This is a genomic window from Streptomyces cadmiisoli, from assembly GCF_003261055.1.
Classification (GTDB): Bacteria; Actinomycetota; Actinomycetes; order Streptomycetales; family Streptomycetaceae; genus Streptomyces; species Streptomyces cadmiisoli.
Genome location: NZ_CP030073.1, coordinates 8,480,880 through 8,596,222 on the forward strand (window position 1 = coordinate 8,480,880; position 115,343 = coordinate 8,596,222).

Annotated in this window: 93 protein-coding genes and 9 pseudogenes; 60 read left to right on the plus strand and 42 right to left on the minus strand. The window is 68.3% G+C overall.

Going from position 1 to position 115,343, the window contains the following annotated elements; translation table 11 throughout:
* Window positions 1-90: 90 nt before the first annotated feature.
* Window positions 91-1,299, minus strand: a complete 1,209-nt coding sequence (locus DN051_RS37310) for a HupE/UreJ family protein (protein WP_112441198.1) — start codon at window positions 1,297-1,299, stop codon at window positions 91-93.
* 170 nt (window positions 1,300-1,469) lie between these two features.
* On the opposite strand from DN051_RS37310, the gene DN051_RS37315 reads away from it, so the two are divergent.
* Entirely contained in the window at window positions 1,470-2,150 is a 681-nt protein-coding gene (locus DN051_RS37315; protein ID WP_112441201.1) for a type 1 periplasmic-binding domain-containing protein, read from the plus strand.
* Window positions 2,151-2,384: 234 nt separating this feature from the next.
* On the opposite strand, the gene DN051_RS37320 is transcribed toward DN051_RS37315, so the two are convergent.
* Both DN051_RS37320 and DN051_RS37325 read right to left on the minus strand, forming a co-directional pair.
* Entirely contained in the window at window positions 2,385-4,028 is a 1,644-nt protein-coding gene (locus tag DN051_RS37320) for an MFS transporter (protein WP_112441202.1), read from the minus strand.
* Window positions 4,029-4,688: 660 nt separating this feature from the next.
* Window positions 4,689-5,327 carry a TetR/AcrR family transcriptional regulator gene (locus tag DN051_RS37325; protein WP_112441204.1) on the minus strand — a complete coding sequence of 213 codons (639 nt, stop codon included), beginning with the start codon at window positions 5,325-5,327 and terminating at the stop codon, window positions 4,689-4,691.
* Window positions 5,328-5,570: 243 nt separating this feature from the next.
* Here DN051_RS37325 and DN051_RS37330 point away from each other — a divergent pair, with 243 nt between their 5' ends.
* From DN051_RS37330 to DN051_RS37370, 10 genes and pseudogenes are all read left to right on the plus strand, one after another.
* A complete protein-coding gene (locus tag DN051_RS37330; protein ID WP_425471694.1) occupies window positions 5,571-6,725 on the plus strand; it encodes an NAD(P)/FAD-dependent oxidoreductase in 1,155 nt (384 codons plus the stop codon).
* Window positions 6,726-7,007: 282 nt separating this feature from the next.
* Window positions 7,008-7,904 (plus strand): RNA polymerase sigma-70 factor, encoded by an 897-nt coding sequence (locus tag DN051_RS37335; protein ID WP_112441206.1) that lies wholly within the window; start codon window positions 7,008-7,010, stop codon window positions 7,902-7,904.
* A gap of 435 nt (window positions 7,905-8,339) precedes the next feature.
* Window positions 8,340-9,008: a class I SAM-dependent methyltransferase gene (locus DN051_RS37340; protein ID WP_112441209.1), complete on the plus strand. Its 669-nt coding sequence runs from the start codon at window positions 8,340-8,342 to the stop codon at window positions 9,006-9,008.
* A gap of 18 nt (window positions 9,009-9,026) precedes the next feature.
* A pseudogene (locus tag DN051_RS46140) lies at window positions 9,027-9,297 on the plus strand (DUF5713 family protein); the annotation flags it as partial.
* Between the two features lie 437 nt (window positions 9,298-9,734).
* On the plus strand, window positions 9,735-10,304 hold the full coding sequence (locus tag DN051_RS37350) for a dihydrofolate reductase family protein (RefSeq protein WP_112441211.1): 570 nt from the start codon (window positions 9,735-9,737) through the stop codon (window positions 10,302-10,304).
* 653 nt (window positions 10,305-10,957) lie between these two features.
* Entirely contained in the window at window positions 10,958-11,734 is a 777-nt protein-coding gene (locus DN051_RS37355) for an SDR family oxidoreductase (RefSeq protein WP_112441213.1), read from the plus strand.
* 158 nt (window positions 11,735-11,892) lie between these two features.
* Window positions 11,893-12,426, plus strand: coding sequence for an isochorismatase family protein (locus DN051_RS37360; RefSeq protein WP_425471695.1), 534 nt, complete (start codon window positions 11,893-11,895; stop codon window positions 12,424-12,426).
* Complete coding sequence (locus DN051_RS47340; protein ID WP_281289045.1) at window positions 12,423-13,316, plus strand: chorismate-binding protein; 894 nt, start codon at window positions 12,423-12,425, stop codon at window positions 13,314-13,316. Before DN051_RS37360 ends, DN051_RS47340 begins: the two co-directional genes overlap by 4 nt.
* Window positions 13,201-14,481: an anthranilate synthase family protein gene (locus DN051_RS47345; RefSeq protein WP_281289069.1), complete on the plus strand. Its 1,281-nt coding sequence runs from the start codon at window positions 13,201-13,203 to the stop codon at window positions 14,479-14,481. The genes DN051_RS47340 and DN051_RS47345 overlap by 116 nt, the downstream gene beginning before the upstream one ends.
* A gap of 50 nt (window positions 14,482-14,531) precedes the next feature.
* Window positions 14,532-15,350: a class I SAM-dependent methyltransferase gene (locus tag DN051_RS37370; RefSeq protein ID WP_112441217.1), complete on the plus strand. Its 819-nt coding sequence runs from the start codon at window positions 14,532-14,534 to the stop codon at window positions 15,348-15,350.
* Window positions 15,351-15,548: 198 nt separating this feature from the next.
* Here DN051_RS37370 and DN051_RS37375 read toward each other — a convergent pair whose 3' ends face one another.
* From DN051_RS37375 to DN051_RS45285, 4 genes are all read right to left on the minus strand, one after another.
* The gene (locus DN051_RS37375) at window positions 15,549-16,598 is read right to left on the minus strand and encodes a YeiH family protein (protein WP_112442755.1); all 1,050 of its coding nucleotides are present in this window, start codon (window positions 16,596-16,598) and stop codon (window positions 15,549-15,551) included.
* An 8-nt stretch (window positions 16,599-16,606) separates the two neighbouring features.
* Window positions 16,607-17,173 (minus strand): cysteine dioxygenase family protein, encoded by a 567-nt coding sequence (locus DN051_RS37380; RefSeq protein WP_053763779.1) that lies wholly within the window; start codon window positions 17,171-17,173, stop codon window positions 16,607-16,609.
* Between the two features lie 108 nt (window positions 17,174-17,281).
* Window positions 17,282-18,187, minus strand: a complete 906-nt coding sequence (locus tag DN051_RS37385) for a LysR family transcriptional regulator (protein WP_112441219.1) — start codon at window positions 18,185-18,187, stop codon at window positions 17,282-17,284.
* Between the two features lie 173 nt (window positions 18,188-18,360).
* Window positions 18,361-18,675, minus strand: a complete 315-nt coding sequence (locus DN051_RS45285) for a hypothetical protein (RefSeq protein WP_162625055.1) — start codon at window positions 18,673-18,675, stop codon at window positions 18,361-18,363.
* A 2-nt stretch (window positions 18,676-18,677) separates the two neighbouring features.
* Between DN051_RS45285 and DN051_RS37390 the strand changes: the two are divergent.
* From DN051_RS37390 to DN051_RS37400, 3 genes and pseudogenes are all read left to right on the plus strand, one after another.
* Window positions 18,678-19,205, plus strand: a pseudogene (locus DN051_RS37390) (alpha/beta hydrolase); the annotation flags it as partial.
* Between the two features lie 160 nt (window positions 19,206-19,365).
* Window positions 19,366-19,803: a hypothetical protein gene (locus DN051_RS37395; protein ID WP_112442757.1), complete on the plus strand. Its 438-nt coding sequence runs from the start codon at window positions 19,366-19,368 to the stop codon at window positions 19,801-19,803.
* 273 nt (window positions 19,804-20,076) lie between these two features.
* Window positions 20,077-20,616: an AAA family ATPase gene (locus tag DN051_RS37400; RefSeq protein ID WP_199315017.1), complete on the plus strand. Its 540-nt coding sequence runs from the start codon at window positions 20,077-20,079 to the stop codon at window positions 20,614-20,616.
* A gap of 309 nt (window positions 20,617-20,925) precedes the next feature.
* Here the strand turns inward: DN051_RS37400 and DN051_RS37405 are convergent, their stop codons facing one another.
* Window positions 20,926-21,555 carry a TetR/AcrR family transcriptional regulator gene (locus DN051_RS37405; protein ID WP_112441223.1) on the minus strand — a complete coding sequence of 210 codons (630 nt, stop codon included), beginning with the start codon at window positions 21,553-21,555 and terminating at the stop codon, window positions 20,926-20,928.
* A gap of 221 nt (window positions 21,556-21,776) precedes the next feature.
* Here DN051_RS37405 and DN051_RS37410 point away from each other — a divergent pair, with 221 nt between their 5' ends.
* The 3 genes from DN051_RS37410 to DN051_RS47890 all read left to right on the plus strand — a co-directional run bounded on the left by DN051_RS37410 (window position 21,777) and on the right by DN051_RS47890 (window position 24,958).
* Window positions 21,777-23,252 carry an MFS transporter gene (locus DN051_RS37410; protein ID WP_112441225.1) on the plus strand — a complete coding sequence of 492 codons (1,476 nt, stop codon included), beginning with the start codon at window positions 21,777-21,779 and terminating at the stop codon, window positions 23,250-23,252.
* Between the two features lie 144 nt (window positions 23,253-23,396).
* Window positions 23,397-24,452, plus strand: coding sequence for an aldo/keto reductase (locus DN051_RS37415; protein WP_112441227.1), 1,056 nt, complete (start codon window positions 23,397-23,399; stop codon window positions 24,450-24,452).
* A 431-nt stretch (window positions 24,453-24,883) separates the two neighbouring features.
* Window positions 24,884-24,958, plus strand: coding sequence for a 50S ribosomal protein bL37 (locus tag DN051_RS47890; RefSeq protein ID WP_099504217.1), 75 nt, complete (start codon window positions 24,884-24,886; stop codon window positions 24,956-24,958).
* Window positions 24,959-25,239: 281 nt separating this feature from the next.
* Here the strand turns inward: DN051_RS47890 and DN051_RS46730 are convergent, their stop codons facing one another.
* Together DN051_RS46730 and DN051_RS46735 are read right to left on the minus strand one after the other, a co-directional pair.
* Complete coding sequence (locus tag DN051_RS46730) at window positions 25,240-25,497, minus strand: alpha/beta hydrolase family protein (protein ID WP_246040736.1); 258 nt, start codon at window positions 25,495-25,497, stop codon at window positions 25,240-25,242.
* The gene (locus tag DN051_RS46735) at window positions 25,446-25,793 is read right to left on the minus strand and encodes a hypothetical protein (protein ID WP_246040737.1); all 348 of its coding nucleotides are present in this window, start codon (window positions 25,791-25,793) and stop codon (window positions 25,446-25,448) included. Before DN051_RS46735 ends, DN051_RS46730 begins: the two co-directional genes overlap by 52 nt.
* Window positions 25,794-25,949: 156 nt before the next feature.
* Between DN051_RS46735 and DN051_RS46740 the strand changes: the two are divergent.
* Window positions 25,950-26,146: pseudogene (locus tag DN051_RS46740) on the plus strand (hypothetical protein); the annotation flags it as partial.
* A gap of 638 nt (window positions 26,147-26,784) precedes the next feature.
* Window positions 26,785-28,065: an MFS transporter gene (locus DN051_RS37435; RefSeq protein ID WP_112441229.1), complete on the plus strand. Its 1,281-nt coding sequence runs from the start codon at window positions 26,785-26,787 to the stop codon at window positions 28,063-28,065.
* Window positions 28,066-28,348: 283 nt separating this feature from the next.
* On the opposite strand, the gene DN051_RS37440 is transcribed toward DN051_RS37435, so the two are convergent.
* Complete coding sequence (locus DN051_RS37440; RefSeq protein ID WP_112441231.1) at window positions 28,349-28,906, minus strand: hypothetical protein; 558 nt, start codon at window positions 28,904-28,906, stop codon at window positions 28,349-28,351.
* A gap of 630 nt (window positions 28,907-29,536) precedes the next feature.
* Here DN051_RS37440 and DN051_RS37445 point away from each other — a divergent pair.
* From DN051_RS37445 to DN051_RS37455, 3 genes and pseudogenes are all read left to right on the plus strand, one after another.
* Window positions 29,537-30,196, plus strand: a complete 660-nt coding sequence (locus tag DN051_RS37445; RefSeq protein ID WP_246040738.1) for an HD domain-containing protein — start codon at window positions 29,537-29,539, stop codon at window positions 30,194-30,196.
* Window positions 30,138-30,621 (plus strand): annotated as a pseudogene (locus tag DN051_RS46745) (heavy metal translocating P-type ATPase); the annotation flags it as partial. The gene DN051_RS37445 and the pseudogene DN051_RS46745, both read left to right, overlap by 59 nt.
* A gap of 314 nt (window positions 30,622-30,935) precedes the next feature.
* A complete protein-coding gene (locus DN051_RS37455) occupies window positions 30,936-33,017 on the plus strand; it encodes an NPCBM/NEW2 domain-containing protein (protein ID WP_112441234.1) in 2,082 nt (693 codons plus the stop codon).
* Window positions 33,018-33,261: 244 nt separating this feature from the next.
* Here the strand turns inward: DN051_RS37455 and DN051_RS37460 are convergent, their stop codons facing one another.
* Window positions 33,262-34,062, minus strand: coding sequence for an SDR family NAD(P)-dependent oxidoreductase (locus DN051_RS37460; RefSeq protein ID WP_112441236.1), 801 nt, complete (start codon window positions 34,060-34,062; stop codon window positions 33,262-33,264).
* A 102-nt stretch (window positions 34,063-34,164) separates the two neighbouring features.
* On the opposite strand from DN051_RS37460, the gene DN051_RS37465 reads away from it, so the two are divergent.
* From DN051_RS37465 to DN051_RS37510, 9 genes are all read left to right on the plus strand, one after another.
* A complete protein-coding gene (locus DN051_RS37465) occupies window positions 34,165-35,007 on the plus strand; it encodes a helix-turn-helix domain-containing protein (RefSeq protein ID WP_112441238.1) in 843 nt (280 codons plus the stop codon).
* A gap of 406 nt (window positions 35,008-35,413) precedes the next feature.
* Entirely contained in the window at window positions 35,414-36,133 is a 720-nt protein-coding gene (locus DN051_RS37475; protein WP_112441242.1) for an SDR family NAD(P)-dependent oxidoreductase, read from the plus strand.
* A gap of 558 nt (window positions 36,134-36,691) precedes the next feature.
* Window positions 36,692-37,672: a helix-turn-helix transcriptional regulator gene (locus tag DN051_RS37480; protein WP_246040739.1), complete on the plus strand. Its 981-nt coding sequence runs from the start codon at window positions 36,692-36,694 to the stop codon at window positions 37,670-37,672.
* 387 nt (window positions 37,673-38,059) lie between these two features.
* Complete coding sequence (locus DN051_RS37485) at window positions 38,060-40,945, plus strand: SpoIIE family protein phosphatase (RefSeq protein ID WP_112442763.1); 2,886 nt, start codon at window positions 38,060-38,062, stop codon at window positions 40,943-40,945.
* 316 nt (window positions 40,946-41,261) lie between these two features.
* Window positions 41,262-41,915, plus strand: a complete 654-nt coding sequence (locus DN051_RS37490; protein WP_112441246.1) for a MerR family transcriptional regulator — start codon at window positions 41,262-41,264, stop codon at window positions 41,913-41,915.
* 539 nt (window positions 41,916-42,454) lie between these two features.
* Window positions 42,455-43,042, plus strand: a complete 588-nt coding sequence (locus DN051_RS37495; RefSeq protein WP_053762151.1) for a helix-turn-helix domain-containing protein — start codon at window positions 42,455-42,457, stop codon at window positions 43,040-43,042.
* Between the two features lie 27 nt (window positions 43,043-43,069).
* The gene (locus DN051_RS37500; protein ID WP_112441248.1) at window positions 43,070-45,076 is read left to right on the plus strand and encodes a hydantoinase/oxoprolinase family protein; all 2,007 of its coding nucleotides are present in this window, start codon (window positions 43,070-43,072) and stop codon (window positions 45,074-45,076) included.
* 1 nt (window position 45,077) lies between these two features.
* Window positions 45,078-46,685, plus strand: coding sequence for a hydantoinase B/oxoprolinase family protein (locus DN051_RS37505; RefSeq protein ID WP_112441250.1), 1,608 nt, complete (start codon window positions 45,078-45,080; stop codon window positions 46,683-46,685).
* A 3-nt stretch (window positions 46,686-46,688) separates the two neighbouring features.
* Window positions 46,689-48,002: an MFS transporter gene (locus tag DN051_RS37510; RefSeq protein WP_112441252.1), complete on the plus strand. Its 1,314-nt coding sequence runs from the start codon at window positions 46,689-46,691 to the stop codon at window positions 48,000-48,002.
* A gap of 245 nt (window positions 48,003-48,247) precedes the next feature.
* Here the strand turns inward: DN051_RS37510 and DN051_RS37515 are convergent, their stop codons facing one another.
* Window positions 48,248-49,480 carry an alkene reductase gene (locus DN051_RS37515; RefSeq protein WP_112441254.1) on the minus strand — a complete coding sequence of 411 codons (1,233 nt, stop codon included), beginning with the start codon at window positions 49,478-49,480 and terminating at the stop codon, window positions 48,248-48,250.
* Window positions 49,481-49,554: 74 nt separating this feature from the next.
* Window positions 49,555-50,058, minus strand: a complete 504-nt coding sequence (locus tag DN051_RS37520) for a DUF4188 domain-containing protein (protein ID WP_112441256.1) — start codon at window positions 50,056-50,058, stop codon at window positions 49,555-49,557.
* 113 nt (window positions 50,059-50,171) lie between these two features.
* Between DN051_RS37520 and DN051_RS37525 the strand changes: the two genes are divergently transcribed.
* Window positions 50,172-50,816 carry a MerR family transcriptional regulator gene (locus tag DN051_RS37525; protein ID WP_112441258.1) on the plus strand — a complete coding sequence of 215 codons (645 nt, stop codon included), beginning with the start codon at window positions 50,172-50,174 and terminating at the stop codon, window positions 50,814-50,816.
* Between the two features lie 326 nt (window positions 50,817-51,142).
* Here the strand turns inward: DN051_RS37525 and DN051_RS37530 are convergent, their stop codons facing one another.
* Window positions 51,143-52,129: an aldo/keto reductase gene (locus DN051_RS37530; protein WP_246040740.1), complete on the minus strand. Its 987-nt coding sequence runs from the start codon at window positions 52,127-52,129 to the stop codon at window positions 51,143-51,145.
* Window positions 52,130-53,169: 1,040 nt separating this feature from the next.
* On the opposite strand from DN051_RS37530, the gene fabV reads away from it, so the two are divergent.
* Window positions 53,170-54,384, plus strand: coding sequence for an enoyl-[acyl-carrier-protein] reductase FabV (fabV, locus tag DN051_RS37535; protein WP_112441263.1), 1,215 nt, complete (start codon window positions 53,170-53,172; stop codon window positions 54,382-54,384).
* Between the two features lie 281 nt (window positions 54,385-54,665).
* Here fabV and DN051_RS37540 read toward each other — a convergent pair whose 3' ends face one another.
* The 3 genes from DN051_RS37540 to DN051_RS37550 form a co-directional block, all read right to left on the minus strand.
* Window positions 54,666-55,394, minus strand: coding sequence for a DsbA family oxidoreductase (locus DN051_RS37540; RefSeq protein ID WP_112441265.1), 729 nt, complete (start codon window positions 55,392-55,394; stop codon window positions 54,666-54,668).
* A gap of 235 nt (window positions 55,395-55,629) precedes the next feature.
* Entirely contained in the window at window positions 55,630-56,490 is an 861-nt protein-coding gene (locus DN051_RS37545; protein WP_112441266.1) for a class I SAM-dependent methyltransferase, read from the minus strand.
* A gap of 110 nt (window positions 56,491-56,600) precedes the next feature.
* Window positions 56,601-58,202 carry a TROVE domain-containing protein gene (locus DN051_RS37550; protein ID WP_112441268.1) on the minus strand — a complete coding sequence of 534 codons (1,602 nt, stop codon included), beginning with the start codon at window positions 58,200-58,202 and terminating at the stop codon, window positions 56,601-56,603.
* 452 nt (window positions 58,203-58,654) lie between these two features.
* On the opposite strand from DN051_RS37550, the gene DN051_RS37555 reads away from it, so the two are divergent.
* Together DN051_RS37555 and DN051_RS37560 are read left to right on the plus strand one after the other, a co-directional pair.
* Window positions 58,655-58,957: an ArsR/SmtB family transcription factor gene (locus DN051_RS37555; protein ID WP_112442766.1), complete on the plus strand. Its 303-nt coding sequence runs from the start codon at window positions 58,655-58,657 to the stop codon at window positions 58,955-58,957.
* Window positions 58,954-59,346, plus strand: coding sequence for a VOC family protein (locus DN051_RS37560; RefSeq protein ID WP_112441270.1), 393 nt, complete (start codon window positions 58,954-58,956; stop codon window positions 59,344-59,346). Before DN051_RS37555 ends, DN051_RS37560 begins: the two co-directional genes overlap by 4 nt.
* Before the next feature lie 112 nt (window positions 59,347-59,458).
* Here DN051_RS37560 and DN051_RS46750 read toward each other — a convergent pair.
* Window positions 59,459-59,701 (minus strand): annotated as a pseudogene (locus tag DN051_RS46750) (GMC oxidoreductase); the annotation flags it as partial.
* Between the two features lie 296 nt (window positions 59,702-59,997).
* Between DN051_RS46750 and DN051_RS37570 the strand changes: the two are divergent.
* The 7 genes from DN051_RS37570 to DN051_RS37600 all read left to right on the plus strand — a co-directional run bounded on the left by DN051_RS37570 (window position 59,998) and on the right by DN051_RS37600 (window position 69,404).
* Window positions 59,998-60,885: a hypothetical protein gene (locus DN051_RS37570; RefSeq protein ID WP_246040741.1), complete on the plus strand. Its 888-nt coding sequence runs from the start codon at window positions 59,998-60,000 to the stop codon at window positions 60,883-60,885.
* Window positions 60,882-63,092: a bifunctional serine/threonine-protein kinase/ABC transporter substrate-binding protein gene (locus DN051_RS37575; protein WP_112441271.1), complete on the plus strand. Its 2,211-nt coding sequence runs from the start codon at window positions 60,882-60,884 to the stop codon at window positions 63,090-63,092. Before DN051_RS37570 ends, DN051_RS37575 begins: the two co-directional genes overlap by 4 nt.
* A gap of 159 nt (window positions 63,093-63,251) precedes the next feature.
* The gene (locus DN051_RS37580; RefSeq protein WP_162625056.1) at window positions 63,252-63,656 is read left to right on the plus strand and encodes a type 1 periplasmic-binding domain-containing protein; all 405 of its coding nucleotides are present in this window, start codon (window positions 63,252-63,254) and stop codon (window positions 63,654-63,656) included.
* Window positions 63,657-64,027: 371 nt separating this feature from the next.
* On the plus strand, window positions 64,028-65,305 hold the full coding sequence (locus tag DN051_RS37585) for an ABC transporter substrate-binding protein (RefSeq protein WP_112441275.1): 1,278 nt from the start codon (window positions 64,028-64,030) through the stop codon (window positions 65,303-65,305).
* A 20-nt stretch (window positions 65,306-65,325) separates the two neighbouring features.
* Window positions 65,326-66,276, plus strand: coding sequence for a carbohydrate ABC transporter permease (locus DN051_RS37590; RefSeq protein WP_112441277.1), 951 nt, complete (start codon window positions 65,326-65,328; stop codon window positions 66,274-66,276).
* The gene (locus DN051_RS37595; protein WP_079001593.1) at window positions 66,273-67,133 is read left to right on the plus strand and encodes a carbohydrate ABC transporter permease; all 861 of its coding nucleotides are present in this window, start codon (window positions 66,273-66,275) and stop codon (window positions 67,131-67,133) included. Before DN051_RS37590 ends, DN051_RS37595 begins: the two co-directional genes overlap by 4 nt.
* 3 nt (window positions 67,134-67,136) lie before the next feature.
* Complete coding sequence (locus DN051_RS37600) at window positions 67,137-69,404, plus strand: glycoside hydrolase family 65 protein (protein WP_162625057.1); 2,268 nt, start codon at window positions 67,137-67,139, stop codon at window positions 69,402-69,404.
* A 37-nt stretch (window positions 69,405-69,441) separates the two neighbouring features.
* On the opposite strand, the gene DN051_RS37605 is transcribed toward DN051_RS37600, so the two are convergent.
* Together DN051_RS37605 and DN051_RS37610 are read right to left on the minus strand one after the other, a co-directional pair.
* Window positions 69,442-69,984 (minus strand): DUF1707 SHOCT-like domain-containing protein, encoded by a 543-nt coding sequence (locus DN051_RS37605; protein ID WP_112441281.1) that lies wholly within the window; start codon window positions 69,982-69,984, stop codon window positions 69,442-69,444.
* A 131-nt stretch (window positions 69,985-70,115) separates the two neighbouring features.
* Window positions 70,116-71,060 carry a LacI family DNA-binding transcriptional regulator gene (locus tag DN051_RS37610; protein WP_246040742.1) on the minus strand — a complete coding sequence of 315 codons (945 nt, stop codon included), beginning with the start codon at window positions 71,058-71,060 and terminating at the stop codon, window positions 70,116-70,118.
* Between the two features lie 774 nt (window positions 71,061-71,834).
* Here DN051_RS37610 and DN051_RS37620 point away from each other — a divergent pair.
* Window positions 71,835-72,077 carry a hypothetical protein gene (locus DN051_RS37620; protein WP_246040743.1) on the plus strand — a complete coding sequence of 81 codons (243 nt, stop codon included), beginning with the start codon at window positions 71,835-71,837 and terminating at the stop codon, window positions 72,075-72,077.
* Window positions 72,078-72,366: 289 nt separating this feature from the next.
* On the opposite strand, the gene DN051_RS37625 is transcribed toward DN051_RS37620, so the two are convergent.
* The 5 genes from DN051_RS37625 to DN051_RS37640 all read right to left on the minus strand — a co-directional run bounded on the left by DN051_RS37625 (window position 72,367) and on the right by DN051_RS37640 (window position 77,445).
* The gene (locus DN051_RS37625) at window positions 72,367-73,614 is read right to left on the minus strand and encodes an IS110 family RNA-guided transposase (protein ID WP_053758776.1); all 1,248 of its coding nucleotides are present in this window, start codon (window positions 73,612-73,614) and stop codon (window positions 72,367-72,369) included.
* 325 nt (window positions 73,615-73,939) lie between these two features.
* The gene (locus tag DN051_RS37630) at window positions 73,940-75,187 is read right to left on the minus strand and encodes an IS110 family RNA-guided transposase (RefSeq protein WP_053758776.1); all 1,248 of its coding nucleotides are present in this window, start codon (window positions 75,185-75,187) and stop codon (window positions 73,940-73,942) included.
* Window positions 75,188-75,246: 59 nt separating this feature from the next.
* Entirely contained in the window at window positions 75,247-75,984 is a 738-nt protein-coding gene (locus tag DN051_RS45290) for a hypothetical protein (RefSeq protein ID WP_162625058.1), read from the minus strand.
* A gap of 204 nt (window positions 75,985-76,188) precedes the next feature.
* Window positions 76,189-76,581, minus strand: coding sequence for a peptidoglycan-binding domain-containing protein (locus DN051_RS37635; RefSeq protein WP_053762171.1), 393 nt, complete (start codon window positions 76,579-76,581; stop codon window positions 76,189-76,191).
* Between the two features lie 405 nt (window positions 76,582-76,986).
* Window positions 76,987-77,445, minus strand: a complete 459-nt coding sequence (locus DN051_RS37640) for a winged helix-turn-helix transcriptional regulator (RefSeq protein ID WP_342781505.1) — start codon at window positions 77,443-77,445, stop codon at window positions 76,987-76,989.
* Between the two features lie 85 nt (window positions 77,446-77,530).
* Here DN051_RS37640 and DN051_RS37645 point away from each other — a divergent pair, with 85 nt between their 5' ends.
* The 3 genes from DN051_RS37645 (at window position 77,531) to DN051_RS46755 (ending at window position 79,515) form a co-directional block, all read left to right on the plus strand.
* Window positions 77,531-78,256, plus strand: coding sequence for a DsbA family oxidoreductase (locus DN051_RS37645; RefSeq protein ID WP_112441288.1), 726 nt, complete (start codon window positions 77,531-77,533; stop codon window positions 78,254-78,256).
* 75 nt (window positions 78,257-78,331) lie between these two features.
* Window positions 78,332-78,988, plus strand: a complete 657-nt coding sequence (locus DN051_RS37650; protein ID WP_112441290.1) for an FMN-dependent NADH-azoreductase — start codon at window positions 78,332-78,334, stop codon at window positions 78,986-78,988.
* A gap of 341 nt (window positions 78,989-79,329) precedes the next feature.
* Window positions 79,330-79,515, plus strand: coding sequence for a hypothetical protein (locus DN051_RS46755; protein WP_079001595.1), 186 nt, complete (start codon window positions 79,330-79,332; stop codon window positions 79,513-79,515).
* 294 nt (window positions 79,516-79,809) lie between these two features.
* Here DN051_RS46755 and DN051_RS37660 read toward each other — a convergent pair whose 3' ends face one another.
* Window positions 79,810-80,220 (minus strand): PPOX class F420-dependent oxidoreductase, encoded by a 411-nt coding sequence (locus DN051_RS37660; protein ID WP_162625059.1) that lies wholly within the window; start codon window positions 80,218-80,220, stop codon window positions 79,810-79,812.
* A 314-nt stretch (window positions 80,221-80,534) separates the two neighbouring features.
* Window positions 80,535-80,795 (minus strand): annotated as a pseudogene (locus DN051_RS47895) (helix-turn-helix domain-containing protein); the annotation flags it as partial.
* A 436-nt stretch (window positions 80,796-81,231) separates the two neighbouring features.
* Here DN051_RS47895 and DN051_RS37670 point away from each other — a divergent pair.
* A complete protein-coding gene (locus DN051_RS37670) occupies window positions 81,232-81,960 on the plus strand; it encodes a GNAT family N-acetyltransferase (RefSeq protein WP_246040744.1) in 729 nt (242 codons plus the stop codon).
* Between the two features lie 308 nt (window positions 81,961-82,268).
* Here the strand turns inward: DN051_RS37670 and DN051_RS37675 are convergent, their stop codons facing one another.
* Window positions 82,269-83,033, minus strand: coding sequence for an ArsR/SmtB family transcription factor (locus tag DN051_RS37675; RefSeq protein ID WP_246040745.1), 765 nt, complete (start codon window positions 83,031-83,033; stop codon window positions 82,269-82,271).
* A gap of 462 nt (window positions 83,034-83,495) precedes the next feature.
* On the opposite strand from DN051_RS37675, the gene DN051_RS37680 reads away from it, so the two are divergent.
* On the plus strand, window positions 83,496-84,092 hold the full coding sequence (locus tag DN051_RS37680; protein ID WP_162625060.1) for a hypothetical protein: 597 nt from the start codon (window positions 83,496-83,498) through the stop codon (window positions 84,090-84,092).
* A 273-nt stretch (window positions 84,093-84,365) separates the two neighbouring features.
* On the opposite strand, the gene DN051_RS37685 is transcribed toward DN051_RS37680, so the two are convergent.
* Window positions 84,366-84,866, minus strand: coding sequence for a hypothetical protein (locus DN051_RS37685; protein WP_246040746.1), 501 nt, complete (start codon window positions 84,864-84,866; stop codon window positions 84,366-84,368).
* A 74-nt stretch (window positions 84,867-84,940) separates the two neighbouring features.
* Here DN051_RS37685 and DN051_RS37690 point away from each other — a divergent pair, with 74 nt between their 5' ends.
* On the plus strand, window positions 84,941-85,372 hold the full coding sequence (locus DN051_RS37690) for an SMI1/KNR4 family protein (protein ID WP_112441296.1): 432 nt from the start codon (window positions 84,941-84,943) through the stop codon (window positions 85,370-85,372).
* A gap of 506 nt (window positions 85,373-85,878) precedes the next feature.
* Entirely contained in the window at window positions 85,879-86,241 is a 363-nt protein-coding gene (locus DN051_RS37695; protein ID WP_112441298.1) for a MazG nucleotide pyrophosphohydrolase domain-containing protein, read from the plus strand.
* Window positions 86,242-86,581: 340 nt separating this feature from the next.
* On the opposite strand, the gene DN051_RS37700 is transcribed toward DN051_RS37695, so the two are convergent.
* Window positions 86,582-86,914 (minus strand): hypothetical protein, encoded by a 333-nt coding sequence (locus DN051_RS37700; protein WP_112441300.1) that lies wholly within the window; start codon window positions 86,912-86,914, stop codon window positions 86,582-86,584.
* Between the two features lie 117 nt (window positions 86,915-87,031).
* On the opposite strand from DN051_RS37700, the gene DN051_RS37705 reads away from it, so the two are divergent.
* Window positions 87,032-90,361 carry an AfsR/SARP family transcriptional regulator gene (locus tag DN051_RS37705; protein ID WP_246040747.1) on the plus strand — a complete coding sequence of 1,110 codons (3,330 nt, stop codon included), beginning with the start codon at window positions 87,032-87,034 and terminating at the stop codon, window positions 90,359-90,361.
* 103 nt (window positions 90,362-90,464) lie between these two features.
* On the opposite strand, the pseudogene DN051_RS47900 reads toward DN051_RS37705, so the two are convergent.
* Window positions 90,465-90,644: pseudogene (locus DN051_RS47900) on the minus strand (hypothetical protein); the annotation flags it as partial.
* Here DN051_RS47900 and DN051_RS47585 point away from each other — a divergent pair.
* Window positions 90,561-90,851, plus strand: a pseudogene (locus DN051_RS47585) (SDR family NAD(P)-dependent oxidoreductase); the annotation flags it as partial. The pseudogenes DN051_RS47900 and DN051_RS47585 overlap by 84 nt on opposite strands.
* 158 nt (window positions 90,852-91,009) lie before the next feature.
* Here the strand turns inward: DN051_RS47585 and DN051_RS37720 are convergent.
* From DN051_RS37720 to DN051_RS37750, 7 genes are all read right to left on the minus strand, one after another.
* The gene (locus tag DN051_RS37720) at window positions 91,010-91,465 is read right to left on the minus strand and encodes a hypothetical protein (protein WP_246040748.1); all 456 of its coding nucleotides are present in this window, start codon (window positions 91,463-91,465) and stop codon (window positions 91,010-91,012) included.
* Between the two features lie 220 nt (window positions 91,466-91,685).
* Window positions 91,686-93,551, minus strand: coding sequence for a hypothetical protein (locus tag DN051_RS37725; RefSeq protein WP_112441308.1), 1,866 nt, complete (start codon window positions 93,549-93,551; stop codon window positions 91,686-91,688).
* Window positions 93,552-93,844: 293 nt separating this feature from the next.
* Window positions 93,845-95,272: a cellulose binding domain-containing protein gene (locus tag DN051_RS37730; protein ID WP_112441310.1), complete on the minus strand. Its 1,428-nt coding sequence runs from the start codon at window positions 95,270-95,272 to the stop codon at window positions 93,845-93,847.
* 125 nt (window positions 95,273-95,397) lie between these two features.
* Window positions 95,398-96,954: a beta-N-acetylhexosaminidase gene (locus DN051_RS37735; protein WP_112441311.1), complete on the minus strand. Its 1,557-nt coding sequence runs from the start codon at window positions 96,952-96,954 to the stop codon at window positions 95,398-95,400.
* 80 nt (window positions 96,955-97,034) lie between these two features.
* Window positions 97,035-97,901: a carbohydrate ABC transporter permease gene (locus DN051_RS37740; protein ID WP_112441313.1), complete on the minus strand. Its 867-nt coding sequence runs from the start codon at window positions 97,899-97,901 to the stop codon at window positions 97,035-97,037.
* Entirely contained in the window at window positions 97,898-98,878 is a 981-nt protein-coding gene (locus tag DN051_RS37745; protein ID WP_162625061.1) for a carbohydrate ABC transporter permease, read from the minus strand. The genes DN051_RS37740 and DN051_RS37745 overlap by 4 nt, the downstream gene beginning before the upstream one ends.
* A gap of 133 nt (window positions 98,879-99,011) precedes the next feature.
* Window positions 99,012-100,280, minus strand: a complete 1,269-nt coding sequence (locus tag DN051_RS37750; RefSeq protein ID WP_112441315.1) for an extracellular solute-binding protein — start codon at window positions 100,278-100,280, stop codon at window positions 99,012-99,014.
* 263 nt (window positions 100,281-100,543) lie between these two features.
* On the opposite strand from DN051_RS37750, the gene DN051_RS37755 reads away from it, so the two are divergent.
* The 5 genes from DN051_RS37755 to DN051_RS37780 all read left to right on the plus strand — a co-directional run bounded on the left by DN051_RS37755 (window position 100,544) and on the right by DN051_RS37780 (window position 104,875).
* Window positions 100,544-101,380, plus strand: coding sequence for a GntR family transcriptional regulator (locus tag DN051_RS37755; protein ID WP_112441317.1), 837 nt, complete (start codon window positions 100,544-100,546; stop codon window positions 101,378-101,380).
* A 1,002-nt stretch (window positions 101,381-102,382) separates the two neighbouring features.
* Entirely contained in the window at window positions 102,383-102,706 is a 324-nt protein-coding gene (locus DN051_RS37770) for a 4a-hydroxytetrahydrobiopterin dehydratase (RefSeq protein ID WP_199314782.1), read from the plus strand.
* Window positions 102,707-102,766: 60 nt separating this feature from the next.
* Window positions 102,767-102,949, plus strand: a complete 183-nt coding sequence (locus tag DN051_RS37775; protein ID WP_112441321.1) for a hypothetical protein — start codon at window positions 102,767-102,769, stop codon at window positions 102,947-102,949.
* Window positions 102,950-103,607: 658 nt separating this feature from the next.
* Complete coding sequence (locus DN051_RS45295) at window positions 103,608-103,838, plus strand: hypothetical protein (RefSeq protein WP_162625062.1); 231 nt, start codon at window positions 103,608-103,610, stop codon at window positions 103,836-103,838.
* A gap of 248 nt (window positions 103,839-104,086) precedes the next feature.
* Complete coding sequence (locus DN051_RS37780; RefSeq protein WP_112441323.1) at window positions 104,087-104,875, plus strand: hypothetical protein; 789 nt, start codon at window positions 104,087-104,089, stop codon at window positions 104,873-104,875.
* 128 nt (window positions 104,876-105,003) lie between these two features.
* On the opposite strand, the gene DN051_RS37785 is transcribed toward DN051_RS37780, so the two are convergent.
* Both DN051_RS37785 and DN051_RS37790 read right to left on the minus strand, forming a co-directional pair.
* On the minus strand, window positions 105,004-105,696 hold the full coding sequence (locus tag DN051_RS37785) for a sigma factor (RefSeq protein WP_112441325.1): 693 nt from the start codon (window positions 105,694-105,696) through the stop codon (window positions 105,004-105,006).
* Between the two features lie 143 nt (window positions 105,697-105,839).
* Window positions 105,840-108,653 carry a helix-turn-helix transcriptional regulator gene (locus tag DN051_RS37790; RefSeq protein WP_112441327.1) on the minus strand — a complete coding sequence of 938 codons (2,814 nt, stop codon included), beginning with the start codon at window positions 108,651-108,653 and terminating at the stop codon, window positions 105,840-105,842.
* Between the two features lie 658 nt (window positions 108,654-109,311).
* Between DN051_RS37790 and DN051_RS37795 the strand changes: the two genes are divergently transcribed.
* On the plus strand, window positions 109,312-111,024 hold the full coding sequence (locus DN051_RS37795; RefSeq protein ID WP_112441329.1) for an FAD-binding protein: 1,713 nt from the start codon (window positions 109,312-109,314) through the stop codon (window positions 111,022-111,024).
* Between the two features lie 51 nt (window positions 111,025-111,075).
* Here the strand turns inward: DN051_RS37795 and DN051_RS37800 are convergent, their stop codons facing one another.
* Window positions 111,076-113,331 (minus strand): SpoIIE family protein phosphatase, encoded by a 2,256-nt coding sequence (locus DN051_RS37800; protein WP_112441331.1) that lies wholly within the window; start codon window positions 113,329-113,331, stop codon window positions 111,076-111,078.
* 164 nt (window positions 113,332-113,495) lie between these two features.
* On the opposite strand from DN051_RS37800, the pseudogene DN051_RS37805 reads away from it, so the two are divergent.
* Window positions 113,496-113,906, plus strand: a pseudogene (locus DN051_RS37805) (alpha/beta fold hydrolase); the annotation flags it as partial.
* A gap of 119 nt (window positions 113,907-114,025) precedes the next feature.
* Window positions 114,026-115,315 (plus strand): preprotein translocase subunit SecY, encoded by a 1,290-nt coding sequence (secY, locus tag DN051_RS37810; RefSeq protein WP_381279765.1) that lies wholly within the window; start codon window positions 114,026-114,028, stop codon window positions 115,313-115,315.
* Window positions 115,316-115,343: the final 28 nt, after the last annotated feature.

Genomic DNA, 115,343 nt, shown 5'->3' on the forward strand with positions numbered 1-115,343 from the left:
ACGCTCACGCGGCAAGGTGTTGGTCTGGTGAATGAGAAACCGCTGCTTGGTTGAAACCTGTACAAGGACGGTAAAGACTGTCTCAAGGTCTCAAAATCCGGACACGCGTTGCACGAACCACAGCAGTCCCATGACCGCAACGCCTGCGGATATCAGGCCCGTGGCCCACAGACCCGCCCTGAGTGAGCGGCGGCGCAGCAGGAACAGCACCGGGAACACGACGGCGATGACGACCAACTGCACCACCTCGATCCCGACGTTGAACACCAGCAGCGACCACAGCAACGTCCAGGACCATGCCGCGTCGATGCCCAGCGCGCCCGCGAAGCCCAGACCGTGCACGAGACCGAAGCAGAACACGACACCCAGGCGCGACCAACCGGCCCGGTCCAGGCCGAGGTGACCGTGCTCCCTCGTTTCCAGGTCCGTGGCACGGCCGCCGTGCCGCCACAGTCGCCACAGGTACCAGCCGGCGACCACGGCGATCGACAGGGCGATGACCGGCTCGACCACGCGCGAGGGCACGTCCACGACGCCGAGTGCGGCCAGCATGAACGTCACGGAGTGCGCGGCAGTGAAGCTCGTCGCCGCCAGCACGATCTCCCGCGGTCGGCGCGAACCGGCGATCAGAGCAAGCAGGAACAGGATGTGATCGACCCCGGTCAGCAGGTGCTCGGCGCCCAGCCGGAAGAACTCCCAGAAGCGCTCGTACCAGGTCTGTCCCAGGGAGAAGGACGGGTGTGCGGCGTCGAGCGCAGCGCTGCCCGAGCGACCTTCGGCCTCGTACGTGACGATGGTCTTGACGCCCTTGACGTAGCCCTCCGCATCCGAGAACAGTCCGCTGCGCAGCGCCTGATCGCCGCCGCCGGGGCAGGACCAGTCAAGTCGCAGCCGGGCGTACGGCACACCCTCGCGCCGGTCCATCGTGAAGCGGTCGGCCTGCGACGGTGTGCAGGGCTTGCCCCCAGCGGTGACGGAGAAGCGCTCGGTGACATAGGCGACGGCGGAACGAGCATGTGTGTTCAGGGCCGCAGCCTGGTCACGGGCGTCACCGGACTCGAAGGCGGCGGTTCCCGCGCGGAAGAGGGAGTCGTCGTGTTGGGAGTCGGCGGCGGATACGACGTACAGGTCGTACTCGAGTTCCAGAGAGGTCCGCAGGTGCCCCCCGCCGGACGTGGAGACTTGGGCGTATACGGTCGAGGAAAAGCCGTGCGCGGAGGCGGGTTGCTGCCAGACGCTCAGGGAGGCAATCACCACCGCGATGATTCCGACCAGGAAGCGGCGGACGTGCTGTGACATGTGGCTCCTTCAGGTTTGCCACTGCACCGTGCATGTCCCTGCTGAACCCGAACCGGCACATCGAAGAACCCTGGGCAAACAAGTGTGCCTACGCCGCCTCTCGGGTGGATCCGAGGCGGAGCAAGAGGTGAGATGAGAGCGCACCACTCACCACCCGGAGAACGATCACTTTGCGCTCCTCGCTTCGGTCGGTCGCGGCGCTGGCCGCGGCTGCCGCCCTTGCCGTACCCCTCGCCGCTTGCGGCTCCGGTGACGACTGGTCCCGCCCGCACCCCCGGCCTTTTGCCGTCGGCACCGCGGGACCGGGCTTCGTCGACCCTGCCGATCCGCCGGCGCCCGAATCGACCGCCACTCCGCGCCCCGGCTCGTGGTCCGACCTCCACCCGTCGAAGGGCTACCGGGTCGTCCTGGTCGCCTCGGGGGAGGACCGCCCGGCCAAGAACCTCGTGGCCGCGGTCCGGCAATGGGCGGAAGACGAGGACGTCGACCTCCGAGAAGTGATTGCCGAGCACCCGTCCGAGGCCGTGCCGAGCATCACCGAGGCACTGGACATGAGGCCCGACCTCATCGTCGGCGCGGGCAACGACCTGATCGACGCACTCGCGGCGGTGACCCCGAGTCACCTCTCACAGCAGTTCCTCGTGGTGGGCGCGGAGCTGGCCGAGCCCACCGAGAACGTCACCGCCGTCGACTGGTCCGGTGCGTCGTTCCGTGGCGAGGGCCTGGGCATGTCCTCGACGTACGACCCCGCCTCCTTCACCGCCGCCCGCTGCGCCGCGGCCGTCCGAGCCGGGGTGGCGGCTGTACTGACCGGCGTGACGGGAATCGTGCTCTGGCTGGACGAGCACTGAGCGCTGAGGGCTGACTGATTCCAGCGAGTACGGGCCGGAAGACGCCGACGATGTAGCGCCGTGGTTTGCCCGAGCCGTGCCCGCGGTTCCGCTCTCACCTTGTCGAGAACGAAGGGGAGCGGGCGCGCCCTGGCCCGTCCACAGGAGCAGGCACCGCCGGGCCGGGACGTGTTCAACGTCCCGGCCCGGCGGTGCCTGCTCCATTGTTCTTACGGTGCAGCAGTCCCATCGGTCTTACGGTGCAGACACTTCCTGCGGTGTGCGGGGGTTCAGAGCTGTCGGGGAGTCCTGCTGATCGCTCCTCGTCTTTGCCGCGCTGTGCTTTCCAGTGCTCTTGCGGCGGGGGAGGAGGGCGAGGACGACCATGGCGCCGCCGGCCATGATGATGCCGCCGACGAGGCTGGTCTGGGCGACGCTGTGGGCGAAGGATTCGTGTACGGCGTCGACGAGGGCTTGTGCCTGCTGGGGGCCGATCGCGGGGATCTTGGCGGCTTGCTCGGCGACTGCGAGGCCGGCGCCCACCGACTGTTCGGCGATGTCCAGGGCGTCGGCGGGGAGGCGGCCGCCGACGAGGTCGCCGAGCTTGTCGCGGTACTGGGTGCCCAGGAGTGAGCCGAGGACGGCGATGCCGAGTGCGCCGCCGAGTTCGATCGAGGTGTCGTTGACGCCGCCGCCGACGCCGAGTTCGGATTCGGGGAAGGAGCCCATGATGGTGTCGGTGGCGGGGGCGACGCTGAGGCCGATGGCGAGGCCGATGAGGATCAGGGAGGCGGCGAACATGGGGTAGGTGGTGTCCTTGTCGACCTGGATCAGGAGCAGGACGCTCGCGGAGGCGACGAGGATGCCGAAGGCGACTGTGGTCTTCATGCCCAGCTTGGGGGTGAGCCAGCCGGTGGCTGCGGAGCCGACGAAGACGGCGCCGGCCATGGGGAGGAGGCGTATGCCGGTCTCGAGTGCGTCGTAGTCGAGGACGAACTGCAGGAACTGGGTGGTGTAGTAGATCGAGCCGAAGGTGCCGAAGAAGAGGAGTGCCACGGCGATGGTGGAGCCGCTGAAGGCGCGTGTGCGGAACTTGCGGACGTTGAGCATGGGGTGGGGGTGCTTCAGTTCCCACAGGACGAAGGTGATCAGGCCGGTTGCTGCGATGACGGATCCGGCGATGACGGGGCCGGCGCTCCAGCCGCGGTGGGGGCCTTCGATGATGGCGTAGACGAGGGAGCCGAGTGAGGCGATGGAGAGCAGGCCGCCGATGTAGTCGATGCGGCCCATGCCCACGGCCTTGGACGGGGGCACCAGCATCAGGGCGCCGATGACGCCGGTGAGGGCGATGGGGACGTTGATGAGGAAGGTGGAGCCCCAGCCGTGGTCCTGGAGGAGCCAGCCGGCGAGGAGGGGGCCGACGGCGACGCCGAGTCCTGAGGTGGCGGTCCATGCGGTGATGGCGCGTGCTCGTTCGTGCTTGGGGAAGATGGCCACGAGCAGGGAGAGGGTGGCGGGCATGACGACGGCGGCGCCGATGCCCATCATGGCTCGTGCGGTGATGACGAGGTTGGTCTCGTCGACCTGGCTTCCCATGACGGAGCCGGCCATGAAGAGCAGCAGGCCGGTGATGAGGGCGCCGCGGCGGCTGTATTTGTCGCCGATGGAGCCGAGTACGAGCATCAGTGCGGCGAAGGGGACCGTGTAGGCGTCGATGACCCATTGCAGGTCGCTGCTGCTGAGTTGCAGGTCCTTGGTCATGTCCGGGATGGCGACGATCAGGGACGTGTTGGCCATGACGACGATCAGCAGGCTCAGGCACAGCACGATCAGCGCGAACCAGCGTCGTGAGTACGACCCGGTCATTTTCTCGACCGGTGTGGTGACGACGAGTGGCATCCAAGGCTCCTGAGGTGGAGGAACGGCTTCGGGCTTCGCGGGTACGGGTGTGGAGCGCGGCCCCGGGTGGGCGAGACAGTTACTTGCTCATCCGTGTGCAACGTTAGCCTCATTGCCCGCCCGTGTGCAAGTAGTACTTGCCCATCAGTGGGCATGTAATGGAGGCGTGGGTCGAACGAAGGTCGCTTGTGGGTGACGGGCCAGAGCCGCCCGGCTCTGCCGGCCGCGCCTGATGAGACCGGTGGCCTGAAGGGGACGACAGCGAGACGCGCACGCACAGCAAGGCCGCATCGCCCGGACTCCCGGCCGCCGTGGCTGCCCTTCGTCCCTCATATGGGCAGGTCGGCGGCAGGCTCGTGATCATTGAGGTGCTTGCGTGGGATACCTGCGCGTGCTGCCGCAAGGGGTGGTCCAACACGCAGTTCTTGCGCCGATGCGGGGGTGGTGTCGTTCCGGGCACGCGGCCTGTGGCCTATTGGTGAGCGCTACGGCATGCTGCCGTGCTGCGAAGCAGCCCTTGGTCGAACGCGCTCAGGTCCGCTGTAGAGGTGCCGGTCCCACTGGCGGCGCGGAAATCGCGGGGGCGGGGCGACCTCCGTGGGCCGCCGCACGTGGCGGCCTCAACCTCGTGAGGAACCGCCGGTCACGCCGCCTGTTCCGTCAGCCGGCCTCGTCCTTGGCGTCCACGGTGACCGCCTCGACCACCTGGCGGGCCCGTTCGGTCGGTACGCCGGCCGTGACCAGCGCGGCAACAGCGGCCCCGGTGCCGTCGTCCTCCCACATCCCCACATTGACGCACTCGAGCAGGGAGATCATCAGCGCTTCCAGTCCGGCACTGAGTACAGCCGACGGCAGGTGAGAGTGGAACACGCCGTCACGCTGTCCTCGGTCCAGGATGGCCGCGGCCTCATCGCGGGCCGGCGCCAGCACCTCCGACACCCGCTGAGCACCGAGGTCCTGATGGATGAGCGCCAACAGCAGCCGGTAGCGATCACCCACGGGCCATATCGACAGGACGAATCGCGCCAACTCGTGGGCGGGTGTCTCCGCCGGCTCGGACTGCCCGGACACGGCGCTCCACAGCGCCTGTGACGCCTCCTCCGTGAGTGCCTCGACCAGCGCCGCGCGCCCCGGAAAGTGCCCGAACAGGGTGCGGCGCACCACACCCGCGGCCCGCGCGATCTCCTCCAGCGTGACCTCGGGGTTGCGGCCGAGCTCCTGCCTGGCGGTCGCCAGGATGCGCGCCCGGTTGGAGCGCGCGTTACGCCGGACCGGCTCACGGCCCTTGGGCTCCACCACGACGACACCACCTTGCGGACTCAATGCGGCCAACGGCACGCAACTTACGGCGCCCCCATCCTGCCACGGCTGACCAGGCCACTCCTGCAACCTGTTCCATACCCCCCGAAGCCAGGGCCGCGCCGACGCCTTACTCGGAGAACTTCTGTTCTGCACGTCCATGTGGGCTACGTCTCATCCGTGGGCTGTCACACCGGAGGTGCGGCTGGTGTCTGAAGGCCGTATCCAAAACGCGAGGGAGACATGATGAACGCAAACGTCGAGGTGGTCGTGGTCGGCGGCGGGTACGGGGGCGTGACGGCGGCCAACAGCCTGGCGCAACGCGACGGCGTGTCCGTGACCGTGGTCAACCCGCGTCCCGAGTTCGTCGAGCGGATCCGCTTGCACCAGCTCTTGACCGGCTCCGATGACGCCACCGTGGGCTTCGGCGAGGTGCTGGGCCGGAATGTGCGTGTGCTGGTCGACACCGTGACCCGGATCGACGCTGCCGATCGCAAGGTCTCGCTCGCGGGCGGGAGCACCGTCTCGTACGACTACCTCGTCTACGCGGTGGGCAGCGGCGCCTCCGACCCCGACGTCCCCGGAGCGGCGGAGTTCGCTCACTGGGTGTCCGACCTCGAAGGGGCGGAACGACTGAAGTCGGCGCTGACCGCGACGCCCGCGTCGGATCCGGTGACCGTGGTCGGGGCCGGCCCGACCGGCCTGGAGACCGCCGCCGAGCTGGCTGAAGCCGGCCGCAAGGTCACCCTGGTCTGTGGGGATGTCCTCGGCCCCTCCCTGCACCCCCGAGGCCGCCGCCCGGTCGCCCGACGGCTCGCCAAGCTGGGCGTGACCATCCTCCAAGGTCCCGGTGCGCTGGTGACGGAAGTGACGCGCGACGCCGTACACCTCGACGACGGCCGTGAGCTGCCCAGCGCGGTGACGATCTGGACCGCGGGATTCCGCGTCCCGGACCTCGCCACCCGCAGCGGGCTGCGCACCGACACCGAAGGCCGCCTGATCACCGACGCGACCCTGACCAGTGTGGACGACGAACGGATCGTCGCCGCCGGCGACGCGGCCGTCATGACTGATGTGCCGTTCCGCATGAGCTGCCAGGCCGCCGTGCAGCTGGGCCCGGCGGCAGCCGCCACGATCCTGCGCCGGATCGCGGGGAAGAAGCCCGGACCCGTCCGGATGTTCTTCGCCGGCCAGTGCCTCAGCCTCGGGCGAAACGAGGGCGTCACCCAGTTCTCCTACCCGAACGACAAGGTGAACGCCCTCTACATCAACGGACGGACGGGGGCCGGCGTCAAGGAGATCGCCTGCCGGTTCACCCTCAACAAGCTGTTGTCCGGGGCACGCAAGGCCAGTTCCCGCGGTGGCAGCACCACGCACCTGGAAAACACCTCGGCCTGAAGGCCGCACGCCGCGCTCCGGCACCCGAGGCGCGGCACAGCCGCCAAGACCCCTGTTCGGCCGGACCGGCCGGCCCGGCGAAGAAGAACCGGGCCGGAGTCACGGGGGCAGGAGGCCGCGGCCCGTAAGCCGTGGCCGGGGCGCCGATGCCCACCAGCCCTCCCACCCCAGGTGGCCCGATCAGCGGGGAGGCTACCGAAGACCCCGTCATCGGACCGGGTACACGTTTCATAGCCCACTTGCGGCCTGCGGGGCCGACCACGAGAGAGTGAAGCGCACGACATGAACGACCACGCCACCGACCCGGCGACGGAGGCTTTCGTCGCCCACCGCGACCTGCTGTTCACCGTCGCCTACGAGATGCTCGGATCGGCCGCGGACGCCGAGGACGTCCTCCAGGAGACCTGGCTGCGGTGGGTCAAGGTCGACCTGGCGGAGGTACGGGACCAGCGCGCCTATCTCGTACGGATCACGACCCGGCAAGCACTCAACCGGCTGCGTACCCTCAAACGGCGCAAGGAGGCCTACGTCGGCCCCTGGCTGCCCGAGCCCCTGCTCACCGCGCCCGACGTGGCCGAGGACGTCGAACTCTCCGAGAACCTCTCGCTGGCGCTCATGTTCATCCTCGAGACTCTCTCGCCCACCGAACGCGCCGTCTTCGTACTGCGCGAGGTATTCGACATCGGCTACGACGACATCGCCGAAGCGATCGACAAGAGCCCTGCCGCCGCGCGCCAGATCGCCCACCGTGCCCGTCAACATGTCGATGCCCGCAGGCCGCGCACACCGGCTTCCCCGGAAGAAGCCCGGGCCGCCCTCACGTCGTTCCAGCGTGCGCTCGAGACCGGGGACCTGCAGGGACTGCTCGACGTGCTCGCCCCGGACGTTGTCTTCGTCAGCGACGGCGGAGGTCTCAAGCTCGCGGCCCTGCGGCCGGTCATCGGTGCCGAAAAGGTACTCCGCTACATGGCCGGCAGTGTCGACAAGGCGGGCGGCATCCTGGACAGCGAAACCACGACGGTCAACGGCAACCCCGGGCTCATCCTGCGCCTGAACGGCGAGATCGACGGCGTGCTCGCCTTCCGCGTGGAGAACAACCGGGTCACGGGCCTCTACTACGTCCGCAACCCCGAAAAGCTCACCCGCGTCGAGTCCGAAACGCCCCTCACCTCCCGCTGATTCAGTCGGTCGACTGCACGGTACGGCGTCGCAGCTTCGGCAGGCAGGATCCCGCCGCATGTCCACCGAGCCGACCGGTACGGGCCACGGCCAGGCCGTGGCCCGCAGCTCCATCGCGCTGCGTTCGCACAGCGTCAGTTGGTCAGCGGACTGCCGGCGGACTGTGCGCAGAGCACGCTGAGCCGCATACTCCGCGACCAGGCCACCGCAGGGTCGGGTTCTGTTCAGGTCCGAGGGCACCGGGCAGGCGGGGCGAGCTGCTCATCGTGACGCTGCTGTCCCGGCTGGGCCTGGGGCGGGGTACTGGCACCCACATGCGCAGTCGTAACCCAAGGCCCGACACGAGTACTCGACGGTCCAGCCGGGCCATGACCAACGGCTTGGCGTACCCGCTAAACCAATCCCAAAGCCAGCGCACAGTCCTACTGTTGGCCCATGCGCGCACACCACATTGACCGCCCAGCCGATCTCGACGTGGTCCGTGACTCCTATGACCGGGTGGCCGACAACTACGTCCACATGGTCGTGACGACGGGATTCGGCGACATCCGCACCCATCCATGGCTCAAGGCATCGATCGACGCGTTCGCTGACACCGTGAGCGGGCTCGGCCCTGTTCTCGACGTCGGCTGCGGACCCGGAACGGTAACCGCCTACCTCGCCGAACGCGGACTCGACGTCTCCGGAGTGGATCTCTCCCCCCGCATGATCGAGAACGCGCGCCGTCTCCATCCCCAATGCCGCTTCAGCGTCGCCTCTGCCACCGACCTCGACCTCCGTGAAGCGTCCCTCGGCGGAGTGCTTGGGTGGTGGTCACTGTTCAACCTCCCCCGAGACGTACTTCCTCAGGTTCTCGCCCTGTTCGCGCGAGCGCTGAAGCCAGGCGGCCACTTCATCACCGCAACACACGTCGGAGACGAAGACGCCGTGCGCACCGAGGCTTATGGGGGAGTACCCGTGCGGTGGACGACACACAAATGGCGGCCGGAACAACTCGTGGACCTGATCGAGCAGGCCGGCCTGCACCCGGTCGCCGAACTTCGGTTGCCTGCAGATGAGCAGACCGGGCCGGGTCTGGTCGTCATGGCCAAGCGCCCCGACTGAGGACCGGGCGCCGACAACTCGTACTTCCCCGACCACCTCGTCGACCGGGGCAGGGCGGCTGTGCGAGCGGATTGAGGCTGAGTATCCTTCGGAGCTGGAGGCTCTGTATACGCTCACCCAGGCCGCGACGGAGGAGTTCAACCTTCTGGAAGCGGAGTTCGACGCAGCCGGGAGCGAGATCGAGACGGCTGCGCGTGAGTGCATTGCTGAGGACTTCTGGTTTGTGGCGTCGGCATACGGTTTCACGGACGCTGATACAGAGGTGCTGATCGCCGGCCGGGACTGGTGAGCCAGAGCCGGAAGGCCACCTGCCGGTTGGAGCCGTTCATTGAAGGCTGCGATCAGTACGGTCGCGCCGTAGCGGACGGCGATCTTGTCGTATCGCGTTGCGACCGCGCGCTCCTGACCCAGGCCTTCAACGCAGAAGAGATCACTGATGAGCGACTTCACTGACGTCATACCGTTGTTCAGCTATCCGGAAGACGCAGCGCTGGAGGACATCGTCAGCCTCGACCCCCTCGGTGCTGGTCTCGGCCGCGATGGCTTGAGGTGGGTCAGCGGGGACCAACACCCCGACAGGCTCTTGCCGTGTTCCAAAAGATCGCCGTCCCTCGTGATGAGCCAGGCGCGTGGAATAGGGAGACTTGAGCGGATTCCGCGAGCCGCGATGAGTTCTGTGGCGTCCGGCGGTCATACGGTGGAACCCGTTCCCGAGGAGGACTTCAGATGCGCAGCGTGACCTATTCGATGAGCGTCTCACTTGACGGCTACATCGTCGGGCCGGACGGCGGCTTCGATTGGACGGCCCCCGGCGACGAGGTCTTTCGCTTCTGGATCGACGAAATCAGAGATGTCGGCGTCCATCTGTTGGGACGACGGCTGTACGAAACGATGCTGTACTGGGAGACCGCCGACCAGGATTCAACGCTCGACGAATCAGAACTCGAGTGGACCGCGCTCTGGAAACCCCTTCCGAAGGTGGTGTTCTCCACCACCTTGTCGGAGGTGCAGGGCCATGCCCGTCTGGCCTCCGGCGGGCTGGCGGAGGAGATCGAGCGGCTGCGAGCCGAGCCGGGGGAGGGCGACATCGCGATCGGCGGTGCGACTCTCGCCGCCGAGGCTGCCGCGTCGGGTCTGATCGACGAGTACCGGGCCATGGTCTATCCGGTGCTGGTCGGTGGTGGCATCCCGTTCTTTCCCCGCCACGAGCGCCGGGTGGATCTCGAACTCGTCGAGACCCGCACCTTCAACTCGAGAGTCGTCTACCTCCGCCACCGCGTGGCGCGCCAGTCCTAGCTGTGGGCTCCTGGACGTTCTCGTGGATCGGGTCGGTGTCGTGGTCGGGTGTTGCGCAGTGCGTGACCAGCGCCGGTAGACGGCGAGTTCGCGGGTGGTCCGGTTGTACCGGATGAGCAGGCGGCGGCTGCCGGTGCCGGTGCGGGTCCAGGCCGAGTCGTAGTGGCGCTGCCCTTCGTACATGGATCAGGCGCGGGGCTGGTGGTGACGCCTGCGCGGCGGGCGGCGGCCCAGAGTCTCCCAGTTCCATGGGGTATCGGGAAATTGTTCGAGCGGATACACGAACGAAGTCTCCTGCTGAAGGGCAGCGTTCCTGGCGTTCCTGGAAGTCGCCGGCATCCCTGACTCCGATGAGCTCCCTCAAGGTGTGGGTCGGCGGTCGCGCGCCCACCTCGGTTCGCAGGCACAGCAGTGCTCTGGCGCCCGTTCCCGGTGAAGTCGACGGTCGCGACCCGCCCACCGCCACCTCCGACGGCACCGGCATCGCGACGGCTTGACCAAGGGCGACGAGCTGAACGCCGGACGGACGGCTGGCACAACCACACCACACGACAACCTATAGTGATCACTCGTCAACCCTGCGTAACGCCGGGACGGTTTGGCCCGGCCGATACCTTCGCCTGGCCATGACTTGTGGGAGTGACTGGCCAGTGATGGACGTCGAGTTGGGCGAGTTCGCGGGGCAGTGCGCGGTCGTCACCGGCGCGCGAGGGGCGATCGGTTCTGCGATCGTGAAACAACTCGCCGTACGGGGCGCGCATGTGGTCGCCGTGGACCGTAGGGAACCGGTGAATCCGGCACCGCCCAGCAGTTGCGGACGCATCGTTGAGGTGCGCGGCGATGTGACACGTCCGACCGATGTGCGGCAGGTGCTGAACATTGCCCAGGACCAGGTGGGACCGGTGGGACTGCTGGTCAACGCGGCAGGGGTGCTCTACGGCGGGCCGGTGGCCAAGGCCCAGCTTGCGGAGTGGGAGCACACGTTTGCGGTGAACGCGACCGGCGTCTTCCTCATGTCGCAGGCCGCGGCGGCCGGCATGGCCGAGCGAGGCCGGGGCGCGATTGTCACCGTAGCTTCCAACGCATCGGACCTGGCCCGGACCGGCATGGCCGCGTACGCGGCTTCCAAAGCGGCTGCGACCGCCTTCACCCGTTGCCTCGGACTGGAGCTGGCCGGGTACGGCGTGCGCTGCAACACGGTCGCCCCCGGCTCCACGGACACTCCGATGCTGACCGGGCTGTGGGCGGATGCGGAAGATGCGCGCAGGCACTCGGTCGACGGGGTTCTCGCCGAGTTCCGGCCGGGCATCCCGACGGGTCGGGTGGCCGTGCCTGACGACATCGCGGACGCGGTGGTGTTCCTGCTCTCCGACCGGGCCAGGCACATCACGCTGCAGACCCTGACCGTGGACGGGGGCGCATCCCTGTGACCGGTTCCCTCTCGCAAGAACGTTCCGTCGCGTCGGCGGGAATCCCCGCGATCAGCTCCTACGATCCCAGGCAGGTGTGGGATTCCGTTCGTCCTTCGACGGGCCCTGCCCGAACCTGGCGGCCGGAGCCGCACCGGACGCTGCTGCTCGTCCATGACATGCAGCGATTCTTCCTCCGGTCCTTCCCCGCCGACACACAGCCGCTGGACACCCTCCTCGAGCGTGCGGGGCGTCTGCGCGCCGCGGCCGACGGCATTCCCGTCGCATACACCGTTCAGCCGGGGTCGATGACCCCACAGCAGCGAGGACTGCTCGCCGACTTCTGGGGCCCGGGTATGCGGGCGGCGGAGGCGGACCGCGCGGTGGTGGCCGAAGTGGCTCCGCGTGAGGGGGACACGATGCTCACCAAATGGCGTTACAGCGCCTTCCACCACACCGACCTGCTGCGCATGATGCGGGAGCAGGGGCGGGACCAACTGGTCCTGTGCGGGGTCTACGCGCACATCGGCGTCCTGGCCACCGCCATCGACGCCTTCTCCCATGACATCCAGACCTTCCTCGTCGCCGACGCCGTCGCCGACTTCTCCGCCGACTGGCACCGTCTCGCCCTCCAGTACGCGGCCGAGCGCTGTGCCGCCGTCGTACGCACCCAGGACGTCCTGGACGCATGGTCGGGGCAGGTCGGCCGGTGATCCACGACCAGATCACCGGCAGCGCACCGGCACTGTGGGCCCGTGCGCTGCGCGGCGACCTCACGGACTACGCGGTACTGCACCGCGCAGCGCACTCCCCCGGCGACACGGTGGAGGTCCTCACCGGGACAGTGCTCACATGCGCACACCTGGCTGAACTCCCCGTCGACCACAAGGGTCCGGCCCATGCAGACGGAGGCAGTCACGACCTGCTGGTCCTGGTGCCCTACCGTCAGATCGGTGAGCGAGGATTTGCGTGCCACGACGACGCCGAACCTCTGCGGGTACTGCTGATCGAGCAGGCCGCGCGGCTGCCGCTGCACATGGTCACCGGTGCCTGCCCACAGGACGCCGCCCCGCTGCGCGACCTGGCCTTCGACCTGGACGACGACGCCTACGCCCGGCTGGTCCGCACGGTCATCGAGCAGGACATCGGGCGCGGTGAAGGCGCCAACTTCGTCATGCGCCGGGAGATCCACGCCCGTGTCGCTGCCTGGGGCCCGTCCGGTGCCCTCGCGGTTCTGGGCAGGCTGCTGCGTGCCGAACGCGGAGCCCACTGGACCTTCGCCATCGGCCTGAACGGGCGCAGCTGGATCGGTGCCTCCCCTGAACCGCATGTTCTCCTCGCCGGCGGTGAGGCCGTGATGAACCCGATCAGCGGGACCCTGCGCTATCCGCCGCAAGGCCCGGCGCCCGACGACGTCCTGCGTTTCCTGGCCGACCACAAAGGAACGCGACGAGCTGTTCATGGTCCTGGACGAGGAACTGAAGACCATGGCCGCCTTGTGCCCGCAGGGCGGACGGGTCCATGGCCCCTGGCTCAAGGAGATGACCCACCTCGCGCACACCGAGTACTACCTGCGTGGTGCCTGCCCGCTGGACGCTCCTGAGATGCTGCGGCGCAGCATGTTCGCACCCACCGTCACCGGAAGTCCGCTGCGCAACGCCTGCCGTGTGATCGCGCGTCGGGAGCTATCGGGTCGGGGCTACTACAGCGGGGTCGCAGCGCTCATGGGCCGGGACCGGCACGGCCGTTCCACGCTGGACTCCACGATCCTCATCCGCACCGCGGACGTCAGCGAGGCAGGGCAGTTGCGGCTCGGGGTGGGCGCCACCATCGTGCGGGACTCCCAGCCCGAACTCGAGGCCTCCGAGACCCGGACCAAAGCGCGGGGCGTCCTTGAGGCGTTCCGCGGTCCCGCCCCGTCGAACCCGCCACACCGACCCGTCTCCCATGCCTTCGGCAGTCCGCAGCCCCCACCCGCTCCGGCGCTCGGCAAGCACCCACTGGTGGTGCGCGCGCTCGCCGACCGCAATCGCCTCCTCGCCCCGTTCTGGCTGACCGGCGCGCCCGCGAGTACCCCCCTCGTCACATCGCCGGTCGCCACCGGCACCGCGCACGGCACACCACAGGGGACGACGGACGGCACGGCGGACGGCCCGGGGGAGACCGTCACACCGCTGCACGGTCGCCGACTGCTGCTGATCGACGCGGAAGACGACTTCACCGGCATGCTCGCGCTCCAGCTCCGCTCTTTGGGAATGCACGTCACCCTGCGGCGCTACGACGATGTGGATCCCGCCTTGGCCGACCACGACATCGTCATGCTGGGGCCGGGCCCGGGCGATCCGCAGGACCCCGCGGACCGCAAGATCACACGTCTGCACGACCTGGCCCGCTCACTCCTCGAGACCCGTACCCCCCTGGCCGGCGTATGCCTGGGCCACCAAGTGATCGCCTCCCGTCTGGGGCTGCCCCTTCGCCGTCGTCCCCACCCCGGCCAAGGCAGACGCGCACGTATCGAACTGCTCGGCCGCAGCGTCGACGTGGGCTTCTACAACTCCTTCTCCGCGATCAGCCACACCGACCGGGTCGACTGCCCCACGACCCGGCTCACCGTACGGGTCGACCGCGATCCGCACACCGGAGAGGTGCACGCACTCTCCGCGCCGGGGCTGGCCACTGTGCAGTTCCACCCGGAGTCCGTCCTCACCGCGGACGGCCCCGCGATCCTGACGTCCTGGCTCACCCCGCTGATCACACTCGCCGCCTGACCGGCGAACACACCGAAACCCAACCCCACACCTCACCCCGGGAACCGCACATGCAGACGGCCCCTGCCCAAGAGATCTACGGCGAACGCCTGTTCAGCACCCGCCAGGACACCGAACGAGAACGGCTCGACCTCCTCGCACAGACCTGGGACCCTGCCACCACCGCCCACCTGCGCACGCTGCCGCTCGCCGAAGCCCGCAGCATTCTGGAGATCGGCCCCGGCGCCGGCAGCATCGCCGACCTGCTCGCCGAAAGCGCCCCCCACGCCGAGGTCACCGCCCTGGACCGCGACACCACCCTGCTGCGCCTGCGCAACCCGCGCGTCCGGCCGCTCCAGGCCGACATCACCGACGCCGGTCTCGAACTCGGCCCCTTCGACCTCATCCACGCCCGCTGCGTCCTCATGCACCTGCGCGACCACGAAGCCGTCCTCGCCCGGCTCGTCTCCTGGCTGCGGCCGGGAGGCCACCTCGTCCTCAGCGACACCGCCGAACTCGGCTTCCCCCACTCCTCCAACGCGGATTACCGCGCCACCATGCAGGCCCTGTCCCAGGTCATCACCACCCATCTGGGAAGCGACCAGAACCACGGGCTCGGACATCCGGCGCGCTTCCGTCAGCACGATCTGACCGACATCTGCCTGACGACAGCACTACCCACTGTCACCGGCGACGCCCCCATCAGCCTCTGGTGGCAGCTCACTCTGGAACAGGCCCGCCCCGAACTCATCCGCACCGGCCTGGTCGACGCCCCTGCCCTCGACCGGGCCCTGCACCACATGGCTCAGCCCACCACGCACGAACTCTCGATCGCACTCCTCACCTGCTCGGGCCGCAAGAGGCAGGGTCAGAATCAGCCGACGGGCTGATCGAGAGGCCGTAACCGCCCCTGACTTCGCGGGTCCGTGTGAGGCTGGACCGTCGACGGTCAGGCGGGCCGGTGCCGCCACGAAGACGAACGAAAAGCCGCTGTCGCGCAGGCGTCCGAAGACTGTCCGCGCTGAGCGACGGCGGCCGCACGGCCGGACGACAAGGCCGGGCCGGGTGGCTTCACTCGTGCTCGGCGCTCACCCGGCCGTCAGCAGAATCCCGGCGTACGACGTGCCGGCCACCACAGCCCAGGACACCAAACCCAGTCCGAGCATCCGGCGGCCGGAAGCTCCCGCCATCGTCCGCAGGTTCACCGCGGCGCCCAACGCGAAAAGTGCGGCAGCCAGGACGAGGTGCTGGGCGTGAGCGGCGACCGCGAGTGCCGTGGATCCGAGTAGTCCGGTGCTGCGCAGGGCGATCATCGCGAGGAATCCGGCTACGAAGAGAGGCAGCACGGGGGGACGCTCGGTACCCGCGGTGTGCCGTCGTTCGGAGCGCCGCAGTGCGACGGCGATCCCGGCGACCAGAGGAGCCAGCAAGGTGACCCGCAGGAGCTTGACCAGGATGGCCTCACGCAAGCCGAGCGGGCCGGCCGTCTGGGCGGTGGCGACAACCTGGCCCACATCGTGGACACTGGCCCCGACCCAGCGGCCGAACTGGCTGTTGTCCAGCCCGAGCGGTATCTGCAGCACAGGCAGCACCGCTATGGCGAGGGTTCCACACAAGGTGACCAAGGTGACAGCGGCGGCGGCGTCCTCGTCCCGGCTCCTGGTCGTCTGGCCCACCGCTCCGATCGCAGAGGCTCCGCAGATCGCGTACCCACTGGCGACGAGCAGAGGGACGTCTCCGGGCAGGTTCATCAGACGGCCCAGCCAGTAAGTGCCGGTCAGAGTGATGAGGACCACACAGAGCACCATGGCCACGGTGCCCCAGCCGAGTGCGGCCACGTCCGCGACGCTGAGCTGGAGCCCCAGCAGTACGACACCGCAGCGCATCAACCGCTTCGCGCACACGGCCAGTCCGCTCCTGGCCGGTCCCCTCACGAGTTCGCGGGTCTTGGGCAGATGAGCTGCGGCCACACCGAGGACGATGGCGATGGTCAGCGCAGGGACGGCGGGCAGCGCCGTATGCAACACGGTCGCGAGAAGCACACCGGCCGCCGCCGTGGCCAGGCCCGGCGCCATGCCCACCCGCGACGACGGGGCGGGGGACAGGACAGCCGTCGCCGTACCGCGGACCTTGTGCATGTTCGCGGTCACTCGCCGGCGGGGCGTTCGTAGACGCGTCGAACGCTGCTGCCCAGGCGCACCACATCGGCACCATAGACATGGATGGAGATCGCGGTGCCCGCTCCACAGTTGCGGACCTCGTGGATGTCGCCGGGCGGCGCGAAGCCGCAGACGGAGCCGAGCAGATTGGTCACGTCCTCCGTCGCGACCAGACGTGACGCCGCGCCTTCCGGGACGAGACGGTAGCGACGCTCACTTTCCTCGCCCTGGTGGACGCCTGCCACGCACCACGAGACGTGGTCGTGGACAGGGGTGCACTGGCCCGGCAGCCACACGAGTGCCACGACGGAGAAACTGCCGTCGGGTTCGGCGTGCAGCACATGCTGGGTGTAGTGGTCGGCAGAGCCCACGCGCTGGTCAGCCATGAGCAGGCTGGGGTGCGTGAGATATGCGCGCAGAACATCGGCCACCAGATCGGCGGTCCGCTCAGGGCTGACACCGCGCGCCACCACGGCACGAACATCCGCGATCAGGGCTGCCGTCAACGGCGTGACGCTGGTGCCTCGGGTGGGATCTGCGACGGTCGCTGTCATGGCCAGCAGCTTCTGTGAGCCGTGGCATAAACGTCCAAGGAGGATTCCTTGGCCATCCCCTACTGCTGCTTATGGATGGCGGTGCGATCGGAACCCGATTCCCCGCGATCAGCAGCCACTGCGCGCGGCCGCAGCCGAGCGCATGCCGTCCAGTACCAGCTCGACGGCCGGCAGATCCTGATGCTCCCGCAGCACATAGGCGCTGATCTGGCGGCGAACGTTCGGCTCGATCACGCGGCCGGCCACCTGGCGGTGGTTGAGGAAGGAGAGCACGAGCGAGGGTGCCACCGCGATGCCCACCCCGGCTGCAACCAGGCTCTGCAGTGCGAGGTTGTCGTCCGTGGTGAAGACGATGTCGGGGTCGAATCCCTCTTCGGCGCAGATGGTGAGGAAGTTCGCCCGGCAGCGGGAGCACCCCGCCACCCAACGCGCCTGCTGCAGTTCGGTGAGGCGGACGGCACGTCGACGGGTCAGCGGGTGACCGGCCGGCAGCAGAGCCACCAGCAAGTCCTCCAGCAGATTGATCTCGACCACGTCGGGCGGGAGCTCGGCCCGCGCACCGGGATAGCTGAAGGACAGTGCGATGTCGCACTCGCCCGCCACCAGCCTGTGCATCGACTCAGGCGGCTCCGCCTCCTGGAGCTCCACACGGAGAGTGGGATGCTCGGCCAGCAGCCCGGCCACCACTTCGGGTATCAGAGTCGCGGTGATGCTGGGGAAGGCGCAGACACGGACCCTCTCGGCGCGCAACCGCGCCAGCGCCTGGAGCTGCTGCTGCGCATCCTGCATGTCCCGGAGAATGCGTTCGCTGTGGCGGGCCAGAGCCTCCCCGGCCTCGGTCAGCCGCATGCGGCGACCGTTGCGCGTGAAGAGGTGGACACCGACTTCGCGTTCGAGTGCCCGGATCTGCTGGGTGACCGCCGGCTGGGTGTAGCCCAGGGAGTGAGCGGCGGCGGTGAACGAACCGGTGGTGACCACCTCGTGGAACGTCCGGAGGCGACGAGAGTCAAGCACGACGTCATCATAAGCAAAAGTTTGCGGACTGGGTCCTTGTCATATGTGTAGGTGATGATTCGGCTCTGCTGCGGCCGTGGGTGCCTGACCGGTGGTGCCGTCCGTGAGGCGATGGCGGCCTTATCTGGCGGGCGGGATGCGGGTGAGCCGCCGAGGACCTGAAGGACGTCCGGTCAGATCCGGAAGGGGTACACGGAGACGCTCGCTGATCCGACGCTGATCTGCACCCAAGAGCCATCCAGGCTGTCGGGGACGGGTGAGGCAAGATCGAACAGCACGGACCAGTGGCCCAACTGGAGACAGGCGGCGCCGTCGTCGGTGAGGTGCAGGAGACCGCTCATGATCACCTGGTGGGCCTCCTGCCGGAGCTCCGGCCCGACAGACGAGGCCGGCCCGGTGTTCTGGCCCCAGTGGATGTCCTCGTCGACAGTCCATTCAACGAGGTGCTGTCCATCGGCTTCTCGTGGATCACCGCCCCAGAGCACCATGGCCTCCGATCGTGCTGGGCCATTCCTACGGCGGATCGGTGATCACCGGGATCCGCGGAGCAAGACACTTGGTCTACCTGGCAGCTTTCGTGTTGGATGTCGGCGAGAGCGCGGCGGGTCTGGGTGGGACGTCAAGGCAGCTCCAGGAGGCGATCAGCTCTGAATCCGACGGCTCGACCAGCCTGCTCCCGGACCGGGCTGCTGCCACACTCTATGACGACTGTCCTGAACCGATGGCGGCCTGGGCGGTTGACCTACTGCGTGCCCAGGCCCCTGGTTGCGGACGGGGAGTTCCGGAGCGCCAGAGCTGGAAGCGCACTCCCTCTACCTATGTCATCTGCGCACGAGATCGGGCCATCGACCCGGGACTGCAGCGGAAGATGGCCTCACGCTGCATCGACGTACGCGAGTGGCAGACGGGCCATTCTCCGTTCGTTGGACAGCCCAGTCTGATCGTTGAGCTGTTGCGGGAACTGCTCACCACCAACACCTCTCGCGAGCCGGGTGAAGGGGTTGCGGTCACTCGCTGACGGCCGTGATGAGGATGGTTGCTCTGTGCTGGATGGCAAGTTCCTCATTGCGGGTAGCCACGTGGTGGGGGTGTTCGAGGCGATTCTGGAGCGTTCTGCCCTGACGCTCTGCGACTGATGGCATGTAGACCTCAGCCCGTGAAACGGACACCATGTGCCGGTGAGCATCGTCATCAAGTTCTTCGTGGCGCCCGACCACGCCGCTGCGGCCGCGGTCGTGGAAAGGGGCCCGGACAGGGTTTTCAACACGCTGACATACGGCAATTTCGATGTCGACGAGGCGCTGATCGAGTGGGAGAGCATCCTCACAGGTCGTAGCTTTGACGAACTCGTCGCTGCGGACGAGTCCGAAGTCGTCGCCGACCCGGACGGCGGCCCGGGACCCCTGCTCATTGCGGCATCTCGCTCCCTCCAGGACGCACTTGCCGGTGCCGACGAGCCTTGGATCGTCGAGGTCAGCAAACAGTGGATCCAGAAGCGGGCGGAGGACGGTGAGGAGTTCGACCAGGAGTTGGCAGCCGAGATACTGGGCGAGCTGGCCGACCTGGTACGGACCGTCGGCAAGCGAGAGGACCGTTTGTACTGCTGGATGGCGTAGAGGCAGCGACGGTCAACGTCGATCATCGTGAGTCAGCAACCGACGACGCCACTACAGCACATTCAGTACCGCAGCGACCTGATGGACGGCTCTCTCGCCGAGACAGGCTCACGCCTCAGATCCACCTGAGACACAGCGTGACGCCGTGAGTTCAACCTCAAGCGCTGGGCGTTACTCCAGCATCAGATGGTGATCCTGGTGGTCGCAGCTGCGGTGAGGGGGCCGGTGGGTTTTCGGTCGCGGGCGTTGGATGCGGGCTGGCACGCTGTTTTCATGGGTCAGGCGGAGGTGCTTCTCATCGGTGGGCGTGCTGGTGTGGGCAAGACGACGGTGGGGTGGGAGGTTTCGGCGCTGTTACGGGCTGCGCGGGTTTCTCACGCGGTCATTGATGGTGACTTCATGGGACAGGTCCATCCGGCACCGCCGGGGGATCCGGACCGGTCGGAGATCACCGCGAGCAATCTGGCAGCGGTGTGGGCGAACTTCGCCCGGCGGGGCTATCGCCGTCTGATCTACACGAACACGGTCAGCGTGCTACCCGAGGCGACTGGCATGTTTCATCAGGCGATGGGAGAGGGGGTCCGGATCGTACGGGTCCTCCTCACGGCCCGCGATGCCACGGCCCGGGAGCGTTTGGTGCGCCGCGAACTCGGCTCGGAGCTGGAACAGGAACTGGCAGGCAGTGCCCGTAAGGCGCGGCTCCTGGACCAGCGTGTCCCCGCGGAGACGGTGCGGGTGGTCACGGATGGGAGGGCTGTCGTGGACATCGCGCGCGAAGTCGTGGCCGCCACCGGCTGGTCCGGTCAGCATTGAGTGCTCGGGCCGTCACCGCGTCGGCGCGCCGGGACGGAAGGGAGAACGGCTACGGGCGTCGATGATCATCGGTGTGTGAAGACTGAAGGGCAAGCGATCGCACATGCCACAGCGTTGATCGTGTCCGCCGGCCGGAGCTGTTTGAAGCTCTCTGGGCGGCTTCCCGGGCGCCTTCGTATCCGTTCTTCCTTCGCCCGAGGGCAGTACTCCAGGCACCGTCAGTGGCATTGAGGTTCGCCAGGCGGTCGTCCCGCGATCCGCGGAGATCTCGCGGCGGTCTCTGGACGTGAAGGTCGCGCGAGTGCCTGTTCAGGCTGTCGTCGACGCGCCGGTGGGCGGCGTGGACGGACAGGGGATGGCTTCGTTGATGAGTTTCGCGGCGATGGTGCGTGCGTGCGCTCCGGCTCGGGCGCTGTTGAGGGCCATGGTGCGGCACGCGGCGCCGTCGTAGAGGAGGGCGAGCTGCTCGCCGAGCTCTTCCGGGTCGCAGGCGCCGGCCTGGCGGGCGAGGTCTGTGAGGCGTTGGGCGAATTCGATTTTGTAGGCGGCAGCCAGCTGGTGGACCGGGTGATCGGGGTCGGGGACCTCGACGGCGGCGTTGAGGAAGGGGCAGCCGCGCAGTGGCCCGTCGGTCGTGGGGGGCTCCCAGTCGAAGATCGCGAGTAGCTGCCCCCGGGGGTCTGGGCACGGCTCACTCTGGCATGCCTGTGGAGGCAGGCGGCCGTCCCGGAGCTGGGTCAGGTAGGCGTGGACCAGGTCGTCCTTGCTGGCGAAGTGTGTGTACAGGGTGCGCTTGGAGACATGAGCGGCAGTTGTCAGTTGCTCCATGCCGGTCGCGTTGACCCCCTGAGCGGTGAACAGCTCCGTCGCCGCTTGGAGGATCCGCTCCCGGGCGCCACGGCCGCGGCGTCGGCGTACGGGGGAGGTTTCATTGCTCATGACTTAAGGATACCGATCGTTTTACTTGGCTCGATTCTCCTGCTACGGTCGACCGCATAAGTAAACCGATCGGTTTGGTTAAGGGCTGCCGAGGATCGCCTCCTCCGGGCCCGGCAACGCCACCGATGCGGGGTCGTGCCTTCGCTGCAGGCCCTTCGCGCTTCCCTGCCGGCTCGCCGCCGCGTTCCGGCCGACGTCCTCCCTCTTTCTGGAGAAGATCCATGTCTCGATCCCCTGTGGATTCCGCAGTCGGCCATGTCGCCGGGGTGGGGCCCCGCATCCCCGAACCGCGTCATGCCGGGCGCCGGAGACCGCATCCGGGACTCGTGCTGGCGGTGCTGGCCACGTCGGTGTTCCTGTCCGCGCTGGACGCCTTCGTCGTCAACGTCGCTCTGACCCCCATCGGCCAGGGTGTGGGGGAGACCTCGCTGTCCAAGCTGAGCTGGATCCTCAACGGCTACGCGATCGTCTATGCCGCGCTGCTGGTGCCTGCGGGCCGCCTGGCCGACCGCTACGGCCTTAAGGCTGGTTTCCTCCTTGGCCTCGGCGTTTTCACCGTGACCAGCCTGGGTGCTGCGCTCAGCGGCGATCTGTGGGTGCTGGTCGCCTTCCGGTTCCTTCAGGCGGTGGGCGCGGCCGTCCTCACCCCTGCGAGCCTTGGCCTCGTGCTGAGCACGTCCCCACCCGCGAAGACCACCAGGTATGTGCAGATCTGGGCGGCCAGTGGCTCTCTCGCCGCGGCGGCGGGTCCCGTCGTCGGAGGCCTGCTCGTCCAGGTCGCCTGGCAGTGGATCTTCCTGCTGAATCTGCCGATCGGCATCGTCGCTTTGATCTCGGCCGTACGGCTGCTGCCCGTAGGACGCCAGAGCACCGACACCCGCCTGCCCGACCTGCTCGGCGGAGCACTTCTGGTGGGTGCGATCGGTGCCCTCGCGCTTGGCCTCGTGCAAGCCCCGGAGTGGGGCTGGAGCGCCGCACCGACCATCGGCAGCTTCGTGACCGCCGCGGCCGCACTCATCGTGTGCCTCCTGCGCTCGGCACGCCACGCGGTTCCCGTGGTCGACCTGAGCCTGCTGCGCGACCGCGTATTCGCCTGGGCCAACATCGCCACCCTGCTCTTCTATGCGGCTTTCGCCATCCAGCTGCTCGGCGTCACCCTGTGGCTGCAGCAGATCTGGCGGTGGTCGGCCATCGAGACCGGGCTCGGCGTCGCCCCCGGCCCGGCCATGGTGTTCGTCGCCGCGTCATTGGGCCGGCGTCTTGCCCTGCACGTGCCGGTCCGCGTGGTCGCCGCGACGGGCTCCGCGCTGGTCGCCCTCGGCACCGGCTGGGTCGCGCTGAACGCTTCCGGCTCACTGAACTACGCCACCGACATCCTGCCCGGCTGGCTGGTCGCCGGTGTCGGTGTGGGTCTCGCGCTTCCCACGATGATTTCCTCCGCCACCTCCGGGTTGCCCGAGGGCCGGGGAGCCACCGGCAGCGCGATCGTCTCCATGGCCGGCCAGTTGGGCACCGTGCTCGGCGTCAGTGTTCTGGTCGTCATCCTCGCGGACGCCGGATCCGGCGGCCCCGCCCGCACATATGCCCTCGCCTGGTGGATCTCGGCCGGGGTCATGGCCGCCAGCGGCCTCGCCGCCCTGGGCCTCAGGTCTGCCGCTGCCTCCCCGAGACCGGCACGGCCGACTGTTCCCCGGTAGCCGAGGCGCCACTCACACCCGTCAGCTCAATCCACCACCTGCCACGCCCACCCGCCAGGCGTATGGCCGACTCGTCGCCGATACCTTCCGAAAAGCAACTAAAAGCGACATAACCTACTACATCGCACACGCCAAGGAGATCAAATGCGTTACACGACGTTCGGACACCGGACCGGACTCCGCGTTTCCGAGTACGCCCTCGGCACCGGCAACTTCGGCACCAGCTGGGGCGCCGGCGCCGAGATCGACGAGGCCCGCCGCATGTTCGACACGTTTGCCGAGGCCGGCGGCAACTTCCTCGACACGGCTGACAACTACCAGTTCGGCGAGTCGGAACAGATCCTCTCCGACTTCATCGCCGCCGACCGCGACCACTTCGTCGTCGCGAGCAAGTTCAGCGTCGCCTCGACACCGCAAGTGGACATCTCCAAGACCGGCAACAGCCGCAAGAACATGGTCCACTCGGTGAACGCGAGCCTGAAGCGCCTCGGCACCGACTACATCGACCTGTACTGGGTCCACTTCCCCGACGACCTGACACCCATCGAGGAGATCCTGCGCGGCATCGACGACCTGGTCAGCTCCGGCAAGATCCTCCACGCCGCCCTGTCGAACTTCCCGGCCTGGCGCGTCTCCCGAGCCGTCACCCTGACCGAGCTGAAGAACTGGGCCCCCATCACTGGCATCCAGATCGAGTACAGCCTCGTGGAACGCACCGCCGACCGCGAGTTGCTGCCGATGGCCGAGAGCCTCGGCCTGGCGGCAGCCCTGTGGTCCCCGCTGGGCGGCGGCCTGCTGACCGGCAAGTACCGCGGCAGCGCCGACGGCCGCCTCAGCGACCTGAAGACCCTGGTCCACACCGAGTCCGACGCACAGAAGACCGCGGTCATCGACACCGTTCTGGACATTGCCAAGGAGGCCGGCGCCACCCCCGCCCAGGTCTCGGTGGCCTGGGTCCGCGAGCGCGGTGCCCGCGCCACCACGCCGTACATCCCGATCATCGGGCCCCGCAGCACTCGCCAGCTCGACGACTACATCGGCGCCCTGGACGTGCAACTCACCGACGAGCAGTACACCCGCCTGACCGAGGTCAGCGCCATCCCGCTCGGCGTCCCGCACGGCGTCAACGCCGGCATCCGCGACCGCATCCTCGGCGGCGACGCCTCCCTGGTCGACCAGCCGTCGGTGCCCCGCGCCTGAATCCCTCGCCCGCACTTTCTTCCTCTGGCGGCATGCGAGTTGTGTCCTGAGACGTCACTGACGCAGTCACCCCCATCCGGCCTGCCGGAGGGGGCAGACTGCCCTGCATTGTTCCGTCGGGCTATTGAGAACGGACACGTCCGCCACGATGCCGTACGCCGCTGAGGCGGAGCCGGCCGACGTCCCGGCCTTTCCCAGCACAATGGGGCGCGGCCCGGGCCGACGAGCGTGCAGCGACCTGGGGTGGTCAGCGTTGTGATGGGTCCGGCTGGGCGGACTCGACGCGCATTCGACAGCATGCGGTGATCGCTCCGGGGCGGAGGAGCGGCGATGTGGGCGCTGCGGGCGCGGCACCACCGCTCATGCGGATATCTCGGGCCGAATTTAGACTGGCCAAGGCATAGAACGTCCTAGTTTGGGAGATGTGCACCATGGCCAAGAGAGGGAACAAGCGACGCGGCCGCAAGAAGAAGAAGGCCAATCACGGCAAGCGTCCCAACGCATGAGCGTGTTCGTGACGGACTCGCCCGATTACGTTGGGTGACGGTCATGGGTAGCCCGGCCGTTCACACATGTCGTAGAGGGTGACGGGGTAGCGGTTCTTCGAGCCGGAGCGGCCGTGTCCCAAGCGGGGACGGCTGAACCCGCTGGCGGCATGGCTCTGCGTTCGATCAGCCATGTGCTGTGCTGCGGTACACGGGCGGGTGGGTGAGACGTGAGGTGTGGTCGTCCTGGCGACCACCCCTCGGTGCACGGCGTCCACGGATCCTGCACCGCGGCGTTCGTCCTACAGGTTTTCCTCGAAGAAGGACTCGAGCTTCTCCAGCGCCTGGGTGGTGTACTTCGGCTGGTCGTACAGATCGTAGTGGCTCGCGCCCGCGACGGCGAAGTCGTTCTTGTTGTCCGACCGGGCCCGGTTGAACAGCTCGAAGCCGTCGCGGTACGAACCGAAGGCACCGGGCGCGTTGCCGACGATGACCTGGAGCGGCTGCGTCAGCAGTACCTCAGCCAGGTGGAAGGCGTCGAAGCCGAGCGCCGCCTGCAAACCGGAGCAGAACAGTCGGTTGGGTGAGTTCGGGTTCTGCGCCCGGGGGTGCGGTAGTAGTCCACGGCGTCGACGATGTCGGCGTCCGAGAAGCCGGCATGCTCGCGCTCCGCGGAGGAGTTGGGGATGTAGGTGCTGATCAGCGACTCCGCGCGCCTTGCCTCGGCCGTGCGTTGCCTGCCGATCGCTTCGAGCGCCTCGATCGCCGCGTCGGGGGTGTGGTTGCCCTCGTGCACGATCCGTCCGTAGTGCGCGGCGACCACGGTGCCCAGCGCCTTGATGCGGTGGTCCGTCATCGTTGCCGTCGTATCCGCCGCCTCCGCAGACGCCCACGACGCCGATGCGGTCTTCGTCGACGTAGTCGAGCGTGACGAGATGGTCCACCGCGCAGCTGAAGTCCTCCACAGGCGTGGCCGGATCCTCCAGGTAGCGGGGCTCATCGCCGCTCCCTCTGGGACACCCTCGTCTGCGCCACCGACCCACAGATCAGCAACTCGTCACCTGGACCGCCGAACCCGGCACCCCTTCACACGACCGGCTTCGGATACTCGCCTCCTGGACCGCCGAGGCAGATCAGTCCGCAGCACCATCGACGAAGAACACCCGCGAATTCCTGGCGCGTGGTTCCATCACCCCGCCTTCCACGTGATCAAGTGATCGAGCCGGATGGTTTCGCAGCCAGTTGACCCATCGCCCCTTCAGCGGAAGGTCCCTTCTCGCCTGCTCTTGCCGAAGTCAGCCAGGCTCACGGTGGTTTCGGCCGTGTCGGAGCATGTGGCGGGTGCACCGCGGTGCCGGGGTCCGGCGGCATTTCGCGATGTCGATGGGGGTTGACGCCGGTTGGCGGCGTGCGGCGTGGCGGTCAGGTGCGTATATCCCGCCGGGGCTCGCTGAATAACCCGGAGCCGAAGTCGGTTTGTGCGGCACGACCGGCCGGGCGCACCGTGAGGAGCCGCTCCCTGATCCGGGGCTTTGCGAGGTCCCGCCGGGCCGCACGTTTGGTGAGAGGACGGAACGGTGGGCTGGCCGTCTGCCGGGGACGTTAATCGCTTTCGCGGTGGTCCGGGCGAGGGCTAGTGTCCGGGTTCAGCGAGTGACCCACGAGGAGTGAAGACATGGCCGCAGCCGGTCGTCCGAGCGCGCGTTGACGTCGTAGGCCGTGATCGGCCTGTCATCGCGTGCTGCTCTTGTTGTTGCGGCACGGCGAATTTTTCCCGCCTGCGTCGCCGGTTCACCTGTCGTGTGCCGGGTGACGGGTCTCGTTGTCGATCAATCCAAGGGATCCTCGTGCCGTCTGCTTCCTGCGCTGTACCAGATTCCGGCCGGCCTGGTCCGTCAAGTCTGTGGCGGGACGGCGACTTCCGCAGACTGTGGGTCGGGCAGACCGCCTCCCAACTCGGTGAGCATGCAAGTGTGGTGATTGTGCCGCTCTTCGCCGTTCTGGCGCTGAACGCCGGAGCCGGCGAGTTGGGCGTCCTGCGCGCGGTGGGTCAGGCGCCGATCCTGCTGCTGTCGCTCTTCGTGGGCGCGTGGGTCGACAGGTGGCGGGCCCGCACGGTGATGGTGGTGACGGACGTCAGCCGGACCCTGGTGCTGGGCGCCGCCGCCGTGGCGGGTCTCCTCGGTTGCCTGGGCCTGCCGACGCTGTTCGTGGTCGCCTTTGTCGTCGGGGCCCTGTCCGTGTATTTCGACGTGGCCTACCAGGCCTTCCTCGTACGCCTGGTGAGCCGCGATCAGTTGGTGCAGGGCAACAGCGCGCTCGAGGGCAGCCGGTCCGCGGCGCAGATCGGCGGTCCCGCCCTCGGTGGCGCGTTGGTGTCACTGTTGTCGGCGCCGATCGCAGCCGCCTCCAGCGCACTGCTTTTCGCGGTGTCGTTCCTGTCGATCCGACGGATCCGTCGGATCGAATCGCTCCCGACGAGGTCGGAGCATCCCCCTCGGCTCTGGCGGCGTATCCATGAGGGTCTCCGCTTCGTCGTCAGCGATACCTTGCTGCGGACCGTGTGCCTGGCTTCGGCAGCCTTCCAGTTCTCCTTCGCGGCCATGATGACCGTGTATCTGCTCTTCCTGCCGCGGGAACTGCACCTGTCGGGCACGGCCGTCGGGCTGGCGCTCGCGGCGACGGGGCCGGGCGCGCTCCTGGGCTCGATGCTGGCCGCCCGCCTGCCGCGGCGGTTCGGTCATGGCGCCGTGCTCGTGTCCGCGGCGGCGCTCGGCGACGGGGTGTTTCTGTGTGTGCCCGCGGTGCATGGCTCGCCGGCGGTGACTGTTCCCGCGCTGCTTGCGATCAACTTCGTGTTCGGTATGGGCGGCCAACTGGTGAATGTCACGGTCATGGCTGTGCGGCAGGCCGTCACTCCGGACGGGATGCAAGGCCGCGCGGCCGCGACGATCACATTTGTCGGCATGGGGCTCACCCCGCTCGGCTCGCTGGTCGGCGGACTTCTCGCGGAGGAGTGGGGGTTGCGTACGGGCATCCTGGTGACAGCCACGAGCATGCTGCTGTCCCCGGTGGTGATGGCGCTGTCCCCGCTTGCTCGCCTGGGACGGGCGCTTCCGTCCGCGTAGGATGCGCCGCCGCTCGACGCCGGCTCGTCCGTCAAGCCTGCGAGGCGGCCACCCGCCCCCCGCGCTGACATGCTGAGGGCTGCCCGCCGATAGAGGGAGGCTCGTTGACGGCGAGGCGGCTTCCGCGAGATCGGTGTCGGCCTGCGGCATGAACGTGACCGACTTCGGGTGCTCGCTCGGGTCGATTCCCTGGTCGGGTTGCCGCTTCGGCCGCGCATGCCACCGGCAGTTCGACTACTTCCCGGGCAGTGGAGCCGATCGTGAAGCCTGGTCCGCGAGGCGGTCAGGATGGTGTCTCGGTGCGGGTCACGGCTGCGCCGAAGCGAGTCAGAGCGGTGAAGTCGTTCTGCTGCAAGCCGATGCGTGGGTTGACGTGGCGGAGCAGGGCTTGCGCAGGGTGGATGGTGGCGATGTGGGTGTGGTCGGAGTCGGTCTGCTCGTCGTCCACCCAGGCGAAGGGTCGGCCGTCGGCGTAGGCCACCAAAGGGTCAGTTTTCCAGTGGACTCCGTCCGGCCGCTCGCACAGTACCTTGTCCCCGAAGTCGACGAACCGCAGTGGTGGGAGGCCGAGGACGGGACCGATCCACCGGTTGGCATCACTCATCCATGCGCTCGCCCAGCACAGCTCGAAGCCGAGGGTCAGCAGGGTCTTGCCGTGGCTGGGGTTGAGCCACACGGTCTCCGGTCGTCTGTACGTGCGTGGAGTTGCTGCTGCCGAGGAAATGTGCGCCTCGGGTGGGAGGTAGACGGTGGTGTAGTTCTCGGGACATGTGCCCGAGTGCGTTGCGTACGGGTTCAGTGGCCCGTCGATGTCCAGAAACAGCAGTGGTCTTCGACTCACCGTGCCCCCTGTGCAGTAGTCCGGGTGAGGGCAGCGTAGTCCGGCGGAGTGGATGACTCGGGTCAGTTCGTCTACGACAGCACCGACGCACAGTTCGGAAAGGCTGCTGCCACTCGCAGCGCGTCTTCCCCTCGCCTCCCAACGCGCAGGACAGTGCACTGCACAGGCGTCGAAGGTCGCTGCCGTACTTGATCAATGCAGGTGATACTGCGATGCATGGCCATGACCCGGCAACTCGCACGTGTGCTTCCTCAGTACCTCGACGTGTGTCGTGAAGCTGCTGCGGCTGCGCCAGACGGAGAGCGCATCTCGCAGACCGCTTCGCCCTGCTGCAGGGCTTCTATCGCATCGCAGGTCTGCGGAGCATGGCTGTGGTGGTCTGGGTTGACTGAACAACCTCTCGGTCACCGCCTGTAGGTGACAGAATCGTTCAGGTAGTCGTTGCCCGCCTCGGGGACCTTCGTGCCGCACGCCGCCGCCACTCGAGCAGGGCTGGAGCCCGATTCTCTGCGGTCCCGAGCGCCGCCTCCGGTAGGCAATCGGCGACCGGCTTCGTGAGTCGCCACGCGACAGCGTCGAGCGTAGGGTCGAAATGTGACTCTGGCTGCCGGGCACAGAGAGAAGCACGCCATGCCTGACGACACATCGACCGCTGCCGCAAAGCCTGCGGGTATCACCCTCGGTGATCTTGTCGTGCCGGACACGCCCACCTCGGCCGCCGCCTTGGAGGTGGCGTCCGCCTACCAGTCGCCCGCCCTGCTCAACCATTCCGTCCGGGCCTATGTGTGGGCCGCGGCCCGTGCCATGGACCAAGGCATCGAGGTCGATGCTGAACTGCTGTACGTCGCTGCCCTGTTGCATGACATGGGGCTGGTAGCGGAGTTCGACAGCCACACAGAGCCGTTCGAGGTGGCCGGCGGTCATCTGGCAGGGGTGTTCACCGCCGGCGCAGGGTGGCCGGCAGAACGCCGCCGACGACTCGCAGAGATCATCGTCCGCCACATGGATTCCGAAGTCGATGTGGCCACGAATCCCGAAGGGCACGTCCTGAGCCGGGCGGCGGCTCTGGAGATCCTCGGCAGGAACGCGGACGACTTCGCACCGGATTTCAGAGGCGGGGTTCTCGAACGCTATCCCCGACTCGGACTCGTTGCAGAGTTCCTGACGTACTTTCAGGAGCAGGCGCGGCGCAAGCCGGACAGCACTGCCGCATGGGCCGTGCGGTCGGGGCTCGAGGATTGGATGGCCGACAACCCCCTGGACCTCGCCGAAGCATCGACCGATCACTGAGCGCGGTGCGGCCGCCGACCAGCGGTTCTCGGGCAAGATCTCTGCGGTCTTCGGCGCTGTTGTGATCGTGCTCGCACGTGGCACCCTGGGCTTCTGGCTCGGCAGCGGCGCGTGGCTGATCGCGGCCGTCCGTGGCTGATCACGGCCGTCGCAGCCCAGATCGTCGTCTACCCGTGCGCCCTCGGCCTGGCCAGGCCGACCGCCCTGATGGTCGGCACCGGACGCAGTGCCCAGCTCGGCAGCCTGATCAAGGGGCCCGAGGTCCTGGAGACGACACTCGAGGTTGTCAGCATCGAGTTGGACTAGACCGGCACGGTCACAACCGGCGAGCACCCGATCGCCCAGGCCATTGCCCCTGGCGCAGTCGCCTGCGTCGGCAGCTCCCCACTTCGGGAGGCTTCGCGAACGTCGCCGGACTCGGCATCTCTGCCGCGAACCCCTTCCGCACGCGGGCGGGCCGCGCGCGTCTCCGCAGGTGGCACGGCTGATGAGACGTCACACAGCACCTGCTCGACGGTAGTTGGGGTTCAGGGTGAGGCCCCACCAGCAACTCCTAATTTAGGAATTATTATTGACGCGCGCCGGTAACCGCTGCAAGATCCTGGAAACAAACCGCAGGCGCGCGGGCATTGACTGGTCCGAAGTGCGACCTCCGCACCCTCCATGAGGGAGCGGCACCTCAGACTCACGACCAGGACGGGTCGGCACGCCTGATCGATCGGACAGCGAAGGTTCCGATGTGAAACGACATCTCACCGTCCTAATCGCCCTCCTGACCGGGCTACTGGTCGTACCGGCACCCGCCTACGCCGGCCCGGCGGCCGACACTGTCGCCGCCACGGCTCGAGCACCTCAGGAGGTGCTGAGCCCGACGCCGTACATGGGCTGGAACACCTACTACGCGCTGGGTGGCGATCCGACCGAGGCCGAGGTCAAGTCGATAGCCGACTTCCTGGTCAGCAGCGGCCTGCGCGAAGCCGGCTACGAGTACGTCTGGATCGACGGCAACTGGGCGGCGCCGACGCCACGCAGTTCGGCCGGCGACCTGGTGCCCAACCCGGACCAGTTTCCGAACGGGTTGAAGCCGCTGGTCGACTACATCCACTCCAAGGGTCTGAAGGCCGGCATCTACACCGACGCCGGCCCGTACATCCCGGGCAAGTGCGGACTCGGCAGCCACGGCTACTACCAGCGCGACGCGGACCAGTTCGCCGCCTGGGAGTTCGACGCGGTCAAGGTGGACTACCTCTGCGGGATCGCCGCGGACCTCGACCCGAAGACCGTCTTCACGGAGTTCGCGCAGGCGTTGCGGAACAACGCCAGCGGGCGCCCCATGATCTTCAACCTCTGCAACCCGGTGACCTCTCCTGACTGGGGCAACTACCCGGAGGAGCAGCAGTCGACGTACTCCTGGAGCTATGCGCCGGGGATCGCGCAGTCCTGGCGGACGTACACGGATGTGGGTTTCGTCGGCGAGATCAAGTTCAAGGACGTCCTGCGGAACTACGACGCGAACGCGCGGCACCCTGAGGTCGCCGGACCGGGGCACTTCAACGACCCGGACTACCTCGGACCTGAGCTGGGGATGAACGACGAGGAGTTCCGTACCCAGATGACGCTCTGGTCGGTGGCGGCGGCGCCGCTGGTGATCGGCAGCGACGTCCGGAAGCTGAGCAAGACCTCGCTCGACATTCTCGCGGACCGCGATGTCCTCGCCATCAACCAGGACACCGCCGGCGTCCAGGCCGTCCGCGTCGGCCCGGCCGGTACGACGGAGACCTGGGTGAAGCGGCTGGCCAACGGCGACCGTGCCGTGGTGCTGCTGAACCGGGGTGACAGCCCTGCGACCGTGACCACGAAGGCACGGACGGTCGGTCTGTCCGGGGATCGGTTCACGCTGAAGAACGCCTGGACCAACCAGGTCACCGAGAGTGCCGGCACCATCAGTGCCGCCGTCCCGGCGCACGGTGCGGCCCTCTTCAGGGTCAGCCGGGCCACGGGCAAGCCCGGTGTCCCGCACGTCGTCGCCGGCCTGCCGCAGGTGACGCAGGTCGGTGGCGACACGGTGCCGACGGGGGTCGCCCCGGTGGTCGCCGGCGGTGACCAGGCCCGAGTCGAGGTCACCGTCCGTAACGACGGTGCCCAGTCGGTCTTCGCGCCCCGGGTTGAGCTGGCGGTGCCCGCCGGCTGGACGGCCCGTCCGCTCGGCAATGAGCCGAAGCTGCTGCGCCCCAACCACTCCGTGAACCTCGCCTTCACGGTGACCCTGCCGGCCAACGCCGCGCCGGGCAGCACCCCGCTGACCGCCACCACGTCGTACGAGGTGAAGGGCAAGGGACGACTGCGGCAGGAGACGGCCACGGCAGTGGTTGTCGCACCGGTGGCGCCGGACGGCGACGTCGTACTTTCCCACCATGACTGGATCAGTGCCACCAGCGGGTGGATGAGCCCGACGGTCGACATGAGCGTCGGTGGCTGGTCGCCGATCAGCATGCTCAGCCAGGTCTACCCGACCGGTATCGGAGTCGCCTCCCCCTCGACGGTCCGCTACTACGTCGGCGACAAGTGCAGCCGGCTGAGCGCGACCATCGGCATCGACGATGCGGTGCGCAACGTCGGCCCGGAGGGCGGCACGTCCACCTTCCAGGTGATCGGTGACGGCCGAGTGCTGTTCGACAGCGGTGTAGTGACCCGCGACGACACCCGTCAGGTCGACGTCGACCTGACCGGCGTCCGGGTGCTCGACCTGGTGGTCGGTGACGCCGGCGACGGCGGCTACAACGACCGCGCCAACTGGGCCGGTCTGAACGCCACCTGCTGATGCGGCTCGGCCGCACCCGGGTGACACCTCACCTGGGTGCGGCCGATTCGCAATGACGTCGAGAAGCTGTTGCTGACGCGGAGCGGGCCCCCGTCCGGCCGTCCCCTCCGGTGGCTGAGGGCGATGTTGCCCCGTACAGCGCCGTGAACTGCGGCGACGGTCACGGCACGCGTGACATCCCGCCGAGGCCGTCGGTAGCCGGCGGTGGAATGTCATCGATCCCGGGCTCAAGCACCCCCGCGGGTCAGGACAAGCGGGTGGCGGAGATCCCGCCGTCCACGTACAGCGTGATGCCATGGACCATGGCCGCGTCGTCGCTGACGAGGTACAGGACTCCCTTGGCGATGTCCTCCGGCCGGATGACGACGCCCGCCGGGGTGGCGGCGGTCAGCGCGTCGAGCTGTGCGCGGGCCGTTTCGTTGCCCGGCGTGAGGGTCGCCCCGGGCGCGACGGCGTTCACCCGCACCCCGCGCGGCCCGTACTCGGCGGCCCAGCTACGCGTGAGCTGCTCGTCCGCGGCTTTCGTCGCGGTGTACATCGCCGCATGAGGGCTGCCGACCCGGGCCATCCAGGAGCCGATGGTGACGATCACGCCGCTGCCCCGCTCGGCCATGGCCGGCGCCATGGCGGCGACCAGGACGTGGGGAGCGCGGATGTTGACCGCGAGCATGGCGTCCAGGTCCGCGTTCGGAAGCTCCTCGGTCAGCGTCGCGGGATAGATGCCCGCGTTGTTGACCAGGATGTCGACGTGTCCGCCGAGCGTGTCGGTGGCCTGTGCGGCGAAGGTCCGCAGCTGCTCGTAGCTGCCTGCCAGGTCCGCCGTGACGAACTCGGCCCGTCCGCCGGCCTGCCGGATCTCCTCGACGACCTGCTTTCCGCGGGCTGCCTGGCGGCCGCTGACGACGACGTGGGCGCCCTCGTCGGCCAGTGTGCGGGCTATCGCTGCGCCGATCCCGCTGGTCGAACCGGTGATCAAAGCGGTGCGGCCGGCCAGCCTGGAGCCGGAGGTGGAGAGTGTGCTGTCGATGGCGTGAAGGGAAGTCATAGGTCCCTTTCTAAGGCGGCCCGCAGGTATCGGGCCAGGTCAGGACGTACCTGGGCATGGCAGGACCACCCACAGCGCCGGCCGGCCGCCTACCCTGGAGCCATGTCACGCGACCGAGCCGCACTCGGGGCGTTCCTGCGCTCCCGCCGGGACCGCCTCACCCCCGCCCAGGCGGGTATCGAAGCTTTCCCCGGGGCTCGGCGGGTGCCGGGACTGCGGCGGGAGGAGCTGGCCGTTCTGGCCGGCCTGAGTCCGGACTACTACAGCCGGCTCGAGCAGGGACGCCAGGCCAACATCTCGGACGAGGTGCTCGACGCGCTGGCCCGGGCGCTGCGCCTGGACGAGGTCGAGCAGGCGCATCTCCGTGACCTCGCCGCGCCCACCGTGCGGCACCGCGCAGCGACCCCGCACGCGGTCCAGCGCGCCGATCCAGGGCTGCTGCGGCTGATGCGCACACTCGACCATGTCCCGGTGCTGCTGATCGGTCACCGAGGCGAGGTCCTGGCCCGTAACGCCCTGCTGACGGAGGTGCTGGGCCGTCCTCTGGAGCCCGGGACGTCGTTCGTCCGATTCATGTTTCAGGATTCCGTCGCCCGTGAGCGGATCCTGAACTGGGCTGACTTCGCCTCGGCCACCGTCGCCACGATGCGCCGGGAGACCGCCCGCCGCCCGTACGACACCCGCCTCACGGCGCTCGTCGACGAGCTTCGCGCGACCGATGGCGACGTCGCCCGGTGGTGGGACGACCACACCGTCCGCGACTACGCGTCGGTGAACAAGCGCATCCAGCACCCAGCGGCCGGCCCGATGGCGTTCGACATCGAGATCGTCTGCGCGCCGCACGAGCCGGACCAGCGGCTCATCGTCTACACGACCGAGCCCAGCTCCTCCACCGCCCGCGTCCTGCCCATCCTGGCCAGCTGGAACACCGCGCCCCATCTCTGACAGTGGTGATGTTCGCGGTGACCTTGCCGCCAGGTCTGACCCGATTTCTGAATGACGTCTCGCCTGTTCTTCACGGGAGCTGTCGACCTGCCGGCAGCGTCACGGCGCACACTGCCGGACGGGCCGGCGGCCGGCGACCGTCGGTGGCGGCTGATCGGCTGAACCGGGTGGCCCAATCCGTCGTCGATTCTCGGCAGCAGTGACGTGGCGGGTTCCGTGGCCGGAGGGATCTGTGCGTCGCTGCCGCGCCGGATCCGCGACAGCGCCGAGCGAGGTGTGGTCCGACGCGGTGCCGACGCCGGCAAAGACCGGCGCGGCAGGCTACACGGCGCGAACTGTCGGGGTAATTTACGATCATACGCGGAGAGAAGTGACGCTTACTCACCTTTGATCGGAAGGGCAGAACATGAGGCTTCAGGGCAAGGTCGTGCTTGTCACCGGGGCTGCGAGCGGTATCGGCTATGCCGTCACCAATCTCTTTGCCGAGGAAGGCGCGAAGGTATTCGCCACGGACATCCAGTCGCCCGCGAAGCCGTATGCGGACGGCGTGGAGGCGATGACGCTCGACGTCACGAGCGAGGCGGCATGGCGGTCGACTGTCGATGAGGTGGTGGCCAAGGCCGGCCGGCTCGACGTGCTGGTCAACAATGCCGGCGTCATCGCCTATGAGCCGCTCGACGAGCTGAGTATGGACGCGTGGAACCGGATGATCGCGGTGGACCAGACCGGTGTGTTCCTCGGGATGCGTGAGGCGGTGCGCGTGATGCGGCCGCAGCAGTCGGGCTCGATCGTGAACATCTCGTCGATCTGGGGCAGCGCCGCAGTCGCCGGCGCGCACAGCTACCACGCTGCCAAGGGTGCCGTACGCAACATGTCGAAGAATGCGGCGATGACCTACGTCGGCGACGGCATCCGCGTGAACTCGGTCCACCCGGGCTTCATCCACACCCCGCTGACCGACGCGCAGGCGCCCGACCTGAACGACGCCGTGATCGCCGCGACCCCCATGAAGCGCGGCGGCCGGCCGATCGAGATCGCCTACGGCGTTCTCTTCCTGGCGTCGGACGAGGCAAGCTACATCACCGGCACCGAGCTCGCGATCGACGGCGGGTACCTCGCGCAGTAGCAGGCCCGCCCGGCTCTCCGACCCGCACCTGCTGCGACGACACCGGTTCGGGGCACATATCTACCCCGCCGACACCCCACTCCGACCCGGGCCCACTTCAAGTCCTCGCGGCGGCGGTCAGCAGACGACGCGCTCGCAGCATTGATGGCTGCCCCGACCCTCACACCAGTCGGGACGATCTTTCCGCCGCTGTACCCACGTGCACCGGAAGGCCCCGCGAGCGCGCCGGAAGCGGTCTCGGCATCGCGGAGGGTGTCGGACACGGCGGCCTCAAGTAGGACGCCAGTGACATCAGATTGAATCGTGGCGCCAACATCACTTGGAGCTTCGGTAGAGGCTTCAACTACGGCTAGAGTGCCGGGCAATGAGCGTGCCGACGATGTCACGTGTGCCGAGCCCGACGTGGTGCAGGTCCGCGTTCTGATTCATGGCATTCGTCGCACTCACGGGAAGCCGGCGCGTGAGAGCTGTCCTGAAATCCATTTTTAGTCGCACTCCATTCTCGATTGACGGGAAGGGGTGCCGATATTGTGCCGTCCGGAAGGAGTGGCTGACACCGTGAATTCTTCCTCTGAAAGTGCCATAGATTATCGGCTGGAAATGAATCTCACGGCCCGGCAGACGCTTGACGCAGAGCGGCATTTCAAGGAGTGGGACAGGGGACCGTTCTCGCATCTGAAGAAGCTTTCGATACCTGATTCTGCCCTTCATCGAGAGTTTCGATTCGACGCGAGTGGGCATCTTATGTTCGATCTGCTGTCGGCGCGCGTCTATTGTGACTCCATGACGGGCGTATCAGGCAGTGATCTGGACCAGGATCCCATTGTCGCGGATCTTGTCGTTTCCGGGTGGATTGAGTTCGTGAACGGCAAGGAGCGGAATCTGATAAAGCCTGGGCAGATCTGCATTCGGAACACCCGAGCTTCGTGGGAGTTCGCCTGCGCTCCGGCGACAGTGGCTCAAGTGATAACCATTCCGAGGCACCTGGTCATGCCGCTTGTCGCGTCGCGGCGGGTATTTGATCGTGCATTCGTCGCGGACGCCTCCGATCCCGAAGTCAAATTCTTTCTGAATTTTTTGAGCGTGATCGAAGAAAGTGCTGGTGAGCTTCGGAATTCAGTCAGTGCCCAGAACATGGCAAGGGATGCTTGTGCGAGCCTGATGTCGAGTATTGTTTCGCAGCGTCCCGGCGGGGGTCTCGCGGACAACTCCAGCGCTACGGTGGCGGCTGCCAAGAAGGTGATCATTGACAACCTCGCCAGTTGCGATCTCTCCCCGCAGATGGTCGCTCGTGCAGTCGGGGTATCTCTGAGGACCTTGCACAGAGCGTTTTCTTTGACCGGCGACTCGGTCATGTCGTTCACTCGTCGGATGCGTCTTCAGGAGGCGCATGAAGAATTGGGCAGAGCTGACCGGAGTGTCAGCATTTCGGAGATTTCGGCACGCTGGCACTTTGCGGACGCCAGTCATTTCATCAGGCATTTCAAAGCGGCCTATGGGGAAACTCCTGCCGCGTATCTGAGGAGGCAGAAAAAGTAGAGGGCTGTGACCTCCTGACGTGCAATAGGGCTCTTTCATCCCGCGTTCGGTCAGACCAAGGGGGAGCGGGTGGCACGGACGATGCGACTGGGCGGCTCTGTGCGAAAGCGTGCCCCCGCCCACGTGCCAACCAGCAGCGCGGTCGGCGTGGTCGTACCGGCACTGCGGACATCGCCGAGTCTTCCTCCACCGGCCGCTGGTGGCTCGACCACATCACAGCCGACTTCACCGCGCGGGGCGCAGAACCGGGCCAGCCGCCCGGCGCGGCCGATGTTGCCGGATGCGACGCCAGCCATTCGGACCACATCCGCTGGTCGATGAGATCACCCCACCTGCGTGGGGTGACCATCTTCTGCTGCGCTTCCCCCCGGGTTGTACATTTACAAGGTGAATGAGCGACTTTCGCTGCTCACCGCCGTGGAAGAGGGCATCACGAACGCTGAGGTGCTCCAGCTCGCGCTCGAGCACGCAGTCGCGGAGCTCAGGGGACTGGGTGGCGCCGTGCATGTGTGCGGGCCCATGTCCGCCATGCGCCTGGTGGGTTCAGCCGGCCTGCCCCCGGCCCTGGTTCGGTCCTGGGACATCATCGATCGCTACAGCCTTGTCGTCCCGGCACGAGTCATCGCCCACGGCGGGGAGCTCTGGGCTCAGCACGGCACGCGGAGTGCTGATGAGCTCATGGGCGGGAAGCAATTGCTTGGCACCGGCCTGGCGGCTGTGGCGATCCCCTCCGATGAGGATTCATTCGGGTCGCTCACCATCCTGACGGGCGCCGCCGGCGAGCCCACTCGTGAACAGTGGGACTTCCTGAAAGCTGTCAGTACATGGGTGCGGGAGCGAATGAGTCAAGCACCTGCTCCCACCGGCCTTTCACTCGGAGAACCGGGACATAAGCGTAAGCGGCCGGCGCTCGGCCCAGTCGAGGTCGGCGCCTGGGAATGGGACCTGCGAACCGGATCACTGGCCTGGGACGAGGCTGCGATGGCCGTCTACGGTACTGATCCCGCAGATTTCGTACCTCGGGTCGAGAGCTGGATGAGGGTGGTCCACACCGATGACCTGGCGTGGACCCTTGCCGCCGTCGAGGAGGCGATTCGTACCCGCGGTGCGTTCGAGGCCGAGTATCGCGTGCGTCGTCCCGACGGTGGGTACGTGTGGACGCAGTCTCGCGGAATGGTGATGCTCGACGGCACCGGTGAGCCTCACCGCATGATCGGGACAACCTGGGAGAAGAGTCAGTCGCGTTCCGCCCGTGACGCGCTGAGCCGTGCTCTGCGGCATATGAGTGACGGCTTTCTCGCGGTCGACAAGAGCTGGTGCATCACCTTCGCCAACCTGAGGGCGGAGACCATGCTCAGGACGACCGAGGAAGAACTCATCGGCCGAACATTGTGGAGCCTGGCGACCCTGCGACAACTGCCGGAAGTGGAGTCCCGCTGCCGTGCAGCCTCTCAGTCCGGGCCCACCGGCCTGGACATGTGTGTGCCGAACGCGCAAGCCTGCTACCACCTGCGAGTCGTTCCCATCCCCGACGGCTTCGCCCTGTACTTCACGGACGTCACCGACGAGCGAAAGGTCGAAGCGCAGCGGATCGCCTCCGAGCGGACCGCGGTTGAGCGGTCGTCAAGGATCGCCGAACTCACCGCGGGGCTCGCAGCCGCCACTACTTCAGCGGATGTCATCGACGCGGTGGCCCGGCGTGTACTTCCGCCGTTCGGCGCCAGCGGGCTGCTGGTGCAGGTGAGGGAGGGCGGGCGAGCTCACACCTTGGGTGCCGTCGGCTATCCCTCCGACATCGTCGACAGCATCGAGAGCCGAGCTGCCGGTGATGACCCCGGCTGGGAGGCATGGGTGATGAACGAACCCAGGTTCATCTCGTCGCCGGAGGAGTACCTCGCGCGGTTCCCGGGCCTGGCGGACCGGATCATCGTGACGGGCAAGCAAGCCTGGGCTTTCATGCCTCTGACCGCATCCGGTCAGACATTCGGCGTCTGCACCATCTCCTTCGACGAGCCCAGGCACCTGACCGATGAGGAGCGCACCCTGCTCGTCACGATCACGGCCCTGGTGGCGCACGCTTTGGAGCGTGCGCGCTTGTACGACGCCGAGCACACCCGATCCCGGGAACTGCAGCGTGCCCTGCTGCCCCAGACCCTGCCGGACGTGCCCTCGTGCAGGCTGGCGGCCCGCTACCTGCCGACGGCAGAGGGCGTCGACGTGGGTGGTGACTGGTACGACGTGATCCCGCTCGCTGCTGGACGCGTCGCGTTGGTCATCGGCGATGTGATGGGTCACGGTCTGTCCGAAGCGGTCACCATGGGGCGCCTGCGCACGGCCATCCACACTCTTGCGGGCCTGGGTCTGGCGCCCGACGAGATCATGAATCATTTGAACGACATCGTCAGCGGACTCGGCGATGACCTCTACGTCACCTGTCTGTTCGCGCTCTACGACTCCAGCACCAGCATCTGTACCATCGCCCGCGCCGGTCACCCTCCGCCGGCCGTTGTCCATCCGGACGGCAGCGTCCACTTCCCCGAAGCGGTCCTGAACCCACCGCTGGGGGCCGCGCAGCCGCCGATCGAGACATTCGATCTGGAGATCCAGGAGGGCAGCGTTCTGGTGCTGTTCACCGACGGACTCGTCGAGTCGTCGGAGCGCGGCATCGACCAAGGGTTGAGCGAACTGACGGAACTGCTGCAGGGCAGTGACACGGACGACCTGGACCGGCTCTGTGACAGGCTCATCGCCGAACTGGCTCCCGCGACGCGTCCTACAGCCGACGACATCGCCCTTCTCATCGCCCGCCCGTGCCCTATGCCGGTCGAACGGAAATCCTTGTGGACACTGCCTCAGGATCCACAAGCCGCGGGAATCGCACGCACGTACATCAGAGAGCAACTGTCCAGCTGGGGATTGGACGCCCTGATCCCCACCACGGAACTGTTGGCGAGCGAATTGGTCGGAAACGCCATCCGCTATGCGAAGGGCCCCACGCTCCTGCGACTGCTGTACGACACCGAGCTCACCTGCGAAGTCTCCGACGGCAGCCTGACCACGCCACGCATCCGCCATGCCGCAGAGACGGACGAGGGCGGCCGAGGACTGCAACTCGTCGCCTCGCTTTCCCAGCACTGGGGAGTCCGTTACCGGCACAACGGCAAGTCGATCTGGACCGCTCAGCAGGTGACGAGTTGCGCTGATGCCGACGCGTCAGCCGTCTATCAGGCACTCGGCGACTTCGACCTCGATGCCGTACCACCCATCGGATAGATCGGTCGGGGTGTCTTTCCGGTTTCGGAGGCCATATCGATGGCCATGCGAATGTGTCCGAGCAACGGTGCCGTTCATCAGAAATGCGCCGCACCCGCCGTCGCCCACCCACTCGTCACCGGCGCAGCAACGGGGAGCGCACCGTGCCCTTGGCCCATTCCGTGCCTGCTTTATGGCGTGCAGCCACTTGTGCGATCATGGCTTACCTCTGTTGTCCACGGCGAAGGCTCCGCGGTCAGGCCTCTTCGGTCAGCCCGTGGGCAGTGGTACTGAGCGCGACGGGACAGTGGCGCCACCCATTGGAGGGAACCGGGCCATGAGGCTGGCGGAACTGAGTGAACGCAGCGGCGTGACGACGGCCACCATCAAGTACTACCTGAGGGAAGGCCTGCTCCCGCCCGGCCGCCGGATCACGGCCACGCAGGCGGAGTACGGGGAGGATCATCTGCGCCGGCTGCGGTTCGTCCGGGCGCTGATCCAGATCGGCAAAGTCCCGGTGGCCGCCGCGCGGGAGGTACTCGCAGCGGTGGAGGACGAGTCACTCACGCACCACCAGCGTCTCGGCGCCGCCACCTTCGCCCTGCCGCACGGCCCGGCACCCGACGAGAACGACCCGGCCGTCGCCACCGCCCGCCGTGAGGTGGACAGTCTGATGGCCGAAGTCGGCTGGCGCCGTGACATCGAGGATTACGGCCCTGCTCCGGCTTACTGGACGCTCGTCACGGCGGTGGCCGCCCTGACCCGCCTCGGATACCCCAGCAGTGCGCGGCATCTGGAGCCGTACGCGCGGCTCGCCGCCCAACAGGCCGTCCACGACATGGATCTGCTCGAGGCCTACGACACCCCGCTGGAGCAAGCAGGAGCCGCAGTGGCACTCACGGTGCTCCTCGAGCCCGTACTGCTGAGCCTGCGCCGGCTTGCCGAGGTGGAGGAGTCCCGGCGCCGCGAGGCCGTGAATCATTCGGCGTGACGTCGGATCACTGAGCAGGGGCCGGTGGCGGCCGGCCGAATACAAGGCCGCGACATGGGCTGCCGGCTTGGTGAAGGCGGTCGTAACGGCACCCGCGGGAAGACCGGCGTGACGGGTGTCGGTCCGGGGTTCGCGACCCTCGAGGCGGACGAGGCCGTGGTGGAGTGGCCCGCACCGCGCTCCTGTCCGGCCTGTGCCGTGACGGATGCTCATACATTGCTGCGTTGACAGCCGCGGCTCTCACTCGGCGTCTCGGTCGGCAGGACCCACGGCAGCGAACGACTGACATCAGGGTCGAGGGTCACCGGACGACGCACGCCTTTCCGGGCAGGCCGCTGCCCAGCACTCGGGCTTCGCCGCCGCCCGGTGCCGCCACGAGCGGTTCCTTCTCCTCAACGCGTAGCACTCGGGCTGCACATGCGGCTACCACGTTGTGCTGATGTGTCCCCCCGACACACCTCAGAGATCTGAGATTAACCATCAGACGTCTTGTGCACAGTCTCAAGCCTCTGTACGTTCACCGCAACGAACGGAGGCACATGGTCAAGTCGTCATCGACACCGGCCGCCGCGAATGAGCCCGAGAGCGACAGCGTGGGATCACGACTGCGGCAACGGCGACTCGCGCTCCGCCTGACACTGCGTCAAGTCGCGGAGTCGGCGGGCCTGTCGGAGGGCTTTCTGTCGCAGCTCGAGAGAGGTGTCCACTCGGGGAGCATCGCCACCCTGCAGAAGGTCGCCGCCGCACTCGGGCTGGATGTGGGAGACCTCTTCACCCCGTCCGAGAACAAGCCCGCGGTACGCCGGTTCACCGACCAGCAGGGCTTCGCGTTCGGTGTCTCCGGGCGCAAGCTCCGGCTGACGCCGAAGCAGTTCAACCACCTCGAGGTCTTTCTCGGGGTCTTCGAGGCAGGCGGCTCGACGGGCGTCGAGGCCTACAGCCACGGCGAGTCCGAGGAACTGCTCCTGGTCGTGTCGGGCGAGGTGGAAGTGACGGTCGGCGAGACCGTGCACCGCCTGGCAACACTCGACTCGATCACCTACTTGAGCAGCGAACCGCACCGCGTTCGCGAGGCCGCGAACGACACCGCGACCGTCCTGTGGGCCATAGCACCACCCAGCTACTGAATCTCATGTGACCAGCAAGGAGAACGTATGCGCATCGGCGTCGAATGCGGCGGAACGTTCACTGATCTTGTGGTGCTGGACGACGATGGAGTCCTCCGGGCGACCGACAAGGTCTTCTCCACACCGTCCCACCCCGACCAGGCCGTGACGACCGGATTGCGTGCCCTGTCCGCCGAACTGCGCGACGAGGCCGTGCTGCTGCACGGCTCGACCGTGGCGACGAACGCGCTGATCGAACGCAACGGCGCACGGGTCGGCCTGATCGTCACCCGCGGCTTTCGCGACGTGCTGGAACTCCAGCGTCAGGACCGCACCAGCATGTACGACCTCACCTACCGCAAACCCGCGCCCCTGGTGCCCCGTGAATGGGTCGCCGAGGTGACCGAACGGCTCGACCGCACGGGCGCCGTCCTCGAACCCTTGGACGACGACAGTGTGCGTGCCGCGCTCGCCCGACTCGTGACTCAGGGCGTGGACGCCGTAGCGGTCAGCCTGCTGCACTCGTACGCCGATCCGGCGCACGAGCAGCGGATCGCCGTCCTGGCCGAGGCGGAGTTCCCGGGACTGGTGGTCTCGCTCTCGAGTTCCTGCGCACGGGAGTTCCGCGAATACGAACGCACCACCACCACGACGATCGACGCCTTCCTGCGGCCGCGCATCCACCAGTACCTGTCGGACCTGGAGGCGTCGGCCCATGAACTCGGCATCGGGGAACTGCACGTGATGCAGTCCAACGGTGGCATGGTGCCGGCGCGTGCGGCCGCCTCGGCCCCACTGAGCATGCTGCGTTCCGGACCGGCCGCGGGAGTGGCCGGCGCCATCGCGGTCGCCGAGAACGCCGGTGTCGCCAGCATCGTCACCATGGACATGGGCGGCACCAGCACCGACGTCGCGGTCGTGCACGACGGCCGGCCCGAACTGACCACCGAGGTGTCCGCCGACGGCCTGCCGGTGCGGGTGCCGATGGTCGACATCACGGCGGTGGGTGCCGGCGGCGGCAGTCTCGTCGACGTGGACAGCGGTGGCCTGCTCACCGTCGGCCCTCGCTCGGCGGGCGCCGACCCCGGCCCGGTGTGCTACGGCAAGGGCGGTACCCGACCCACCGTCACCGACGCCAACGCCGTCCGGGGACTGCTGCGTCCTGAGACGTTCCTCGGCGGACGCCACACCCTGCACACCGAGGCGGCCCGGGAAGCCCTGCGCCCGCTGGCCGAGCGGCTCGACCGCTCCGTCGAGCAGACCGCCGAGGACGTCTACCAGCTGACCAGCATCGCCATGGCCGGCGCCATCAGGGTCACGACCACGGAACGTGGCTACGACGTCAAGTCCTACACCCTTGTGGCGTACGGCGGCGCCGGCCCCCTGCACGCGGCGACCGTCGCCGAGGAGCTCGGGATGAGCCGTGTGATCATCCCGCCGCACGCCGGTCTGGCCTCGGCTTACGGCCTGCTCACCGCGGGCTTCCGCAGGGAGTTCTCCCAGACTTTCCTGAGCGACGTCTCGGCGCTGCCGGAGGAGGGCCTGCGGCCGGTCATGGCCCAGTTGCGGGCCGTGGCCCGCGATCAGCTCCAGGCCCAGGGAGTTCCCCTGGAGGACGCGGACTTCTCCTTCTCGGCCGACATGCGGTACGAGGGCCAGGGCTTCGAGATGCACGTCGACCTGCCGCACGGCACCGGGACCAGCACCGGGCAGCTGCTGGAGGGTTTCCACGAGGTGCACGCCCGTAGGTACGGGCACGCGGAGAGCTCCCGCGCCGTGCAGGTGGTCACGGTACGGCTGGCTGTGACCCGCCCGCGCCCGCCACTGGTGCTGCCGCGGGTGGACATCGATACGGAGCTTCCGGTCCACACCTCGCCCATCACCGAGAAGGGCACCGTCGTCGAAGCCGTGTTCCGCTCACGCCGAGGTCTCGCCGTCGGTGCCAAGCAGCGGGGACCCGCGGTCATCGAGGACGGGACGTCCACGACGTTCGTGCCGACCGGCTGGTTCGCACACGTCGACGAGCACACGAACCTCCTCCTGGAACGGAGCTGACATGGATCTCGCCCCCAGCCAGCTGAGTGTCATCAAGACCGGGCTGGACGCCATCGGCCGCGAGATGGCGGTCAATCTCCGCCGCTCCGCCATATCCTCCATCGTGCGCGAGGCACGCGACTTCTCCGTGGCCCTCACCGACGCCCGGGGTGAGGTCGTGGCCCAGGCCGAGTGCATCCCCATCATGACCGCGGGCATCGCCCTGGCGCTGCGCGGCATCGCCCAGCACGTCGACCTGTCGGAGCTGACCGAGGACGACGCGCTGCTGATGAACGACCCGTACCACGGCGGCCAGCACCTGCAGGACATCTACCTGCTGACGCCCATCTTCGTCGACGGTGAGCTGATCGCCTTCGGCGCCTCCACCGCCCATCACGTCGACATCGGCGGCTCGCACGCAGGGCTCTCCGCGCATGCCACCGAGCTGTACCAGGAGGGTCTGCGGCTGCCGCTGTCACGGTTCTCGGTGTCACGGGACTTCAACGACCCGCGAGGTTTCGTCCGCCAGATCATCGCGGCGAACGTGCGGGTACCCGACGCGGTCATCGGTGACCTCCAGGCCCAGTTCGCCGCGAGCGACACCGCCGCGCGGCGTCTGACGGAGCTGGTCCGCCGCCAAGGACGCGACGAGGTGCTCCAGGCGATGTCGGATGTGAAGGACTACGCGGAGAAGCGGGTCCGGGCCGCCATCGAACTGATCCCCGACGGCGTGTACCGCGCGGTGGAGACCTTCGACGCCACGCCCTGGGACGCCGGCACGGCTGAGGTCGTCGCCCAGGTGACCGTCTCCGGCTCGGAGATCGCCGTCGACTTCGACGGCAGTTCGGCACAGATCCTCGGCAACGTCAACTGCCCCTTCGCCTCGACGGTGTCAGCCGTCCAGTCGGCGGTGCGCTGCATGCTCGAATCGCCCGACATCGGTTTCAACGAGGGCTGCAACAGGCCGATCTCCGTGTCCGCCCCGTACGGCTCCGTGCTGAACCCTCGGCCGCCGGCCGCCGTGCGCGCGCGGCTGACCCCGGCGTCGCGGGTGTTCAACGCGGTGGTCCGTGCGCTCGGTCAGGCGGTGCCGCACCGCGCCGTGGCAACGGGATTCGACACGACTACCGCCATCGCCGTCAGCAAGCGCGGGTTCGACAAGTACCAGGTGTCGTTGGAGATCCTGGGCGGCGGCTGGGGCGCGTGCGCCGAGCACGACGGACCGGACGCCCTCGACAACCCGATCTCCAACTGCGCCAACGCCCCGGTGGAAGCTCTGGAGACGGACTACGACCACTTCCGGATCGAGGAGTACGCGCTCGCCGAGGACTCCGGGGGCGCCGGCACCACTTCCGGCGGAAGAGGCATCGTCCGCACCTACGTCGCCACGGTCGACGACGTCTCGGTAGCGGGGTACGCCGACCGGCACACGGCCGGGCCCGCGGGCATCAAGGGCGGCGCCGACGGTGGCACCGGCAGCTTCACGATCCGGCGGGCGGACGGCACCGTCGAGGAACTGGACTGCATCTACCAGGAGGTTCTGAACCGCGGGGACAGGATCACGATCCGCACCGGCGGCGGTGGCGGCTACGGAACGGCGCAGAGACACAACCGGCCCGGCGAGAGGTGACTCATGAGCACCACAGGAACATCTGCCACGCCCGCTTCTCCTGCGGCGGCGTCGTTCATCGGAACCGCGATCGAGTGGTACGACTACTTCATCTACGGCATCGCCACAGCGCTGGTCTTCAACGATGTCTTCTTCCCCTCGAGTGATCCGCTGGTCGGCAGCCTGCTGGCCTTCATGACACTGGCGGTCGGCTTCTTCGTCCGCCCCGTGGGCGCCGTCCTCTTCGGGCACTTCGGCGACCGGTTCGGCCGCAAGAGCACCCTGGTCGTGACGCTTCTGCTGATGGGAGGCGCGACCTTCCTCATCGGCCTGCTCCCCACCTACGCCACCATCGGTGTCGCCGCACCGATCTTGCTGATCGTTCTGCGCCTGATACAGGGGCTCGCGGTGGGCGGGGAATGGGCGGGTGCCGTACTGATCGCCACCGAGAACGCTCCCGAGCGGAAGAAGACGCTCTACGGCTCCTTCGCTCAGTTCGGCAGTCCTGGAGGCCTGCTCGTCGCGACCCTCGTCTTCACGGCGCTCAGCAGAACCGTGGACACCGAACAGCTTCACAGCTGGGCGTGGCGGATTCCGTTCCTGGCTTCCGCGCTTCTCGTTCCGCTGGGCCTCTTCATCCGGGTGCGGCTGGCCGAGACGGCGGAGTACACGAAGACGGCCGAACGCCAGGACCAGGCCCGTGTTCCCTTCCTGCGCGTGCTGCGCGAGGAGTTCCGCCAGGTCGTGATCGGCACGTTCGCCTTCTCCGGCGTCTTCCTCACCTACTACCTGTTCACCTCGTTCGTCCTGACCTACGCCACCGAGACGCTCGACATGCCGGCCTCGATCGCGCTCCCCTCGAACATCATCGCGGCAGTCGTCGAAGGAGTCTTCATCTACGTGGGTGTGCTGGCGGCGCGGCGCATCACCGCACGCCGGGTGGCCGTGTGGTCGGCATACGCCCTGCTCGTGTGGTCGGGTCCCGCCTTCGCCCTGATGCACACCCGGCAGCCCGCACTGCTCTACGTCGCCGTCGGCGGCGCGATGGTGTTCGTCGGCACCGCCTACGGTGTGCTCGCCGGTGAGGTGGCGGAACTGTTCTCCAAGGAGGTCCGCTACACCGGCAGCAGCCTCTGCTACCACCTGGCCGCCGCGGTCGGCGGTGGCTTCGGGCCCGTGATCGCGACCTACCTGCTGTCGATCAACGGCTCCTCCTGGCCCGTGGCGGTGTTCACCGCCGTGGTGTCGCTGCTCACGGCGCTGGCGTGTGTGGCCCTGCCCAGGCGTGAATCGGTGCAGCCGGCACCCGACGACAGGACCGCCAAGCTGGCTGTGTGACACCTTCCGCGACCATTCTGCCTCCGTCCCGAGCAGGGGCCGGCGCGGCAGATGAACGGAACCGACGCAGGTGGCCTTCCGCCCGGCTCCCCGGCCGAGGCGGAAGGCCACTGGTGTGACTGCGTCGAATCGGTTCTGAACCGCGGACCGTTCGCTGTGGCCGGCAGCGGTGACGAGGCCGAGGAGTTCGGCCGGGGACGGCGGGTGCCGCTTCCGCTGCCTGTGGTCCGAGGAGCGGAGAGACGTCAGTCCGTGGCGGCCCGGTGCTGGTCCTGGGCCCAGGCGAGGTGCCACTCGTCCAGCGATGTGTCGGAGTTCAACTCCACACCGGGGACCGGTTCGAGCTGCCCCGCGCGCAGTGCGGCCAGGAGGCGCTCGGCCTCCAGGGAGGGGTAGTCGAGGTAGCCGCGGTCGTCACCGCCGAAGAAGGTGGGCCGCTGCGCCTCGCGCACCTCGGCGTTGCGGGCCAGCCGCTCGGGCAGATCCGGGTTGGCGATGAAGTCGCGTCCGAAGCCCACGGCATCGACAGTGTCGTTAGCGATGGAATGCAAGGCCGTCTCGCGCTCGTACCCGCCGGTTGCGATCAGGCTTCCCTGGTAGCGCTTACGGACCCAGGTGCTGTCGATGTTGTCGGCCGGCCGCTGCCCCACCGTGGAGTCGTCGTTGCCGATGATGCCGGGCTCCACCAGGTGAAGGTAGGCGAGGTCGCGAGTGCCGAGCGCATCCAGGACGTAGCCGAACAGGGCTTCCGGATCGGAGTCGGTCATGTCCTGGAAGACGCTGCTCGGTGAGATGCGAACGCCGATGCGTTCGGCGCCCACCGTCTCGATCAGTGCGTCGACCACTTCCAGCAGCAGGCGTGCGCGGTTCTCGATGCTGCCGCCGTAGCGGTCGGTGCGCTGGTTGGCGCTGTCCTGGAGGAACTGGTCGATCAGGTAGCCGTTGGCCGCGTGTACTTCCACGCCGTCGAATCCGGCGGCCAGGGCGTTGCGGCCGGCCTCGGCGAACTGGGCGACGATCGCCTGGATCTCGTCGATCTCCAGCGGCCGGGGAGTGACGAAGGGCACGCGGCCGTCGTCGGTGAAGATGAGGCCGTCGATGGCGATGGGAGAGGGGCCTACGGGAGTCCTGCCGTCGGGCTGGAAGACGGGGTGCGAGGCACGGCCGGTGTGCCACAGCTGCGTGACGATGGTGCTGCCGGCCTCGTGCACCGCGTCGGTGATGCGCCTCCAGCCCTGGACCTGCGCATCGCTCCACAGCCCCGGGATCCCGGGGCCTCCGACGCCCTCGGCAGAGACGACAGTGCCTTCGGTAATGATCAGTCCGGCCGAAGCGCGCTGGGTGTAGTAGAGCTGTGCAGAGGGGCCGGGGCTGCCGTCGGGCAGGGCGCGGCTGCGGGTCATGGGCGGCATGACGAAGCGGTTGGACAGCGCAAGGGCGCCGAGCTGGACAGGGGTGAACAGGGGAGTGTCGTACATGTGGATCTCTCCGGGATAAAGGTGATTACGCAGGGTCATGCAGTGGTGGCAACATGAAATCGCGGGGCGACGGCTCAGGACGAGGCGGCCGGCTTGCCGGCCTTGAGTCGCTGGGCTGCCGTGTCTCCGCGGCGGCCGACCGGAATGACGCCGGTCGCAGCGGCGAGGCCGTATGCGGGCATGTCGACGTAGACGGACTCATAGGAGCCGGCCGGGACGATGAACGTCTCGTGCCAGATGCCCACGTGGCCCTTGCCTGCCCGTGCGCGACGGTTGAAGGCCGCCCAGGCGGGCCGGTGTTCCTTGTCCTGCTCATAGGCGTAGGCCATCAGGTGCTCCTTCGACGCCCAGTACTGGACGACGTAGAAGTCCCGGGGGCCGCCGTAGAGCACCTTGTGGCCGAGGAGTCCGCTGCTCTTGTCCTGGGACAGTTCGCGCAGCATGCGCGGCATTGCGGCGAAGGCGGGGAACCAGTTGCGTACCGCCCTGAAGCGGTTGATGCGGATACCGATGTGAAAGACGACGAGATCGCCGTCCGCGGCAGCGGTGTTGCGGCCGCGGATCACCTGTGGGGACATGACTCTCCTTTGGTCTTCCGTGTCGAGTGCCGGCCGTCAACGCCTGGTGGACACGTGTTGGGTAGTGCCACTATCCTTAAGGGATAGTAACGCTATCCATAGAGGGGTGCAAGATGCGACTGGCCGAGCTGAGCAAGCGCAGCGGTGTGGCGACGCACACGATCAAGTACTACCTGCGCGAGGGCCTGCTGCCGCCCGGCCGCCCCGTGACGACCACCCAGGCCGAATACGGTGAGGAACACCTCTGGCGGCTGCAGTTCATCCGAGCGCTGATCCAGATCGGCAAGGTCCCCGTGGCCAATGCGCGGGAGGTGCTTGCGGCAGTGGAGGACGATTCGCTCGACCAGCACGGGCGGCTCGGCGCCGCCACCTTTGCCCTGCCGCACGGCCCCGAGCCCGACGAGAGCGACCCGGCGACCGCCGTCGCCCGCCGTGAAGTGGATGCACTGATCGCTGTTCTCGGCTGGAAACACGGCGGAGAGGAGGACAACCCTCCTCCCGCGTACACAATGCTGGTCACGGCGGTGGCCACGCTGATCCACCTCGGATACCCCGGCAGCGTGCGACACCTGGCGCCCTATGCCCGGCTCGCGGCCCAGCAGGCTGCCCTCGACCTGGATCTGGTCGAGACGTACAGCACCCCGCTGGAGCAGGCAGCCGCAGCCGTGACACTCACAGTGCTCTACGAACCCGTGTTGCTGAGCCTGCGTCGTCTCGCCGACATCGAGGGGTCCCGGACTCGCTTCGGCGCAGGATGAGAGCGGGGTGGTGACCGGCAGGTTCGGGCTCAGGCCGGCTCCCGCGGGAGATCCGTCGTGACTTCAACCCGATCGACGACCGTGTCCGGGTACGCGCCCTGGTCTGCAAGCGACACGACGAGTGCCGCCGCGTCCCCGCTTACGGGTAGTGGCGGCACTTGAGTGCACCGCGGACGACGATAAGAAGTCCAGGCTCCAACGATTGCGGTAACCCGGCCGGTCGTCGCTGTGACCTGTCTGAGGTCAGGACCACTTGGTCCGTCCAGGCGTGGGCGCCCTTACGAGTGGAGCGGCTCGTGCCCGCGGCCGGCCTCGCTGGTGCGGACCTACCGGACCGGACGGTGCCACGCCAGATCCGGTTCGCTGAACCGGGATGAAACCAGCAGTGACTGATGCCAGTGGGGGTAGATCAAGTCCGGTGCGCTGACCTTGTCCAGGCGGTCGATGTCTTCCTGCGTCAAAGCGACATTGACTGCGCCCAGGTTGTCGGCAAGCTGCTCGTCTCTTCTTGCGCCGACGATGACCGTGGTCACACCCGGCTTGGCCAGGAGGTAGGCGAGAGACACCTGGGCGGGTGAACTGCCGTGCACGGAGGCGATGTCGACGATCACGTCGATCGTGTCATAGAGCTTGTCCTCGTCACGGACGGGAGGCTCGGACCACTCGGTGAGATGCCGACCGTCGCCAGGTTGCTGATCCCGCCGGTACTTGCCCGTCAGCAGGCCACCAGCCAGGGGACTCCAGACCATGATGCCCAGCCCTTGGTCGAGGGAGACAGGCACAAGTTCGTACTCGGCGTCGCGTGACTCCAGCGAATAGTAGATCTGATTGCTGACAAACCGCTCGTATCCGTGGAGATCGGCGACGGCGAGAGCCTTCATCAGCTGCCAGCCCGAGTAGTTGGAGACACCGAGGTAGCGGACCTTGCCCGAACGCACGAGGGTGTCGAGCGTCTGCATGGTTTCTTCCAGGGGGGTCAGTCCGTCCCACTGGTGCACGTGGTAGACGTCCAAGTAGTCCGTACCCAGCCGGCGCAGGCTCCCTTCGACCTGACGCAGGATGTGATGTCTGGACAGGCCCTCCTCATTTGGTCCGTCCCCCATGGGCAGACGTACTTTTGACGAGATGAGCAATTGATCGCGTCGTCCAGCGATCGCCTGCCCGAGGATCTCCTCGGCAGCGCCACCGGAGTACATGTTGGCGGTGTCGATCAGGTTCACTCCCGCGTCGACACTCATGTCGATCTGACGCTTGGCTCCAGCCACGTCAGTGGCGCCTACGTTGCCGAAGACGTCCTTGCCGCCGAAGGTCATGGTCCCCAGCGCAAGTTCGGATACCCGCAGACCGGAACGTCCTAGTTTCCTGTAACGCATTGCCAGTGTCCTCCTGTGTGTTCCACGGGTTGCGCGACCGCTGTGGGGTCTTGCGGCTGACAGGCGGGACAGCGTCACTTCTCGGGTCCGCATGTGCGCGAGATGACGCTGAAGACGACAGGCCCGCGAGTCTCGGTGTGAGCCGGGCCGTCGGATCAGTCGGTGGGGCTCGGCGAGGCGCGTGCCGCTGCTATGGGAAGCCGACTTCTGCAGCCAGGGCGGCTTGCACGGTTCGAGTTGTCCTTCCGCGTTGGGCGGGTCACACGAACACGCCCTCGCGGTGGACACTCCTGCGTTGAGGCAGGGAGCACGGGCCCCGTACTGACACCGAACCCGAGTCGACGATCAGCTGACGCAGCAACGCTGCCACCAATACGCCGAACCGAGGGCGTGGCTTCTCAGGGTCCGGGGTCCTGTCGGTCCCGCAGTCGCCGCCCGGCACCAGTGGGCGGCTCACACTCCCGCGCGTGAATTCGGGCAGATCGACTGTGCGGAGCCGGCCCACCAGCTCCACCCCACACCCGAGACCAGCTGGGCCCTCGGCCATACATAGATGCTACGCACGACCCTGCCGACAGGCGACCGAGGGAACGGGAGCCGCCCGGTTCGGTGACCGCCGTCAGCCCGGACCTTGGCCACACGGGAAGCGGCCGCGGACACGCCGTCGAATCGCAGCCTGCCGCCGACGGCGATGTGCACGTGGAAGCGGCGACGAGGACGATCGGCACGAAACCGGGCTCGTTCGTGATCAGGTGTCGCTTGCGTTTTGTGATCTTCTGGATGCAGTGCCGGACGGTCATGCTGAACCCGGTCGCTGCCGTGTCCTGCTCGGCCGGAAGTCGTGGAACACTCCAAGATCGACTCATGATCCTTGTCTCCGATGGGGCCACTGTCCGTGTCCGTCCTGTCGCAGACTTGCAGGACGCGGTGGCCCGGCTGGGTGCCGCGTCTTCCGCCCGGTCGACCCAAGGACTGCAATCGTGAGCGAGCGCGTTCTCATCCCCCGCAACCGGGGATTCCTCTTCCTCGACTCCCACCCGGCGGGCTGTGAGCGGCTGGTGGCCGACATGTGGGACGCATGCCCCGACGCTGCCAACATGCCGCAGAGGGGCGGGCCGGTGGCTCTGATCATCGGCTCCTCGGCGGGATATGGCCTGGCGGCCACTGTCGCCGGACTCAAGCGTGCCGGCATCCGCGGGATCATGGTCTCCTTCGAGAAGGCCCCCACCGAACGCCGTACCGCTACGGCCGGGTGGTACCGCACCGTCGCTACCGCCGACATCGCACGTACCGCCGGGCGGGATCTGGTCTTCCTCAACGGTGACGCCTTCTCCGACGGGATGAAGAGGCAGGTCGCCAACCTCATCGAGCAGCGTTTCGGCGGCAGGTTGGACTACCTGATCTACTCGGTGGCCGCGCCCCGGCGTACCGATCCGGACACCGGCGCAACGTACGCCTCCGTCCTCAAGCCGATCGGCCGGGCGAACCGCACCAAGACCCTTGTTTTCGACGATCAGGGCATTCCCGAGGTGCGCGAAGTCGAGACCGGGCCGGCCGAGGGCGATGATGTCGAGCAGACGGTGGCCGTGATGGGCGGTGCCGACTGGGAACGCTGGATCAACCACCTGGCCGGTCGGGGACTGCTCGGCGAGGGCTTCGCCACCGCCGCGCTGTCGTACATCGGATCGCCACTGACGGCGGCGATCTACCGGCAGGGCACCATCGGCGCGGCCAAGGCCCACCTGGAGGCCACTGCCCGCACACTGAACGAGCGGCTCGAAAAGACGGTGGGCGGGCGGGCCGTGACGTCCGTCAACGGCGCCGCCGTCACCCAGTCCTCCACCGCCATTCCCGGCATCGCCCTGTACACCGGCCTGCTGCGTGGCGTCCTGGGAGAGGACCTGGTTCCGCCGGTGCATCAGCTCGCCGCCCTGTGGGACCAGCTCACCGGGGCCGTCCCGCTCGCCCTGGACGATGAAGGCCGGATCCGCTTGGACACTTGGGAACTCACTGACGATGTCCAGGCGGCCGTGGCCAAACGCTGGGAGGCCGCCACGACCGACACGATCACCGGTCTGGCCGACCTCGACTGGTTCCACGCCGAAGTCCAACGCCTGTACGGATTCTCTGTGCCGGGCGTCGACTACACGGCCGCAGTGGCCACCGACGTTCCCTGGCCCGCTTCCACACCCTGACCGCAGCACCAAACTGCCGTGCGGAACGCTCCGACTGAGCACGTTGATGTGGTGCTGGACGAACGAGGAGGGTCGGGCCACTTCCTCGTAGCGGACGTTGAATGCGCGTTCCGGACTCTCGAGTGCGCGCTCATCTGCCGGCGACACGCAGGAAGTTGTGCCGGTAGGTGTTCTCGGCACGGACCCAAGGTCCGCATTCCTTGCCCACCGGTCGGCCTGACGTTGCACAGTGCGCCCGGAAACGGGCCCGGGAGCGCCTCCCGGGCCCGGGCCCGTGTCCGTCAATCGCGGGACGGGACCGCGCAGGCGCCATCGGGCCCGCAAGCCGCCGTGTCCGCGTCGCCCTCGCTCATACCGACCGGGACGATCGTGCGTTCCTGTTCCTGCCACGCCTGCTCGAGCGCCTGGGTGAAGACCTCGGGGCGCTGGCCGCCGGAGACGCCGTAGCGGCGGTCGATGACGAAGAACGGCACGGAGCGGGCGCCGAGCTGAGCGGCCTCCAGCTCGTCCGCCCGCACCTCGTCGGCGTAGGCGCTCTCGTCGGCGAGTACCGCGCGCGTCTCCGACTCGTCCAGTCCTGCCTCGACAGCGATCTGCACCAGCACTTCGTGGTCGTAGACGGACCGCTCCTCGGCGAAGTTGGCCCGGTAGGCGAGGTTCAGGAGCTCGGAGTGTCGGCCGCGCGCACGGGCGAGGTGCAGCAGGCGGTGGATGTCGAAGGTGTTGCCGAGGTCGCGGTCGATCAGGTAGCCGAGCCCTTCGGCGCGCGCGGTGGAGGCCGCGTGCTCCTCCATGGTTCGGGCATCGTCGAGCGTGCGGCCGTACTTCTTCGCAACCGCTTCGAGCACGGGGGCGGTGCTGCCCTTGGCGAGGTTGGGGTCGAGCTCGAAGGATCGGTGGACCACCTCGACCTCGTTGCCGTGGGCGAACGCCGCCAGGCCCTTCTCGAAGCGGGCCTTGCCGATGTAGCACCAGGGGCAGGCGATGTCGCTCCAGATTTCGACGCGCATGTTTTCGCTCTCTGTTTTCGCTGCTCCGGTCGGAGAGTGAGTCCGTCCGGTTGTTCTGCTGGGCGGAGCCACTCTCCGCACCCGCCCACAACGCGCAGGTGAACCGTCTCATTCCGCGGACGCCCGCCGCGTTCGGCACTGTCGGCTCGCATGTGTCACGTGACGCCGCCGCCCCGCGCCCCGACGGACGCGAGGCGATCAGCGACCTGCTCGGCCGCCGGGGCGCGGTCGGCTGTCAGCTGTGTCGCGGGTGCACCGGGAGCTGCCCCGGCTGAGGAGCGGGGGCAGCTCGGGACACTCGCAGCTCCGTGAGGTACCGCTTGGTGATCCGGCCCCCGTACCGCCCGTCGATGAGCCCGGCGATGCAGTCCAGAAGTCCCTTCCGGGCCCGTGGTGCCAGGGCCCGGTGACCGGAGTAGGTCCGCAGCACCTCCAGGTACTGCTCCGTCGAGTACGTCAGATCCCACTCGTAGCGCCGGAGGACGACGGGGCCGAATCGGCCGCTTCGTGCGACCTCGTCCACGTGGTCCGAGGAGTCGATGTCCCGCGCGGCAGGAGGCCGCAACCCCACGGGAGTGGCCGGGTCGAAGCGCTCGTAGCAGTTCTGCACCTCGATGAAGAACTCTTCGCTGCCACCCGCCACATGCTGCGTGGTGACCACGGCGAGGGCTCCGCCGGGCCGCAGCGCGTCGGCCGTCCTCGTCATCCGCACCGCCGGGTCGATCCAGTGGAACGCCGTCGCAGCGACCACTGCGTCGAACGGCTCCCTGGGCAGGGGCCAGGTCTCGAAGTCCGCCGTCACGATCTCCACATTCCTGAATCGGGCCAGGTTGCGCCGGGCGACGGCGGACATGTCCGCGCCCAGTTCGACGGCGGTGATCCGGCAACCGCGCTCGGCGAGCGGCAAGGTCGCCTTGCCGGTGCCGGCTCCCACTTCGAGAACACGACAGCCGTCGCCGATCCCGGCCACGTCGGTGAGGTCGTCGAACAGCTCGGTCGGATACCCCGGCCTGGCCCGGTCGTACAGCTCCGCGTCCTCGTCGAAGGTCTGCCGAAGATGGGGGCGGCGTGCTTCGTCGGGCCTGTCGTCACGCATGTGAGCACACTACGGTGACAACGGCTTCGCCCACAGATCGACGTGACAGGTCCGCGCTCCGCGAGCAGTACACCTCGTGCGCGGCGACACCCTCGGCCGTCTCTGGAGGATCAGGACGGATCAGTGGTCCACGGCCAGGCGGCCTCGCGGCCGGATTCGATGAGGCCGATCATCCGGAACGCGGCGTCCGTGAGGCCGCCGAAGGTGTGCCGGTGCGGGCCCGTGGGGTGGTGAGCGGGCCGGTATCCCGCCAGGTTCCAGGTGTAGACCGGGATGTCGGCCGGGACCGGTTCGGCCGGTCTGCCGGGGTTGTACGGGGCGGTCTGCTCGTCGGTGACGAGCAGGACCCGGTCGTGTTCCCGGTAGTGGGCCCGTACAGCCTTCGTGGTGTCGGTGCCGCCGAGGCTGTGGAACCGTTTCAGCACCTCGAGCACCGGCTCGCCCGGCTCGAAGGGCACCTTTGCGCTGCGCCAGCCGAATTCCACCAGATCAGCCTGCTCGGCACGCATGGCCAGCGCGGTACCGAACACGGCCGCCGCGTCCGCCCGGGTCAGCTTGGACCGCTCGGAGACGGTGTCCCAGAACATGGAGTCGGACCGGTCCACCAGGATCAGGGATCGGCCGGGCAGGGGCGGTACGTTCGCCAGGGAGTGTTCCAGTGCCCGCTCCAGCGCGGCTGCCCAGCGCTGCGACGGCGCGTGCTGGTGGGCGGCGAGGTAGCGGAACGGGAACTGCCGGGACCGGGCGACCTCGGAGGCGTCCGAGAGCCGTGCGGCGACCCGGGCCGCGACATCGTCCGAGACCCCTGCCTCGTCGAAGTTCCGCAGGTTCCGCAGCAGCGCCATCGGGGCCATCGTCGGGATCACCGCTTCCCAGACGGCGGCGTCCATCGGTCCGTGGAGCCAGCCCGCCAGGGCCTCCCACGTCATGCCCGCCGCGGCGAGCCGCTCGCAGCCGCCCGGCCCGGTCACCACCGCCCGCCGCTCGTCCCCAGGCAACTCGATCAGTGCCCGGTGGGCGGTCAGCAGGTGGTCCGACGTCGGCGGAACCGCCTGCTCCGGGTGATGGCGGCGGTCCAGGGCGTACCGGAAGAGCGCGCCCTGCCAGGGCTTGTCCGGGTCGGGGGAGGCGTGCACCAGATTGAGCACGTCGCCGAAGCGGAAGGCCTTGGATGCGGTGTCGTACTTGAGCAAGGACCGGGACGTGTACAGCCGGCGTACGCCGTCCGCGATGCCCCGCTTCACGGGCTGCGGTACGGACCGCCCATACGCCGAGATCCAGTGGGCGAGCAGTTCGCCGGGCTCGTCGGCGCGCTGGAGCACGGAGTCGATCACGGATCGGTTGGACGGGCCTCCCGACGCCCCGGCCTTGAGCCGGGCCTGCACGTACACGGCGGCGCCCACCAGGGACGCCGTGCGCATGTTGCCCTCGCCGCGAAGCCAGCGCAGCAGACCGGCCGTCCACACAGGGTCCTGAACGGCGAGTTCACCGATGAGACGGGCGTACCGGTCGTCGCGCTCCTCACCGCTCTCGTAGAAGGTCCGCTGGGAGACGAAGTTGCCGACTGCGAGGAGGAAGAGTTCCTCGCGGGGCTCCCGGACGAAGGCCGGGCCGCCCTCGTAGGTGCGGAGGTCCCGTTCGGCGGGCGTGTGACTCGGCCGAGGCTGGGGCAGGGAGCGGGCGGCCGCAGAGATGTGCGGGGCCACGAGCATCTCGGACCAGATCTTGGAGACGCGTGGGGTGTGACGAGGCAGCGAATCCCCCCGGATTCAAAGGCTTGAACGGCCCCGCCAGAGGTCCGACGGGGCGAAGACGCCCGCGCCTGCCGAGATCAAAGGGGCAGCGGCGTCACTTGGTTGTCAGAAGGAAGTAGCCGCAGCCGAGCGCATCGGAGGCGCGGTCGCGATGCCAAGGTACAAGTACCACCGGGCCGCGGACCAGCGATTAATGGGGGCTCGTTCCAGGACGTCGTGCGTGTGATCGTCATGCAGGCCTCCGACTGCCGCGTGTCATGGCCATCCAAGATCATCGGGGAGCCTGGGGCGCGCCGCGCACACCGCTCGCACCGTCAAGGCCCGGGGGCGCCAGCTCCACAGCGGTCCACTCCGGCCGCGGGCCGAAGGTCGACTTGATAGGCAAGTGTAGAGTTGCCTATGCTGTGGTCGTGGCCGACGACCTCTTCAAAGCCTTGGCCGATCCGACCCGCCGCACCATCCTCGACGAACTCACCGAGAAGTCCGGACAGACGCTGTTCGAGATCTGCTCGCGGCTGAGCATGAAGCATCAGCTCGCGATCTCTCGCCAGGGGGTCTCCCAGCACCTCGCCGTGCTGGAGGCCGCCGGGCTCGTCGAGACCAGGCGGGAAGGCCGCTACAAGTTCCACGACCTCAATACGGCCCCGCTGCGGCAGATCGCCGAGCGATGGCTCGTGACCGATACGACCGGACCCGAAAAGAGCACCCCGTGAAGATCCATCTGACCAGTGTCTTCGTCGACGACCAGGCCAAGGCGCTGCACTTCTACACGGAGATCCTCGGCTTCGTGAAGAAGCACGACGTTCCCGTGGGCGACGAGGACCGGTGGCTGACCGTCGTCTCGCCCGAGGATCCCGCCGGTACCGAACTCCTCCTGGAGCCCGCCAAGCACCCGGCCGCCAGGACCTACCGTGACGCACTCGTCCAGGACGGCATCCCGCTCGTCCAGTTCGCCGTCGATGACGTCAACGGCGAGTACGAGCGCCTCAACGGTCTCGGCGTCCGCTTCATCCAGGAACCCCTCGCGATGGGCCCCGTCACCACCGCCGTCTTCGACGACACCTGCGGCAATCTGATCCAGATCGCGACTCAGCCGCAGTAGGCGGACGCCCGGCCCGGCCCCGGTACCTCACGCCCAGGGCTCGGCATCGTGCCAAGAAGCGCCTCAGCGGATGCTCGCCGTCGAGGGAGTGCCGAACCGTCAGGCCGCGAACTCACATTTGACTTGGCTCGGCGAGGCTGCTCGCTCCGTGGCGAACATGGGTGTCCCGTTCATCGGCGAGGAGCCCGGCGGCGACCTCGCCGATCATCACCGAGGGTGCGTTTGTGTTCGCAGATGTGATGGACGGCATGATCGAGGCGTCTGCGACGCGCAAACCGTCGATACCGTGCACGCGGAGTCGGGAGTCGACGACAGCTTCCGGTCCCGATCCCATGGCGCATGTGCCGACCGCGTGCGTCTTCGCCAAGACCGGCGTCCGCAGCCGCCGTGAACTCGCGAGCCTGCTGCGTCCGTAGCCGTTGCGATCAGCGCCGTGAAGGCGCAAGAGCGTCTCGACCGCCAATACGGCGAAGTGTCCGTCCGCGACGGTCTGCGCGTATGTACGTCATGGCCGGCGATCGGCCGCCGAGCAAGGCGGGCGCCTTCAGCTCGCTCAAGTCGCCGTGAAATCACGGCAGTTGCCACCCTGTCGGTGCCCCCGTGCGTCACACTGCCTTCGAGGGGAACATCCGTACGCAGAGGGGCCGGCGCATGGGCATGTCCGGATGGCGACCAGCCGTGGCCGTGGTGACCGGGACGCTGCTGCTGGCGGGGTGCACCGGCGAGGTCCGCAATGCCTCCGATCCGAAGGAGACGTCCGAACAGCCCACGGCTGACGTGAGCGCCGGCGGGGCGCCGTCGTCGTCCGCGTCGCCCGCGGACGAGCCGTACACCGTGGCCGACGACATGGCGCCCAGGACACGGGCCGAGGCGCTGGCGTTCGTTCGCCGGCTCGCCGTACGGCCGGACCACTTCGGCGCCGGGTTCCGCAAAAGTGAGCCCTACGAGAGCGATCCGGCCGAGTGGGCCGTGCTGGGTGAGGACTGCCTGTGGCGTCGCGAGCCCCTGCCGTACGACGTCCTCGCCAGTCTGACCAGACGGTTCGCGCTCCCGGAGACGGAAGGCAAAGGGCCGGTGCAGGTCTCGCTGACCGTCACGGTCCACGAAGACGACCTCGCCGCGCGCCGGGACATGGCCGAATCCCTGGAGGGCGCGCTGCGCTGTCCGGAGCAGCGGCTGAACGCCACGGGGCGGGTGCGCGGCCTGTTCTCCAGAGCCGACCACTTCACCGAGCAGCACAACGCCATCAGCGACGACAACCTCACGGAGTCCGGCACCTACGTGGTGGACGGCGAGCAGGACGCTCACCCCTTCGCCTGGTTCAAGCACCGGCTCGGCCCGGTGACGGTCGCCGCGACCTGCCGCGTCGGTGCCGGCCGTACGGAGGAGGAGGCGACCACCGTCTCCTCGGACATCGGCAAGGGCGTGGGCTTCGTCGCCGCCGACATCGACCGGCAGGCGGCCGACGACGCGGCCGGGAAGTCCGAGGACCGGACGCCGGGAACTGACACCGCCAGTGGGACGGAGAGCGCGCGATGAGTGAACCGCTGCTGCCGTCCGACCCGTCGCGCATCGCGGCGTTCCGCCTGCTGCGCAGGCTGGGCGCGGGCGGCATGGGCGTGGTCTACCTGGGGCGCACCGACGCCGGAAAGCTTGCCGCGGTCAAGGTGATTCACGCCGACGGCGCGGCCGACGACGACTTCAGGACCCGCTTCGCACGCGAGGTGGATCTGGCCCGGCGGGTCGAGAGCCCCTGGGTCGCACCGGTCCTAGACGCGGACGCCGAGGCACGCGAACCGTGGCTCGCCACCGAGTTCGTCCCCGGTCCCGCGCTGGCCGAGGCGGTCACCGCGCACGGACCGCTGCCGCCGCGCGCCGCCCGCGTGCTCGGAGGCCGGCTGGCCGAGGCGCTGGCGGGCGTGCACGCGGCCGGCCTGGTCCACCGTGAGGTCAAACCGGGCAACGTCCTGCTGGCCCTGGACGGACCCCGCCTGATCGACTTCGGCATCGCACGGGCCCTGGACGACACGGCGCTGACCGCGTCGGGCGTCGTCGTCGGCACCCCAGGATTCCTCGCCCCGGAACAGGCGCGGGGCGAGGACGCCACGGCCGCGAGCGACGTCTTCGCGCTGGGCTGCGTCCTGGCGTACGCGATGACCGGCCGCCCGCCCTTCGGCACGGGTGAACCGCACGCGCTGCTGTACCGCACCGTCCACGACGAACCCGAACTCGACCGGGTGGACGCCGGATCGCGGTCCCTGGTGGCCCGCTGCCTCGCCAAGGAGCCGGAGGCGCGTCCCACGGTCGAGGAGGTGAGCGGCGGCCTCACCGAGGACCTCCTCGTCTCGGCGGGCTGGCTCCCCGACCCGGTGGCACGGATGGTGGCCGTGCGCTTCAGCGAGAGCCTCGCCCTGCCCGGTATCGAACCGACGGTCGTGGACGGAGGCTCCGAGGCCGACGGCGGGGACGCGGGCGCGGACGAGGCGGCCCCTTCTCCCCGCCCGGCACGGCGTCGGCTGCTGCTCGCCGGCGGGGCGCTGCTGGTCGCGGGCGGTACGGCCACCGCCGTCGCCCTCGCCGGCCGCGACGACGACCCGGACATCTCAGGCGGCGGACGCCCCACGTACGTCCTCGGCGTCCACTCCACCTTCGACATCGCCCCCGCCCCGCAGGCCCAGGCCTGCGAACGTGCGGCACACCTCGCCGTGGCCCAGCACAATGCCACCCCGGGCCGTGCCTACGACCTCGCCGTACGCGTTCTACGGGACCCGGGCTCGGTCGCCGGCGCTCAGGACGTGGCCCGCAGCTTCACGGCCGACCGCAACGTCGTCGCCGTCCTCGGACCGGTCACCGAGATCGCGATGCGCACCGCGGCGAACATCTACGGCGAGGCCGGACTCACCCACGTGTCCAGTACCACGGGCCAGCAGGACTACTTCCTCGTGTCGCCCAAGTCGTCCTTCCAGAGCGGCACATCACACACCGCGCTCGGCAGTGCGGTCGTGCTCCACGCCCTGCTGAGCAAACACGCAGGACGTCTCGGAGTGGTGCTCAACCGCTCGGGCGGCACGGCGGTCCAGGACCAGGGTTCCCTGATCGTCAGCCAGTGGCGTCAGATGCTCGGCGGCGAGGTCGTGCCCCGTGTCATCGCCGAGGACAGCGCCGACGGCCCTGCAACGGTCCGCTCGCTGCTCGCCTCCGGCATCACGGCCTTCGCCTTTCTTGGACACCTGGGCACCACCGTGGGCGCGGCCGAGCAACTGGCCGAAGCCGGTTTCGCCGGGCCCCGCTGGATGCAGCACCAGTTGTACGGCTCGGACTTCCCCCGCCGCGCGGGCGCCGCAGGCGACGGGTGGTACGTCGTCACCTCGGCCGTGGACGCCGCCGCGCTGACGACGAGGAGAGCCGAGGACTTCACCGCGGCATGGCGCCGCCGCTACCGCGCGGCGCCCGAGCCGTACGCCGTCGAGGCGTACGACTCGGTGCGGATGTTGCTCACCGAGTTCGCCCGCACGGTTCCGGCCGGGGCGCCCCGCCGCCCGGTACGCGCCACGCTCAGCGAGCGGATGGCGAAGGCCAAGTACCGGGGCATCGCCCGGGGCTACGCTTTCGGCAGATTCCACGAGTACACCAGCAGCGGCCGAGGCTGGTCGGACGGCACCTTCGTCCACGAGGTCCGCGACGCGCGGTTCCGGCAACTGGGGTCGCTGTCCGACCTGGAGCGCGCCTCGCAGGCCACCGGGTAGCAACGACGTCGCCCGGGCACGGCGGCGAAGGAAGGCGATCGGTATGGAGCGGCTTCGCCCCTCCGCCCCCTCGGAGATCGGCGGCCACCGGCTCGCGGCACGGCTCGGCGCGGGCGGCATGGGAGTCCTGTACCCGGCGCGTTCCGAACACGCCGCCCGGTGCGCGGTGAAGGTGATCCGCGCCGAGCACGCTTCCTCGCCGAGGCGGAGGGCTGGATGGTCGGTACCGCGTGCACCGACGCCGCCGCCGATCCCCGCACCGAGGCGTTCGCCGTCGCTCACCGCGCCCGCTACGGCACCGCACCGGCGCCCTGGGCGGTCGAGGCCTACGACGCCGTCAGGTTCGCCGCGTACGGCCTGACCTCCGTCGGCGCCGACGGGCGCGCCGCCCTCCGCTCGGAACTCCTGCGCCGCCCCTGGCAGGGCATCACGCGCAAGGTCGCCTTCAACGCGGGAGGCCAGTTCTTCGGACCCGCCGAGGACATCGGCGCGTTCCTGTACCGCGTGACGGACGGCAAGGCCCGCTCCGTCGCCCGCGCCGACGACATCGGCAAGGCGGCCTGACATCGGCCCCGCGCGGTCGGGTCCGACGGCCGCGACCGGATCTCGGGGAAATCACCGCAAGCCACTCACATCGCCCGGCCCGGCGAGGACACCCATCATGCCTCGCACACGCGAGGTGGCCCCTAGATCGATATGAACGATCAAATTTGCCAGGTTCCAGGGGTTGACGACATGCGACCCAGGGCCCATGTTGAACGATCAAATCGGCCTGTGTGCGGAACAGTTGCGAGTGGTCCACCGCCTGGCCGGACCGAGGCATGTGCAGGATTGCAAGGAGGAGCACGGTGAGTTCGTCGCAGATGAGCCACACACAGGCGGGCGTTCCGGCCGATACCAAGGCTGGAAAGGTGAGGTGGCGGGCCCCTTGGGTCATGGTGGCGTCCGTCGCCTTGCTCACTTCCGCCCTCGCCGGGTGCGGAGACGACTCCTCCGAGCCGTCAGCCGGTGGCCCTGCGCAGTTCTCCGGGCGCGGCCCGATCACCCTGGCCACCGGCAAGGACACGACCGGCACCATCCAGGGCCAGCTCGGCCGGTGGAACCGTGAGCATCCCGACGAGAAGGTCACCCTGGTCGAGCTGCCCGAGAGTGCGGACCAGCAGCGCCAGCAGTTCATCCAGAACGCACAGACCGAGTCGGACGCCTACACGGTGCTCAACCTGGACCCCATCTGGGTCGCCGAGTTCGCGGCCAGCCAGTGGATCGACGCACTGCCCGCCAAGGAGTTCCCGCTCGACAAGATGCTCCCGGCTGTCGTCAAGACCGGCGAGTACTTCGGCAAGCAGTACGCCATTCCGTTCAACACGAACGCGGGCCTCCTCTTCTACCGCAAGGACCTGCTGGACAAGGCGGGAGTGCAGCCGCCCACCACGTGGGACGAGATGAAGGACGCCTGCGCCAAGGTCGCCAAGCTGCCCGAGGGCAAGAGCGTCGACTGCTACGCGGGCCAGTTCGCCAAGTACGAAGGCCTGACCGTCAACTTCGCCGAGGCCGTGGCGTCGGCGGGCGGCACCATCGTCGACGCGGAGGGCAACGCGACCGTCAACACCGACGCAGCCGGCAAGGGCCTGCAGTTCCTGGCCGACGGTTTCAAGGACGGCACCTTCCCCGAGGAGTCCGCGACCTACCAGGAGGAGGACGGCCGCCGCGCCTTCCAGGCCGGAAACCTGCTCTTCCACCGGCAGTGGCCGTATCAGTGGGCACTGGCCAACGCCGAGGACGGCTCCAGCAAGGTCGCCGGCAAATTCGGGGTGGCGCCCCTGCCGGGGCTGGACGGCCCCGGCAAGTCCTCCCTCGGCGGACTCGACCTGGCGGTGAGCAAGTTCGCCAAGAACAAGGCCACAGCACTCGACTTCATCAAGTTCTTCTCCAACGAAGCCAACGCCCGCACGAACCTGAAGGTCAACTCGTCCGCCCCGCCGTATGCCGGACTGTACGACGACCCGGCCCTGCGCCGTCAGTTCCCCTACCTGGCGACCCTCAAGGAGTCCCTGAACACCGCCGTGCCGCGGCCCGTGGTCGTACGGTACGGCGACGCCACGGCCGCCATCCAGGAGAGCGCAGCTGCCGCGCAGAGCGGATCGAAGTCCGTCGGTGCCGCACTTGCCGACATGCAGCGCAATCTGTCGGCGGCGATAGCCGAGAAGAAGTAGCGGGCGAAAGAGGTCTGCCGGTGTCTCTCCTCACCCGGGCGAGGCCCGGCCACACCGCGTCCCGGCCCCCGCGCGCCTCGCGCAGGGCCGGGACCGGAAGGCTGGCCGGTGTCCTGCTCTCACCCACTCTGATCGTGCTCGGCCTGGTCGTCGGCTATCCGGTGCTCGCGGCTTTCCGGCTGTCGTTCATCGTCTCGAGCGAGTCCATCGACCCGCAGACCGGCTTCAAGGTGACAGCCACCTCCTACGGTCTGGACAACTTCGAAGCCGTGTTCACCGGGGACCGCTTCTTGCGCCCCTGGTGGAACACCACCTCCTTCGCGCTCGCTTCGGTCGCCATCGAGGTGTTGATCGGCGTCGCCATGGCGCTGGTGATGCACCAGGCATTCAGGGGGAGGGCGTTGGTTCGTGCCGCGATCCTGGTCCCGTGGGCCATCCCCACGGCCATCTCGGGCCTGCTCTGGAAGTGGATCTTCAACAGCCAGGGCGTCGCCAACGAGCTGCTGGGCGCCAACGTGTTGTGGAGCAGCGAGGGCTTCCAGGCCTGGCTGTCCGTGGTGATCGCCGACACCTGGAAGACGGCGCCGTTCGTCGGGCTTCTCGTCCTCGCAGGGCTCCAGCTCATTCCAGGAGAGCTGTACGAGGCGGCCAAGGTGGACGGGGCCCCGCCCTGGTACGGCTTCTGGCATATCACGCTGCCGCTGGTCCGTCCGGCGCTGGTGGTGGCGGTGTTGTTCCGGCTCTTGGACGTCCTGCGCATGTTCGACCTGCCGTATCTCCTCGTCGGCCCGCGAAAGCACTCCGTCGAGACACTGTCGATGATCGCCTTCGAAGAGATGAGCAACCTTCGGTTCGGCACAGCGGCCGCCTACGCCACGGTGCTGTTCCTCTATATCGCGGTGGTCGCCTTCTCGTTCGTCAAGCTGTTCGGCGCCGACCTGATCGGCCGCGGCACGAGGAGTCCGCAATGAGTACGCGCACGAACGAGGCCACGATCGCGGGCCGTTTCCGCACCGGGTTCCCGGCTCGCCGGATCGGCATCCTCGCCATCGTCGTCTACTGCCTGGCGCCCTTCTACTGGATGGTGGTCTCGAGCCTGCGCAGACCCTCGGACCAGTTCTCCAACTCCCTGCTGCCGACGACGATCTCGTTCGAGAACTACGCTGCGGCCTTCGACGCGCGGAACGGATTCGCCCGCGCACTGCTCAACAGCCTCGTTGTCGCCGGGGCCACCACCGCGCTCACGCTACTGGTCGCGATCTTCGCAGGATATGCGCTCGCGCGGCTCGACTTCCGTGGCAAGACCCTGATCCTCACGATGATCATCGCCGCGTCCATGTTCCCGCCGATCACGCTGGTCGTGCCGATGCTCCGGCTGTTCACCGACGCGGGCTGGATCAACACGTACCAGGCGATGATCGTGCCCAGTATGAGCTTCGCACTGCCGTTGGCCGTGTGGAACCTCACCGCGTTCTTCCGGCAGATGCCGGCCGAACTGGAGAAGGCGGCGCAGGTCGACGGCTGCACAGCCGCGCAGGCCTTCCGCAAGGTCGTGATCCCCCTCGCCGCACCCGGCATCTTCACCACGGCGATCCTTGTCTTCATCTGCGCCTGGAACGAATTCCTCATCGCGGCCAGCGTCGTGAACGACCGGCAGATGATGACGGCGAACGTCATCGTCTCCCTCTTCACCGGCCAGTACAAATACGACCAGCCGTTCGGTACACAGATGGCGGCCGGTGTCGTCGTCACGCTGCCCCTGGTCGCAGCGGTGCTGTTCTTCCAGCGCCGAATCGTCGACGGACTGACTGCGGGAGGATTGAAATAGGTGATGAACCCTGGCGAGGCAACCGGCCCCGACCCGTGGGTGCTGTCCACCGACGACTCCGCCCCGGTTGCCGGCGGTGGGGACCACCCGTTGGCGGCGCTCACCGGCTACCACCCCACGTTCACCGGTAACGGCTATCTCGCCGCCCGGGTCCCCGCTGCCGGAAACGGATTCGCCGAGATCCCGGTGCGTACCCAGTTCCACGTGGTCGGTCTCTACACCGGGCAGGCGGGGGAGTGGTCGCGCAAGGCCGGCCTTCCGGCGTGGTCCACTCTCGACGTCGGCGACGACAGCGGAACATTCAACGGTGCCTTCGCCCCGGGAGCCGGGATCCGCGGCGGCGAGCAATTCGTCGGAGGCCAGGAGTCGGTGGACGGGGACTGGGCCTCGCTCGGCAGCGCGGCCCCGGCCACCACAGCTCACGGCATCACCCGCTACCGGCAATCGCTCGACCTGCGCACCGGTGTGATCACCACCACCGCACGCTGGACCTCGCCGGCCGGGCGAGTCATGGATGTGCGCTACGAGTTGCTCACCGACCGATCCAGGCCGCACGTCGCTGCCGTGACCGTGACCGTGCGGCCGCACTGGGACGGGCGGCTCGAAGTGACAGACGCACTCGACGGCCGGGCCTCCATCCGCGTGCACAACACCCGGACCGGGACGGCGAAGGGCCGGATCTGGCTGACGACGGCAGCGGAGGGCAGCGGTGTCCCGGCAGCCCTGGTGTCCCTGCTGCGGAGCTCGACTGCCCACCCGTACGCGGAGTCCGAAGGCGACGGGTCGGTCGAAAACCGCGTGGTGACGAACGTGGTAGCGGGCGGCGCGTACACCTTCACCAAGTACGTGGGCATCGCCACCGGGCACGACTCGGAACAACCTCTCGCCCTCGCGCATGCCGCCGCCGAGGAAGCGGCAGCCGCCGGATACACGCGGCTCACGGAGGACAACTCCCGGTCATGGCGGCGTGAATGGGAAGGCGACGTCGTCGTGCACGGCGACGTACGGCTGCAACGGCATGTGCGGGCAGCGAAGTTCTACCTGCTCACGAGCGTGCGCGATGGCTCCCCGTGGTCGCCGTCCCCGGCCGGGCTCTCGAGCGACGGTTACAACGGCCATGTCTTCTGGGACACCGAGACCTGGATCTGGCCCAGCCTGCTGGCCCAGCACCCGCACATCGCCGGCAGTGTGCTCGACTACCGGGTCCAGCGGCTGGACGCGGCCCGCGACTACGCCGCCGAAAGCGGCCAGGAGGGTGCGCGGTTCCCCTGGGAGAGCGGCCTGCACGGCGGCGAGGACACGCCGGCATGGGCCCCCTTCGGCCGCTACGAGCAGCACATCACCTCAGATGTCGCCCTCGCCTTCTGGCAGTACTGGCTCGCCACCGGCGACGAGCAGTGGCTGTCGGACAAAGGCTGGCCGGTGTTGCGCGCTGTGGCGGACTTCTGGGCGACCCGCGCGACGGCCGGAGCGGACGGCTCCCACCACATCAACGGCGTGATCCCGCCGGACGAGTACGCCGACGAACCGAACGACGACTCCGCCTACACCAATGTGGCCGCCCGGGCCTCGCTGCGCTTCGCCACCGAAGCGGCCGCGTTGCTCGGAGAACCGTCCGACCCGCGGTGGGAGGTGGTCGCCGCCGGACTCGTCGTTCCCTTCGACGAGCGGCGCGGCATCCACCCGGAGTTCACCGGATACGCCGGGCAGCTGATCAAGCAGGCCGACGTCGTGATGCTGGCCTACCCCTGGGAAAACCCGCAGTCCGACGAGGTCAGTCGGGCCGACCTGACCTACTACGGTGCACGCACCGACGACAATGGACCGTCGATGACGGACTCGGTCCACGCTGTCGTGCACGCTCATCTCGGCGACACGAAGGCGGCGTTCCGGCACACCAAGCGCAGCGTCGAGCCCTTCCTTCGGGCCCCGTTCGACCAGTTCGCCGAGGGCCGCACCGGAGGTGCGTTCACCTTTCTGACGGGTCACGGAGGATTCCTTCAGGTGTTCCTCTACGGCTACTCGGGGCTGCGGTGGCGCCCGGACCGGGTCGAGTTGGCGCCGATCCTGCCCCGGGAATTGGACGGCATCACGCTGAAGGGGCTGCGGTGGCGAGGGCGGACCTTCGATGTCGACATTCGCCAGGACACGACAACGATCCGGCTGCGAGCGGGCGACCCGATACCGGTCGCTTCCTGCGGGCACCAGTACCTTGTGCCGAGTGGCGGTGAGATCTCCGTACCCACCCGTCCTCCCACCCCGCCCCAGTAGCCGTCCGGTGGACATGTGGCCTGGTGCCGGACGGGCCTCAGCGCCGTGCGTGGCGGATCTTCAACCGTCCGAACCCCATGGTCCCCGAGATCCGGATCGTCGGCCCGCCGGACGCCGTACGCCGTGGGGGCTTGTAGCGGGTGTCTTTCCACCCGGTGTGCAGATCCTCGAAATCGACGATCGCGTCGCGAGGCACCGTGATCTTCGCCCTGCCGGTGCCGAGTTGGAGATCGACGTCGACTACCTGATGCTCGATGACCGCTCGGGACAGGTCGAGGTGCACCCTTCCGTATGCGGACGCGACCTTGAGGACGCGAGGTACCCGCCATGCGCCCTGACGCTTGATCCGTCCGCCGGCGGCGGCAATCGTCGACGTGGTGCCGGCATTCTTCTCCGGGAGCGAAGCCAGAGCCGGCACGAGATCGCTGTGAGTCTTGGCAGTGAGGACCTGGTGGAGACGTTCGTCCATCTCCTCGTGTGACACATGCCCTTCGGCGTACGCCTCCTGCACGCGCTGCACGGCCGTGTCGCGGTCGTCTTCGCTGATCAGCGAAGAAGAGTCTTCCGGCAGAGAGGTCACCGTCTCACTCTAGTGCCGTGCCGACGATGCGAACACGCCAAGGTCCACAGAGGGCGGCACAATCGGGGAGACCGATGGCTCGTCTTCATGGCCTTGATCGCCCAGCCAGGCGGAACCTGCGCGGTCGAGCACTAGCTGCTGGTCCGGACCACCAGCTCCGGCTCCAGGACGCGATGAAAGGGCTCCACATCGGCTCGGCCGGTGGTCACGCCAAGGAGTGCGGCCATGATCAAGCGGCCCACCTCCTCGATCGGCTGCCGCACGCTGGACAGTCCCAGCGCGGTCGCCGCCGCCGTGTCGTCGAAACCCGTCACGGCGACATCGTGGCCCGCCCGCAGCCCACTGTCCCGCAGGGCGTGCAATGCGCCGACCGCCAGCGTGTCCGTCGCCGCCACGACCGCGGACGGCGGCTCAGGACGGCTCAGCAGCTCCGCCATGAGGCGCGTCCCCGCCGACATCGAGTCCGGCCCCCGCACGTCCAGCCGGTGGCTTCGCGCCAGCAGGCCGTGCCGGTCCATGGCAGCGAGCCAGCCACGCGCGCGGGCGTCGCCGACGCTCGACCCCTCGGGCCAGCCGAGAAACCCGATCCGCTGGTGGCCCGCCGCCACCAAGTGGTCCACAGCGGCTTCCGTACCGGCACTGTTGTCGATGTCGACCCAGCTGTAGCGATCCGTTCCCACAGCGGTGCGCCCAAAAGCGATAAAGGGAACCTTGGCGGCAAGAAGCCGATCCGGGCGGCTGTCCTGCGGCGCGATGTCGTACAGCACTACACCGCTGACAGCACCGGTGCGACACAGTGCCACGCAACGGTCGCCTTCATCGTCCGTGTCCGCCGCGGTGAACAGCATCACGTGGTGATTCCCGGCCTGGCCGGCCTCGACGAGAGCGTGGAGGAAACGGTCGTGGATGGCGGCCACGGACTCGGTGGACACCGGGTGGATCCGATATCCGACCATCCCCGGGGAACTTGCCCGTAGCGAACGGGCCACCCTGTTCGGGTGGTAGCCCAGTTCGGCAACGACCTGCTCCACCCGCTCCCGGGTTGCAGGACGTACGCGATGGGGCGCGTTCAGCACGTTGGACACCGTCTGGCGGGAGACCCCAGCAGCCTCCGCGACGTCCGAGATCGTGGCAGATCCTCCCAGCGCGGAGCGCCGGCGCCCAGAATCGAGTGCCACGCTCACTCCCTGAAAGGTCTCAGCCGGACGGTGAACCGCAGTAGGCGCACAAGGCCGGCCGCGTCGGCGGATCCCCGTATCCGAAGTCGGTTGATTTTATCGTTCAGACGGCCTTTGTCGATCCCCTGCGTCGATGCCCAGAGTGCGGCGGAGACGCTACATCAGAGGCGGCAACACTGCGGGTACAGCTGAACAAAGGCGCCGGCGCGGCTCGTACCGGGACCGCGGTTGCGAAGAGTGACCAAGACGTGGAATGGAGACGGCGGCCTGGTCACGCCACCTCCGGGACCGGCGCACAACTCCCCATGAAAGGCTGGACGGCATGGGGGCAGCGGGGGACGGTCAGACTTCCCGGGAGTTCTCGTCAGGGGTCCACGTCGGCGACGTCTGCAGCGGGACGATCGCAGAGGTCACGCGGTCGCAGGGCCTGGCGGTGATTCTGGACGGGTTCTCCGCGTGCCCGCTGGGAACGTGTGGCCGGCGGACGATGTCCGATGGGCAGTACGACTCGTGGGGCTGCAGGTGACGTGGGAGAAGGACGGGGCGGGACGGTCGCGATGGTGTCAGGATCGGAAGCGGCATGGCCACGCTGCTCACCAGGGAGACAGATCGGAAGCGCAACGTGACGTCTTCATGATCTCATCGAGCCCTGGGCGCCGTCTCGTCGCAGGCATGGAGGCCGGCGTCGAGCGCGTGACTGACGGTATCCCCACCGAGCCGTTGTTGGCCAAGGGCCAGACGTACCGGCTCGACGTTGTCTGTGCCGGCAAAGGCAGTGCCCAACTGCGGTTCACGTCACCAAACGTCGGCGACAAGGCCACTGTGCCGTGCGACGGGTCGGTGGTTCAGCAGCGCATCAGGGCGGATGCACCCAGCGTATTGACGTCAACGGCGATGCGGGGGCATCGGGAATGATCGCCTGGCAGATCGACAAGGCCTGACCCGGCGCGCGGTGAACGGCACCAGAATTCGCCACGTGCCGGGGCCGTTCGACCCTCCTTCAAGGCCCGGCGCTTGAGGATGGGGGCTTGGGTGGCGCGTCCGGTCGATGCAGAGGTTCGGGCTCCCGGCGGACCAAGACGGCGGCGCTCAGATCCGTTCGGCGGTCTGGCGGGGGTCATCGGCCGTGATCCGGTCGATGAACTGCTGGGCTTGCTCTTCTGCTCTCTTGAAAATGACCTGAGCTTGCGTGTATCGGTGCAGCTCAACCGGCCTCTTCGCGTGGGGTGACGGTGACATCGAGGCCGAGGGCGGCGAGTTGGGCGATGAGGCGGCGGGTGTGGCGTTCCTTGCCGAGCCGGTTGGTGAAGTGATCAGGACCGAGGTCTTGGTAGGGGACCATGTCGCGCAGGATGTGCCAGGCGGCGACCAGGATGGAGTGGCCGACCGCGACGGTGGCGCGCTTGCTGCCGCGGTGGGGAACGAGTCTTCGGTACTGGGCCCCGAGGTAGGTGCCCTTGCTTCGGGCGGCGGTGGCGCCGGCCAGGAACAGGGCGGTCTTGAGCCAGGTGTCGCCGTGACGGGTGCGCCCGGACAGTCGCTTGCCGGCCGACTCCTTGTTACCCGGGCACATCCCGGCCCAGGACGCGAGGTGCCCGGCGGTGGCGAAGCGGCCCATGTCCACGCCGACCTCGGCGATCAGGATCTGGGCCAGAGTCAGGCTGATCCCGGGGATCGTGATCAGCAGCTCGGTCTGCGCACGCAGGGGCAGCAGCTGCCGGTTGATTTCCTCACTCAGGCGGGCGATCCGTGCGTCGGCCTCGTCGATCGCGCGGAGCATCGAGGCGACCATGAACGCGTGGTGCTCGCTGAAGGCTCCGGTCAGTGCCCGGGTCAGCAGGGGCACTTTGCCCTGCAGGCTGCCCAACGCCAGCTCCGCCAGGACCTGGGGATCACGCTCGCCCGCGACCAGGGCGTCGAGCATGGCGCGCGCGGAGCGGCCGGTGATGTCGCTGACCACCGAGCTGAGCTTGATCCCGGCGTCTTCCAGGAACATCGCGAGCCGGTTGACGTCGCGGACCCGGTCGCGGGTGGTCTCGGTGCGGTACCGGGTCAGGTCCCGTAGCTGCCGGATGTCACGCGGCGGTACGAAGCTGGGCCGGACCAGGCCGTACTCGACCAGGCGGCAGATCCACTCGCAGTCCTTCACGTCGGTCTTGCGGCCCGGCACGGTCTTGATGTGCTGGGCGTTCAGCAGCCACGGCTCGACCCCCTCGGTGGCCTCCAGCAGGTAGAACAGGGGCTTCCAATAGGACGCGGTCGCCTCCATGCCCACCCGGGTGATCTGGTTGTCCACCAGCCAGTCCCGCAGTTCCAGCAGGCCGTCGCTCATCGTGGAAAACGTCCGCACCTCACGACGGGCCCGCTTCCCCGAACCCGGCAGCCGGATGCACACCTTGGCGTCCGTCTTGCTCAAGTCGATGCCCGCGCATCGCTCTTCCACCACGTCCACGAACCCTGCCCCTCCCAGTCGAACCGCGACGGGTACCCGCCCTTCCGAGGCCACAGGATTCAAAGACGCTCTCTTGCGTGCTCATGGCAACAACATTGGATTCCTGCACACGGCCCCCGCGTCCGACTGGCTATCGGGCTCACTCGCACCAAGCAGCAACGACGTCCTCCGGACGGGCACCCCGCCCCATTTTCCCGGCCCCGGGGTGCGGCCGACAGGCCGCGGGATGACTGGTTAGTGCGGCAGTGGCTGAAGTGCACCTCTATGCCCTCGGGTGCCGCACGCTCTCTTGAAAATGACCTGAGCTTGCGTGTATCGGTGCAGCTCAACCGGCCTCTTCGCGTGGGGTGACGGTGACATCGAGGCCGAGGGCGGCGAGTTGGGCGATGAGGCGGCGGGTGTGGCGTTCCTTGCCGAGCCGGTTGGTGAAGTGATCAGGACCGAGGTCTTGGTAGGGGACCATGTCGCGCAGGATGTGCCAGGCGGCGACCAGGATGGAGTGGCCGACCGCGACGGTGGCGCGCTTGCTGCCGCGGTGGGGAACGAGTCTTCGGTACTGGGCCCCGAGGTAGGTGCCCTTGCTTCGGGCGGCGGTGGCGCCGGCCAGGAACAGGGCGGTCTTGAGCCAGGTGTCGCCGTGACGGGTGCGCCCGGACAGTCGCTTGCCGGCCGACTCCTTGTTACCCGGGCACATCCCGGCCCAGGACGCGAGGTGCCCGGCGGTGGCGAAGCGGCCCATGTCCACGCCGACCTCGGCGATCAGGATCTGGGCCAGAGTCAGGCTGATCCCGGGGATCGTGATCAGCAGCTCGGTCTGCGCACGCAGGGGCAGCAGCTGCCGGTTGATTTCCTCACTCAGGCGGGCGATCCGTGCGTCGGCCTCGTCGATCGCGCGGAGCATCGAGGCGACCATGAACGCGTGGTGCTCGCTGAAGGCTCCGGTCAGTGCCCGGGTCAGCAGGGGCACTTTGCCCTGCAGGCTGCCCAACGCCAGCTCCGCCAGGACCTGGGGATCACGCTCGCCCGCGACCAGGGCGTCGAGCATGGCGCGCGCGGAGCGGCCGGTGATGTCGCTGACCACCGAGCTGAGCTTGATCCCGGCGTCTTCCAGGAACATCGCGAGCCGGTTGACGTCGCGGACCCGGTCGCGGGTGGTCTCGGTGCGGTACCGGGTCAGGTCCCGTAGCTGCCGGATGTCACGCGGCGGTACGAAGCTGGGCCGGACCAGGCCGTACTCGACCAGGCGGCAGATCCACTCGCAGTCCTTCACGTCGGTCTTGCGGCCCGGCACGGTCTTGATGTGCTGGGCGTTCAGCAGCCACGGCTCGACCCCCTCGGTGGCCTCCAGCAGGTAGAACAGGGGCTTCCAATAGGACGCGGTCGCCTCCATGCCCACCCGGGTGATCTGGTTGTCCACCAGCCAGTCCCGCAGTTCCAGCAGGCCGTCGCTCATCGTGGAAAACGTCCGCACCTCACGACGGGCCCGCTTCCCCGAACCCGGCAGCCGGATGCACACCTTGGCGTCCGTCTTGCTCAAGTCGATGCCCGCGCATCGCTCTTCCACCACGTCCACGAACCCTGCCCCTCCCAGTCGAACCGCGACGGGTACCCGCCCTTCCGAGGCCACAGGATTCAAAGACGCTCTCTTGCGTGCTCATGGCAACAACATTGGATTCCTGCACACGGCCCCCGCGTCCGACTGGCTATCGGGCTCACTCGCACCAAGCAGCAACGACGTCCTCCGGACGGGCACCCCGCCCCATTTTCCCGGCCCCGGGGTGCGGCCGACAGGCCGCGGGATGACTGGTTAGTGCGGCAGTGGCTGAAGTGCACCTCTATGCCCTCGGGTGCCGCACGCTGGATTTCCAGCTTGTCCACCCCGCAGTCCCACCGCTCGAACGCACCGGTGTCGGCGAGTTTGCGGGTGACCAGGCGGGCCACAGTGTCCACGGGCTCCTCCCACGTGGTGTCCATGGCGGCACGCGCGAGTTCTGTGTCGTACTGGGCGGCGTCGAAATGCACGGTGGCAGGTACGGGAACCCGGACGTCGTTCGTGTTCCGCCAGGCAGACCACACCACGCGGTCTCTCTGGCGCTTGATGGTGACGAAGACGCCTCCGCAGCACGCAGGAACGCAGTCATTGTTGGACAGCTCGACCTCACGAGGCTCCTCCAGCGCCGCCAGCGGCCACTCGTCGGCCGGGCCGGACCACGACCAGACCGGGCAGTTGGCCACTCCGCCGGGGTGGATCTCCGCGAGTATGTCCCGGCCGTCGATGAGCGGGCGTACCTCGGGCGACTGTTCCATCCTGTCCGGGGGCGGGATCACATGCCTGAGAGCGAGCGTGCTGATGTGGGTGGGGGCGTTCACGCCTTCGATGATCGCCGATGACGGTGTGCACGAGAAGCGGATATTCGGGAGCGGCCCATTTCCTCCGACCTCCGCGACACCTACAACTCCATGCCCGCAATCAGCCATCTCCGCACCTGCGATCGCGCACGGACCACGCAGGTGCGGCTCGACGTGTTGGCGGTCCGGCATGGGGCGCCCAACTGCAGAACTCCCCCTGGGGGCTTATCCGTTACGCAGCCTTGTCCACGTGTTCGGGCCGATGATGCCGTCGGCGGTCAGGCCTCGACTGGTCTGGAATGCCTTGGTGGCCTTGGTGGTGAGGGGTCCGAAGGCGCCGTCGATTCCCGGGCCGATGTAGAACCCCCAGAGCTGGAGTAAGCACTGGGCCTCGCGCACCGTGTTCCCGGCAGCGCCCTCACGGATCGTGGGCGGCGTGAGCCGGTTGTCGAAGCCGCAGAAGGCCGGGTCGATTGCCGCGGAGGGACCCGCGCCGGCGACAGGTGCGGTGGCGGCGGGCGGCGTCCTCGCAGGCGCTGAGGCTGCTGCGGCGACAGTGGCCGCGCCTGCCAGTACGAGGGCGGCCACGGAAACTGTGAAACCGCGCTTGATCTGCATGATGATCCTTCAGGGTTGATGGGTGCCGGTACGAGCAGACGACGTGTCCGCAGCGGACGCTCATCCACTGCCTGGCAGCCCCACGGTCTACACCTCGCCTGGTGACCGCCCGAACGCCTGCGCACCAAGAGTGACTGATCCAGCACATAGAGCTACAGGGCTTGGAAGGTGGCGCGCGGGGCAGGTTGTCGCCGACTGGCGGCGACCCCGCCGTAGGCGTGAACCCGGCTCACCCGGGCGTGCACTCGAAGGATGGCGCGTACGCCGTTCCGCAGATGCCGTGGCTGCCGTCGTGGTGCAGTCGACAAAGGAACGCGCGCATCGGCAGCGAGAAGCGCATCAGCTGAGGCTGGTGCCCGTTCGCGTCAGCAGTCTGAGACCCGTCGAACCTGTGCGGTCAACGCGCTAGGCGGTTCCTGCGTCGTACCTCTGCTGATGTCGGCGGATCTCCGTGTGCCGCTCGGCCGACCAGGCGGCCAGCTCCAGCACGGTGGACAGCAGGGAGGTGCCGAGGCTGGTAAGGGAGTACTCGACGCGCGGCGGCACCTCGGCGTACGCCGTGCGGTCGACCAGGCCGCTGCGTTGGAGCTGCTTGAGGGTGAGGGTGAGCATGCGCTGGGAGATGCCGGGGATGGCGTGTGCGAGCTCGGAGTAGCGCACGGGTCCGTCGGAGAGTGTGCCGATGATCAGCACGCTCCACTTGTCGCCGACCAGGTCGAGGATCTCGCGGATGAAGTCCGCGTCCCCGTCGCCCCAGTGCGCACACGGGCCGGGGGCCCGCCGCACGCTCGCCCTCACATTCGTGCGTCCCCGCCGCAACTCGCTCCCGGCGCCCACGGCCGCCACCCCTCTCTCCTGACTCACGCACATGAATGTGCCTTTTGTATCGCTTCTCACACTAATGCAAAGTGAGGCTACGAACAGAATGTGAGATTCGAAGGGCTCCATCATGCAGATCGAATTCTGGTCCGACATCGTCTGCCCGTTCTGCGGATTGACCGACAACCGGCTGCGGCTGGCGCTGGCGCGTTTCGAGCACGCCGACGAGGTGCGGATCGTCCACCGCTCGTTCCAGCTCCACCCCGACCTGCCCCGCGAAGGCATCAGCCAGCGCCGGTTGCTGGACATGCACGGAATCCCCGCGGCGAGGGGCGAGCAGATCTTCGCACCGATCGAGCGCGCAGCCCGGGCCGAGGGGATGGCGCCCTTCCACGCGCTGGAGCGCACGCTGGGGCCGACGGACTACGCACACGAACTTCTCGCCCTCGCCACAGACCAGGGGCGGGGCTGCGAGGTGTGGACGGCCATGTTTCGCGCCCACTTCGGGCAAGCGCGCGAGCTGTGGACCAGGGAACAAGTCCTGGACTTCGCAGCCGAGGTCGGGCTCGACCGTGAGGAGGCGGCCGAAGCGCTGCGCGAGCGGCGTTACCGCGACCGGGTGGCTGCCGACCAACGTGAGGCCGAGCGCCTGGGGGCACGCGGGATGCCGTTCATCACCCTCGACGGTGCGTACGCCGTCCACGGCGCCGTCGGTATCGACGAGCTCCTGGCCGCGATGACCAGGGCCTGGGAGGCGGCGCATCCCACGCTCAAGCCGCTCCGGATTCTCGGCGGAGAGGACGCGGCGGTCTGCGGCCCGGACGGCTGCGCGGTCCACCAGCATCCCGCGCCCTGACGACACGGCTGCCCGGAGCCCGAACCCGGCAAGTGGTCACCACCCCACACTTATCAAAGCGAAAGAGCCACCACCATGACCTACCTGCTGCGCATCGACACCTCGGCCTCCGGCGAGGCTTCCGTCTCCCGCCAGGTCGCCGATACCTTCACCGCTGCCTGGCCCGGCGACATCGTCCGCCGCGACCTCGCGATGGACCCCGTCGGTCACCTGGACGCCGCCGGCATCCAGGCCCGTACGACCCCCGCCGATCAGCACACCCCCGACCAGCACGCCGCCGCCGGACTCCAGGACGAACTCGTGGAGGAATTCCTCGGCGCCGACGCGTACCTCTTCGCCGTTCCGCTCTACAACTACGCGATGCCGTCGGTGTTCAAGGCGTGGCTGGACCACGTCATGATTGTCGGCAGGACGATCGGGTTGGCCGGCCCGGCGCCCAGCACCGGCCGCCCCGCCGTCGTCGTCTCCGCCCGGGGCGGCGGCTACGGCCCCGGCGCGCCCCAGCACGGCAAGGACTTCCTGATCCCGGCGCTGGAGACCATCCTCGGCGATCCGGGGCTGATGGCCCTGGACGTCCGCCCCATCACGCCCGAGCTGACCTATGCGCCTACGGTGCCTTCGCTCCGGCACCTGCTCCCGCAGCACCGCCTCTCGCTTGAGGAGGCGCACGCGCAGGCGCGCCGTCAGGCGGTGGAGATCGCCGGGCGCGCCGCAACCTCGTTGACCACCTGAACCGTTGCTCGGCACACTCAGCTCGGATCTCGGGCTGTATCTGATCGCCATGCTGCCGGTACATCGCTCTACCGATCAGCCTGCGGCCCGAACGCCGGACGTGAGGGTCCTCGCCCGCCCGGCCGAGGACCGCAACGGTTCGGGCCGGTCGGTCGCTTCGGTCGCTGGCTGTCCTCCCTGCCCGGCGGGCCCGGACTCTGATGCCCGACGCTCTGTCGCGGCCTGAGACAACCGCACCCGAGCAGGGCGTTGTCGGTGCCGCGTCGTAGGGTTCCGTTGTAACCGCTACTACGCCTGCAGACCCACTGCCCGGGCCACCCCGACAGAAAGCAAGACTTACCGTGTTCCAGGAAACTCCCATCTTCAGCCGCCTCGTTGCCGAGCGCGGTGACATCCCCGCCCAGGTGCGTGGTGAGGCCGAACGCATGCACCGGCAGCTGGCTCAAGTGCTACCCCAGGCAGCCTCACCCCACCTGAGCGCACCGCACAACGTGCCGGGCCCGACGCCTCCTCGCCCCGCCTTGTAAAGCAGGGCGGCAGGAAACCGGCCGCGGCGTCGCGTTCACCGCCCGGGTGCGCACATTGGCTCTGCTGATCGTTTGGGCATGAAGTTGCCGGGCAGAGGGGGCAGTTGAGAGCGTCGGCCAGTTCGAGCGGGGTTGGGTGGGGGAGCGACGACGGCGCTCAGGGACGGGCGGCATCAGCGGAGCCACGTGCTCCCGCAGGTCGTCCGGAACTGGATCGGCCCCCACCTGCTCAGCCCGCCGATTCAAGGTCGCCAGATGCGAGATCGTGGGATCAACTCGCATTGAACCGAACAGTCAGTCGGCAAAGGTCCCGATCAGCCGCTGCGGGGTGATCCTGACGACGACCCGCACCACCTCCGGCGGCAGTTCCAGGTATTCCTCGCCCGCGCCGGCTCCCTCGTACTGCTCGGCCAGTGCGACAGCCAGCTTCCGGCCCACATCCTCGGCCACCGCTGCGGTACCGCGAACCTCCAGGTATCGCAGCGGGTCGGTCCGGTCGTAGACCGTGAGGCTGACCCGCGCGTCGCGCTGCACGTTGGTGACCTTGCGGCGGCCGGCTGCCGAAGAGAGCAGCAGGTGATCGCCGTCCCGGGCGACCCAGACCACCGAGGTCTGCGGGCTGCCGTCAGGGTTCACGGTGGCCAGCACCGCCGGATTCACGTCGTCAAGAAGCCTGCGGGCGGGATCGTTCAACTTGATCGTCACGCCGCGACCCTAACCAGGTTGCCAGGCGGCGTCGACCGACATTTGTCCCCTGTGGGTGCGCATGCAGGGCCCCCGCGGTCCCCGCTGCCCAGGCCGCAGTCCGCAAGGCCCAGGCTCATCGCACTCTGAAACGATCAGTGAGCCCCTGCCACCACGTACAGCGCACGCGTATGTCGCCGTGCCGGTCATGGACGACGGCCTTCACCACGTCGGCGCGAGCGCGGCCTCGCTGACAGCGCGCGCACGAGAACGCTTCTACAGGCGGAGATGGCCAACTCTTCCGCGACGCCGGCAGGACGGCTGATCCAGCCGTCTCAGGCCCTCGGCCCTAGCTCCGGGACATGTCGGGGGCGGCCGAAGGAGCGCCGGTAGGCCCCCGGCGTGGTGTGCACCAAGGCCTGGAAGCGCCTGCGAAGGTTGGCGCTCGAGGACAGACTGACGCGGACCGCGATCGTCTCGACAGGGAGGTCCGTCTCCTCCAAGAGGCTCCTGGCTGCCTCGACGCGCTGCTGGAGCAGCCATCGGCCGGGGCTGACACCGAGCTGGTTGGCGAACCTGCGTGCGAGGTCCTCGCTGACCAGCATGTCGTACCCCGTCAGGGTCGGTTCCGCTCCTGGATGCTCGGCGCACACCGCGAACTCCTAGTGACTCGGCAACTCTGCGCGGCGCAGGCCGAAAACCTCGGCGGCGCAGGCAAGCTCGAAGGTGGACTGCGGCGGGACTGTCAGCGCGACGACTCGATGAGCACCCATGGCAGGAAAGGATCTGGGGGTGTCAATCCAGGCACTGGGCGGGGGTGAACGGCCGCCGTGACGATGGACATCCCGCTCGTCATCGCTGGATAGATGAGCAGAACCGCTGAGGGCCTTTGTGTGAATCAACGGGTGCACCAGAGATTGGTGCCTGCGCTCCCCTCCCGGCGGGTCAGCGCAGCCACCGGTTGCGACGGGTTAGCCGGCCACCAGCCTTCGCCCGCGATGCCTGCCGGGCCCGTCGCGCATCGTCAGCGGAATGAGGTCTTCGGCCGCGCATGCCGCGCCGGCGCAGGTGCTCGCGGATCGCGCTCTGCCGGATCAGGCATGTTCGTCCCAGGCCACGGGATCGCGCGGCGCGTGGTCGGCGGCCGACTACGGGCTTGTGTCGACGCTTGGTGGGCTCGGCGAGGGTGGTCCATGGGCAGCCCGCGTTATTGACGTGTGTCTGCGGGTGGAGGGCTGGCAGACTGACGTGGTTGGTCTTGTCTGTCTGGAGCTCTCTGAAATGCCGCAACCTCTGCCAGCCCCGGTCCTCCGTCCTGCTCTCGAGGAGGACCTTGCGGTCCTTGAGGAGCTGGCTAGGCGCACCATCGATGCACGCTACCGTTCATTCCTGGGAGACGAGGGCGTCGACTGGTTCATCAACAGCGGGGCCTCCGATGATCACATCGAGTCGCACTTCCGCAAGGGACACCTCCACTGCATGGAGGTGAGCGGGGACCTCGTGGGGCTGCTGATCACTGACGAGTCCACCATCGACTTGCTGATGATCGACGTCGACCGTCAGCGTCAGGGTCTCGGGAGGTTGCTCCTGTCGCAGGCTGAGCAACTGCTCTTCGCCGAGTACCAGGAGATCCGCCTGGAAACCTTCGCCACCAACGCCACGGCCGTCGCGTTCTATGAGGCGTGCGGTTGGTCGCAGTCGGGGCAACTGGAATCCGATGGACCTGACAGGATCGAATTTCGGCGGCGTCGGGGCATGTGATCGGGCATTCGACCAGCTCAGAGTGCGAACGAGAAGGTTCGTGGCGACCTGGGCGGGATCGTGCTGCGCGAGTGGACGGGGGTGTTGTAGGTCGCTGACGCTCTCGGGGTGGTGATGGCGAAAACGGGAGCCGCGCGGGAAACATCGGCGCCTTTTGGGAGGCGGTAGCAGCTGGTGCTGCCCCGGGAGCGCAGAGTTCCCCGGGGTGGGTCTGCCGCGACCCTTTCGTGGCGACGACCTGCCACCAGGGCCGCTCTGGAGCGGCCCTGGTGGCGCACCCACAGGTCCGATTGCACAGGCAGGCGCGCCTATGACTGGGCCGCACCCCGACTTATCGTGGACCTGGCTTTCGGCTGCGGTGCAAGGTTGATGCTGAGCAGATCAATGCCCAGAGGTGTGAGGGTGTGGAGCACCGTGTTGCGGCACCGGACGGAGATGATCAGGCCCGTCTCGCGCAATATGGCGGTGTGTTGGCTGGCGGTGGGGGCGGTGACGCCTATACGCCGGGCGAGTTCGCCCGTGGTGCAGCCGTCCTGGATCACCCGGAGCGCGGTCGCCCTGCTGTGCCCGAGCAGTTGGGACAGCCGGTCTCCTTCCGCAGGGGCACGATCGGCCGGACGGAGCCACCAGCCGGCCTCGTGGGAAACGGGGTAGACCAGGACCGGGCGCAGCTCGGGGTCGACAAGCGTGACGGGCGTGCGCCAGCAGAACACCGAGGGCACCAGGAGAAGCCCGCGCCCGTTCAGATAGAGGTCGCGGTCGACCGGATAGTCCGCCTCCAGCACGGGTGGGCGCCAGCGCAGTGTGGGGCCCAGGCTGCGTAGCAGACCTTCGGTGCCATGATCGATGAGGGCGCGGGCCCGTTGGGCGCGATCCGCGTCGACCAGCGCCTGGAGGCGCGGCCACACAGGGGCGAGGGCGGCGCTGTGGTAGTCGTGCAGCGCCTCACCGATCGCGGCGAGTGCTGTCCGATCGGCATCGGCCAAGGTGCTGGCCCAGGTACGGGCCCAGCTGGGAGGGGCGGGGAGCAGAGCCAAGTCCTTCCGTAACCGCTCGGCGGGCGTGGACAGCACAGCATCGACGGTGGATCTCAGACATGGAACGGCCTGGACTGGCGTGAGAAAGTCGGGAAAGGCACCCGTCTGCGGAACCAGATACCGCAGCAGACGCAGGTGAGGCGCGCGCAGGGACCGTAAACGTGCCCTGGCCGCGGCACGCCAGGGGCCGAATACGGCCGGTGCCTGCACGGCCGCCAGCTGTATGAAGCTCAGTACGATCTCCCAGCCGGGATCAGGCCCCGAAACCGTCCGTATGCGGGACAGATCCTCCGCCGTGAAGTGCAGCCTGAGCCCCATGGCCCTCCCCGTCGCAGCCGTATTGCTGATTATCGGCATCCTGTACAGATACTGACCAGCATGTTTCGGCCGTTATGACATGTCCTTGTCCATTAAATCTGGACGCTGCCACTCTCACAGGGACATCACAGGGGTCCCAACGGCTTCGCGGGACCACGACCGACAGAAGGAGAAGACTCCATGCGTTGTCGTCTGTTCATGGTGACCGTCGCGGCGGCCAGCGCCCTATTGGGCTTCGGCACCACGGCCGTGGCAGCCGCACCGGCGGACGCCACGACGTCGTCGTCCGGATCCGCCGCGCCGTTCGCCGAGCAGGCCAGGGCCGCACACCTGACAGCCGCGCAGACCTCCGCACTCAAGTCTGAGGTCAAGCGCTACCTCATGAAGACCGGCGGCAAGCAGGTCGCACTCAACAAGATCGAAGTGGACGGCGCCACGCTCCTCGTGGCCATCCCCGGAGAGGACCGCCCGAGAGACTTCGCTGCCGGCAAGGGCACGCGCGCCGCGGCCGACCCCTGCCTGACCGGAGCGGTCTACAGCGGCTACTTCTGCGTGTACAGCCAGGAGGTCTACCAGGGCAGCTACTACTACTGGTACTCCTGCGCCAAGCGCTCCATGCCGTGGGCCGGATACGGCTCGTGGATCAATGACCAGACCCCGGGGACGCGAGCCACGTTCTACAACAGCAGCGGTGGAGTCGCCTACACCACCCCGGCCCCGTACAGCTCGGACGACAGCTACTACTGGACGCCCATCTGGCACGTCAGGAACTGCTGAACCTGACGGTCGAGGAATCCCGTTCCGGTACGGCAGCCCGGTTGCTCCCTGGCCGGGGTGTCGAGCAGCGCGTGCTTGAGGCTCCATGTGTAGCTCTCCAGCCGCATGTTTGAGTGCGATGAACTGCGCACATGCGTGAATCACGCCGTTTCCTGCCGGGTTCGAGGACTTGTATCTCAAGCTTGATCTTGCAGGAAACGGCGTGTGACTCTTGAGTGTCTGGAAGCGGGACCCGACGTCGAACACACGGCGGGCGGAGGGGTTGACCAGTCGTCAAGAGTTGCGGGTACGGCTCTCCGACGGGACTGAGGTGATCTCGGCAGCAGCAATGCGGGCATCTTCGCGTACCGCCGGGTCAGGGTGGTCGAGGAAGGGCTCGATCAGGTGTCGCGCCCGAGGGGCGTGTGTCGCGCCGAGAATGTAGAGGGTGTGTTCGAGGAGTTCACGCTCCATCGTCGGCATGGCGACGGTGAGTGGTTCGACGAGGTCCAAGGGCAGATTGTAGTGATCGAACGCCTCACTGATCGAGTTCAGCGCTGACTCGCGAACCTCGGTGACCAAGTCGTTGACGGCCAGGCTGACGAGGCGCCCGACGACCAGGCGGGCGGAATCAGCGTCGAGCGCGGTGCCGCGCAGGAGGTCCCCGAGTTCCGCCGCTGCGACGTCCCGCTCGCGCGCATCGCGGTTGGTCAGTGCTTCCAAGGCGGAGAGCATGTGCTTCATGCCGCCGCCTGGGACCGCTCCAGACAGGCGGCCGAAGGGGTTCGTGTTCATCAGGCGCATCCATTGTTCGGCCGGGCAGTCGACGCCTGCACTCGGGACTGTCAGCCCTTCCGTAAGCTGCGTTTATGTGGAAAGAAGCCGCTGCCAGAGCCTTGCCCGACGTCGCGTTTCGGGCGCCCGTTGCCGCCACGGTACTTGCTGAGGCGGAGCAGCGCCTGGGCCGCAGCTGTCCGGCGCAGCTGACTGAGCTGTTGTTGGAGACCGACGGGATAGTCGGTGAGGACGAGACCGATGTCGTGTGGTCGCTGGATCGGATTGTGGAGCAGAATCTTCTGTTCTGGGCTCCCGATACGTTTCCAGGCCTGTACATGCCTTTTGATCCGCTGCTGTTCTTCGGCGACAACGGAGGGGGAGACCAGTTCGCCTTCGTACTGACGCCCGAGCGTCCAGACATCTTTGTCTGGGACCACGAGACTGACAGTCGGCTGTGGGCTGCACGAGAGCTGGAGGACTACTTGCACCGCTCCCTCGCGGGTGATGGTGACTGGTGGTCTTAACTGAGGGCTCCCGGCAACAAGTTTGACCAGGCGGTGTCAGCAGTAGCAGGCAACGTCTGGCAGGTCGTACCCATCCATGCCGATCCGCGTCAGTCCACCGCTGTCGGTGTCAGCCGTTGATGTCAGGGATCAGTCGCGACGGCGCCTTTTGCATATGGACATCCTCGGCGCCACCAGGGCTCCCGAGGGTGCTGCCGCTAGCGGCGGTTCAACGGATCCACTGTCGTCCAGCGCGGGCTTCGGCGGTGTTGAGTCGGTAGGCGCCAGGTTTCGATGATTGCACACCGTTGAGCAATGGGCGTTCTCGCAACTCACCTACCAGCCCAACGACCACCCTGGCCGCCGCGAAGCGGTCTGCACGAGGAATCCATGGTGGCGTCCTGCAGTGCAGTTAGGCGGAGACAACGGAATCCCAGTCGGCCGGCAGCGGCCGTTGCGGATCAAGTGCCCGCGGGAGAGGGTCGGTTCTCGACAAATGCATGCGTCGAACCGGGAAGGGTGGCTTCGTGAGCCTTGGCGAGCTGAAGAAGCGGGCGATGAGGATCCATGACCTCTACGACGAGCTGAACCGTCGTGAGCGCGGCCGGGGCTGGATGCGCGACGAGTACATGCTCGGCTTCATGGGCGACGTCGGCGATCTGGCCAAGCTCGTGATGGCTGAGGAGGGTGCTCGAGAAGTCCCGGGCGGTCGTGCAGCGCTGGAGCATGAACTCGCAGACTGTCTGTGGTCCGTGCTGATCCTCGCGCATCACTACGACGTGGATCTCGAGGAAGCCTTCCACCGCACCATGACGGAACTCGATGACGCCATCAGTGCCCGGCTTGCCGAGCATGGTGACGCGAAGCCTGCGGGTGAGGACGTCGACTGACGAAAAGGTGTGGCTTCTGGGTCCCCGACCTTCGATGAATGCGGCCTTGCGGCATAGGCGACCGCCACCCGGACCATGCCCGACTCGAAGGTGTCGGCGGACGTCTCGAAGAGCTCGTCGCCGCGACTCGCCCGGATCACCCCGGATCCCTGATCGTCGGACAACTCGACGATGAAGATCCCACCGTCCTCGAAGGGAACACTCAGGTACACGCGACGACCTCTCTGCTGTTTCGAGAAGTCATGTACGAGTCAGTAGAGTTGAGCGGAACTCGTAGGCCTGCGACGGCCGCTGCGATCTTCGGCTGCGGCCATTCGAAGGGGTCGTTCCGAAACCTGCGTCATGAGCCGGCCTCGTCCACCGGGATGTGCTCCGCCCGGCGGTCCGCGCGGAGCACCGCACGGGCAGCCCTGAGGATCTCGTCGTCCATCTCCATCCCGGAGGCCAGTACCTGGAGCAGCCGGGTCCGCCAGACGTCGGGGTCCGTCTCGTATGCGGTCAGCACCCGTACGCCGTAGCTGCCCCGCACGCCGTGGCCCCCACGGGTCAGCCCTCGGCGGACCGCCTGGCTGAGCGCGGTATGGAGGTCGTGGACGACGCCCTGTGAGGTGTCGGGGAATCTTGCTGCCGCCCCTGTGGCCAGCGCGGTGGCCACCAACTCCACTTCGGTCACTCGGATCTTCCTTCGTAGTTGTGCGGGTTGTGCAATGTCGTGTCCATCACCCTGGTCGGGGGTGCTGCAATGCTGATGAATTTTTGTTGACCTGGATGACTAGGGGAGCGGTGGCACGTGGTGGACGGCGGATCTGCTGAGTTGCTTCGGTTCGAGGTGCTCGGGCCGTTGCGGGCCTGGCGGGGCGGGACGCCGTTGGAGCTGGGGCCGGTCAAGCGGCAGGCCGTACTGGCCGCCCTGCTGCTGCGCCGAGGGGCCTTGGCGAGTCATGAGTGGCTGCTCGATGCGGTCTGGGGGTCGGAGCCGCCGGCGGGTGGCCGCAAGGTCCTGCCGACGCACGTCAACTCGCTGCGCAGGACGCTCGATCCGGAGGGAACCCAGCCCGCGGAGTCGCTGATCCGCAGCGGCAAGGGCTGGTACCGCTTCGTCGTCGATGAGGTCCGGCTCGACACGGCGGATCTGGAGGAGCGGGGCGACACGGCGCTGCGCACTGTCGCGTCCGGCGATCTGGCCACCGCGTCGGAGGAACTCACCTTCGCCATGGGGCTGTTCCGGGGCGAGCCCTTGGCGGGCCTGCCGGGCCCGTTCGCGCACGACGAGCGGCAGCGGTGGGAGGAGCGCCGGCGCACGCTCCGGCTGGAACGACTCAAGTGCCTGGTTCTGCTGGGCCGGTACGGCGAAGCCCTGGACGATCTCGGCGGCGTGCCGGCGTCTTCGGTGGCCGACCGCTACGACGAGTCGCTGACCGCCTTGCGCGTGCGGGCCCTGTACGGCTGCGGACGACAGGCGGAAGCCCTGGGCGCCTACGAGGACATACGCGTACGGTTGCGGGACGAACTCGGGGCCGATCCCGGCGAGAACTTGCGCCGGGTGCACGAGGCGGTGCTGCACCAGGACGATGCCTTCCTCCTGCGTCCGCCCACTCCTTCCTCCCCGGCGCCCGCCACACTTCGCCCGAGCGCGGTGCCCGCAGAACTCCCGCACGACACACGGGGTTTCGCCGGACGCACCGGCGAACTGGCTCGACTGCACGCGCTGCTTCCGCGGGAGCAGGAGCGGGCGGAGGCGAACACCGTGGTCATCTCCGCCATCGGCGGCGCTGCCGGTATCGGCAAGACCGCGCTGGCCGTGCGCTGGGCGCACCAGGTCCGCGACCGGTTTCCGGACGGCCAGCTCTACATCAACCTCCACGGCTTCGACCACCACAGACAGCCTGTCGAACCCGGTGAAGCACTGCAGTTGCTGCTGCGCAGTCTGGGGCTCGCGGCCTCGGAGATCCCCGCGAGCCACGAGGCCCAGGGCCGTATGTACCGGACTCGGCTGGCCGGCCGACGCATGCTCGTCCTGCTGGACAACGCGGCCTCGTCCGAGCAGGTACGTCCCCTGCTGCCCGGCAGCCCGGGCTGCTGCGTCGTCGTCACCAGCCGCAACCGGCTCGGCGATCTCGTCGCCCACGATGGGGCGCACGCCCTGCCACTGGACCTCCTCCAGCCGGATGAGGCCCGCGCGCTGCTGAGCCGGGCACTCGGCGCGGACCGGGTCGCCTCCGATGAACTCGCGGTCGGTGAACTGATCCGGCTGTGCGGCAGCCTTCCGCTGGCGCTGCGCGTGGCCGCCGCCAGGCTGGCGGGCGATCCGGCCCTGCGGATGGCCGATCTGGTCGCGGAGATGACCGAGGGCAACAGGCTGGAGGCACTGGAGCCGGAAGGCGAGGCCGATTCGCCTTTGCGGACGGCCTTTTCGGTGTCCTACCGGGTTCTGGTGCCCGGTGCGCGTCGGCTGTTCCGGCTGCTCGGCCTGTTTCCGGGCGCGGAGTTCACCGCCGAGATCGCGTCAGGGCTCCTGGACGCACCGCTGTCGCAGGCCCGGCGTCTGCTCGGCGCGCTGGCCGCAGCGCATCTCGTCGAACCTGTGACGGTTGGGCGGTACCGGTTCCATGACCTGCTGCGCGAGTACGCGCGGGAGCGGGGACTGGTGGAGGAGACGGAGGCGGCCCGCGGCGCCGCGCTGGAGCGGCTCCTGATCTGGTACCTGAACGCCACCCGTGCCACCGCGGGAACCTGGCTCTTCCCGGAACTTCCCCCGAGCCTCCACCCCGGCGAGCACCCGGGCATGCCGCCGGCCGTCACATCCAGAGAGTGGCTGGACGCGGAAAGAGCGAATCTGCTCGCCGTCATCAACCATGCCGCCCACCATGGCCCTCGACCCGTCGCCTGGCATCTGACCTCGGCGCTGTTCGGCAACTTCTGGGTCCATCTGCCGAGGAAGACCTGGCAGGCCACCGCGGAGACGGCGCTGGACGCTGCCGAGGCCGAAAGGGACCTGTTCGGCCAGGCGGCGATGCACACCGGTCTCATGGTGGTTCGGTGGGAACGGGGTCGTGCGGGGCAGGCGATGGAGCACGCCACACGGGTACTGGACATCGGCCGCGAGCTCGGCTGGACGACGGGGGAGGCGGCGGGGCTCGGCCTGAGGGGCTTCGCCAAGTGGAGCATGGCGCGCCTTGAGAGCGCATACGACGATTTCACGGCCGGCCTGCGCATCTTCCGTGAGAACGGGAATCGCTACTTCGATGGATTCGGGGTGGTGGGCCTCGGTATGACCTGCTGGGACCTGGGCCGGCTTTCCGAGGCTGCTTCGCGCCTCGAAGTGGCCCTCAGCCACAGTGCGGAGCTCCGGGGGTGGAACGACAGCATGACGCTGCAGATTCTGGGCCGGGTGTACTGGGAACTCGGCCGCTTCACCGATGGGCTCCAGGTACTCGGCCCCGCGGTGACGTTCGACAAGAGGGCCGGTTACCGCGACGGCCGCGCCATGATGCTCGACACCATCGCGAAGATCAATGTCGAACTCGGCCGCTACGACGAGGGGCTGGAGCAGGCCGAGCGGGCCCTGGCCATGGTCAAGGACGTGGGACGGATCTGGATTCAGGCGTCCATCCCCCACACCGTCGCCGCCGCCCACCGAAAGCTGGGACGTCCGGACCGGGCTCTCCGAGCTGACGAGCAGGCCCTTGCTCTGGCTCGCAAAGGGGTCTTGAAACGCGCCGAGGCCGACAGTCTCCTGAGCCTCTCCCTCACGCACCATCAACTGGGCCGGTACGACGAGGCCAGGGCTCATGCCGAACAGGCACTGAGCCTGGCCCGCGACCACTCCTTCCGCGTGGTGGAGGGGCAGGCGCTGACAGCCCTGTTCGCCGTGACAGCCCGATCCGAATCAGCGGATTCCGAGGAAGGAAACGCCACCGCCGTCAAGCTCGGCCAGGAAGCCTTGTCCGTACACCGCGAAACCGGGCACCGCCTCGGCGAGGCCCGCACCCTGATCGCACTGGCCTGCGCCGTCCAGAGGACCGACAGGGCCGCCGCTGAACTGATGAGGCAGCAAGCGCGAGACGTCTTCTCGGCCATGGGCGTGCCCTCGAAGGAGTACGAGGGTTGCGTGGACTGACGTCTCGGTACATCGGCACCACTTCCGCATGGACCGACTCCGCCGCTCCTGCGGCGTCGGTGTACTCGACGCCGGTCGCCCGGGTTCCCTCGAACAGGACGCGGCGGACAAGCGCCTGGGTGCGAACTGTGAGATTGGCGCGGGCCATGGCCGGGTGCAGGTAGCCGCGGGCAGCGCTGTAGCGCTCACCGGGCACGCGGCTGTTTACACCAATCTCCAGCGCCACACGGGCGGTCGGGGGAGTGGCAGGATGCCTGCCCATCTCGTGAAGCCAGTCGAACATGGCGCCGCGACCTCTGTGCTTGTAGCCACCCCACGCCTCCTTGACGGCGTCGGCGGCCGGTACTTCGCCGACTGCAACGAGTACGAAATCGTCGACCGCCGCTCCGGCACTCTCCAAGGCGTGGCACGGTACGCCGTGGATCCGGACAACGCCCGCCGGTTGTGGTCTCTTTCGCAGGAGCTTCTCGACGGCACGATCCGCGCCTGAACTGCTGGTTGCCGGGAGCGTACCGTCAACGCCGCCGTCGGTGGTTGGCCATGGCAGGTCGCTCGCATCGACGGAGTGTCACGGCAAGCGGCTATGGCCAGTCCGGCATCTCAAGTTCCAGGGCATACGGCGGTCGGCTCGGTCGCCCGGCTCGCATTTCAGAATGCGAGCGGCCGGTATCGCAGGGCTTCGTCGACAATCTGCTCCGCACAGGCACCCTCGAGGCCTTCTGGGGGATGAAGGATCAGGCTACTGACCTCGGGATGCAGCACATTCGCTTCGAGGAGGCGCAAGTAGTAGTCGCTCTCCGGGGATGCGGCGAGAACTCGGCTGACGATCTCGACGAGCTCGTCCCGCGTGATGTCCGCAACCTGGGGGCGAGCTGGCCGGGCTGCCTCTGCGGCGAAGTCCTCGACACTTCTGCTTCCGCTGTAGTGGGCGAAATCGAAGGCTTCGTAATCGTGGCCGGTCGCTTCGTTGAAGGCCTGGATCGCTTCGTCCGCGTCCTCGGAACTGGCGGTCACCAGGTCGGCGATCCGATGGATCTCGCAGCTCAGCTCGTCCAGCCGCTGTCGGCTGACAGGCGAGGGAAGCAACTCCGGTCTCAGGTCCACAGACCGAATTATGGCTGCCTTCTCGCCGAGGCCGAAGGTTATGGATTCATCGCAGACACGTTGGGCCTGTCAGCGCGCCGGCAGCTGATGAGGAGAAACGGCGGTAGTCCAGTCCGCAGCGGCTGTTCGGCCACCACGCGCTCGTCCGGAGCGGGCTCCGCGACATGCTGGATTGCGCAACTGAACCTATTGCATGGTCGCGGGCCGAAGCGGCAGTCGGCTACCCGATGGCGAGCAAGGTTCGGGCCAGGGTGCGCAGTTCCTCGTCCTGATGCCCTTGTCCGGAGAGGGGCGAGTTCGGGATCAGGCGTCGTGGGGAGAAGAAGAAGGAGCGAAGGGTGGGGCGGAGTTCCTCGGGCACCTGGCCCGTTGCGGCGAGGGCCTTGAGGGCGCGGAGGCCTACCGGAGTCGGGCTGACCAGTTCGGCGAGGACGGGGACGGCGCGGTCCGGGGATCCCGTGATCCAGTAGAGGGCCTCGGCGGCCGCCATCCGAGTCCACTCGTCCCGTGCCTCGAGCAGAGGCTCGATGCGGGGCAGCAGAGGAGTGGCGGCGTTGCCGAGCGGCTCGAGAAAGCTCAGGTACCAGTGGGTCCGGCCCGTTCCGGAGAGCAGTTCCTCGAACGTGTGAAGGGCGAGGTCCGAATCCCCCGTCAGTTGGTGATGGGCCACGGATGCCGTGGCACGCAGTGAGGGGTCCGCGCTGTCCGCGGCCGCGTGCAAGAGGTCGGTGATCTCCTGCGTGGCTACGCCGTTGGCGCCGAGTTGGCGGGCGGCGACGATTGCAGCGCGGCGGGTCTCGAGGCATACGACGAGTTCCGGTTGAGCCTGGCGGGCGGCGGCCCCGAACGGCAAAAGGGCCTGGACGAGGCTGATGCACTCGTTCCCGGTGGCGCCCGCTGCCAGCTCACGGCGGATCACGGGGATCAGTTGGTCCGCCGCTTTGGGGAAGTTCCGCGCGGCCGCCGCGAGGAGCCGGGCGTTGGGTCTGCGCAGGACCAGATTCAGGGCGCGGATGTCGCGGGAACTCACCAGGGCGGCAAGTGCCGCCTCAGCGGTCTCTTCGTCGGCGTCTGAGTACTGGTACAGGGTGTCGCGGAGTTCAGCGTCCGGCGCGGGCAGGCGCTCGATCCAGTGCCCCATGGTGCGCAGGCGGGCGCCGAGGTTGCGGACGCCTCTCTGATGAGGCAGGGCCGCCAGGAGCAGGTCGACCACCGCGGGCTCTCGGTCGCGCCAGGTCTCGGCGATCTCGCCGGCCAGCCAGGAACCGCGCGAGCCGAGGTCTCCGGCCGTGATCCATCGGGCGGCCACGGTGAGGCCGGCGTCAGGATCCTCGGTGAGCAGGCGTGTGAGGCGCTGGTCCTGCGTCATGGTGTCGGACCAAGGGAAGTCGTCGTCGCCGGGGTCGGGTTCGGCACCGTCCTCGGCGATCACATTCACCAGATCCGCCGGGTACGGCGGCTCAGATCGTTGGACCGCAAGCATGGCGGCGGCAAGCCTGACCTCGGGCAGGGGGCTGTCGAATGCGGCCGTCTCCCCGCCGAACCGGGCCAGCACCACCATCGCGTCCGCCCGCAATGCGGGGACTGGATCGGTGGCATACACGCACTCTATCTGCGCCACGATCGGGGCCCGTTGCTCTGCCGGAAGCAGGTCGGCCACGGCGGCGACCAGGCGCAGCGTCGCCCTGCGCACACCTCGCTCGGCGTCCCTGAGACAGGGCATCAGCTCGGGGAGCACGCGGCAGACCTCGACGCAGATGTCGGCGACGAAACCGCTGGGCCAGTGTGGCATGTCGACGTCGGCCGGGTCGTGATCGGCCAGGACGGCGAGCAGCATCAGCAACTCGGCACGCTTGACCGGGACGTGCAGCACGGCATGGGCGAGGAAGGGAACGGCGGGAGCCGACGCGGAGTAGCTGTTGCCTTGGTGGTGGATGTTGCCGTACAGCTCGTAGATCGACTCGTCGACGACCTCGTCGTCGTCCTGGTACAGCGCCTTGATCAGCTCAGGCACGTCGTCGGCGGAGCCGTAGGCGTGGGTCAGGGCATGCCACGGGACGTCGTCCAGTTCGGCCGGAGATTTCATGGTCGGCGCTCCTCAACTGATCAGGTGCTCCGACCATATCGATCAGCACCGACAACGCCGCGCCGGGCTGTCACGGGCCCCATCGTAGGTCCTGCTCAGCGGCTATTTTCCGGGCCGAGGAGTTCTGACCCGTCTACACAACAGTTGTTGCCGGGTGGGCATCTGTCGGCCGCGCCGCAGACCGTGCGTTGGGCTGCGAGGCGGCCCTGTGACGTGCCGGTGCGTTGTCGGTACGGGTTCTGACCCGGCGGTCTGTCGCCGCCGGGTCAGGGGTGTCCGTGTGACCGGCGGGGTCAGCTTGCCGGGACTTCGTCGACGAAGGACGTGCCCGCGCTCCGGAGCGCGGAGATCTTCGCCGACACCTGCGCCGGGGTGAGGACCTGGTCCTTGACGTGCAGGACGTAGTCGACCTGCTGGTCGTAGGCGCGCGGCGTGGTCGAAGTCTGGCCGTTGAGGTCGATCAGCCACTGGTTGAAGTTGATCGACATGGGCCGCTCCGGCAGGTACGCGGCGTCATGGGTGCCGAAGTGCTGGCCGTCGACGTAGTAGGTGATCGCGTTGTTGTCGATGGTCACGACGAGGTCGTGCCAGCCGGCGAAGCTGGTACGGCTCTCGCTGTGCTGGTTGACGGCTTGCCAGGGGTCGGGGTTGTAGGTCTCCCACGACGTCGTGTAGAGGATGTTGGCCGGCTCGCCCCAGCCTCCGTTGGGCAGGTACTCGAAGTCGTACTCGGCGTAGTCGTCGGCCATCGGGGCCTTGAGGTCGTTGATCGTGAAGAAGGTCTGCACGATGTGGTCGCCGTCGGGGCCGGACTTGGGGGTGTCGGAGAACTTGACCCGGGCCGCGTACGTGCCGTTCTTGAACTTCGTGGCCTGTGTGAGGACTTCGGTGTGGCGGGTCGACCCGCCGGTGCCGGCGGTGGAGGTCTCCATGTTCATGACCGTGTTGCCGGACTGGTTGACGAAGGTGACCTTGGACGGGTCCCAGGTGGCGCCGGGGACGCCGGGACCGCCGGAGTTGGAGCGTACGCTCCAGCCGTGCGCCGAGAGGGCGGGGTCGGTGTGCGTGGTGTAGGAGAAGTCGTCGAAGAGGGTCTGGCCGCCGCCGGGCGGGTCGGTCGGGTCGGTGGGGTCCGTCGGGTCGGTGGGGTCGTTGCCCTCGGGGGCTGTGCCCCACACCGTGGAGCCGGCGACCTGAGCGGTGACCTTGGTCCAGTCGGCGTACGCGGTCTGGGTGCCGCTGAAGGAGTAGTCGTCGCTCTGCCGGAGGGTTTGCCAGTTGGACTGGTAGAAGCGCAGTTGCATGTCACCCGTGTCGGCACCCGGCGCGAGGGTCCCGGCGGCGGAGGTGAAGCCGATCTCCAGATAGCGGTCGGCCGTGGCGGTGGGGTGGGCGAGCGTGCCGAAAGTGCCGGTGATGCCGGCGCACCCGCGGACGGCCCAGGAACAGGCGAAGCGGTAGGTGGCGTTCGCGGAGTCGGCCTTGAAGTAGTAGCGGATCTTGACCTGGCTGAGCTGGACCGTCGTGGAGCCGGTGTTGCGCACCTTGAACCAGGGCTCGCTCTGGTCCGCGGTGGCGCCGGAGGCGCTGGTCCGGTACTGCACGGCCACCTTCTCGCCGGCTGCGGAGGCGGTCGTGGCGGGCAGGGTGGCGAGTGCGGCGCTTCCCAGCAGCGCCGTCAGGGCGAGGGCCACGCGGGTGCGGGCGGGGCGAGTGCTCATCCGTGTTCCTTTCGGTGACTCCCGTGCGTTGCGGGAGGGCAGGAGGTGGTGCACGGGTGGTTCGCTGTGGTGCGGGCGGCGGTCCCGCGGGCGGGGACGCCGGGGTGGCCGGTCGCGGGACCGGGTCAGAGGGCCGCGGCCGGCAGGCCGGGCGGGACGGCGTGCGGTACCCCGAGCGCGACGAGGCGGGCCTGGTGCCCGGTCAGCCGGCTGCGGAAGTCGTGCCAGTCGGAGGCCGGGCCCCACACCCGTTCGGCCAGGGCGCACAGGCGGGGGAAGCTGAGGTACTCGATGTGCGCGGGGCTGGTGACGAACTCGGTCCACAGCTGGCCCTGCGCGCCGAGGATGCGGTCGGCCGGCGCGTGTTCGCCGGGCGGCGGGGTCAGGTCCAGGGCATGCACCGTCTCCAGGTCGACTATCAGGCCCGGCTGGGCGGGCGGTTCACCGGGGCCGGGGGCGCGGGCGTAGTCGAAGTAGGTGGCGCGGTGGTCCGCGTACACGACGTCGTGGCCACGGCGCGCGGCGGCCCAGGCATGGGCGGGGTCGCGCCAGCTCATGACCGTGCACTCCAGCGGCAGCACGGTGCCGGTCTCCGCCCAGACCACGGGCCTTCGGCCTGCCCGGACCAGGTGGTCCGCGATCCTGCCCAGGAACCAGCCGTGCAGATCCCCCGGCCCGGACAGGCCCTCGCGCGTGGCGCGGGCGACGGCGGCCGGGCTCGCCTCCCATTCGTCGGTCGGGCACTCGTCGCCGCCGATGTGGACGTACGGGGAGGGGAAGAGGTCCATCACCTCGTCGAGGACGGTGCGGAAGAAGTCGAGGACGTGGTCGTCGACGCCGAGGACGTTGCGGCAGACCCCCCATCGGGTCCAGACGTCCAGCCGCCGGCCGGGGTCGTTGCCCAGCTCGGGGTGGGCGGCGAGCGCGGCACGCACATGGCCGGGGACCGCGATCTCGGGGAGGACCGTGACACCGCGTTCGGCTGCGTACCGGACGAGGCCGGCGAGCTCGGCGCGGGTGTAGGAGCCGCCGTGCGGGCGGCCGTCGAAGCGGTCGCTGCCCGCCGGACCGACCATCGACTCGGCGCGGTGGCCGCCGACCTCGGTGAGCCGGGGGTGGGCGGCCACCGGCATGCGCCAGCCCTGGTCGTCGGTGAGGTGGAGGTGCAGGACGTTGAGCTTGTGCAGGGCCAGGAGGTCGACGTAGCGGCGCAGGTAGGACACCGGCTGGAAGTGGCGGGCGACATCGAGCAGCGCGCCGCGCCACGGGTGGACCGGAACGTCCGTGATCTCCACCCCGGGGAGGTCCAGGTGACCGGCGCCCTGCGTCGACGACAGGGCTTCGGCTGGCAGGAGTTGCCGCAGCGTCTGAACGCCGTGCAGCAGGCCCGCCGGGTGGGCGGCGCGCAAGAGGACGCCGTGCGGGCCGACGGTCAGCCCGTACCCCTCGTCACCGAGTCCGGAGAGTGTGGTGTCGAGGGCCAGGACGAACGCTCCGTCGTCGGCGTGCTCCAGTGGTCGGCCGGTGGCCGGTGCGAGGTAGTCGCGCAGCAGCCGGGCGGCCGGTTCGGCACCGGGGGTGACGCGCAGGCGGGTGGCGGCGTCGATGCGGAAGCGGCCGGGGCGCGGGGACAGTTTGCGGGGGCGGGGGATCAGGGAGAGTTCGGGGCGTGGCAGGTCCACGGGGCGGGTCTCCGGTGGTCGGCGGTGCACGAGGGGAGCGGGGGTGGGCCGGGTGGGGGAGCGGGTGGCGCGCGGCGGCGTCACCCCTTGACCCCTCCGGAGGCGAGACCGGAGGTGACATGGCGCTGAAGGACGAGGAAGACGATCAGCGCGGGCAGGGCGAACAGGGTGGCGGCGGCCATCGTGGCCCCCCAGTCGGTGCCGAATGTCGACTGGAAGGAGGAGAGCCAGACGGGCAGGGTCCGGCTGTCCTGCTGCTTGATGATGAGGAAGTTGGCATAGGTGAACTCGTTCCAGGCGGTGATGAAACCGAACAGGGAAGTGGCCATCAGGCCGGGCGCGAGCAGCGGGAACGCCACTCTGCGGAACGCGCCGAGCCGGGTGCAGCCGTCGACCTGCGCGGCCTCCTCCAGCTCGGGCGGGATGCCGGCGATGAACCCGCGCAGTACGACTACGGTGAACGGCAGCGTGATCATGAAGTAGACCAGGGTGAGGGTGGGCAGGCGGTCGAGCATGCCGGTGTCGCGGGAGATGATGTACACCGGGATGATCAATGACTCCCACGGAGCCATCTGCGCGATGAACACCGCCAGCATGAACTGCCGGCGGCCGCGCCACCGCAGCCGGGCCACCGCGTAGGCGGCGCCCAGGGCGACGAGCAGGGCGAGCAGGACGGCGCTGAGGGTGACCAGGATGCTGTTGCGCCAGAACAGTCCGAAGCCGTCGGCTCCGACGGCTCGCCGGAAGTGGTCGAGGGTCCACTCCTGCGGGATCAGCCGGGGGTCGTACGACTGGATGTCGCGGGACGGCTTGAGGGCCGTCGACATCATCCAGTACACAGGGAAGAGGCAGACCAGCACGGTCAGGGCGGCGGCGATGCGCAAGGGGAGCCGGCGGAGGGCGCGGTGCGCGGTGCTTCGGCGCGGGGACGGTCGTGTCGTGCTCACAGGTGCTCCCCCTCCTGCCGGAACAGTTGGCGGAAGTAGACGACGAGGACGCCGCCCATCAGCAGGACGGTGAGCATGGAGGCGGCGGAGCCGAGGTCGTAGCGCTGGCCGGCGAGCGCTGTCTGTACGGCGTAGACCGGCAGGATGGTGGTGGCGTCGCCTGGCCCGCCGCGGGTCATGACCCAGATCTGTACGAAGGCCTTGAAGGTCCAGATGACTTCGAGGGACAGGATCAGCATGAAGATGGGCCGCACCAGCGGGAAGGTCACGGAGCGGAAGATGCGGGTGGCGCCGGCGCCGTCCATGCGGGCGGATTCGTACAGCTCGCCCGGCACGGTGGTGAGGGCCGAGTAGAGCGTGATGGCCGCGAAGGGCACGGACTGCCAGACGATGAGGACCACGACGATGGTGAACGCGGCGCCGCCGTGGGCGAACCAGGGATAGCCCTCGAAGGAGTGCAGGCCGAGTCCGGTCAGGGCTTCGTTGACGATGCCGAACTCGGAGTGGAACAGCCACTGGAAGACGGTGGTGGCGGCGACCACGGGCACCGCCCACACGAGCACCAGTGAGCTGAGGACCGCGGTGCGGCCGATCCTGCCGAGACGTTCGATCATCAGGGCGACCAGCGTCGAGATGACCATGATGGCGACGACGTTGACCGACATGAACACGAAGGTGCGCCGTACCGCCTCCCAGAACCGGTCGTCGGTCAGGAGCGTGCGGTAGTTGCGGAGTCCGACGAACTCGGCGTCGCCGAGGATGAGCTGGCGCAGGCGGAAGTCCTGGAAGGAGATGACCACCGCCCGGGCGAGCGGGTAGAGCAGCAGGTACAGCATGCCCAGGATCGCGGGTGCGATCAGCAGGTAGGGCCACGGGGAGGGCCGGTCGCCGCGGTGGGCGGGCGTCGCCTGGGAGGGGCGCCGCGCCGGGCGGACGGGCGTGGAGCGGGTCGCGGTCCGCTCGGGAGCGGTCGACACGGCGACTCCTTGTCTTGGAAGCGGGGTCGATGACGGGGTCCTGGTGGGGCCCGGTGCGGGTCCCGGTGGGCCGCCGGGTGCGGGTCCGGGTCAGGCCCGGGCAAGGGGACGGACGGTCCGGTCCGACGCGGGTTCAGGAACCGTTGTTGAGGGTGTCGCCGATGGTTTGGGACGCCTTGGCCGCCTCGGAGCGCGGATCGCGCCCGGTCAGGACGGCCGTCATGTAGTCCTTGATGGGGTTCTTCGCTTCCACGGCTGCCCATTCGGGCGTGTTGGGAGTGGCGTGTCCGTTGGCGGCGCCGACAGCCATCGCCGCCGCGCCCGGGTCGGAGGCCACGGCGTCCGCCAGGGACGTCTTGTTGGGCACGTAGCTCATGGCGAGGGCGAGCTTCTTCTGCCAGGCGTCACCGGTGAGTTCCTTGATGAAGGTGTAGGCCTCGTCCTGGTGGGCGGCGACGGCGGGCACGACGAGGTCCGAGCCACCGGTGAACACGGCGCCCGGAGTGCCGGCCGCCTTGCCCGGGAGCGGGAAGAAGCCCAGCCTGCCTTCCAGCTCGGGGTTGTTCTGCACGACGACATTGGCGCCGCCGGGCGTGGCGATGATCTGGGCGATCTCGCCCTTGGCCATCACCTCGGCCTGCGGTGGCTGCGCCTCGTCGGAGTCCTTGGGGCCCTTCCCGAGGGCTTGCAGCTCGCTGTAGAACTCCATGGCGCGCAGGGCCTCGGGGCTGTCGAGCCCGCCCTTCCACTCGCCTCCGGACTCGGCAGCGAGGTCGCCGCCCTCGTCCCAGATGAAGCCGGACAGGACGTACCAGTTCTGGCCGGGCAGGTAGATGCCCTGGGTGCCGCCCTCGTTGAGCTTCTCGGTGGCGGCGATCCACTGTTCGCGTGTCGTGATCGTGGCGGCGTCGACGCCCGCCTTCTCGAAGAGGTCGGTACGGTAGATGACGACCCGGTTGGCGGCGTAGTACGGGATGCCGTACTGCTTGCCCTCGTACGCCCCGGGCTCCGCGAGGCCCTTGAGCCAGGTGTCGCCGCCGAGTTCGGTGACCTTGGCGGTGAAGTCGGTCAGTCCGCCGCTCTGCGCGTACTGGGCGACCTGGGTGTTGCCCACCTCGATGACGTCCGGGGCGTCGTTGCTGGCCAGCGCGGCGGTGACCTTCTCGCCGATGCCGTCCCACTCCTGGATCTGGATGCGCACGTCGATCTCGGGATGGGCCTTCTCGAAGCCGGCCTCGAACTCCTTCTGGAAGGTGTCGGAGACGCTGTCGCGCATCAGCCAGACGTCGAGGGCGGTCCGGCCGCCGGCGGCCTCGCCGGACTCACCGTCGGAAGAGGAGCAGGCGACGAGTCCGGCACTCAACAGCATCGCGCCGAGCAGGGCAAGGGAGCGGTGGTTCACGGTTCACCTCTAGGAGCCTGGAGCCGGTGGGCGGCACACGACATCCCGACTTGACCAGTTGGCCGCCGGGCTTTACCAGTTGGTGCGGGGATGAAAATGGCATGGACCAATTGAAGCGTCAAGACCCTTGGTGGAAGCGCAAAATGGGTGGTGTCGAGGTTGGTGACCGACTGGATCATCCGGAGTCGCACGCTCTACGCTGGGCTGACCAGCAGACCAGTTACGATGACCAGTGCCCGTCCCGACGACGAACGAGGGTCCGAATGGAGATCGATGCCGCAGCCTCCGGTGCGATGCTCAAGCGTGAACGGGTCCGTGACGCGATCCTCGAACTGATCGAGGCACGGCGCCCCGGCGACGCCATCCCCTCCGAGCGCGTCCTGTGCGCGGAACTCGGCGTCTCCCGGCCGACGCTGCGTGCCGCGGTCGACGAGCTCGTCGTGGCCGGACTGCTGGTCCGCGAGCACGGGCGGGGCATGTTCGTGGCCGCCGAGAAGATCACCCAGGAGCTGATCTCCGACCGGAACGCCTTCAGCCTGCCCCAGGCCGGCGGGGTCTGGACCAGTCGGCTGCTGGAGTACCGGACGCTGTCCGCCGGCGCCCGGGTCGGCCGCAAACTGCGTATCTCGCCCGCGGCGGAGATCCGCTACGTGGCACGGCTCCGGCTGGTCGACGGCACGCCCATGGCCATCGAGCACCTGCACGTCCGGGCCGACCTGGTGCCGGACCTGACCAGTGACGAACTGGAGCACGGAGACCTCTACGAGCACCTGCGCGACCAGCACGGCGTACAGGTCAGCGAAGCGGTGCAGTCCATCGAGCCGACGGTGGTCACCCGTGCCGAGGCCGACCTGCTGGACGTCCCCGAACTGTCTCCGGCGCTGCTCTTCGAACGCCTCACCACGGACACGCTCGACCGGCCGGTCGAGTACGTGCACTCGCTCTACCGGGGTGACCGCTACCGCATCGTGTCCCGCCTCGCCCTGGGGCCGCGCGTCGAGCAGCCATCCCCCAGCGAGGGCCACCACCCGGGGATGCCGCCCGGCGACTTCACGGGGGGTGACCCGGTCACGTTCTCCACACGTGGGGTGGTTCAGTAGGGGCGCTGAGCTTGCCCGCGGAGTACCTGCTGGCTTGATGGCCGAAGCCGGCACGGGACACCAGCCGCGACTACGACAGCCCACGACGCCGGGTGGGCAATGGGCGTACGGCTGCGCGGGAGAGGCGTGGGGCCACCCACCGGGGCGCCGTGCCGCTCAGTGGCGGCGCGAGACGTCAGCGCAGCGGGTGTGGACCCGGCCGGCACGGACAGCGCCACTGGACGAGCCGACCATGTCGTACGGTACCCAGGCGTCGCCCAGGGCCTGCTCCGCGTCGGCGCCGCATACGCCACCCTCGTCGGCTGGCTGTACCAGGACGCGGGCGACATGGACGGCGCCAGCTTCTGGCGTGGGGTCACACAGGAGATCGCGATGCGGTCCCGGGACCCGAACCTCGTCGGGTACTCCTTGGTGAACCAGGCGCAGGTCCGCGCCGACCTCGGGGACGGGCACGCGGTCATCGACCTGTTGCGAGGCCGCGCTCGACAATGCCGACCGGCTTGTCCCCAAGGTGAGGATCATGGCGATGCCGCGGCAGGCCCACGGTGCCAGCCTCACCCGCGATCGCAGTGCCGTTGACCGGCTCCTCGACCAAGCTGGGCGTCTGCCGCCCCAGGTCGACGACGATCTGCTGTGGGGCAATGCCTGCCGTAGGACGCCTGGATACCTGGAAGTTCAGCGAGCCACATGCTACGGGCGGCTCGGCCTCGGTCAGGAGGCGGTATCGCTGTGGTCTCAAGTCCTCGACGTCGTCCCCGGGACCGCGCGGCGTGACCGTGGCGTGTACCTCGCCAGGTAAGCCACCGCGGCGGCAAGGGCCGGGGAGCCGGACCCAGCCTTGGAGTTCGCACGGCAGGTCGCGGACATCGCGGTCGAGACCCGGTCAGCGCGGATGCGGCGGGAGCTGGTGACACTTCAGCGGGCGATGCGGCCGTGGCAGGATGCCCCGGTCGGCCGGGATCTCGAGGAGGTTCTGGCGCCTGTGAATGAGAGGAAGTGACCGTGGCTGAGGTACCGGTGCCGCTGTCGGAGGATGAAATCGAGGCCGCACTCAGGGAGGTACCGGGCTGGCGCCGTGAGGATGATGAGATCAGCCGCGCCTACTCGATCCGGTATCACGGCGGTGTGGCGATGATCGTGCACGTGGCCGACGTCGAGCGGCTCATCAGCCACCATGCCGACATCGACCTACGGTGGGGGCGGGTACGGTTCGCCATCACCACCCACGATGCCGGACACAAACTGACCGCAGCGGACTTCGATCTCGCGCGACGTATCGACGCCATCGCGCAGGCGCACCAGGCGGAGCCGCTCGACGAATCGTGACCGGCCGGATCGCTCTACCACCGGTGACGGTTGGGAGATGCTGGTCGGCATTCTGAGGCCATGCCCCTCGCCCGGCCGGCCCTGTACGTCGGCTTCGAACGCCAGAGCGGGGAGCTCGACGGCACCCAGCGCATCAGCTCCTGCACCGTTGAGACCAACGGCATCGGAACCTGGAGCACGGCAGATACCTGGGTCACCCACAGCGACTGCGGATGCGCAGTTCCGACGCCGCCGAGGACGTAGCGAGTCACGGTGCGTTGCTTGTTCTCCGTGGGCCACGCCCTGGCCACCACCAGCAAGACCTGCGACACCGTCCTGCAGCTCGTGGACGTCCTTGGCGATGTGACCGCGCTGCAACTGGACATCGGTCAGAGGTGGGCCAACTTCGGGGAAATCGTGCGCGCTTGGGGTCTGCCTCAGCAGCGTGAGGCGATGCGTGCCTACGCCCGGATGCTGGCGAACGATGAACCTTCTTGCTCACCCGCCGAAACCATCCCGGGGCCTGAGCATGACGGTGCCGGCCGAGCCGTGCCTTTGGGGGCACTGCCTCTTGGGTGTATCCGTTGCGGGGCCCCAAGGGTCGCACTGTCGCGGCCATGGGTGACCGGGTGCCGCGCCCGCACCACTGCGATGTGGAACACGCGGCTCAGCGCGTGTTCGGCGAGGAGGGTGGGGGACCGGGCTCCAGCCGCTCCTCGTCCGCCGCCAGATGACGTTCTCGACGTCCAGTTCGCCTACGTGGTGCGATCTGCCTGATGGTCCGTGTTGCAGGTGTGGGCGTCACAGGTTGCCGGTCTCGCCCTCGAGTACGCCTGGATGCCCCTGACCGAGACTTCTGGCGGCAAGCAGGCATCTCCCCCTGCGCCCCAAGTCGTCCCGTGAGCCGGATACCTTCCCCAGCATGAAGATCGTGATCTGGTCCTTCCTCGCCCTGTTCTTCACCGTTGCAGCCATCGGCGGTCTGCTCAGCGCGGTGAATGGACACGACGCCCCCAGCGCCTTCGGTGACCTACTCGTCAGTGCTGTGTTCGCACGGGGTGCCTGGGCCAGTTGGAAGCGGGCATCTCGTCCAGAAATGCCGAGAATTGCTCGAATCGCGGAAACGCGCGTTTGGCCTTGGCGGCGACGATGACCTCGGCGCTGCCCCACTCAGCGTGCCGCGTTCACGACGGCTGGATCCGGCCCTGGGACGGGCGACGTACGGCCTCTGCGCCGGTGTGCGTTGCGATGTCCGGGCACCAGAGCGATGCAGCCGCTTCCGAAGCTCCCAGCACGCGTTCCGGCAACGGCGAACTCCGCGTGTTGTGAGCTGGTAGGGGTGCTGTTACCGTGCGCAGGCCTTTGACCTGCCAGACGACCGAATTTGGAGAGCACCGGCTCATGTCGCCGACCTCGGAATCCTTTTCTTCCGCTGCCGCTTATGCCGAGGGGGTGGTGGATGGTGCGGTCAGTAGCTTTCGGTGGAGTGATCTGGAGTCGAGCGCGTTCGGCCGGGTGCCCGAGCTGCGTGAGGCGGCTGTGGCGGCTGGTGCCGATCTCGACCGGACCAGGACCGGGTGGGACCACGCACTCGACGCGGGCAGGCTTGTGGCTCTGTTCGCGCCCCTGGCTCTACCGGTGCTGACGATCTTCGCGGTTCGGGACGGGGACGCGGCCGTCGCGCTGTACAGCGTCATCGGGCTGATCTCGGCCGTCCACATCGTGCTGCGTGTCCGCGAATGGCAGCGGACCCGCGCCGGTGGGCCGCGGGCCACGGCGCAGGAAGTTGTGCTCGCACTTTTCGAGGCTGTTTTCGCGGCGGTGTCGGCCGGCATCCTCGCTGTCGCGGCCTCGGTCGAGCCGTCCTTCGGAGGTTGGAGCTTGTGTGCGGGCCAGGTTGCCGTGGCCGTGGTGTGCGTGGTGAGTGTGCGCGTGGCCCGGCAGGCGGCCGGTCGCGGTGTTCCGACGGCGGTGCGGCCCGCGTATGAGGAGTTTGTCGCCCGTGTGGCCGAGTTGGACGACGATGACCGCGTGGCGATACAGGCCGACCTCAACTGTGCCCTCGGTCGGCTCAGCGACGCCGGTGTGATCAGCCCGGTCCAGCTGGCTGAGGCGCATCGTGCTCCCCTGGGGAGTCTGGCCCGTCGGCTGTGGGTGCTGCAGCAATCACCGGCTCGCCAGGTGCGCTGAGTTCGCGACGCGGACTCCGGCGAGTCGATCGATTCCGCATATGCGGTTGGTTTGCCAACCGGTACCTGCGTCGTCTTGCCGGGTTGGGGTGGTCACGTCCCCTGTTCGAACCTGACTTGGACGAGAGGTCAAGGGACCGGTGACGGCAAGCGATGCACAGGGCTGTTGGGCGCGAGTAGCTGTGTGAGGACGTCGAGGTCGCCGGTTTCGGCCGCGGTCTGAAACGCGGCGACGAGGCTACGGTGTGCCTCGGCGGGGACCGGCCGGTCGCGGTCGCTGTTGAGTTGGGTCTGCGCGCGGCGTACCAGTTGCCTTGAGTTGGGGACGCTGGTCCGAAGCAATCGTGCAAGATCGGCGTAGGGGTAGTCGAATCCCTTTCGCAGCACGTAGGCGGCCAGCCCATCCGGCGTCAGCTTTGCCATGAGTAGGGCCAAGGCCTCTTCGAGTGCCGCGGTTCGCTCGGCACGCAGTACGGGATCATGAGCGGCCAGGTCGACGAGGTCGGCCAACTGCGAATTGCTCGGGGCTTCGTGGCGGTGTCGCGCTGACCGGATGACGTTGATCGCCAGACGGGTCGTGGCCGTGGTCAGGAAGGCGGCGGGATTCTTGATCTTCGTGCTGTGGGAGAGCTGCCAGCGCAGCCACATGTCCTGGACGACGTCTTCGGCTCCCGAGACGTCGCCGAGGACCTGGTGGGCGATGCGGAGCAGTCGTGGCTGCTGTGCCAGGAAGATGTCGAGAGCGAGGTCCGCGTCATCCTCGGCCGACCGGGAGACCGAGGGTTCGGTCGGTGTTGTCGTCTCCAGGCTGGGCGCGGACATCGTGGACTCCTCTTGGTGGACGGCGCCCATTCAGGGCGCTGACCTCACCCTCGGTCCGAGGCATCGCTGATCGCGCCCTGGAAGTCCGTGGTCGAGTCCGTGGTCGAGTCCGTGGTTCACCCCGGGGTCGCCCGTACCGGCTCTCAGCCTGATGGCGCCGTGCCCTCGTCCCTGGTGTTCGCGGCCGGGGCGATCGCGAGGGCACCCGGCAGTGCGCGACGTGAGCTGATCCCGAGCTTCGTGTAGACCTTCCGCAGGTGCCACTCCACGGTGTGCGGGCTGATGAACAGCTCCGCCCCGATCTGCGGGTTCGTCATGCCGCCGGCGGCGAGAGTCGCGATCTGCGCCTCCTGTGGGGTCAGCGCGCTCGCCGGCTCGGTCTCCCGTACCCGGACGCGTTCGCCACTGGCGAGCAGTTCACGTCGAGCTCGCTCGGCGAACGCGTTCGCCCCCATTCCGTCGAACATCTCGTGGGCCGTGCGAAGGTGCTCCCGGGCGAGCGAGCGGCGGCGGGCGCGGCGCAGCCACTCGCCGTACAGCAGGTGGGTGCGTGCCACCTCCACGGCCACGCGGCCGCGGCCGAACTCATCGATCGCGGTCCGGTACAGGCGATCGGCCTTGACATCGTCGCCGGTGAGGAGAGCTTGGCTGCGAGTGCTGGCGCCACGGGCCCATCCGGAATCGGCGGCGCGGGTGAGTTCGACCAGCCGGGCAAGCGAGGTGCGGGCCTCGTCGAGTTCGCCGCATCTGGTCGCGGCCTCGATGTGTTCGACCAGCGACAGGCCGGTGAAGTTGAACCCGTCGTGCTCGATGCCGGAGCGGGCGGCCGCCAGCGCCTGGTCGTAGCGTCCCAGGCCGTTGAACAGCACGCCTTGGATACAGCCCGTGACGCCCAGCAGGGACACCTCGCCCCGCAGTGCGGCGCTGGCCTTGGCGCCTTCGATGATGCCGGCGGCAGCGTCCGCGTCGCCGCGCCACCCGGCCAGGACCAGGGTCGCGTATTGGTGCGGGGCGTGGCCGGTCGCGGCGGCGATCGCGTCGGCTTCCTCGATCATCCGGGCTCCCTCGGCGAAGTTGCCGGTGTGGATGTGCACCCCGCTGAGGTAGATCAGTGCCGGTGGCAGCGCGCCGAGCGCTCCGATGTCGCGAGCCAGGCGCACCGCACGTGTCGCCAGCATGTCCCACGCGTGCAGGTCCCAGGCGTGGTGAATGAACGCTTCCAGCGCGACCGGAGCCAGGAGAAGCCAGCGCATCGTCGCTTCCCGGGTGGCGAGTTCCTCATGCGCCAGAGGCTCCAGCGCGCGACAGAGTGCCGGGACACCGGTCTCGTAACCGTCTGCGAGGAGTGTGGCCACACCGTCCAGAAGCAGGTCGGCGGCCTTGGAGCCGGAGGAGGGCGCCCCGGAGCCGCGGGCCGCGATCGCTGCGGCGCGGGCGCCTGTCGGACCGTGGACCCTGCCTGCGAAGACGGTCGCGCTGATCGCCTCGAGGTAGGTCTCCCGTGCCAGTGGCAGCCCGGCGGCTGCAAACTGCGCGGCGGCGTCGAGGAGCAGAGGTGCCGCCTCGTCGCTGCGGCGGCGAGCGAAGAGGATCCTGGCACGCAGGCGCGCCAAGCGGGCTTGGTCCAAGGGGCTGAGGGGGCACAATTCGGCCCGCGTCGCCAGTTCCGTGGCGCGGTCGGGCGAGGCGGCCGAGAGATGCGCCTCGGCGGCCGCAAGGGCTCGGCGCCCCCGAGCCCAGGCGTCCGGTGTCACTTCGGCGGCGCGTTCCAGCAGGACGGCCTCGGCCGCCATGCCGCCACGCTGCCGTGCGCGGCCCGCGGCCTGCTCCAGTCCAGCGGCGACCTCCTCGTCGGGGCCATCGGCCGCCTGCGCGGCATGCCAGGCGCGCCGGTCGGGATCCAGAACCGGGTCCGTGGCCGCTGAGAGCGCCCGGTGCACCGCTCGGCGTTCTTCGGGCTCGGCTTGTCGGTAGACGGCCGAACGGACCAGCGGGTGGCGAAACCGAACGGACTCACCGAACTCGATCAGGCCGGCCGCCTTGGCCGGGGCGCCGTTGGGAGTGATCTCCAAAGCGTCGGCTGCCCGGACCAGCAGGCGCGCGTCACCGATCGGTTCCGCCGCGGCGATCAGCAGCAGCGTCCGGGTCGGTGCCGGCAGCGCAGCGAGCCGCCTGGCGAAGTCCCGTTCGACGCGGCTCGACACCGTCCCTTGGACAATCGGGGAACTCGAAGTCAAGCCGTATGCCAGCTCGGCGGCGCTGCGGCCGCGGGAGAACTCGAGCAGCGCGAGTGGGTTGCCATGCATCTCGGCCACGAAACGGTCCCGGACCCGCTTCTCCAGCCGCCCGCTCACGGCGGCTTCGAGGAGTTCTCCGCCTGCGGCGGCATCGAGACCGCCGATCCGTATCTCCGGCAGACCGGCGAGTGCGGCCTGACCCTCGGGGTCGCGTACCGCGAACACCATCGCGACCGGCTCGGCGAGCAGTCGCCGAGCCACGAACTCCAGTGTCTGCAAGGACACCTGGTCCAGCCACTGGGCGTCGTCGACCACAAGGAGTACCGGGCGGGTCTCTGAGGCCCGGGTGAGCAGAGTCAGCACCGCGAGGCCGACCAGGAAGCGGTCAGGTGGGTCTCCGGCCGCCATCCCGAACGCTACGCGGAGGGCATCGCGCTGCGGTCCGGGCAACGCCTCGACCTCGGCCAAGAACGGCGTACACAGCTGATGCAGGCTCGCGTACGGCAGCTCCATGTCGGCCTCAATGCCTCGCGCCCGGGTCACCGTCACCCGTGACGCCTGGGCGGCCACATACTCCAGAAGCACCGACTTCCCGATGCCCGCTTCGCCACGGATCACCCATACACGAGACCCACCTTTGCGCAGGCCGACCAGCAGGTCGTCGAGCGCCGCGCACTCGCGATGCCGGCCGACCAGGCCGGGAAGCGTGTTGACGGTCATGCGACGCGACTCCTAGAGGACTTCTGGGACGGCTCCCAGGGCGTTTGCCGGGACGATCGTGGGAGCGATATCGGTGAGGGCTCCCTTTCTCTCAGTCGGGCTAGCGGAAGAAATGGGGCAAATTGGAGGAATGTCATCTTCTGGGTGTGGTGATGTGCTTCGGGCTGCGTGGGCGCCACCCCGATGGGTGAGGGGCGGCTGACCGGCGGATTCCGCCGCCGTCCCCGCCCGCCATCAGTCGACGACGAGGCGTATGCCGGTGTGCTCGATGACATTTTCGCCTCTCCGCTCTTGGAGCCCTTGCCTGATCCGGACCGTGTGCGCCCACAAGACACCGGCAAATCTCGTCCTGTGACAGGACGGTGGTGTGTGGTACTTCACACTTCTCCGGCGTCGGGCCGGGGTGTCGGAATGACATGCCGCATTGCCTCCGCCGGAGACCACCCGAACGGAAAACCTGTGCGGTCGGTCAAGCCTGCCGAGCGGTGAGCGGAAGGCTTCCGTCCCAGGTCGAGAGTCATGCCGTACCAGGCAAACGAGATGACGTCTCAGCGGCTGTGACGGCTTCCACACCGGGAAATGCTCCCCGCGTGTCACGCACGGCGTCGCTACGCGGTCGAGGACCGACTACCGTCCGTCCGCTGTTGTAGGAGGTCCCGTGTATTCGCTCGGACACCAGCTCGCCACGTCCGTTCTCGTGGTGGGAACTGGTGGCTCAGGCCTCCGCGCAGCCATCGAAGTCGCCGAGGCCGGTGTGGCGGTCATCGCAGTCGGTAAACGCGGGGCCGACGGTGTCCGCGCCGTCACGGTATCCGGTAGTAACAACGCGGCGCCGGCCACCGCCGATCCCGCCCGCACCTGGGAGCAGCATGCCGCTGACACGTTGCAGGAGAGCGGCCTGCTGGCCGACCCACGCACCGCGCTGGTCGTGACCCGCAACGCCGCACAAGGCATCCACGACCTGGAGCGCTATGGGATGCGTTTCGACGGCCCAGGTGACGGCTGGATCGCCCAGCGCTACTTCGGTGCCAACTCCTACCGACGCGCCGCGTTCGCCGACGAGCGCACCGGCTCGGAGGTGCAACGAGTACTCCGCGAGCGCGCGGACCGGCTCGCCATTCCCGTCCTGTCGAACATGTACGTCACCCGACTGCTTGTCGACGACGGGACGGTGTTCGGCGCCTATGGGTTCGACCTCGTCGACGGCTCGCGCTACCTGGTGCATGCCGACGCCGTGATCCTCGCGACGGGCGGGCACACGCGCATCTGGCGGCGTACGTCCTCACGTCGTGACCAGAACATGGGCGACTCCTTCCGCCTCGCTGTCGAGGCCGGTGCCCGGTTGCGTGACCCCGAACTGGTGCAGTTCCACCCCTCCGGGCTGATCAGCCCGGAGAGCGCGGCCGGCACGCTTGTCAGCGAGGCTGCCCGTGGCGAGGGCGGGTTCCTGCTCAACAACCTGGGTGAGCGGTTCATGACGCGCTACGACCCCGAGCGAATGGAGCTGTCGAGCCGGGACAGGGTCGCGCTGGCGTCGTACACCGAGATCAAGGAGGGCCGCGGCTCGCAGGCCGGCGGCGTGTGGCTCGACCTGTCGCACCTGCCGCGTGACACGGTCCTGACGCGGCTGCCGCAGGTGCACCAGACCTTGTGGGACCTGCAGATGCTCGATGTCACATGCGACCCGATCGAGGTCGCACCGACTGCCGACTACTCGATGGGCGGTGTGTGGGTCCGGCCTGAGGACCAGAGCACCGATGTCGACGGGCTCTTTGCGATCGGGGAGGCCGCCAGTGGTCTGCACGGCGCGAACCGATTGGAGGGGAACTCACTGATCGAGCAACTCGTCTACGGCCAGATCGCCGGCCGGGCCGCTACGGAGTACTCGGCCAAGCTCACCGGCCAGCAACGGTCGCTCGGAGCGATTCGCGCCGCAGAGGTGGAAGTGAACCGGCTGCTTACTGCCGACGGCGACCAGAATGTCCGCGCGCTGCAACGGTCGGTGCGCCACCTGATGACGGAGCACGCCGGCGTCGTACGAGACGAGGCCGGGCTCGCCGCCGGGCTCGAAGGGCTCGACGAGATCGAGACCCGCATGGTGGACGTGGGCGTGCACATCGACATCAGCGGTGTCCAGGATCTTGCACACGCCTTTGACCTCAGATCCAGCGTTCTCGCGGCTCGAGCGACACTGGAATGCGCATTGGAGCGCAGGGAGACACGCGGGTGTCACAACCGGTCCGATTATCCCGACCTCGACCCGGACCTGAACGTCAACCTTGTGTGGTCGCCCGATACCGGAGTGCGCCGCGAACCGGTTGCACCGATCCCCACCGACATCGCCGAGTTGATGCACGACGGTTCTGCTTGACGTTCGACGTCGCCGTTCACCCCAGGCCGCTACGCCTGGATTAACGCCGGCTCAGCGTGGGGGAATGGGCAGGTTCAATGCGACCGTCTTGCCCTTGCCGTTGGGGGAGCTGTTCCAGTCGTCCACGAGTGACTCGACGATCAGCAGGCCACGGCCGTGCTCCGCCCGGGCGTTCTCCTCCGCGGCCAGAGTCAGGTGTGAGGGGACCGGTGGGTTGCTGTCCGAGTCCCGCACCTCCAGCCGGAGGTGGTCCTCGAAGGCGCGCAGCCGGACGTCCACATCGCTGCCTGCGTGGATGAGCGCGTTGGTGACGATCTCCGAAGCGACCAGTTCCAGGGTGTCCGACAAGTCTTGCAGACCCCAGGTGTCCAGTTGGTCGTGCACGAACGTGCGGGCCGTCCGCGCGCCGAGCAGGTCGCGGCGCTGGATGTGCAGGCCTGCCACCCGGGGCTCCTCCTGGCCCGGTGTCCCTTCGTACCGCGCCAGCAGGACGACGGCGTCGTCGCGTGGCTGCTGTGTGGCGCAGGCCTCGGTGATGATCAGGTCGGCAAGGTGCTCCAGGTCGGGTGTCGACGCCCCGCTCTCGCCCGAACCGAGCAGTACGTGTGCGCGGGTCTGTGGGTCGCTCGGGTGCCAGTCGACCAGCCCGTTGGTCCAGAGCATGAGGATCGAACCGGGGTCGAGTGTGTGCTCGCGCGCCTGGTAGGGATCAGGGACCGTCACGCCCAGGGGCACGTTGGCCGGTGCGTCCAGGGTGCGGATGTTCCCCTCGGGCGTCCGCAGGAGGGGAGCGGGGTGGCCGGCCAGGGCCACCTCGGCGGTGCCGTCCATCGTGTCCAGTGCGACCACACAACAGGTCACGGTCAGATCGGTGCCCAGCCGGTCGAGGAGACATCTGGTCCGGTCGATCACCGTGGCGGGCCGGTGCCCCTCGGCCGCGTAGGAGGCCATCGCGGTGCGTACCTGGCCCATGACGGCGGCGCTCTCCATGGCGTGCCCCTCGACGTCGCCGACGACGAGCACCGCACATGCACCGGGCAGTGTGATCACGTCGTACCAGTCGCCCCCCACGTTGGAGGTGGTACCGGCGGGCCGGTACCGCGCCGTGGTGGGCAGCCTCGGCAGGTCGGCAAGCTGGGGCGGCAGGAGGAAGCGCTGCAGGCACTCGGCTACGGCCCGCTGGCGCGCGCTGAGCTCCACGCGCTCCACGGCCGCTCCGAGCTGCCCCGTCATCATGCCGAGCAGGGCCCGCTCCTCCGGCGGGAACTCGCGCATGCCGTCGAAGGTCAGGCAGCAGACCCCGACGACCCTCCTGCCGCTGGTCAGCGGAAGGTCGATGAACTGCCCGTCGTCGGTGAGCGGGAGGTAGGCGACCGTCCGCGGCTGTTCGTCGGGCACGGGCAGGCCGGGACCCGGCGGTTCCACGTCGTGGACGAACAGCGGGCGTCCGCCGAGCGCCTGCGCCGCCGGGGTTCGTTCGTCCACGCTGACCCCGTGCAGCCCCCGGACCATGGTCGAGGAGTCACCGCTGTGCCCGAGGACCCACAAACGGCCCTCGCTCGCCGAGACCAGCGCCAGGGACCGGGCACGCAGGGGGGCCATGACGCAGTACTGCGCCGCCCGCACGACGTCGTCCACCGTCGTTGCCCGATTGAGCAGGTCGGCCAGCCGGCGCAGGGGGTACATCATGCTCGTACCCGCGGACCCGGGAACGCTGCGTACTCCCCAGCCCGGCGTGGACACGCTCGTGTCCACCTTGCTGTCGGGCGGGACCAGCATCGGCATGGGTCCGGCCGCCACGGTGACGCCCTGGTCGGCGAGCTTCTCCAGAGCCCGGGCGAGCTCGCCCCCGATCTCCTCCAACGCCGAGAGCTCGCGGGGCGGGAAGGGCCCAGCGGTCTCCAGCCGCAGCACGGTGAGTGCGCCGAATCGCCGCTCACCCGCGGTGACAGGGGCCGAGGCGGCGGCGTACGGGTAGGGCAGCGCGTGCTGCTGAGCAGGATCGGCGGGATCGGGATCGATCAGAACCGCCGCCCTCCCTGAGGCCCAGGCCCGCGCCGTGGCCGCGACCGAGTCCGGTTTCATCCGCCCGGGAAACGTGAAGAACGACGGCGCGCTGCCGCCGGCCAGCGCCAGCCGCAGTTCGCCTTGGTGCTCGTCGAGCAGGTAGACAGCCGCCGCCACGGCGCCCAGCTGCTGCCGGGCTGCGCGTGCGGCGTGGTGCAGGGCCTCCGCAAGTTCCGGTCCGTGCAGGGGCTGAGGCTCGCTGCTGCGGTGCCGGCCTGCTTCCGGATGACGGCTTGTCACGGGACGCTCCTCTGAGCGAAGCGCTGGGTGGTTCGAGGTGATGTGTCGGTTTTTGCGTGCACGGCAATTATTTGACGGGGGGAAGCGCCGCGCTATCCCGGCAGCATCGGTCGGTTTGGCGGACCTCGACCCTTGTAGGCAATTAAGTTGTGTACAGCTAAGAGCGGCGCGGGGGCCGTCCGGTGCTGGCCGCGGCGAACCCGCTGCGGGGTCTGGCCAGTGACGCCGCCTATGTCCGCAGTGTGATCAAGAGGGTGTCCGGGTCGGTGGTGCTGGTCGGCCACTCCTGCGGCGGCGCGGTGATCAGCTCGGCCGCCGCCGACGTGCCGCAGGTCAAGGCACTCGTCCACATCGCTGCCTTCGCCCCCGACAAGGGCGAGAGCGCGCTGGGGCTGTCCGGCAAGTTCCCCGGCAGCACCCTGGGACCCACTCTGAACCAGGTGCCCTTCCAGCCACCACCCACTGAACAGCGTCGACGGGCCGCCGTCCTGCGGCGGCGCGCTCCGTGGCCCGCGCCGTCCGGTTGCCGGGCTGCCCGACCCCCTCGAAGATGGTGCTCGGCGCAGCCTGTGTGAGGCCGCCCATTCACCAGTCTTGACGCTTATCGAGACAGCGCGCTTTCCCCGTTCGCATCCACCTTTGCGTACCGGCGCCCGGGCGAAGGAGGAACCGCTTGTTCAGCGCGTTCACCCAGATGTACAAGACCCGCGACTTGCGGAAGAAGCTGCTCTTCACGCTGGGTGTCATCGTGCTGTACCGGATCGGCGCGCACGTTCCCATCCCGGGGGTCTCCTACCCGAACGTGCAGCGCTGTGTGGACGCGGCGACCTCGGGCGAGGTCGGTCTGCTCGGCCTCGTCAACGCCTTCAGCGGCGGAGCCCTGCTGCAGATCACCGTCTTCGCCCTGGGAATCCTGCCCTACATCACAGCGAGCATCATCCTGCAGCTGCTGACCGTGGTCATTCCGAAGCTGGACACCCTCAAGAAGGAGGGCCCCGCCGGGCAGGCGAAGATCACGCAGTACACCCGCTATCTGACCGTCGGACTGGCAGTCCTGCAAGGCACCGGCCTGGTCGCCACCGCTCGCAGCGGCGCCTTGTTCCCGGGCTGCCCGGTGGCGTCCGCCATCGTCCCGGACACAGGCGTTTTCACGACCGCCGTGATGGTCGTGACGATCACCGCGGGGACAGCCTGTGTGATGTGGCTGGGCGAGCTGATCACCGAGCGGGGAATCGGCAACGGCATGTCGATGCTCATCTTCATCTCCATCGCCTCCACGCTCCCGGCGGCGCTGTGGGCGGTGAAGCAGCAGGGCAAGATCCTCGACGGCTGGCTCAACTTCGGCAGCGTCGTCCTGGTGGGGCTCGCCATGGTGGGCCTGGTCGTCTTTGTGGAACAGGCCCAGCGCCGCGTGCCGGTCCAGTACGCCAAGCGGATGGTGGGCCGAAGGTCCTACGGCGGAACGGCGACCTACATTCCCCTCAAGGTGAACCAGGCCGGCGTCGTCCCGGTCATCTTCGCCTCGTCGGTCCTCTACATCCCCGCGTTGATCGCCCAGTTCTCGCATTCGACCTCGGGCTGGGCCGCCTGGATCACCGGCAACTTCGTCAAGGGCGACCACCCCTACTACGTGGCCGCGTACTTCCTGCTGATCGTGTTCTTCGCCTTCTTCTACGTGGCGATCACGTTCAACCCGGAGGACGTGTCCAACAACATCCGGCGGGCCGGAGGGTTCATTCCGGGCATCCGGGCGGGCCGGCCCACAGCCGAGTACCTGAGCTATGTCCTGAACCGGCTGACCTGGCCGGGATCGATCTACCTGGGACTGATCGCTCTGGTCCCCACCGTCGCCTTCGCGAGTTTCGGGGGCGCCAACCAGCTCACCGGGACGAGCATCCTGATCATCGTGAGCGTCGGACTGGAGACGGTCAAGCAGATCAACAGCCAGATCGAGCAGCACAGCTATGAGGGCTTCCTGCGCTGACGTCGGCCGGCCGGGGGACTGTCAGGCG

Bases quoted from the DNA above. Each gene is read 5' to 3' on its own strand.
- DN051_RS37310 (WP_112441198.1), bottom strand. From the start codon at position 1,299: ATGTCACAGCACGTCCGCCGCTTCCTGGTCGGAATCATCGCGGTGGTG.
- DN051_RS37320 (WP_112441202.1), bottom strand. From the start codon at position 4,028: ATGCCACTCGTCGTCACCACACCGGTCGAGAAAATGACCGGGTCGTAC.
- DN051_RS37330 (WP_425471694.1), top strand. From the start codon at position 5,571: ATGATGAACGCAAACGTCGAGGTGGTCGTGGTCGGCGGCGGGTACGGG.
- DN051_RS37335 (WP_112441206.1), top strand. From the start codon at position 7,008: ATGAACGACCACGCCACCGACCCGGCGACGGAGGCTTTCGTCGCCCAC.
- DN051_RS37340 (WP_112441209.1), top strand. From the start codon at position 8,340: ATGCGCGCACACCACATTGACCGCCCAGCCGATCTCGACGTGGTCCGT.
- DN051_RS37350 (WP_112441211.1), top strand. From the start codon at position 9,735: ATGCGCAGCGTGACCTATTCGATGAGCGTCTCACTTGACGGCTACATC.
- DN051_RS37355 (WP_112441213.1), top strand. From the start codon at position 10,958: ATGGACGTCGAGTTGGGCGAGTTCGCGGGGCAGTGCGCGGTCGTCACC.
- DN051_RS37360 (WP_425471695.1), top strand. From the start codon at position 11,893: ATGCAGCGATTCTTCCTCCGGTCCTTCCCCGCCGACACACAGCCGCTG.
- DN051_RS47345 (WP_281289069.1), top strand. From the start codon at position 13,201: ATGGCCGCCTTGTGCCCGCAGGGCGGACGGGTCCATGGCCCCTGGCTC.
- DN051_RS37370 (WP_112441217.1), top strand. From the start codon at position 14,532: ATGCAGACGGCCCCTGCCCAAGAGATCTACGGCGAACGCCTGTTCAGC.
- DN051_RS37375 (WP_112442755.1), bottom strand. From the start codon at position 16,598: ATGCACAAGGTCCGCGGTACGGCGACGGCTGTCCTGTCCCCCGCCCCG.
- DN051_RS37380 (WP_053763779.1), bottom strand. From the start codon at position 17,173: ATGACAGCGACCGTCGCAGATCCCACCCGAGGCACCAGCGTCACGCCG.
- DN051_RS45285 (WP_162625055.1), bottom strand. From the start codon at position 18,675: ATGGTGCTCTGGGGCGGTGATCCACGAGAAGCCGATGGACAGCACCTC.
- DN051_RS37400 (WP_199315017.1), top strand. From the start codon at position 20,077: ATGGGTCAGGCGGAGGTGCTTCTCATCGGTGGGCGTGCTGGTGTGGGC.
- DN051_RS37405 (WP_112441223.1), bottom strand. From the start codon at position 21,555: ATGAGCAATGAAACCTCCCCCGTACGCCGACGCCGCGGCCGTGGCGCC.
- DN051_RS37410 (WP_112441225.1), top strand. From the start codon at position 21,777: ATGTCTCGATCCCCTGTGGATTCCGCAGTCGGCCATGTCGCCGGGGTG.
- DN051_RS37415 (WP_112441227.1), top strand. From the start codon at position 23,397: ATGCGTTACACGACGTTCGGACACCGGACCGGACTCCGCGTTTCCGAG.
- DN051_RS46735 (WP_246040737.1), bottom strand. From the start codon at position 25,793: ATGACGGACCACCGCATCAAGGCGCTGGGCACCGTGGTCGCCGCGCAC.
- DN051_RS37445 (WP_246040738.1), top strand. From the start codon at position 29,537: ATGCCTGACGACACATCGACCGCTGCCGCAAAGCCTGCGGGTATCACC.
- DN051_RS37460 (WP_112441236.1), bottom strand. From the start codon at position 34,062: ATGACTTCCCTTCACGCCATCGACAGCACACTCTCCACCTCCGGCTCC.
- DN051_RS37465 (WP_112441238.1), top strand. From the start codon at position 34,165: ATGTCACGCGACCGAGCCGCACTCGGGGCGTTCCTGCGCTCCCGCCGG.
- DN051_RS37475 (WP_112441242.1), top strand. From the start codon at position 35,414: ATGAGGCTTCAGGGCAAGGTCGTGCTTGTCACCGGGGCTGCGAGCGGT.
- DN051_RS37490 (WP_112441246.1), top strand. From the start codon at position 41,262: ATGAGGCTGGCGGAACTGAGTGAACGCAGCGGCGTGACGACGGCCACC.
- DN051_RS37495 (WP_053762151.1), top strand. From the start codon at position 42,455: ATGGTCAAGTCGTCATCGACACCGGCCGCCGCGAATGAGCCCGAGAGC.
- DN051_RS37500 (WP_112441248.1), top strand. From the start codon at position 43,070: ATGCGCATCGGCGTCGAATGCGGCGGAACGTTCACTGATCTTGTGGTG.
- DN051_RS37505 (WP_112441250.1), top strand. From the start codon at position 45,078: ATGGATCTCGCCCCCAGCCAGCTGAGTGTCATCAAGACCGGGCTGGAC.
- DN051_RS37510 (WP_112441252.1), top strand. From the start codon at position 46,689: ATGAGCACCACAGGAACATCTGCCACGCCCGCTTCTCCTGCGGCGGCG.
- DN051_RS37515 (WP_112441254.1), bottom strand. From the start codon at position 49,480: ATGTACGACACTCCCCTGTTCACCCCTGTCCAGCTCGGCGCCCTTGCG.
- DN051_RS37520 (WP_112441256.1), bottom strand. From the start codon at position 50,058: ATGTCCCCACAGGTGATCCGCGGCCGCAACACCGCTGCCGCGGACGGC.
- DN051_RS37525 (WP_112441258.1), top strand. From the start codon at position 50,172: ATGCGACTGGCCGAGCTGAGCAAGCGCAGCGGTGTGGCGACGCACACG.
- DN051_RS37530 (WP_246040740.1), bottom strand. From the start codon at position 52,129: ATGACCTTCGGCGGCAAGGACGTCTTCGGCAACGTAGGCGCCACTGAC.
- DN051_RS37540 (WP_112441265.1), bottom strand. From the start codon at position 55,394: ATGCGCGTCGAAATCTGGAGCGACATCGCCTGCCCCTGGTGCTACATC.
- DN051_RS37545 (WP_112441266.1), bottom strand. From the start codon at position 56,490: ATGCGTGACGACAGGCCCGACGAAGCACGCCGCCCCCATCTTCGGCAG.
- DN051_RS37550 (WP_112441268.1), bottom strand. From the start codon at position 58,202: ATGCTCGTGGCCCCGCACATCTCTGCGGCCGCCCGCTCCCTGCCCCAG.
- DN051_RS37570 (WP_246040741.1), top strand. From the start codon at position 59,998: ATGGGCATGTCCGGATGGCGACCAGCCGTGGCCGTGGTGACCGGGACG.
- DN051_RS37575 (WP_112441271.1), top strand. From the start codon at position 60,882: ATGAGTGAACCGCTGCTGCCGTCCGACCCGTCGCGCATCGCGGCGTTC.
- DN051_RS37585 (WP_112441275.1), top strand. From the start codon at position 64,028: ATGGTGGCGTCCGTCGCCTTGCTCACTTCCGCCCTCGCCGGGTGCGGA.
- DN051_RS37595 (WP_079001593.1), top strand. From the start codon at position 66,273: ATGAGTACGCGCACGAACGAGGCCACGATCGCGGGCCGTTTCCGCACC.
- DN051_RS37600 (WP_162625057.1), top strand. From the start codon at position 67,137: ATGAACCCTGGCGAGGCAACCGGCCCCGACCCGTGGGTGCTGTCCACC.
- DN051_RS37620 (WP_246040743.1), top strand. From the start codon at position 71,835: ATGGAGGCCGGCGTCGAGCGCGTGACTGACGGTATCCCCACCGAGCCG.
- DN051_RS37635 (WP_053762171.1), bottom strand. From the start codon at position 76,581: ATGCAGATCAAGCGCGGTTTCACAGTTTCCGTGGCCGCCCTCGTACTG.
- DN051_RS37645 (WP_112441288.1), top strand. From the start codon at position 77,531: ATGCAGATCGAATTCTGGTCCGACATCGTCTGCCCGTTCTGCGGATTG.
- DN051_RS37650 (WP_112441290.1), top strand. From the start codon at position 78,332: ATGACCTACCTGCTGCGCATCGACACCTCGGCCTCCGGCGAGGCTTCC.
- DN051_RS37670 (WP_246040744.1), top strand. From the start codon at position 81,232: ATGAGGTCTTCGGCCGCGCATGCCGCGCCGGCGCAGGTGCTCGCGGAT.
- DN051_RS37680 (WP_162625060.1), top strand. From the start codon at position 83,496: ATGCGTTGTCGTCTGTTCATGGTGACCGTCGCGGCGGCCAGCGCCCTA.
- DN051_RS37685 (WP_246040746.1), bottom strand. From the start codon at position 84,866: ATGAACACGAACCCCTTCGGCCGCCTGTCTGGAGCGGTCCCAGGCGGC.
- DN051_RS37690 (WP_112441296.1), top strand. From the start codon at position 84,941: ATGTGGAAAGAAGCCGCTGCCAGAGCCTTGCCCGACGTCGCGTTTCGG.
- DN051_RS37725 (WP_112441308.1), bottom strand. From the start codon at position 93,551: ATGAAATCTCCGGCCGAACTGGACGACGTCCCGTGGCATGCCCTGACC.
- DN051_RS37730 (WP_112441310.1), bottom strand. From the start codon at position 95,272: ATGAGCACTCGCCCCGCCCGCACCCGCGTGGCCCTCGCCCTGACGGCG.
- DN051_RS37755 (WP_112441317.1), top strand. From the start codon at position 100,544: ATGGAGATCGATGCCGCAGCCTCCGGTGCGATGCTCAAGCGTGAACGG.
- DN051_RS37775 (WP_112441321.1), top strand. From the start codon at position 102,767: ATGCCCCTCGCCCGGCCGGCCCTGTACGTCGGCTTCGAACGCCAGAGC.
- DN051_RS45295 (WP_162625062.1), top strand. From the start codon at position 103,608: ATGAAGATCGTGATCTGGTCCTTCCTCGCCCTGTTCTTCACCGTTGCA.
- DN051_RS37780 (WP_112441323.1), top strand. From the start codon at position 104,087: ATGTCGCCGACCTCGGAATCCTTTTCTTCCGCTGCCGCTTATGCCGAG.
- DN051_RS37785 (WP_112441325.1), bottom strand. From the start codon at position 105,696: ATGTCCGCGCCCAGCCTGGAGACGACAACACCGACCGAACCCTCGGTC.
- DN051_RS37790 (WP_112441327.1), bottom strand. From the start codon at position 108,653: ATGACCGTCAACACGCTTCCCGGCCTGGTCGGCCGGCATCGCGAGTGC.
- secY (WP_381279765.1), top strand. From the start codon at position 114,026: ATGTACAAGACCCGCGACTTGCGGAAGAAGCTGCTCTTCACGCTGGGT.